Origin of the sequence: Micromonospora sp. CPCC 205739, assembly GCF_036906795.1 — a bacterium.
GTDB lineage: Bacteria > Actinomycetota > Actinomycetes > Mycobacteriales > Micromonosporaceae > Micromonospora.
Genome location: NZ_JBAKHS010000012.1, coordinates 115,344 through 214,744 on the forward strand (window position 1 = coordinate 115,344; position 99,401 = coordinate 214,744).

Annotated in this window: 83 protein-coding genes and 2 pseudogenes (1 of these 85 only partly in view); 47 read left to right on the plus strand and 38 right to left on the minus strand. The window is 69.7% G+C overall.

Going from position 1 to position 99,401, the window contains the following annotated elements:
- Positions 1–23: the 5' portion of a hypothetical protein gene (locus V6U88_RS19265; protein WP_334454865.1), read on the minus strand. The gene continues 262 nt to the left of window position 1, outside the view; the window shows 23 of its 285 coding nt (coding positions 1–23); the start codon lies at positions 21–23; the stop codon falls past the left edge of the window.
- A gap of 1,245 nt (positions 24–1,268) precedes the next feature.
- Here V6U88_RS19265 and V6U88_RS19270 point away from each other — a divergent pair.
- Entirely contained in the window at positions 1,269–1,457 is a 189-nt protein-coding gene (locus V6U88_RS19270) for a hypothetical protein (protein ID WP_334454866.1), read from the plus strand.
- A gap of 9 nt (positions 1,458–1,466) precedes the next feature.
- Here V6U88_RS19270 and V6U88_RS19275 read toward each other — a convergent pair whose 3' ends face one another.
- Positions 1,467–2,963: a hypothetical protein gene (locus V6U88_RS19275; RefSeq protein WP_334454867.1), complete on the minus strand. Its 1,497-nt coding sequence runs from the start codon at positions 2,961–2,963 to the stop codon at positions 1,467–1,469.
- Between the two features lie 6 nt (positions 2,964–2,969).
- Positions 2,970–5,645: a hypothetical protein gene (locus V6U88_RS19280; protein ID WP_334454868.1), complete on the minus strand. Its 2,676-nt coding sequence runs from the start codon at positions 5,643–5,645 to the stop codon at positions 2,970–2,972.
- Between the two features lie 462 nt (positions 5,646–6,107).
- Between V6U88_RS19280 and V6U88_RS19285 the strand changes: the two genes are divergently transcribed.
- Together V6U88_RS19285 and V6U88_RS19290 are read left to right on the plus strand one after the other, a co-directional pair.
- Entirely contained in the window at positions 6,108–10,871 is a 4,764-nt protein-coding gene (locus V6U88_RS19285; RefSeq protein ID WP_334454869.1) for a DEAD/DEAH box helicase, read from the plus strand.
- Between the two features lie 264 nt (positions 10,872–11,135).
- The gene (locus tag V6U88_RS19290; RefSeq protein ID WP_334454870.1) at positions 11,136–12,206 is read left to right on the plus strand and encodes a restriction endonuclease; all 1,071 of its coding nucleotides are present in this window, start codon (positions 11,136–11,138) and stop codon (positions 12,204–12,206) included.
- A gap of 113 nt (positions 12,207–12,319) precedes the next feature.
- On the opposite strand, the gene V6U88_RS19295 is transcribed toward V6U88_RS19290, so the two are convergent.
- Positions 12,320–13,222, minus strand: a complete 903-nt coding sequence (locus V6U88_RS19295) for a hypothetical protein (protein WP_334454872.1) — start codon at positions 13,220–13,222, stop codon at positions 12,320–12,322.
- Between the two features lie 285 nt (positions 13,223–13,507).
- Between V6U88_RS19295 and V6U88_RS19300 the strand changes: the two genes are divergently transcribed.
- Entirely contained in the window at positions 13,508–15,124 is a 1,617-nt protein-coding gene (locus V6U88_RS19300) for a hypothetical protein (protein ID WP_334454873.1), read from the plus strand.
- 166 nt (positions 15,125–15,290) lie between these two features.
- Here V6U88_RS19300 and V6U88_RS19305 read toward each other — a convergent pair whose 3' ends face one another.
- Positions 15,291–15,989: an IS6 family transposase gene (locus V6U88_RS19305; RefSeq protein ID WP_334454874.1), complete on the minus strand. Its 699-nt coding sequence runs from the start codon at positions 15,987–15,989 to the stop codon at positions 15,291–15,293.
- Between the two features lie 252 nt (positions 15,990–16,241).
- Here V6U88_RS19305 and V6U88_RS19310 point away from each other — a divergent pair, with 252 nt between their 5' ends.
- The 3 genes from V6U88_RS19310 (at position 16,242) to V6U88_RS19320 (ending at position 19,567) form a co-directional block, all read left to right on the plus strand.
- Positions 16,242–16,679 carry a hypothetical protein gene (locus V6U88_RS19310; protein ID WP_334454875.1) on the plus strand — a complete coding sequence of 146 codons (438 nt, stop codon included), beginning with the start codon at positions 16,242–16,244 and terminating at the stop codon, positions 16,677–16,679.
- Entirely contained in the window at positions 16,649–19,009 is a 2,361-nt protein-coding gene (locus V6U88_RS19315) for a lipase family alpha/beta hydrolase (protein WP_334454876.1), read from the plus strand. The genes V6U88_RS19310 and V6U88_RS19315 overlap by 31 nt, the downstream gene beginning before the upstream one ends.
- 387 nt (positions 19,010–19,396) lie before the next feature.
- The gene (locus V6U88_RS19320; RefSeq protein ID WP_334454877.1) at positions 19,397–19,567 is read left to right on the plus strand and encodes a hypothetical protein; all 171 of its coding nucleotides are present in this window, start codon (positions 19,397–19,399) and stop codon (positions 19,565–19,567) included.
- A gap of 392 nt (positions 19,568–19,959) precedes the next feature.
- Here V6U88_RS19320 and V6U88_RS19325 read toward each other — a convergent pair whose 3' ends face one another.
- From V6U88_RS19325 to V6U88_RS19335, 3 genes are read right to left on the minus strand one after another with little or no spacing between them, the layout of a single operon-like run.
- Positions 19,960–21,771 carry an Hsp70 family protein gene (locus V6U88_RS19325; protein ID WP_334454878.1) on the minus strand — a complete coding sequence of 604 codons (1,812 nt, stop codon included), beginning with the start codon at positions 21,769–21,771 and terminating at the stop codon, positions 19,960–19,962.
- Positions 21,768–23,048 carry a hypothetical protein gene (locus tag V6U88_RS19330; protein ID WP_334454879.1) on the minus strand — a complete coding sequence of 427 codons (1,281 nt, stop codon included), beginning with the start codon at positions 23,046–23,048 and terminating at the stop codon, positions 21,768–21,770. Before V6U88_RS19330 ends, V6U88_RS19325 begins: the two co-directional genes overlap by 4 nt.
- Entirely contained in the window at positions 23,045–24,148 is a 1,104-nt protein-coding gene (locus V6U88_RS19335; protein ID WP_334454880.1) for a hypothetical protein, read from the minus strand. The genes V6U88_RS19330 and V6U88_RS19335 overlap by 4 nt, the downstream gene beginning before the upstream one ends.
- Before the next feature lie 251 nt (positions 24,149–24,399).
- Between V6U88_RS19335 and V6U88_RS19340 the strand changes: the two genes are divergently transcribed.
- The 4 genes from V6U88_RS19340 to V6U88_RS19355 all read left to right on the plus strand — a co-directional run bounded on the left by V6U88_RS19340 (position 24,400) and on the right by V6U88_RS19355 (position 30,875).
- Positions 24,400–27,366 carry a serine/threonine-protein kinase gene (locus V6U88_RS19340; protein ID WP_334454881.1) on the plus strand — a complete coding sequence of 989 codons (2,967 nt, stop codon included), beginning with the start codon at positions 24,400–24,402 and terminating at the stop codon, positions 27,364–27,366.
- Positions 27,367–27,756: 390 nt separating this feature from the next.
- The gene (locus V6U88_RS19345) at positions 27,757–28,410 is read left to right on the plus strand and encodes a PD-(D/E)XK nuclease family protein (RefSeq protein ID WP_334454882.1); all 654 of its coding nucleotides are present in this window, start codon (positions 27,757–27,759) and stop codon (positions 28,408–28,410) included.
- Between the two features lie 13 nt (positions 28,411–28,423).
- Positions 28,424–28,972: a hypothetical protein gene (locus V6U88_RS19350; protein ID WP_334454883.1), complete on the plus strand. Its 549-nt coding sequence runs from the start codon at positions 28,424–28,426 to the stop codon at positions 28,970–28,972.
- Positions 28,973–29,822: 850 nt separating this feature from the next.
- Complete coding sequence (locus tag V6U88_RS19355; protein WP_334454884.1) at positions 29,823–30,875, plus strand: FAD-dependent oxidoreductase; 1,053 nt, start codon at positions 29,823–29,825, stop codon at positions 30,873–30,875.
- A 322-nt stretch (positions 30,876–31,197) separates the two neighbouring features.
- Here V6U88_RS19355 and V6U88_RS30295 read toward each other — a convergent pair.
- Both V6U88_RS30295 and V6U88_RS19360 read right to left on the minus strand, forming a co-directional pair.
- Positions 31,198–31,345 (minus strand): annotated as a pseudogene (locus tag V6U88_RS30295) (IS110 family transposase); the annotation flags it as partial.
- 114 nt (positions 31,346–31,459) lie between these two features.
- Positions 31,460–32,920, minus strand: coding sequence for an SDR family NAD(P)-dependent oxidoreductase (locus tag V6U88_RS19360; protein WP_334454887.1), 1,461 nt, complete (start codon positions 32,918–32,920; stop codon positions 31,460–31,462).
- 233 nt (positions 32,921–33,153) lie between these two features.
- On the opposite strand from V6U88_RS19360, the gene V6U88_RS19365 reads away from it, so the two are divergent.
- The 8 genes from V6U88_RS19365 to V6U88_RS19400 all read left to right on the plus strand — a co-directional run bounded on the left by V6U88_RS19365 (position 33,154) and on the right by V6U88_RS19400 (position 41,092).
- Complete coding sequence (locus V6U88_RS19365; protein WP_334454889.1) at positions 33,154–34,116, plus strand: AraC family transcriptional regulator; 963 nt, start codon at positions 33,154–33,156, stop codon at positions 34,114–34,116.
- Between the two features lie 188 nt (positions 34,117–34,304).
- Complete coding sequence (locus tag V6U88_RS19370; protein ID WP_442934658.1) at positions 34,305–36,053, plus strand: FAD-dependent oxidoreductase; 1,749 nt, start codon at positions 34,305–34,307, stop codon at positions 36,051–36,053.
- Positions 36,050–37,111: a maleylacetate reductase gene (locus V6U88_RS19375; RefSeq protein ID WP_334454890.1), complete on the plus strand. Its 1,062-nt coding sequence runs from the start codon at positions 36,050–36,052 to the stop codon at positions 37,109–37,111. The genes V6U88_RS19370 and V6U88_RS19375 overlap by 4 nt, the downstream gene beginning before the upstream one ends.
- 2 nt (positions 37,112–37,113) lie before the next feature.
- On the plus strand, positions 37,114–37,995 hold the full coding sequence (locus V6U88_RS19380) for an intradiol ring-cleavage dioxygenase (protein WP_334454891.1): 882 nt from the start codon (positions 37,114–37,116) through the stop codon (positions 37,993–37,995).
- Between the two features lie 3 nt (positions 37,996–37,998).
- Complete coding sequence (locus V6U88_RS19385) at positions 37,999–39,189, plus strand: thiolase family protein (protein WP_334454892.1); 1,191 nt, start codon at positions 37,999–38,001, stop codon at positions 39,187–39,189.
- Positions 39,190–39,192: 3 nt separating this feature from the next.
- On the plus strand, positions 39,193–39,891 hold the full coding sequence (locus tag V6U88_RS19390) for a 3-oxoacid CoA-transferase subunit A (RefSeq protein ID WP_334454894.1): 699 nt from the start codon (positions 39,193–39,195) through the stop codon (positions 39,889–39,891).
- Positions 39,888–40,547, plus strand: a complete 660-nt coding sequence (locus tag V6U88_RS19395; protein WP_334454896.1) for a 3-oxoacid CoA-transferase subunit B — start codon at positions 39,888–39,890, stop codon at positions 40,545–40,547. The genes V6U88_RS19390 and V6U88_RS19395 overlap by 4 nt, the downstream gene beginning before the upstream one ends.
- Positions 40,548–40,627: 80 nt before the next feature.
- The gene (locus V6U88_RS19400; protein WP_334454897.1) at positions 40,628–41,092 is read left to right on the plus strand and encodes a nuclear transport factor 2 family protein; all 465 of its coding nucleotides are present in this window, start codon (positions 40,628–40,630) and stop codon (positions 41,090–41,092) included.
- Positions 41,093–41,155: 63 nt separating this feature from the next.
- Here V6U88_RS19400 and V6U88_RS19405 read toward each other — a convergent pair whose 3' ends face one another.
- From V6U88_RS19405 to V6U88_RS19420, 4 genes are all read right to left on the minus strand, one after another.
- On the minus strand, positions 41,156–41,383 hold the full coding sequence (locus V6U88_RS19405) for a hypothetical protein (RefSeq protein WP_334454899.1): 228 nt from the start codon (positions 41,381–41,383) through the stop codon (positions 41,156–41,158).
- 5 nt (positions 41,384–41,388) lie between these two features.
- Complete coding sequence (locus V6U88_RS19410) at positions 41,389–41,613, minus strand: SDR family NAD(P)-dependent oxidoreductase (protein WP_334454900.1); 225 nt, start codon at positions 41,611–41,613, stop codon at positions 41,389–41,391.
- Between the two features lie 29 nt (positions 41,614–41,642).
- Positions 41,643–42,626: a 2-dehydropantoate 2-reductase gene (locus tag V6U88_RS19415; RefSeq protein WP_334454902.1), complete on the minus strand. Its 984-nt coding sequence runs from the start codon at positions 42,624–42,626 to the stop codon at positions 41,643–41,645.
- Positions 42,627–42,816: 190 nt separating this feature from the next.
- Entirely contained in the window at positions 42,817–43,344 is a 528-nt protein-coding gene (locus V6U88_RS19420; protein WP_334454903.1) for a MarR family winged helix-turn-helix transcriptional regulator, read from the minus strand.
- A 217-nt stretch (positions 43,345–43,561) separates the two neighbouring features.
- Between V6U88_RS19420 and V6U88_RS19425 the strand changes: the two genes are divergently transcribed.
- Entirely contained in the window at positions 43,562–45,880 is a 2,319-nt protein-coding gene (locus tag V6U88_RS19425) for an LLM class flavin-dependent oxidoreductase (protein WP_334454906.1), read from the plus strand.
- A gap of 120 nt (positions 45,881–46,000) precedes the next feature.
- Here the strand turns inward: V6U88_RS19425 and V6U88_RS19430 are convergent, their stop codons facing one another.
- Together V6U88_RS19430 and V6U88_RS19435 are read right to left on the minus strand one after the other, a co-directional pair.
- Positions 46,001–46,462: a hypothetical protein gene (locus V6U88_RS19430; RefSeq protein ID WP_334454909.1), complete on the minus strand. Its 462-nt coding sequence runs from the start codon at positions 46,460–46,462 to the stop codon at positions 46,001–46,003.
- 129 nt (positions 46,463–46,591) lie between these two features.
- Complete coding sequence (locus tag V6U88_RS19435; RefSeq protein WP_334454911.1) at positions 46,592–47,542, minus strand: helix-turn-helix domain-containing protein; 951 nt, start codon at positions 47,540–47,542, stop codon at positions 46,592–46,594.
- Between V6U88_RS19435 and V6U88_RS19440 the strand changes: the two genes are divergently transcribed.
- The 3 genes from V6U88_RS19440 to katG all read left to right on the plus strand — a co-directional run bounded on the left by V6U88_RS19440 (position 47,501) and on the right by katG (position 51,633).
- Positions 47,501–48,703: a saccharopine dehydrogenase family protein gene (locus tag V6U88_RS19440; protein WP_334454914.1), complete on the plus strand. Its 1,203-nt coding sequence runs from the start codon at positions 47,501–47,503 to the stop codon at positions 48,701–48,703. The two genes, V6U88_RS19435 and V6U88_RS19440, sit on opposite strands and share 42 nt — an antisense overlap.
- Before the next feature lie 201 nt (positions 48,704–48,904).
- Positions 48,905–49,333 carry a Fur family transcriptional regulator gene (locus V6U88_RS19445; protein WP_334454917.1) on the plus strand — a complete coding sequence of 143 codons (429 nt, stop codon included), beginning with the start codon at positions 48,905–48,907 and terminating at the stop codon, positions 49,331–49,333.
- A 23-nt stretch (positions 49,334–49,356) separates the two neighbouring features.
- The gene (gene katG / locus V6U88_RS19450; protein WP_334454919.1) at positions 49,357–51,633 is read left to right on the plus strand and encodes a catalase/peroxidase HPI; all 2,277 of its coding nucleotides are present in this window, start codon (positions 49,357–49,359) and stop codon (positions 51,631–51,633) included.
- Between the two features lie 132 nt (positions 51,634–51,765).
- Here the strand turns inward: katG and V6U88_RS19455 are convergent, their stop codons facing one another.
- Positions 51,766–52,359 (minus strand): NADPH-dependent FMN reductase, encoded by a 594-nt coding sequence (locus tag V6U88_RS19455; protein WP_334454921.1) that lies wholly within the window; start codon positions 52,357–52,359, stop codon positions 51,766–51,768.
- Between the two features lie 114 nt (positions 52,360–52,473).
- Here V6U88_RS19455 and V6U88_RS19460 point away from each other — a divergent pair, with 114 nt between their 5' ends.
- The 5 genes from V6U88_RS19460 to V6U88_RS19480 all read left to right on the plus strand — a co-directional run bounded on the left by V6U88_RS19460 (position 52,474) and on the right by V6U88_RS19480 (position 57,868).
- The gene (locus V6U88_RS19460; protein ID WP_334454923.1) at positions 52,474–53,313 is read left to right on the plus strand and encodes a helix-turn-helix domain-containing protein; all 840 of its coding nucleotides are present in this window, start codon (positions 52,474–52,476) and stop codon (positions 53,311–53,313) included.
- 470 nt (positions 53,314–53,783) lie between these two features.
- Positions 53,784–55,007 (plus strand): macrolide family glycosyltransferase, encoded by a 1,224-nt coding sequence (locus tag V6U88_RS19465; RefSeq protein WP_334454924.1) that lies wholly within the window; start codon positions 53,784–53,786, stop codon positions 55,005–55,007.
- Positions 55,008–55,010: 3 nt separating this feature from the next.
- A complete protein-coding gene (locus tag V6U88_RS19470; protein ID WP_334454926.1) occupies positions 55,011–55,502 on the plus strand; it encodes a hypothetical protein in 492 nt (163 codons plus the stop codon).
- Complete coding sequence (locus V6U88_RS19475) at positions 55,499–56,443, plus strand: hypothetical protein (RefSeq protein WP_334454927.1); 945 nt, start codon at positions 55,499–55,501, stop codon at positions 56,441–56,443. Before V6U88_RS19470 ends, V6U88_RS19475 begins: the two co-directional genes overlap by 4 nt.
- A gap of 303 nt (positions 56,444–56,746) precedes the next feature.
- On the plus strand, positions 56,747–57,868 hold the full coding sequence (locus tag V6U88_RS19480) for an FUSC family protein (protein ID WP_334454928.1): 1,122 nt from the start codon (positions 56,747–56,749) through the stop codon (positions 57,866–57,868).
- 109 nt (positions 57,869–57,977) lie between these two features.
- On the opposite strand, the gene V6U88_RS19485 is transcribed toward V6U88_RS19480, so the two are convergent.
- The 3 genes from V6U88_RS19485 to V6U88_RS19495 all read right to left on the minus strand — a co-directional run bounded on the left by V6U88_RS19485 (position 57,978) and on the right by V6U88_RS19495 (position 63,044).
- Positions 57,978–60,251 (minus strand): hypothetical protein, encoded by a 2,274-nt coding sequence (locus V6U88_RS19485; protein WP_334454930.1) that lies wholly within the window; start codon positions 60,249–60,251, stop codon positions 57,978–57,980.
- A 425-nt stretch (positions 60,252–60,676) separates the two neighbouring features.
- Positions 60,677–62,413, minus strand: coding sequence for an N-acetylmuramoyl-L-alanine amidase (locus tag V6U88_RS19490; protein WP_334454932.1), 1,737 nt, complete (start codon positions 62,411–62,413; stop codon positions 60,677–60,679).
- A gap of 160 nt (positions 62,414–62,573) precedes the next feature.
- The gene (locus V6U88_RS19495) at positions 62,574–63,044 is read right to left on the minus strand and encodes a DUF6223 family protein (protein WP_334454933.1); all 471 of its coding nucleotides are present in this window, start codon (positions 63,042–63,044) and stop codon (positions 62,574–62,576) included.
- A 228-nt stretch (positions 63,045–63,272) separates the two neighbouring features.
- Here V6U88_RS19495 and V6U88_RS19500 point away from each other — a divergent pair, with 228 nt between their 5' ends.
- The 3 genes from V6U88_RS19500 to V6U88_RS19510 all read left to right on the plus strand — a co-directional run bounded on the left by V6U88_RS19500 (position 63,273) and on the right by V6U88_RS19510 (position 66,793).
- Positions 63,273–64,403, plus strand: coding sequence for a sensor histidine kinase (locus V6U88_RS19500; protein ID WP_334454935.1), 1,131 nt, complete (start codon positions 63,273–63,275; stop codon positions 64,401–64,403).
- A complete protein-coding gene (locus tag V6U88_RS19505) occupies positions 64,400–65,062 on the plus strand; it encodes a response regulator transcription factor (protein ID WP_334454938.1) in 663 nt (220 codons plus the stop codon). Before V6U88_RS19500 ends, V6U88_RS19505 begins: the two co-directional genes overlap by 4 nt.
- Before the next feature lie 147 nt (positions 65,063–65,209).
- The gene (locus V6U88_RS19510; RefSeq protein ID WP_334454940.1) at positions 65,210–66,793 is read left to right on the plus strand and encodes an FAD-binding oxidoreductase; all 1,584 of its coding nucleotides are present in this window, start codon (positions 65,210–65,212) and stop codon (positions 66,791–66,793) included.
- 32 nt (positions 66,794–66,825) lie between these two features.
- Here the strand turns inward: V6U88_RS19510 and V6U88_RS19515 are convergent, their stop codons facing one another.
- A complete protein-coding gene (locus tag V6U88_RS19515) occupies positions 66,826–67,599 on the minus strand; it encodes an alpha/beta fold hydrolase (RefSeq protein WP_334454943.1) in 774 nt (257 codons plus the stop codon).
- Positions 67,600–67,718: 119 nt separating this feature from the next.
- Entirely contained in the window at positions 67,719–68,663 is a 945-nt protein-coding gene (locus V6U88_RS19520) for a helix-turn-helix transcriptional regulator (RefSeq protein ID WP_334454946.1), read from the minus strand.
- Positions 68,664–68,726: 63 nt separating this feature from the next.
- Here V6U88_RS19520 and V6U88_RS19525 point away from each other — a divergent pair, with 63 nt between their 5' ends.
- The 3 genes from V6U88_RS19525 to V6U88_RS19535 all read left to right on the plus strand — a co-directional run bounded on the left by V6U88_RS19525 (position 68,727) and on the right by V6U88_RS19535 (position 72,743).
- Positions 68,727–69,944: an epoxide hydrolase family protein gene (locus V6U88_RS19525; protein ID WP_334454948.1), complete on the plus strand. Its 1,218-nt coding sequence runs from the start codon at positions 68,727–68,729 to the stop codon at positions 69,942–69,944.
- A 122-nt stretch (positions 69,945–70,066) separates the two neighbouring features.
- Positions 70,067–71,296 (plus strand): trypsin-like serine peptidase, encoded by a 1,230-nt coding sequence (locus V6U88_RS19530; RefSeq protein WP_334454951.1) that lies wholly within the window; start codon positions 70,067–70,069, stop codon positions 71,294–71,296.
- Between the two features lie 241 nt (positions 71,297–71,537).
- Positions 71,538–72,743: a chitosanase gene (locus V6U88_RS19535; protein ID WP_334454954.1), complete on the plus strand. Its 1,206-nt coding sequence runs from the start codon at positions 71,538–71,540 to the stop codon at positions 72,741–72,743.
- Positions 72,744–72,866: 123 nt separating this feature from the next.
- On the opposite strand, the gene V6U88_RS19540 is transcribed toward V6U88_RS19535, so the two are convergent.
- Positions 72,867–73,226, minus strand: a complete 360-nt coding sequence (locus V6U88_RS19540; RefSeq protein ID WP_334454957.1) for a hypothetical protein — start codon at positions 73,224–73,226, stop codon at positions 72,867–72,869.
- Here V6U88_RS19540 and V6U88_RS19545 point away from each other — a divergent pair.
- Positions 73,185–73,736, plus strand: coding sequence for an alpha/beta hydrolase (locus tag V6U88_RS19545; protein WP_334455009.1), 552 nt, complete (start codon positions 73,185–73,187; stop codon positions 73,734–73,736). The two genes, V6U88_RS19540 and V6U88_RS19545, sit on opposite strands and share 42 nt — an antisense overlap.
- Positions 73,737–73,856: 120 nt before the next feature.
- Here the strand turns inward: V6U88_RS19545 and V6U88_RS19550 are convergent, their stop codons facing one another.
- A complete protein-coding gene (locus V6U88_RS19550; protein WP_334454959.1) occupies positions 73,857–74,534 on the minus strand; it encodes a poly-gamma-glutamate hydrolase family protein in 678 nt (225 codons plus the stop codon).
- Positions 74,535–74,717: 183 nt separating this feature from the next.
- Positions 74,718–76,136, minus strand: coding sequence for a WGR domain-containing protein (locus V6U88_RS19555; RefSeq protein ID WP_334454961.1), 1,419 nt, complete (start codon positions 76,134–76,136; stop codon positions 74,718–74,720).
- Positions 76,137–76,248: 112 nt separating this feature from the next.
- Between V6U88_RS19555 and V6U88_RS19560 the strand changes: the two genes are divergently transcribed.
- On the plus strand, positions 76,249–76,842 hold the full coding sequence (locus V6U88_RS19560) for a TetR/AcrR family transcriptional regulator (RefSeq protein ID WP_334454962.1): 594 nt from the start codon (positions 76,249–76,251) through the stop codon (positions 76,840–76,842).
- A gap of 65 nt (positions 76,843–76,907) precedes the next feature.
- Here V6U88_RS19560 and V6U88_RS19565 read toward each other — a convergent pair whose 3' ends face one another.
- Together V6U88_RS19565 and V6U88_RS19570 are read right to left on the minus strand one after the other, a co-directional pair.
- Positions 76,908–77,771 (minus strand): diacylglycerol/lipid kinase family protein, encoded by an 864-nt coding sequence (locus V6U88_RS19565; RefSeq protein WP_334454964.1) that lies wholly within the window; start codon positions 77,769–77,771, stop codon positions 76,908–76,910.
- Positions 77,772–79,334 (minus strand): FAD-binding oxidoreductase, encoded by a 1,563-nt coding sequence (locus tag V6U88_RS19570; protein WP_334454965.1) that lies wholly within the window; start codon positions 79,332–79,334, stop codon positions 77,772–77,774.
- Between the two features lie 46 nt (positions 79,335–79,380).
- Here V6U88_RS19570 and V6U88_RS19575 point away from each other — a divergent pair, with 46 nt between their 5' ends.
- Positions 79,381–80,934, plus strand: coding sequence for a glycerol-3-phosphate dehydrogenase/oxidase (locus tag V6U88_RS19575; RefSeq protein WP_334454966.1), 1,554 nt, complete (start codon positions 79,381–79,383; stop codon positions 80,932–80,934).
- 97 nt (positions 80,935–81,031) lie between these two features.
- Positions 81,032–81,220 carry a hypothetical protein gene (locus V6U88_RS19580; protein WP_334454967.1) on the plus strand — a complete coding sequence of 63 codons (189 nt, stop codon included), beginning with the start codon at positions 81,032–81,034 and terminating at the stop codon, positions 81,218–81,220.
- Between the two features lie 54 nt (positions 81,221–81,274).
- Here V6U88_RS19580 and V6U88_RS19585 read toward each other — a convergent pair whose 3' ends face one another.
- On the minus strand, positions 81,275–81,898 hold the full coding sequence (locus V6U88_RS19585; RefSeq protein WP_334454968.1) for a TetR/AcrR family transcriptional regulator: 624 nt from the start codon (positions 81,896–81,898) through the stop codon (positions 81,275–81,277).
- Between the two features lie 139 nt (positions 81,899–82,037).
- Here V6U88_RS19585 and V6U88_RS19590 point away from each other — a divergent pair, with 139 nt between their 5' ends.
- The gene (locus V6U88_RS19590) at positions 82,038–82,676 is read left to right on the plus strand and encodes a hemerythrin domain-containing protein (protein WP_334455011.1); all 639 of its coding nucleotides are present in this window, start codon (positions 82,038–82,040) and stop codon (positions 82,674–82,676) included.
- On the opposite strand, the gene V6U88_RS19595 is transcribed toward V6U88_RS19590, so the two are convergent.
- Complete coding sequence (locus V6U88_RS19595) at positions 82,671–84,527, minus strand: glycoside hydrolase family 15 protein (RefSeq protein WP_334454969.1); 1,857 nt, start codon at positions 84,525–84,527, stop codon at positions 82,671–82,673. The genes V6U88_RS19590 and V6U88_RS19595 overlap by 6 nt on opposite strands.
- A gap of 153 nt (positions 84,528–84,680) precedes the next feature.
- Here V6U88_RS19595 and V6U88_RS19600 point away from each other — a divergent pair, with 153 nt between their 5' ends.
- From V6U88_RS19600 to V6U88_RS19615, 4 genes are all read left to right on the plus strand, one after another.
- Positions 84,681–85,217: a ribbon-helix-helix protein, CopG family gene (locus tag V6U88_RS19600; RefSeq protein WP_334454970.1), complete on the plus strand. Its 537-nt coding sequence runs from the start codon at positions 84,681–84,683 to the stop codon at positions 85,215–85,217.
- A 37-nt stretch (positions 85,218–85,254) separates the two neighbouring features.
- On the plus strand, positions 85,255–86,100 hold the full coding sequence (locus V6U88_RS19605; protein WP_334454971.1) for a DUF4097 family beta strand repeat-containing protein: 846 nt from the start codon (positions 85,255–85,257) through the stop codon (positions 86,098–86,100).
- Between the two features lie 145 nt (positions 86,101–86,245).
- Entirely contained in the window at positions 86,246–87,226 is a 981-nt protein-coding gene (locus tag V6U88_RS19610; RefSeq protein WP_334454972.1) for an ATP-binding cassette domain-containing protein, read from the plus strand.
- Positions 87,223–88,011: an ABC transporter permease gene (locus V6U88_RS19615; protein WP_334454974.1), complete on the plus strand. Its 789-nt coding sequence runs from the start codon at positions 87,223–87,225 to the stop codon at positions 88,009–88,011. Before V6U88_RS19610 ends, V6U88_RS19615 begins: the two co-directional genes overlap by 4 nt.
- Before the next feature lie 142 nt (positions 88,012–88,153).
- Here the strand turns inward: V6U88_RS19615 and V6U88_RS19625 are convergent, their stop codons facing one another.
- From V6U88_RS19625 to V6U88_RS19640, 4 genes are all read right to left on the minus strand, one after another.
- Positions 88,154–89,104, minus strand: a complete 951-nt coding sequence (locus V6U88_RS19625) for an NADP-dependent oxidoreductase (RefSeq protein ID WP_334454976.1) — start codon at positions 89,102–89,104, stop codon at positions 88,154–88,156.
- A 247-nt stretch (positions 89,105–89,351) separates the two neighbouring features.
- A complete protein-coding gene (locus tag V6U88_RS19630) occupies positions 89,352–89,795 on the minus strand; it encodes an SRPBCC family protein (protein ID WP_334454978.1) in 444 nt (147 codons plus the stop codon).
- 1 nt (position 89,796) lies between these two features.
- A complete protein-coding gene (locus tag V6U88_RS19635; RefSeq protein ID WP_334454979.1) occupies positions 89,797–90,147 on the minus strand; it encodes an ArsR/SmtB family transcription factor in 351 nt (116 codons plus the stop codon).
- Positions 90,144–90,602 carry an SRPBCC domain-containing protein gene (locus V6U88_RS19640; protein ID WP_334454980.1) on the minus strand — a complete coding sequence of 153 codons (459 nt, stop codon included), beginning with the start codon at positions 90,600–90,602 and terminating at the stop codon, positions 90,144–90,146. Before V6U88_RS19640 ends, V6U88_RS19635 begins: the two co-directional genes overlap by 4 nt.
- A gap of 180 nt (positions 90,603–90,782) precedes the next feature.
- Between V6U88_RS19640 and V6U88_RS19645 the strand changes: the two genes are divergently transcribed.
- The 3 genes from V6U88_RS19645 (at position 90,783) to V6U88_RS19655 (ending at position 93,068) form a co-directional block, all read left to right on the plus strand.
- Entirely contained in the window at positions 90,783–91,265 is a 483-nt protein-coding gene (locus V6U88_RS19645; protein ID WP_334454982.1) for a hypothetical protein, read from the plus strand.
- A 76-nt stretch (positions 91,266–91,341) separates the two neighbouring features.
- Complete coding sequence (locus V6U88_RS19650; protein ID WP_334454984.1) at positions 91,342–92,628, plus strand: MFS transporter; 1,287 nt, start codon at positions 91,342–91,344, stop codon at positions 92,626–92,628.
- An 80-nt stretch (positions 92,629–92,708) separates the two neighbouring features.
- Complete coding sequence (locus V6U88_RS19655) at positions 92,709–93,068, plus strand: MmcQ/YjbR family DNA-binding protein (protein WP_334454985.1); 360 nt, start codon at positions 92,709–92,711, stop codon at positions 93,066–93,068.
- Here the strand turns inward: V6U88_RS19655 and V6U88_RS19660 are convergent.
- Positions 93,055–94,098, minus strand: a complete 1,044-nt coding sequence (locus tag V6U88_RS19660; protein ID WP_334454987.1) for an endonuclease/exonuclease/phosphatase family protein — start codon at positions 94,096–94,098, stop codon at positions 93,055–93,057. The genes V6U88_RS19655 and V6U88_RS19660 overlap by 14 nt on opposite strands.
- A 256-nt stretch (positions 94,099–94,354) precedes the next feature.
- Between V6U88_RS19660 and V6U88_RS19665 the strand changes: the two genes are divergently transcribed.
- Positions 94,355–95,326, plus strand: a complete 972-nt coding sequence (locus V6U88_RS19665) for a quinone oxidoreductase family protein (RefSeq protein ID WP_334454989.1) — start codon at positions 94,355–94,357, stop codon at positions 95,324–95,326.
- Between the two features lie 121 nt (positions 95,327–95,447).
- Here V6U88_RS19665 and V6U88_RS19670 read toward each other — a convergent pair whose 3' ends face one another.
- The 4 genes and pseudogenes from V6U88_RS19670 to V6U88_RS19685 form a co-directional block, all read right to left on the minus strand.
- Complete coding sequence (locus V6U88_RS19670; RefSeq protein WP_334454991.1) at positions 95,448–96,023, minus strand: TOPRIM nucleotidyl transferase/hydrolase domain-containing protein; 576 nt, start codon at positions 96,021–96,023, stop codon at positions 95,448–95,450.
- Positions 96,024–96,251: 228 nt separating this feature from the next.
- Positions 96,252–97,150, minus strand: a pseudogene (locus V6U88_RS19675) (SDR family oxidoreductase).
- 41 nt (positions 97,151–97,191) lie between these two features.
- Entirely contained in the window at positions 97,192–97,773 is a 582-nt protein-coding gene (locus V6U88_RS19680) for a hemerythrin domain-containing protein (protein ID WP_334454992.1), read from the minus strand.
- Positions 97,766–98,983, minus strand: coding sequence for a hypothetical protein (locus tag V6U88_RS19685; protein ID WP_334454994.1), 1,218 nt, complete (start codon positions 98,981–98,983; stop codon positions 97,766–97,768). The genes V6U88_RS19680 and V6U88_RS19685 overlap by 8 nt, the downstream gene beginning before the upstream one ends.
- Between the last annotated feature and the right edge of the window lie 418 nt (positions 98,984–99,401).

Genomic DNA, 99,401 nt, shown 5'->3' on the forward strand with positions numbered 1-99,401 from the left:
CAGCGGAACTGCTCCTCCACCACGCCTCCCAGTTTACACACGTAAACGCAGGTCACTGCGGCCACGGTGCCAGGTGCACGGCGGATTGGCTGTCCCGTGCTGCAGCTCGCATTGAGCTGCGGGGTCGCCGTCGCTTGTTGTCGCGCGCTAGCGCCGCCATTGCGCCCAGTCGATGTTTAGAGCTGCCCGGCAACGGGCATGCGCGCCGCCTCCGGAAAGAGGGGCGGGAAGTGGACACTAGGCACAAGGTCGGGCACCGGCCTATGCCTCGGCAACTCAGCGGAGGTCGCTCCATCCATGACGGTAAGTGGCGATCTAGGCATCGGGCACCGAAAGCGGAGCATACCGCTGCCGTCGCCACAGCCACGAACACGGCGGCAGCACCGGCCGCGTCGATTCGACGTAGAGACAACACGACACTAAAGCTGATCATCACCGCCGTCGCAATCGCGGTGTCTCTTGCCGTCTGGACTCTTGTTGTCTGGACCGCAGCAGTGGGAGCACCCTCCTGCACGAATTCCGGTGAGATGCTCGTCCGCGTCATGGCACAGTGCAGTCAACAGGAGCCGGGGCATCTGCCCGGGCGGAGCGGTCGATGACCGCATAAGCGATCATCACTATCGAACCCGGCGCATGCTATCTCTCACTCCGCACTCCGCAGTCCTCGAACCCATCTACGGATCCGAGACCACAAAGCTGCCTCAACGTCGAAAGCTCGCCGGACCGTCCACCCTGCCCCGTCCGGATGGAGGACGCCCGATCGACGCCACGCGGATGGCAGCGGTGTCAGACGGCAACTATCGTCATCGGTAGGCGCTGCCCGTTCCCCCGTGCGGGCAGCGCCTCATTCGCGAGCACAGTCGTCAGCTGAACTAGGCCGGTAAGGCGGGCGGGTGCCCAGCATGGCGTACAAGACGATGATCTTGCGCCGTGCCAGCGCGACGAGCGCATCGTTGCGGCGCGGCGGCGAGCGGTCGGGTCAGCGCTGGATGGCCGCTAACCTGATCCTAACCTGATCCACCACCAAATTGCTCGGTGCCGTGTTCGTCCATCTCGGCGAACACCTCACGCCCCCCGTCGCGCTGGCGATGTCGTTCGCGACCGGTTCACCAGGGTTACCTGGTGCAGGGGTAGAGGGCTACGCTTCCGACCATGCATCCGCTTGGGCGCGGCGTGACATCCGCCGTCAGCGTGACAAACCGGCTGCGGTGCCGGTACTTGCGGCTGTGCGACGAGGGCCGGCGGCGCCCTACAGAGGAGCTGCCGGCATGAGTAGAGCAGAGAGGGAAGGCGAGAAGAAGAAGCCCTCACCGCTGCGTGGGCTCCTGGTCGGCCTCGTCATCCTCCTGATCTTCCCCGCTACCCGCGACATGCTGTTTACCCTCGGCGCTTGGATTCTGGGCGCCCTCGCCGGCGTGCTAATCGCGATCTTGATTTTCCTGAAGCCCAGGCGATAGCGCGAGCGGCTAGATCGAGTCTACCGCCAGCGTGCTCCGGCTGAAGGCAGACAGGATCCGTTGATGGGTCTGGCGGGGGAGTGATCGTGATCCCGGTTCGCCGAGCGGCGTGCCGGGCCTGGCCGGCGCCTTGCCGAGCAGGTCGTCCAGGCCGCTGCGGGCGACCAGCAAGAGACCGTGGGTCGCGCGGGTGCAGGTGACAGCGAGGCGCCCGAAGGCGGAGTTGAACTCGTCAAGCTGTTCGGCTCCGGAGAGCGGGTGGATGGCGACGGTGATGGCGTTGGTCTGGCCCTGCCAGGAGTCGACCGTTGACGCCACGAGTACGCCATCGGGCAGGTCGTACCTCTCGGTCAGGCGCTCCACCATGTCGGTTGCGTCGTCGACGGTTTGGTTGCGGGTGGCGAGGATGACGATCAGCGGGTTGCCCTCGGGTGCCGCCGACTTCACGCGGACCTCGTCGAGGGGAGCTCCTTGGCCGTCGTACGTCCGAGCCATGGTGCTGAAGCCGCCCTCAAGAAGGGGGGTGAGCAGTTCCTCGACTGTCCCGAGAAGCGGGAGATCGATGTCGGCAGCCTCGGGGGCGGGCAGGCCGTCGACTTCGAGAAGAGTGGGGTTTCCGCTGGCGACGGAGGCCCAGATCGAGGCCGTCGCTCCGGTCAGGGGCGGGAGGTCCACGGACCGGTCGCCGGGCGCCGCCACGCAGTTCAGCTCATCCCAATCGCTGTAGAAGGCCTGCCAGAGGCGGAGTTGGGCCGCCGTCGGGCGCCATACGGCTGGGAGATTGACGACACAGGTCGTTTCGCTCTTCTCGTAGGCGGTGGGCCATGCGCGGTACGGGTTGTAGCCGGGGTCCCCTCGCCACGGGTTCTGACTGGGGTCGATAGGTGGCAGCTGGCCTACATCGCCCACTCCGACGGATATCGGAGCGAGCCCCTCGACCGTTGAGTAGCGATGCCGCGGCAGCTGCCAGGCCTCGTCGACAAACAGCACGTCGAAGGGAAGTGAGTCGTTGCCGGCTGACCCGAGGTGGTCGAGCAGTCGCCGGCGCTCGCCCAGGGCGCCAAGCTTGTGTGAAGTCCCGAGAACGACCTCGCAAGAGCTAGGGATGAGGGTGGTTGTCGTCGCGACGGAGACGTTGTCGCGCACACTCTGGGGAACCTCGGGCAGGCGGTCCGCGGCCACGAAGAGGCAGACTTTCGCTGCACCGAGGGCTTTACCGAGATCGCCGGCGAGCGGGAAGACCTGTTTGTTGGCGAAGGCAGTGACTGCGACCCGAGTGCAGTTGGCGTGGTCCAGGGCCTCGCGGACCATGCGCACCAGCGCGTAGGACTTCCCGGCGCCTGCGGCGGCGCGCAGCAAAATCTTGTTGTAGTCCGCGGCACCGCTCAGGGCCGCCGAGAGCGCGGAGATGGCGCGCTGGGCCGCCTCGATGTTGCCCTTGGCCGCGTCCTCATGGTGGAGCGCGTCATCCGCCGCCGCGGCGGGGGTCGAGAAGGTGATGGTCACTTCGGCTCAGTCCAGGTCGTCGATGGTCAGGCTGTCGGGTGCCGGTGCAGGCGGGGGCTCGGGTGCGTCGGCGCCCGGGCCGACGTCGAACCGTTCCTCATCGACGAGGGGCGGCCACACCTCAGGGTTCAGCTCGCCACGTTCCCGGCGCTGAGCGAGCCGGTCGGACCACTCGGCCTCGGCAACAGTGTGCGGCCTGCAGCACCAACGGTGGCCCTCAGGATCGGAGGCATAGGTCGTCGCGGTGCACGTGTTCTTGGGGGCGGACTGGTTGTCCAGGGACGGCCGCGACACCGCGATTTCGTGACCTGACCGGAGCGGCTTGCCGAACCAGGCCGTGTCTGCCAGGACCAACTCGTCGCCGACTGCCAAGCTGGGTACGACCGTCGGCTCCCAGAGGAGTCCGTCGACGCCCAAAACCTCCCTCAGCGTCGCCACCGGGAGCTGGCCCAGCTTGAACGATCCCTTCTGAATGGTGATGGTCGCGCTGGGCCCCTCGACGAGGCTGCGGCCGTTGATGTGGAGGACGACGACCCGCGAGCCGTCGACCAGGCGCCGCGACCGCACGTCCAGGCGCACGGGGTCGAGATCGATCACAGTCGCGAGTGCCAGCTCCCGCACGCCAGCGTCGGTCGCCTTGTCGCGCGCGGCGGAGGCGTCGGCCAGACAAGTGAGTTGGTCGAAGCATTTCCGGTCGGCGTCGAGCATCACGACTTGAATGTTGCGCCAGTTCGGGTAGGTCCGGGAGAACCGCACAAGATCCGAGGCCTGCAGCGCCAACCGACGTCCCCACACCTCCTGGGCGTCGCCCTCCAAGACGCGGTGCACCTGGCGCAGTCGCGAGGAGTTCAGGCGGTCAAGTACCGCCAGTGCCCGCCCAAGCACCTCCATGCGGTAGTCCAGAGCATCCTGCACAAACGCGTCGTACGCCGTCAGGTCCGTTTCCTGACGGAAGGCGCGATGGATAGCGTCCGACGCGGAGTTGGAGAGCCGCGCGCCGGGGGTCTCGGCTCGCTCGGCGATGTCGTCGGACACCTTCCGATGGTCCAGCGGGTCAGTTGCCTCTGCCCAGGTGACGAGGTAGTCGAGGCGGCCCGCATCCACCGCGGGGCCGCCTGGCACAACATGCGAGGCGAGCACGGACCGCAGGTCCACGATGGGGGTCCGCAGGCTCATCGCCCGGGCCCGGTCCTCCTCGAGGAGGAAACTGACCGCGACCCGCTCGTCGGTGTCCAGCGGATCTGGCAATGTCGCGGGTTCCCCGTCGAATGTCAACGCCGGCCGGCCGCTGTCCAGATCGTGCTGCCAGCGCAGCCGGCTCAGTTCAACCCCGGCCAGGGAGTCCGCGGCGGTCGCCAGCAGGTCAGCGGTCGGACGGTCCGGAACGACGAGGTGGACCGGCCCGAGGCCGGCCTCGTGGAGCTCTCGGATGGCGCGGCCGAGGAGGCGCATCATGGCCCGTCGCGTGAGCGGGGACTGTGGCTCGGGGAAGGTTCGCCGCACCCACGCGCCGGGCCCGCCCGCGTCGACGCGCTGCACGGCCACGCCGTGCACGCCGAGGGCCGCCGCGTCGGACTTGACGAGCACCAGGTTGATGGTGCCGGGCTGTCCGCACGGGTCAGTGCGTAGCCTGCCGGTCCCTTGCGGGAGCCCGGTGACAGTGGCAGTGACCTGCGCGATCGTGCTGTACGCGACTTCTCCGACCTGCCCGCTGCCGGCAACGAGCCCCACAACCGCGGGCCTGGTGAGTCGGTCGACGCCGATCTCGGTGAGCAGGGCGAGCGGGTCGTCGGCCGCGCGAAGTTCTTCCCGGCAGCACGAGAAGAGGTTGCAGGTGACGCAGCTGCGGGGGTCAAAGGTTGCCTCAAGGTCAGCGACGTACCTCGCCAGCTCATCCTCCGCCGGCCCGCTGTCGCCGAGCCGGGACTTCACCGCCAGCCGCTCATCGGCCCGGGTGCGCACCTCGTCCCGGTGGTCGTGCAGCAGCTCAACGACCGCCTCGGGCTGCAGGAAGGCGTTGCGCGGCACGGCCAGCGCGCCGTACGGGTGCACCTGCATTCCGTTAGGCAGCTTGCTCCATGCTGCGGCGGACTCGGCGCCGAGGGCGACCTGGAGGAAGCCTTTGAGCATCCGGGCGTCGTCGATGCGGGCGCGGACCCGCTCGTAGTCCTTCGCGTCGCCCATGATCAGCCATGACCCGACGCTCCGTTCGTCGGCGGCCAGGCGTGGGCAGACGATCGCGAAGTCGGGCTGGATCGCGGTAGCGTCGGCGACGTCCTCAAGTTTGAGGTACGGGACGGCGAGCGCGGTCAGCATGGTGGCTTCGCCGGAGAAGTTCGCCTTTAGATGGGCCTGGGCGAGTTCCTTGGCCGTGGTGTCGATGGCGCCGTGGCAAGTGCGTCGACGCACCGCCTTCGGGCGGGGGAGGCCGAGCTGCCCGACGGTCTTGGTGAGCAACTCGGTGACGAACCGCTCCGAATGTACGAGCGTCTCGAAGGTCATAGCTCGCATCCAGCGGGCTTCGGGGATTCCGGCGCTGGTGTCAGGGTGCCCGATGTATGCGGCGAGGGCCTTGCGCGTCTTGCGGGTGATGAACGGATCGGTGAGCCGGAACCGCTCGCATCCGGCATGCGCCGAGGCGGCGATGGCACTGGTCCCGCCGCCGGACTGAAGTCCGCCCATGTGTTGATCCCCGTTCGCTCGGTGCTCCACGACGAGACCCCGACCATTCGGGAGGGGGCGACATGACCGTTCGCGGTTCTCGAACGCAGCGCAGTCTCGGGGAGCCTGCTTGAGCGTGCCGGATGGAGCCGGGCTGCGGAAGCGGTCAAGAATCTGGAGGTTCCGAGCCATTGCGCCCACCACTGCTCAGCCGGTCGGCTAAGGGGCATGAGCCCGGATGAAAGGATCCTGGCCCGCCTGCCGCTGCCGATGACCTGTGGACGCTGCGTGGCTCGTCTGTCCGCGCTCCCCGGCGTACCGTCCGCTACTAGCGGAACGCCCGACATCTCGTCCACCCTCTGCCGCAAGATCCCCGGTGGCGGCCACGGCCAGAGCGCCGTACTCGAGGACGCCCGGCCGTCGTAGCTGATCACTCGCCTGGCCGATGCCCAAATTCGTCGGGTGTGCGGTTAGATGCAGGTTGTGGCGACCACGATTTACGACGTTCTTGAGGAGTTGCGGGCTTCCGCCTTGTCTGAGGCCGACAAGGGAGCGAAGTTCGAGCGGCTGATGCGGGCCTACCTGCGGGTGGACCCGGTCTTTGCCGACCAGTTCTCGGACGTGTGGCTGTGGGGTGAGTGGCCGGGCCACGGTGGCAAGCACGACACCGGCATCGATCTCGTCGCGAAGGACCGCAACACCGGCCACCACGTTGCGATCCAGTGCAAGTTCTTCGCCCCGACGAGCACGGTCTCCAAGCCGATGATCGACTCGTTCCTGGCGGCATCGGGCAAGGAGAGCTTCCTCGAGCGGATCATCGTCTCGACCACGGACAAATGGAACGCGAACGCTGAGGACGCGATCAAGGGTCAAGCAGTCCCTGTGCGCCGTATCGGGCTCAGCGACCTGGAGCACTCGCGGGTCGACTGGGCGCAGTTCTCGCTTGAGACGCCGGACTACCTGCCGATGCGAGGCAAGAAGACGCCGCGCCCCCACCAGCGGGTCGCGATCGACAAGGTGACGGTCGGCTTCGGTGAGCACGACCGTGGCAAGCTCGTCATGGCCTGTGGCACTGGAAAGACATTCACCTCTCTGCGCCTAGCCGAGGAGAACGTGGGCGCCGGCGGCAAGGTGCTCTTCCTGGTGCCGTCCATCTCCCTGCTGTCCCAGACGGTGCGGGAGTGGGTGGGCGAGGCGGAGTTGCCGATCCGCGCACTCGCGGTCTGCTCCGACGCTAAGTCCACGAAGCGCTCGGCCAACGCCGACGAGGACATCTCCGTCACCGACCTCGCGCTGCCCGCGACCACCAACGTCGACGTCCTCCGACGGCGGATCGGTGACGGCGAGGCCGACAGCAACGCGATGATCGTCGTGTTCGCGACATACCAGTCCATCGGCGTGGTCGCCGAAGCACAGCAGGGCGCGCGGCAGTTTGACCTGATCGTCGCCGACGAGGCGCACCGCACGACCGGCGCCACCCTGGTCGGAACTGACGAGTCGGCGTTCGTGCGGGTGCACGACAACACCTACCTGCCCGGCGCGAAGCGGCTCTACATGACCGCGACCCCCCGCATCTACGACGACTCCTCAAAGGCGAAGGCCGGCGAGGCGAACGCTGTGCTGTGTTCGATGGACAACGAGGAGCTGTACGGCCCGGAGTTCCACCGGCTCGGTTTCGGTGAGGCGGTCGAGCAGGATCTGCTGACCGATTACAAGGTCCTTGTCCTCACCGTGGATGAGGAGTCGGTGGCACGCACGTTCCAAGCCCAGCTCTCCGGCGACGACCACGAACTGAAACTCGGTGACGCTGCCAAGATCGTCGGCTGCTGGAACGGCCTGGCCAAGCGCGGCCAGGCCGAGCACTCCTTCGAGCCGGACGTCGCGCCTATGCGCCGGGCGCTGGCTTTCGCCGGCAACATCAAGGACTCGAAGCAAATCGAGAAGCTCTTCACCGAGGTCGTCCGCTACTACGTCGAGTCCACGGGCCGAGAGGGCGAGAATGGCGGCTCGCCGCTGGAGTGCGAGGTGCGCCACGTGGACGGGACGTTCAACGCGCTCGAGCGCAACACCCAGATCGACTGGCTCCAGGGCGAGCCGCCCGAGAACGGCTGCCGCATCCTGACCAACGCCCGTTGCCTCTCGGAGGGGGTTGACGTGCCTGCGCTCGACGCGGTCATGTTCCTCTCCCCGCGCAAGTCAGTCGTCGACATCGTCCAGTCCGTCGGCCGGGTGATGCGCAAGGCGCCGGGCAAAAAGTTCGGGTACATCATCCTGCCCGTCGGAATCCCATCCGGCATGTCGCCGGAGGAGGCGCTGCGCGACAACAAGCGGTACGCCGCCGTCTGGGAGGTGCTCCAGGCGTTGCGCGCCCACGACGAGCGCTTCGATGCGATGGTCAACCGAATCGACCTCACGAAGAATCGCGATCGGAAGATCAACGTTATCGGCGTTGGCGGCGACACTCGCCAAGGGGACCGCGCCGTCCAGGGCACTCTCGACCTGGTTTTCGGCGACCTGGACGCCTGGCGGAACGCGATCTACTCCAAGATCGTGGCAAAGGTTGGCACCCGGCGGTACTGGACCGACTGGGCCAAGTCAGTCGCCGACATCGCAGTCCGCCAGACCACTCGCATCCGCGCCCTTCTCTCGGACCCGAACACCGAGGTGGCCAAAGAGTTCGAGGCCTTCCTCGAGGGTCTGCGGGGAAACCTCAACGAGGGCATCACCCAGGGTGACGCAATCGACATGCTGGCGCAGCACCTCATCACCCGGCCCGTCTTCAACGCCCTCTTCGAGGGGTACGACTTCCTCGACCACAACCCGGTCGCCCAGACGATGGAGCGGATGCTCGCGGCCCTGGACGAGCACAACGTCGACGACGAGAACCACACCCTGCAGAAGTTCTACGACTCGGTGCGGATGCGCGTGAAGGGCATCGACAACGCTGAGGGCCGGCAGCGGATCATCATCGAGCTCTACGACACCTTCTTCGCCACGGCGTTCAAGAAGACAGTCGACAAGCTCGGCATCGTCTACACCCCGGTCGAGATCGTCGACTTCATCCTCAATTCCGCCGAGCAAGTGCTGCGCTCCGAGTTCGGTCAGGGCCTCACCGACGAAGGCGTGCACATCCTCGACGGCTTCACCGGCACAGGCACCTTCATGGTCCGGCTGCTCCAATCCGGCCTGATCAAGCCGCACGACCTGGCCCGCAAGTATGCCGAGGAGCTTCACGCCAACGAGATCCTGCTGCTCGCCTACTACATCGCCGCGGTCAACGTCGAGACCACCTACCAGGACCTGATGCGCGAGCGGGACCCGGACGCGCGCTACCGGTCGTTCCCCGGCCTGATCCTCACCGACACCTTCCAGTCCTGGGAGGACGACGACCGTCCGGACCTCGCGATCTTCCCCGAGAACAACCAGCGTCTGGAGAAGCTGAAGAAGCTCCCCATCACCGTCATCGTCGGCAATCCGCCCTACTCGTCGGGGCAGGACAGCGCCAACGACAACAACGCCAACGAGAAGTACCCCTCGCTCGACGAGGCGATCCGGACTACGTACGCCGAGCGCTCAAAGGCCACGAACAAGAACTCGCTCTATGACTCCTACATTCGTGCCATCAAGTGGGCGACCCTGCGGATCAAGGATCGTGGGGTCATCGCCTACGTCACCAACGGCGGCTGGATCGACTCCAACACCGCGGATGGCATGCGTAAGACTCTCGCCGAGGAGTTCAGTTCCATCTACGTTTACAACCTCCGAGGCAACCAGCGCACTGCCGGCGAGGACTCCCGCAAGGAGGGTGGCAAGGTCTTCGGCGGCGGGAGCCGCGCAACCGTGGCGATCACGATTCTCGTCAAGAACCCGGACAAGAACGGGCCGGCCACAATTCATTACTCCGATGTCGGCGACTACCTCACCAGAGAGCAAAAGCTGGCCAAGGTCGCCCAGGCCGGCTTCATGGGCGCCCTCAAAGCGGTCATCCACATCGCGCCTAACGAGCACGGCGACTGGCTCAATCAGCGCCGTGATGACTTTGGCGATTTCGTTCCTCTCGTCGCTCAATCTGGGGTCGGTGTTTTCGCCGACTTCGGGCCGGGCCTTCAGAGCAACCGTGATCCATGGGTCTACAACGCCAGCCACACTGTCCTCTCGGAAGCGATGCAGATAGCAGTCCAGACGTACACATCCGCTGTGTCAGGCAATCGAAGCAATGACCCGGCAAAGATCAAATGGTCATCCTCGCTGGAGGCGCGCTTACTCCGCTCTGAAGCGATGACGTTTGATGACTCGCCGCCGGTCGTTGTTGCGTACCGTCCCTTTGAGAAAGCCCTGCGTTATCCGGATCTCCGCTGGGCGCATCGGCCTGGCATCGTGCCTCGAACTTTTCCCACAAGCAGAACCTTCAACTTGGGCATCGTCATTACCGGTGTCTCCTCGCATGCCCCCTTCTCGTTTCTGATGGTCGACCACGAGCCGAACCAACATGTACTGGACACAACTCAGTTCTTTGCGCGCTGGCGCTACGAGAAGGCGGAAGACTCGGGAATGCTCGCCATCCCGGCAGGGGACGAGGAGATCGTCGACGGGCACCGCAAGATCGACAACGTCACCGGCGAGGCCGCGAAGCTGTTCACCGCTGCCTACGGCGACGCGATCACCAAGGACGATATCTTCTACTACGTTTACGGACTTCTGCACTCTCCGGAGTACCGCGAGACCTACGGCGCTGACCTAAAGAAAATGCTGCCCCGGGTGCCGCTGGTCGAAGATCCGTGGCCGTTCGTAGAGGCGGGCCGGAAGCTTTCGGACCTGCACTTGGGCTACGAGTCGCTGACGCCGTTCCCGCTGGATGGTCTCGACGTAGAGCCGACGGGAGACCCGTACGAGTTCTTCCGGGTGCAAAAGATGGCGATCGCCAAGGTGCGGGAAGGCGGCAAGCTGGTCCCGGACCGGTCCACGATTAAGTACAACTCACGGATCACGCTGAGTGGCGTCCCGGAGGACGCGTACCGCTACATGCTCGGCTCCCGGTCGGCGATCGAGTGGATCATCGACCGCTACCAGGTCAAGACCGACCAGGCGTCGGGGATCGTCAACGATCCCAACGACTGGAGCCGCGAAGTCGGCGACCCGCGTTACATCCTTGACCTGCTCGCCCGGATCGTCACCGTCAGCCTGGAGACCATGCAGTTGGTGGACAACCTGCCGGCACTGAAGATCCGTGAGAAGAAGGGAAAGTAGCCGACGTTTTCCGACCCTCCCCGGATACGCACCCGTAACGGCTGGACTTGGCGGTACTAGACAACGACGTCCCCTGATTCGCATTTCTGTGGGTCAGGGGCCGCTGTCACACGGCCATGAGCGGCCGACCCGCACAGGGGTTGTGAGCGAAACCTCGTTCGATTCGTCCCAGGCGGGTCGGGCGAGCCCCCTCCACGGCGCACCGATTGAGAGCGAGCGCCAGACAGGTCGACGTGCGACCACCGAGATAGGAGGATGCACCGCATGGGGAATGCGTGGGTGATTCGGTCTGGGCGGCACGGTGAGCGTGACCAGTGGGCACTGGCCAACGGGTTCTCGGGCGGCGGATGGCGCGAGGTCCCCGATCTCACCCCGTGCGCGAGCCGCGAGGACGTTGCGAAGGTCGTAGAGGCGACGTGGCCCGGCGCGTCCGAGGGCAAGCGGCACAACTTCACCGGGCAACTGTGGGCCCTGCGGTCCCGCATCCGTCCGAAGGATCTACTGGTCATGCCGCTGAAAACCACGAAGCAGATCGCCTTCGGGCGCGTGACCGGCGGCTACCAGTATCGCGCCGACGAAGCGGAGGCCGAGCGCCGGCATGTCGTCACCGTCGACTGGCAACGCATCGACTTGCCGCGCGCCGCGGTCAAGCAGGACCTGCTCTTCACCCTCGGCAGTGCCATGTCGATCTTCGCGCCGAGCAAGAACAACGCAATCGCTCGGCTGGAGCACCTGCTTTCATACGGCACCGACCCCGGCAACGCCACACTGAGCGGCACCACGCCGAAGACCGCCGCCATTAGCCCGGCCAGCGACACCGCCGCACAGACCGACGTGGACGAACCGGAGCTGGCAGCCGACATCGAACAGGTCGCCCTCGATCAGATCACCGCCCGCATCGCAGAGGAGTTCGCTGGCCACGATCTGGCGACGCTCGTCACCGCGATCCTTACCGCCGAAGGCTTCCACTGCACACTGGCACCCCCCGGTCCGGACGGCGGCATCGACATCACTGCCGGGCGCGGCCCGCTTGGTCTCGACAGCCCCCGCTTGCTCGCCCAGGTCAAGTCAGGCTCGCAGATCGGGTCGCCCATCGTCACTCAACTCCACGGAGTTATGACGACGCACGGCGCAGAGCAGGGCCTGCTCGTCGCGTGGGGCGGACTGACGAAGCCCGCCCGAGACGCCCTGAAGAACCAGCACCTGCGGGTGCGGGTGTGGGAGGCAGGCGACGTGGTCGACGCAGTTCTGCGTACGTATGACCGGCTGCCGGAGGAGATCCGCGCCCAGGTGCCGCTGCGCAGGGTATGGATGCTCTCCGACGCTGGCTTCTGACCTGGACCGCCTGGTCGCAAGTGCGGGCGCTGCCGCCCAATCTCGGTCGCCGCGGTGGCAGGCAGAACCACCTGGCTGCCGCCTGGTTATCGCCGAGCTCTCGGGGCAGCTCGTTAGCAGTGCTCCTTCTTCGCTTGTTCAGCGACGGCCCTCGCCTGCTTCAGCAGCTCCGCAACCTTGCTCTGGTAGCCGGATCCCTTCTTGCGCCAGGCTTCCGTCTTCAGCGAGACCTGATTGAGGAGGTCCTTGACTTGGTTTGCCTCTGGCGCCTGGGGCGGTATGTAGTCCGGTAACGCGGTGGCAGCCTGCTGATACTCAGTCAACGCGCGGTCGAGGTCAGCGGCGGCGTCCTCGAGGGAATCGATCTCGCTCGTCAGGCTCAACATGTCGCTGTCGATGGTGTAGGCGTCGCTCTCCACGGTGTAGGCGTCGCTGTCTGTGGTGTATGCATCGCTGCAGGCAACCGACTGGTCAGCCTCCCTGTCCGCCTTCGTAGCGTTGGCTTTTGCGTCTGCGAGGTGGTCGCGAGCGGCGGACAAGTGGCTGTCGAAGTCCGAGAACGAGGGCGGCGTGGCGAGGCCGGCTTGAACCGCCTGCATTTTCTTCTTGACAGCGTCGGCTGCGGAGGCGATCCGCTGCTGGCTCTCTTGAGCTGAGGCCGCCGCTGCGGCACTCGCCGCAGCCGCCTCATTCGCTGAGGCGTTGGCCTGAGCGGACGCCTGTACGACATTCACGGCATCGTTGTACGTCTTGAGCGATCCCGGCTTCAGGCTGAGAGATGCAATTGAGCCGTCGTCTTGAGGTACCTGAAGGCTCATGTCGGCGCCCGACAGGATGCCGGAGATGTTGTGGACGAGCCCGAACCCCTGGGGGAAGCTGAGTGTCAGTGCATTGCCGTCCCACGTGCCCGTGAAGGCGGCGTGCGACGACGTAGTCGTGATCGCGTCGGCGTCGGCCATGCTGATCTCGTCCAGCGTTCCCGACAGGGCGCTCGCTTCCCGAGTGACCTGAACCATGACGGCGCTCGTTGCATCGGCTCCTACCCAGATATGGGGGAACTCCTCGGCCTGGCCGCTGAGTCTCGAGCACGACGTCACAGCGAGTACCGCAGTGAGTAGCAGGCCGGCAATCAATCGCCGAGTACGCCAGGGGCACCTTCGCACGGCTGCAACCTAGCGATCATGGCACCCACGCGGTACCGCCCGTCCGGGCGGTGTCCCCTGTAGCTACGTCTATGGCATCTCGCCCGGGACTAGTACGCCGGCCTTCCCAGCAGCCGGTGTGTCAAGCAACATTGAGTCATGCCAAGGCAGTGGCGTGTGCCGACGTCGCGGGATCAGGTCTACGAGTCCCTCAGAGTGTGCCTACGTGACGTCGGTGTCGGCCGTGGTCCCTGGGATGGTGCCGCCGCCGACGCCGCCATCGGCGGGATCGCGGACGCTGTGGAGCTAGACATGCGGCGCCGCCTAGGGGAACTGGACGTCCGCGAAGTCGTCGGCTGGGCCGCAGGGGAAATGGCGCACTGGGTCGATCTGCAGTTCAAGGCTCGGACCGCGGCCCGCGCATCGCCTGCAGCCGCAAGGGAGGCACAACTGCACACTGAGAACGCTGCGGCCGGCCATCTCGTCCTCGAGCTCGTTGCCCGGCAGTCGGTCGGCGGCCGCCGGCGAGATCCGAGCCTGCGCGACCGCGAAGCCCTCGCGATCTTGGCCCACGAGCTCTGGCGGTGGCGGACGGTGGCAGACCGGGTCGCTGTCCGGCTGGTCACCGTGGCCAGCGCCCGGCTGACCAAGCGAGGCACGTTCGACGTCGAGGTCCGCGATCGGCCTCCGTTCCGGGCTTCCCGGTTCGACGACGCCTACGTCAGACGAATGGCCGATACAGATCCGATCCGAGGCGCCACCGACCACGCCGTCTCCCAGGCTTTGGTCAAGTCCTTGAAGAATGGTGCGGAGCTCCCTGACGACCTGGCTGACATCGACACCGCGTTGAAGGCGGACCGCGGCTACGGGCTCATCGATCTCTTCGCCGCCCAGGAGTTCCTCATCGAGGCCAGCGGAGCTGACGACGACAATGTGACTGGATACAGGTTCGTCAGCCGTGAGGGCCTGGATAGGGCCGTGCGGGCCAACACCGAGCAGCTCTTGCCTAACGCTACCCCCGACGGGGTGGTCGAAGCGTGCCGGCACATGGTCTGGACGCAGGAGCTTCTCAAGGATTCGCCGCTCCAGATGTTCAAGTATCGGGAGTCTGCCGGTCGCCTATACAGCCGCCCGATTCTCGAACTCGCCGACCGGTCCCTCTTTGTACCTCGGAACGCACCTGGACTGGCACGCGTCGTGCTGCTGCAACGAGTTTTCGAGGGAACCTGGCCTGAGCAACTATCGTCGTCAACGGACCCCACCCTGTGGAGTGCACTCGAGCAGCGTCGGGAGCGGGTGCGCCCCATTGCTGGGTTCGAGGCGGAACTGGAAAGAATCCTCGCGGCGACGGGACTGCGCTACGTGACGGGGGTCAAACCAAGTCGGCCGGGCCACCCCTCCACCGTGCTTGGAGTGCCTGTACGCAACGAGATTGACGCTGTCGTTGTCGCGCCACAAGCCGGGACCATATGGGTAATCGAGGCCAAGGACCTGGCGGTTCCGTTCACGCCCCGTCGAATCCGCAGCGAGCTCGACAAGTACCGGCGTGCCGGCGGGCACGTGGACAAGCTACGGACCAAGGTTGCCGATGTGGCCACGAATCCCACAGTGGTCGCAGCCCGGCTCGATACGACGGATGAGGCGCGGACATTCGCCGTCCGGGGCTTGTTTGTGACCCGCGAGCTTAGCCCAGCGGCGTACGTCGACGACGGCGTTCACGACTTCGTGACCGTTGACCAGCTGCCGGGCTTCTTATTGAACCGGCTCGGCCGCTGACGAACCAACGCGGAAACGGACTGCCCGGCGGCGTGATGACCACATGGCCGTTCAACACTCCGGGAAAGGCTCCGCCCCCGCCATTTCGGACGGACCGGGCAGAACGGCACCTGGCCGTGTGAACTGACCCGGCGGTCGCGGGACGAACCAGCCGGCCGTCGCGCCTTCACTCTGTCCGGCCGCAGTGCCGTTGCATATGCTCATAGCCGTGACGGGGCTGATCGAGATCGGGGTAGTGCTGCTCTCCGTGGCGCGGGTGACCCGGCTGGTCGTCGCCGACGAGATCACCCGGCGACCCCGAGAAGACGATCGTCAAGCGCCTGCCCGACGGCAGTCCGCTCGCGTACCTGTTGGCGTACTGCTCGACGTGGTGCCACGCGGACGGGATCAGCTGGTCGAGCACGGCGGGGTAGACCGGGGCGGCGTCGGTGACCACCTCCGCGGGTGTCACCTTCAACGCCGACAGCGTTCGGCGGAAGAACCTCCGGGCCGCGCCGGCGTCCCGGCGGGCCGAGACCAGCACGTCGATGACCTGCCCGTACTGGTCGACCGCCCGGTACACGTACCGCCAAGCCCCGTTGACCTTGACGTACGCCTCATCAACGAACCACCTGTCGCCTGGTGAGTGCCGGCAGAAGCGGGCGGCGTCGGCCAGCAGTGGCGTGAACCGCTGCACCCAGCGGTAGACCGGTACGTGATCGACCGCCACGCCACGTTCGACCAGCAGTTCTTCAACATCGCGATAGGACAAGCAGTAGCGCAGATACCAGCGCACCGCGACCACGATCACCTCTGGCGGGAACCGAAACCCGGCGAACGCCGGCTTCGGAGGCAGCCACGGGCCAGGACGGATCGATGACGTCATTGCTCAAACCTGCCTCGATCTTGCCAACGCTCAACGCAACGGAGCCCGTCGGCTGCGCCCGAGACGGGTTTCATGCCGGCGTTGGCCGTGTCCCCAACTCTCTGGGCAGAACGCCTAGCGGTTGAACGACTGCTGCTGGACGGTTCGCGGACATGAGCCGACCGGTAGCCCGACAACGTCCTCAAGGCTCTCGTGCGTGATCGCTCCGCCGATTTACGGTACGGCTTGGGTGCGGACAGGGAGGTCAGCCGGGTGAAGAAGATTCTGTCTCTGGTGGCCGTCGTTCTCCTAGTGACGGCCGGTGTCGGCGCCTTCATCTGGAATCGCCGTGACGGAGCCGAGAAGTCGGCACAAGCGACCGGTGAGGTCGTGGTGCGAACGACTGCCGACCCGGGTGAGGCGGAACGTCTTACCGCCGTCACCAAAGTGGTCGAGGGCCTTCCCGCCCAGTTTGCCGCCGCCAACACCAGCGCGCTAGCCGCCGAGAGCCGCGACCAGTTTGGGGACGTGCGGAAGGCGTTGCCTGCCGGCACCACCCTTACCGTCAACGCCGCAAGCTGGCGCCGTACCGGATCAGTTGCCTCTGTGCTCGTGACTGCGACCCAAGCTGGCGGCGAAGCGACCCGGTTCCGGCTAGTCGTCATCTATGAGGAGGGCGCGTGGCGAGTTCTGTCCACCACAGCCGCGTGAGAAGCTTGAGGAACGCACTCGCCGCGATTCTGCTCGTTGTTGCAAGTGCGCTGGTCGCGACGCCAGCCTTCGGCGCCACGACACCACCGGCGAACTGCGGCGCGCACACCCAGCTTGCCCCGCTCGAGAAAGCCGCCCAGCGCAAGCCCCACGCGGACGGCAACTACACGCCGATCCTGCTCGTGCACGGCTGGAACGGCGGTAACCCGGGCATGTGGTCGGAGCCCATCAATCTCTCTACCCTCAACATCGCGCCGCGGGTGACGAGCAGCCTGCTCGGCAACCTTCAAAAGCTGCCGGGGGCTGCGGTCTACACCGTCGATTACAGCGACGTCGCCAAGAGGTTCTTCCTCGAGGACGGGAGCGGGGCGCCCCGGGTCATCGAGGCGATGAACTGCCTTGGGGAGAACGCGGCGTTCCGCGGGCACAAGACGGTGGTGGTCGCGCATTCAATGGGTGGGCTGATCACGAGGTGGTCGCTGTCCGAGGCGGCTCCGGGTGGAGTCGAGCGGCGCGGGCACGTTGGGCTGGTGGTAACGCTCGGTACCCCGTACGAAGGTTCGCTGCTCTCTGGTCTCGTCACCTCGCTCGCCGGCGAGGTCGCGAAGGTGGACAAGTTGGTCGCCGCCTTGGCGGCCACGGTTCATCAGCTTCTCGCGCTCTGTCATGACGTGGGGAGCTTTCCGGGGTGTACTGATCTTGTCGATTTCCTCTCGGCGATGCATTCGTTCGCGCCCGACAGCCCGGAGATGCGGTCGCTGGCAGCGTGGCCGGAAGGCACCGAGGTAAACACGTTGGCCAGCCGCACGATTGTCGAGACCGGGCTCTTCTTCGCCAAGGGGCCGGAGATGGACCTGGGCGACGTCATCGTGCCGACCAGTTCGGCGACCTCCGGCGACCACGCCGAACGGGTCGCCGAGTGCCGGGTCACCTCGTCGATCGAGCAGTCGGCCTGGGACAACCTGCTGGGAGCGCTCAACCGCAAGGCCGACATCGACGTGCGGCAGTACTGGCTGCTGTCGCTGCTCGGCACGTGCTACCACTCGAACGAGGCACGCGTAATCCAGCACACCAACGAGGTCCTCGGCTTGGTCGCGGAGTACCTGGCCCGCGGCGAGCCGCTCTACGCGTACGCCGGCGACAAAGAGCTGGCCGTCGTGCGCGGCTCCGGTGTCGCACTCCGCACGTCCGGCCCGATCACTGGCGAGGCGCGCTGGACCGCCGACGGGCGGTACGCGTTCGCGGCTGGCAGCGACGGCTACCTCTACGTGCTCGGCACCGAGGCGAGCAAAGTGCGCTGCCGGTGCACCGACGCCGTGCCAGTAACCGGATCGACCGTGGCCTGGGCGGACTCCGGCGGCAAGGTCACGTTGCAGGATCTCGCGGGCGGATCGTCGCGGACGCTCGAGACGACCCTCCCCAGTGGGCAGAAGACGGCCGTGGCCGGGGCGGACGGTGGGTTCGCGGTGCTTACCCGCAGCGGCGGCGGAGGCACCCTGAGCTGGGTGACGGAAGGCGGTCAGACCAGGGCCATCGAGAAGTTCCCGGAGCTGGCCGAGCCCATGGCGATCGCGGCCGGCGGTGGCAAACTCGTCTACCAAGTCATCGCATCCCAGGGCGACTGCGCCCATCCCGGTCCGATCCGAGCTGCGGACATAGCCGGTGGCGCGCCGAAGACGACGAACGCCGCGACGCTCGCCACCGACAACGCCGAGGTCTTCTTGGACGACGCGTGGCAGGGACGGGACGGGCGTTGGTACGCGACGATGAGCAGCTACCTCTGCGACCCGTACGGCGGAATTCCGATGATGCCGTCCAGCCTGTGGCGACTTGACGACGGCAGGTGGGTCAGCGTTGACGGCGGGCCGGTGGCCGCGGTCCGGCAGCTCAGCAAGTCGTTCAAGGCGGTCGTGATCCCGGACGGCGGCAAGCTCTACAGCGAGATCACCGGAAAGGGCACGAAGATCGCCTCGAATGTCCGCAGCATCGCCGCGCCGCCCGGCAACGACCCGACCGCCTCACCGACTGGCAAGCCCCGCGGCGCCGCCACCGGACCGTGCCTGACCAGAGACGCCTTCGCGAAGCGGGTCGACACCCTGGGCCCAGGGATCTTTGAGGGTAGCGGCGTGAATCTGAAGGTCACCGGTGCAGTCGTTTGTCAGGCCGGATTCGCGTACGCGCCGGTCCAGGGCACCACGCCGATCGACTGGGTTGTGCTGCACTACCAGGAGCGGCAGTGGTCTTGGTCGCTGGATCCCTACTGGCACCCCGACCGCACCGAGGTCTGCGAGTCGGTGCCGGGCCGGATCGGGGCCGCGATCGGCTGCTGAGGGCTGGACCTCCGCTGAGGCCTGATCGCGGCCAGAACTCGGGGAAGGCCCGCCGGTCGGGTTGGGGATAGGGCGCCGCGGGGCCGACCGCTTGAGTCCGCGACCTTGATCGGCAATTCACCGGTCGGGTCATCAACCATGACCTGACGGTAGCGGGTGGCCGGAGCACGCTCCGGCTGCATCCGCGCCACTACCTCAGTCACCGGCGGCAGGAACCTCGATGTCCGGCCCGTGCAGATTTTTGAGATCATCCCCAGCAGAACGACCGCCCTCCACCCGCGATCGCCGTCGACATGGTGACGGCAGGCGAGACCAGCCGTACTTAACGCGACGACCAGGCCGCCCTGCGACAGCACCGACCCTGACCCTCCTGTCACGGTGCGTCCGGTGTCGCTGGACGGTAAGACTGTCCTAATCGTCGAGGTGAGCGCCGGTGGCCGCTGGTACGCGTACAACCCGAAGCGGCCCGAGTTCTATCTGCGCCGCGGCGCCAGCACGATCCCTGCGCGGCTGCAGGAGATTGAAGTCGGGTTCGGCCAGCCGTCGGCGTTTCGATGAAGGGCCGGCGTGACTGGTGAGAGAGCATATTGACACGGCCGTCCGGTGAGTATCTCCTAGTCAACTGTCGCCGGTTCCTGCTGAGGACAGGGCAGCGCAGCTCGGATGGCTGCTTTCGTGGCCGCCGGGGACGTCGTTGGACCGGGTGGTGCCGGATAGTGGGCATTGTGATCGCGAGCGAGGAAGTGCGCACCAACCCGGCTTTCTGGAGGAGGCGCGTTCTGCCCGTGCCAACCACCGTCGATCCGAATGGCAAGACCTTCGTGGGAGTCCCCTTCAAGATCACTTAACCAGGGAGTAGTCGACCTGATCATCGGAATGGCGCGCGTTCTCCCGCCCACCAAACCGCAGTAGTCCCGCCGCTCCTGTAGTGACTCGTCGGGAAGCTCCCGTTATCGTCGCGCTGGGCGACCGGCTTTGCCGGTTGACCGGCTCGGGGCCGAGCCGCATCGGCAGGCCTCGTGGCCCCAGGGACGTTTGCAGACCGCGCAGGGCTGGTAGTAGAGGTGTTCGCGCAACTGCTCCTGGGTTGCCTGGTCGGTGCCGCGCATCCTCGCGAATGCCCGCGGGTTGTGCTTGTACAGGACGTCGCCCGGCACGAGTGACTGGTCCTTCTCGGCCGCGCTGTTGGCGCGTATGCCCACACCGTGGGCGCGCTGCCGCGGTGTGGGCCGCTTCGGCTTCGGGGGTGGGTTCTCGGCGGTCGATGACTCTGGGAGCCCGATTCCGAACTCCAGGTCGTGGAACTGTGCGCTTCGCCGGTCCTTCTTCTGGCTCGAGGTGGCCGTCACCTCGACAATCAGGTCGTCGTCGACCATGACGTCGAGTTCGAGTCTCTCGACCAGCGGTGGCGCCTTATCGTCAACCCGAACGGTGACTACACCCAGGTTGGTCCGAGGGTCGCTGGTCTGCGGATGGTCGGACAGCGCCGTGGGCGCCTCGATGGGCAGCTTGACGACGCCGTCGGACGGGTCCGTGCAGTACAGGTGGATCCGCACGTTTCGGACCTCACCGTCGCCAGGCATCTCGGTGCCGGCGTGTAGCAGCGGGAGGCGCGAGCCTCGTGCCATCTCCAGCTCCAGCGGCTTGGCCAGGACCAGCCGCTGAGAGTCCTTCGCGATCCACGCGGCGCCCTGGGAGATGAGCGTGGCGCTGTTGCTGGGGACGACGACCTTCTCTGGCCCGAACAGCTCGTGGAGTCGGCCACGGATGCTGGGCATGGCGGCCATGCCGCCGGCGACCAGGCACAGTGACACCTGCGCAGGCGACATGTTCACGCTGTCCAGGAGCGACTCGATGTGGCGTATCCCGCCGACCACGAGGGGCCGGGTGATCTCCTCGAGTTCCTGGCGGCTTAGCGGATACTCAAGGGTCTTCCCCGACTCCGGGAAGTAGCCCGGCCGGTAGAACGTGACGTTCGTGCGCTCGGAAAGTGCGATCTTGTTGCGTTCGGCATCCTGCAGCAGTCTGAGCCTGGCCTCGGGCGATGGGTGATCGCTGTCGGTGATGCCGTTCTTGAGTGAGAAGCGTTTGACGACCTCCTCGCGGATGACCAGGTCGAATCTGTCGCCGCCGACCTCGTCGGTGCCGCCGTTGCGCAGTTGGAGAATGCGACCCGGTTGGAGCCGGCACAAGGTGAGGTCGAGGGTGCCGCCGCCCCAGTCCACGACGAGCACGTTGCGCTTCATCAAGCTCCTCGTCAACCCCTCCGGGTCGGTGGAGCCGCGCAGGTGCCCGTAGAGCGCCGCCAGCGGTTCGTGGACGAACTGGGCGATGCTGATGCCAGTCCGAGCGAACGCTTCCCGCAGAGCAGCGCGCCGGGGGCCATTCATATTGACGGGGATCGTCACAACCGCGCGGTCGAGCTGTCCGAGTGCCTGCCGCTGCGCGCTCCTGAGCGACTCGCTCCGCACGAAACGGATCACGTCGGCGACGATGTCGATCGGGTTGCGTTCCACGCCGCCGACGGTGACGACCTCCTGGCCGAGCAGGAACTTCGGCGACTTGACCGTGTTGCCGTAGACGCCGACGCCAGCCTCTTCGAGGGCGTGCCGGGCCTCCCGCCCGACGATGATCTCCTCGCCTTCGTAGCGGACGACGGACGGGTGGGGCAGACCTTCCTCGTCGAGCACGTCGATGACACGGTCGCCGACGACTACCGATACCAGGCTGTTGGTGGTCCCGAAGTCGAAGCCGATGATCACCGTGTTCCTCCGAGTTCCTTTAGCCTTGCGACTTCCTGCTGGATCGCTGTCAACGCGCGATCGACGAACTCTTCCGCCACAGGTGTGCTGCCACTACGCAGGGCGTGAAGGCCATCGCTGAGGAGTTGGACCTGGCTGCCCAGCCGCCGGATCACCTGGGTCCGCAGAACCTCGTAGTCGTCGACCATGTGGCTCTTGTCGACGAAACGGTTGGTGCGCTCGGTCTCGATGTCGGATGTCAGAGCGGTGACCTGCTCCGCCAGGCTCTCGCTGCGTGACCGCTCCGACGCAATGGCTTCGCGAAGAGCAAGATTGTCGGACTCCGAGCGGTCCGCTCGTTGCCGCTCGGCGCTGGTCTCGTCCTTGGCCTGGTTGAGCTGCGCGGTCAGCTTCTGGTGTTCGACTAGGAAGTGTCCGACCAATGGGTTGAGTGCATGTTTTTCACCGGCAGTGACCAGGGCGACTGCGATGTCCGCGCTCGACACGGCTTCAGTGGCCGGCCGGCTCCACACGGCCGAGGTCATCTCCGCGATGAACTGGGCGGACGTCCAATGGCCCTGCAACACCCACAGCAACGCGAACGAGATGACTGCGTTGTCTCTCAGCAGGCCGCGTTGGGCGTCCCGGTAGGCGCTGGGCGCAACGTGGAGGCTGTCGGGCGTGACCTTCTTGGCCGCATCCGACACCTTCGCGCTTGAGACGAAGGGCGGCTGATCGGGGTCCGTGCCGGTCGGGTTGGCAACGTAGTAGTGGTAGATCGGATGAATCGCCAGAACCCTGTGGGTCAGCTCGATCAGGGCCTGCCGAACGGGATCGTTGGGTGTCAAGGTCGCCGCCCCGGCCAGGAGCCGGGGCGGCACTCTCAGAAAAGGGTCCTTCCTCGCCAGGTCTGACAGCCATTGCGAGCCCAACGCGTCAGCACCCGACGTGACCACCAGTGCCGACAGCATGTTCCTCGACAGGCGCACAGGTCGGCCAGGATCCCGGTAAGCGTGCTCGATCAGCTCGCGAAGATTGGCGGGCTTGAACGCACGCGCTGGCGTCTTCTTCCCGGCCGTCGTCGGCACCTTGGCACCGGCCCTCGCCGCGCCCTCTCGGGACTCCCGCTCGCCCGACACTGGCACCTGCTTGGCCTGCCCAGGCGATGCCGGAGCGCTGTCGGCGTCAGCCGTTGGTGCGGAAGCGTCTGGACCTTCCAGCCTTGGCACGGTCGCGGCTTCGTCCGCCGGGCCCCCGGCTGGCCCGTCCGTGCCGGCACCGTTCGGGTCGGTGTTCACTGGGGCAACGCTCCTTGGACTCGCGTGCGAAAGTTCTCATACCAGCGCTCTGTGCTTCGTCCGTGACGCAGGAGGTCGGCGTTGCGGATCGCTGCGGTGTGGTCGCCGACTGCAAGGTAGTGCTCCGCAGCGACCAGGCGAAGCTTGAAAGCGTCGTGGGGGCGCTGGGCGGTGACCACCGACCCAAACTCCTCGACGGTCTCGCCCGCGCTTCCGTCAAGTGGCAGCGCGCTCCACGCCAGGACGCGTTCGATGACCGTGTCGCTGAGCACATGATCCCAGCTCGTGTGCGACTCGGCCCTCAGATCACGTCGGGTTGACGGCAATCCACCTTCGAGGATCTCGCGGAACCGTAGAGAGACGGCGGCCACCCGCCGGCTCCTTGTTCTGGCAGCGGCCCGCGGGAACTGGCTGTAATGGAACGCTACGATCCCGCAGATCGCCTCGGCAGGGTGACGGTCGAAGTCGCCGAGCGTAGTGACGGCCTGGTTGTACCGGCCCTCGTATCCCTGCTCGCCCTGGCGATCTGCCAACCCGGACTCGGCCGAACCCTCGCGCGCCAGCACCCCGTACAGATAGTTCGCCAGTCCGGACAGGTAGGAGCGGGCGGTCGGGAGGTGTTTGCCTCGCATGATGAAGTGATCGATCGAGCTGTGGGACAGCTCCCCGCTGTCCACGAGCTGCCCCAGCGCCACGTCGACGCTCTGCAGATCCTCCTCGTCGGCCAACGCGAAGGCGAACTGGAACTCCTGCCGGGCCTCGCCGTTGACCAGCGTGACGTCGTGCACACCGCTGCGTTGCTCGCTCAGATACGTCGCCGCGGTGTCGGCGGAGAACTCGCGGCCGTTCACGCTGATCGCCTTGGCGTTCCGGAACACCCAATCGGACGCAGATGTCTCTTTGGAGATCGCGAGTCGGCTTCGGCCGCATTCACGTCCCCGGAAGACGAGCATCGGCTGCATCGTGTGATGCCCGCCGAATTGGTGGACGCGCAGGTCCTCGTCGGACGTGAATGCGAGGCCGCACTTGGGGCACGGGAATGTGGGCGGCGGTGGCGGTCCGAGCTCTGGCACGATATGGGGAAGCTCGTGGAACTCCATGTACCCCGTGTGCCAGAACCCCATTCTCTCCCGCCTGGGACGTTGGACGGGACCGCACCCGTGCGGGCCGCGGCGCCAGGACGCTCATGATAACCAGGCGGTCCACATCGGCCCCGGCGCGGGTGGCAACCGCCAGCAAGCCGCAGCGGCACCAAGATGCGGCGTACCAGGGAAGAGGTGGCAGCTTCTTCAGTGGGGACCGGACGGGAGACAATCACAGCGTCATGTCTGATATGCGGTCAGGGGGTTCAGTGAGCGGCGCCGACCTGGACGATCTGGATGGTGTGCCTACGCTGATCGCCCGGTACGCGCAGCTCCTGGGCGGCGGTCCTGACGAACGGGAGCGCGGCGCGCTGCTGCTGGACATCCTCCACGACCTCCTGACCGCGTCTGGCGTTCAGCCGCGGCCAGCGGCGCCGCTTGTCGGCACGAGGCCGACGCTGGGTCTGCGGCGTGGTGACACGAAGCTGCTGCTGGGTCTAACTTGGCCCGACTCGCCGCTGACGGCGCAGGACGTCGCCATGTGGCAGCAGGCCGCGCGGCAGCGTAGCAATGTGCAGGTCGCGCTGATCTCGATGTCGGGGTTCGACGCCCACGCCGGTGAGGCAATGGACCCCCAGGTCCCGTCAGTGGTCTTGCTGGATCGTACGCATGTCGAGGCCGCGCTGTGCGGCCTGCTGCCGATCGAGAAGGCGATGCAGGAGGTCGGTGACCGGGCGGACTTCGACGGCACCGCCTTTACCTCCCTGACCGACCTGCTGCTGACGGCACCGCGTCACGATCCGCCGTCGTTCGTGTCGTTCACCCGGTCGCCGATGCCGTGGGAACTCGAGATCGCCGCCGCAGGCGAAGTCTCGCTGCAGCATCTGCTCAGCGGAGGCGCGGGATGGGGTGAGATCAGGGGTTTCACCGTTGATGGCCCCCGGATGCTGATCACGACCAGCGAAGGTGTCGTGGAGGTCGACACCCTGCGCGGCACCGCTCACTGGCTCCTGCCGCTGGCGGGCTGCTCGGGAAGCGTTCTGGCTTCGGCCGACGGCGGGATCCTGGTCCGGCGGGGCTCCGCTGTCGTCAAGTGGAAGGACGATGTTCTAACTCCGATCGCCGGGGACCTGGGCGATACCCGGATGCTGTTGTGGGGTCCCGGTGGGCAGGCGTGGGCCTTGTGTGGCAACGGCGCCGAACTGGGCGGCGCGACGCTGGGCCTGGTCCGGCTGGGTGGCACCGTCGGTGATCAGCAACGCTACTCGATCTCGTTCAACGCGGACGTGCTCAGCGCGGCATGGTTGGGCGACCTGCGCTTCTTCCTCGGCGCGGAGGGCCACAGCGCAGTCGTGGACCTGGGGCGCAGCACTATGGTGCGGCGCGAAGACTGGATCGAGTCGCCGCCGAGTCCCCAATACCTTGTGACCGGAGGCGGCGAGGTGATCGCCGCAGGTTCCAGTCGTACCGGCGTGCATGTTTTCCTGCATCGTGTTGATCCCGGCGCGAGAACGACCAGCCTTGTCACGCAGATGCAGCTCAACCGGGTCCAAGGGCTTGGCGTCACCGCGCAGGGGCGGCTGCTCCTGCTCGGCGATGTGCGGGGCAACAGCCAAGTCCCACACCCGGTCATCGTCGAGATCAGCATGGGCTCCGGAATCCGTACCGCGGCCCGCACCAGCGGGCCAGCGACACAGGTCGAAGCTGAGCCGCCTGCGGCTGATGTGGCGAGCGGAACGCCGGTCGATACTGCGGCGGCCCTCTCGGTTGTCGCGGCGGACACCGCCGATCCGTACATGCCCGTGCGGCTTGTGGCGCATGGTGAGCGCAAGGACTATGCCTTGGAGCGTCGACCGCTCCAGACCGGTGGGCAGGCACAGGTGTTCCCGGCCAGACACAAGCCCACCGGAACGCCCGTCGCGTTTAAGCGGTTGCGGATGACGGGAGAGGATCAGCGGGCGCGGATGCGCCGTGAGGTCGACGCAGCCGGGATGTTCGGCTCCAACCGTCACCTGATGCCGGTGCTGGATTTCAGCGCTACCTTCGACTGGCTCGTCATGCCGTTGGCGGATCACTCGGCCGAGGAAATGGCGGCCTCCCTGTGCGTTGACGGACCGCTGCGGGAGTTGATCACGGCGATCTGCGAAGGCATGCGGGAGCCACACCAGGCCGGGTGGATCCACCGCGACCTGAAACCGGCCAACATCCTGTGGCTTGACGGCCGCTGGGTCGTCGCGGACTGGGGCTTGGGCCGCCGTCCTCACGGGCATACCACCGCGCCGGGACGCACGCAGGTCGGCCAGCTCTACGGCAGCCTCGGCTATGCCGCGCCCGAGTTGTACACCGACGCCCACGCGGTCGGCCCGCAGACCGACATCTACAGCATCGGCCAGATCATCGGCTGGGCACTCCTGCAGACCGATCCCCGCGCGAACGTACCGCATCTCCCCCCGCCAGGCCCCTGGCGGGCGGTCGTACGCGCCGCGACCCATTACGACCCACGCCAGCGCCCAGCGACCGTAGACGAGCTCCTCGCGCTGATCGCGGCCGAACTCGACCCTCCGCCGATTCCCCCCGTCAACCGTGGCCGGGCGCTCATCGCAGCGGCCCTCGAAGGAGGCGATCTAACACCGCCCGCCCTCTTCCGTCTCGCCGCAGACACGAGCAGCGACTACTTGCTGTACACGGAAGTGCTGGTCCACCTCAACAACACCCAGGTCGAACAGGCGGTGTCCGCCGACCCCACGACCGCCCGCGCCGTAGTCCAAGGCATCCAGGAGCTACCTACAGGCGGGTACGAGATGACGATCGACGCCGGCGACGTCCACAACCTCACCCTCTGGCTGCTGCAAATCGCTCGTGACGCCGAATCAATCGAGGCATGGGACCTGCTCGAGGATACGGTCGACGCCATCTTCTACCTCAACAACGACTGGGACCGGGTCCACTGGGAGGTCCACGAAGCCATCCGCGCCTGGCTATCGGAACGGTCCGGCGCCGCCGCGGCCATCGCGGCGCATGCACTGCGCGCACACCCACACTCCATCCCGGTCTTCCGCGATCTCGCGCAGCAGGAAGCCGTGGACCACCGCATCCGGCAAGCGACCATCCGGGCAAGTCAGCATGCCTCCGCCTACGTCTCTCGCCCAACCCGGCTTGGGCCATCCGGCGAGGTTGTGGGCCGAGTAGTTCATGGCGGCGGGCCGGCCTCCACGCGGGCGAGCAGCTCTTCGTAGGCCCCGCGGCGGCCGTGCAGGTGTTCCAGCCACCACGTCGCGCCTGCCTCCGCATACGTCCGGACCATGGCCCCATCGGACGGCCGGGACGAGCCGATGAGCGCAGCACCCCCCGTGCCGCATTCGCGGAAGTATCGGACGTCGTCCGCCAGTCGTTGCGGGACACGGTCATCCGGCCCAGATCGTCGTCCCCGCCTTTAAGCCAACCGTCCCAGTCGGCGCACGGCGGTCCGGCTGCTGCCTCCGATTCAGACACAGCTCTGGGTTGTCGCCCATGAAGTCGTTGCCGGGTACGGGTTGGTGCTCAGCTCGCGAGGGTGATGGTTGCGCCGAAGCGGAGAAGCGGGCGTCTGACGCAGGGTTGTCGTAGAGGTCTGCGACCCTGGTGTGGTGATCGCCGACGAGCAACGGCTGCGTGAGCTGGCCGCCGAATGGGACACGGTGAATCGGACACAGGTAGGGCAGTGGGAAAAGCAGCTGAGGGTTCTCGCCACGGAAGCCGCCGCGATCAAAGCCGCCGGCCAGTGGCGAGCCGGCCCTCGTACCCTTCTGGAGGTCCTCGGTGTGCACGAGCTCGAACGTAAGCTCGTCACCTGCCTGGCCTGGGTGCTGCAACCCGAAGGCCACCACAGACTGGGCAACCGCGTCGTGAAGGGGCTGTTTGGGGAGCTCGGCCTGCCATTTGACCCGACCGCCCGGGTGCGAGTGAGCCGCGAGGAGACACGTTTCACCCCCGACGGCAAACGGACCCCGGCCGACCTCATCGTTCGGGCCGGAAGGGTCTGCGTGCTGCTCGAAGCGAAGGTCAACGCTGGCGAGCACGGCGACCAGTGCGCCCGACTTGCGCGACTCTGGGCCAACGAGGCAACCACCCTGGTGTACCTGACCCGCGACAGGGACGAGCCCGGCGGCTCGGTGGTCCCTGCAGGGTGGAACCAGATCACCTGGCGCCATATCACCGGCCTCATGGCACCTCTGCCGGACGACGCATCGGCCGGCGCGCGGGACTTCCTGGAAACCCTGCAGATGCTCAATGGCGAGTGAAGGGCCTTCGATTGTGGACGAAAAGACAAGGTTTTACCTGCGCCACTGGCGACTGTTGTCGGAGTGGGCGGCGTTGCGTGGCGGCGCAGTGCGAGAGATTACTGCCGCCGTTGACAACGCGGTGGGCACCCTCGACGCGGCCATTCTTGCGGAGGCCGAACATGTCTGGGTTGCCCGGCCTCCCGACACTCACCCGACGTTTGAGCTGCGTCGGCCGTCGTGGCAACGCGACGAGGTGCACGCCGCGATCGCCCTGCAGTGGAAACCGGCCGAGCTGCTCACCGAGGCGGACCCGTGGCCGTATGTGGGCGTGCGGGTAAAGGGGCTCAGGTACCTGGCGCGAAACGGGTTCGTCAAGACCATGACTAAGCAACTCGAGACGTACGCCAAGCAGCTTGGCTGGTCGGGGTCGCAGATCGAGAGTGGCTGGCTATGGTGGCGGCAGGTACCGCCTACCGGCACCGACGACGACCTGGGCAGCCTCACCGCCGAATGCCGCATCGCCCTCGAACACGGGTGGCGGGAGCTGTCCGGCCCCCTCGACGACCTGTTCGGCGCGTAGCGACGTGCGCCACACGGCAATTTCAAGAACTCCGGACTCTACGGCCGTACTGGCACACCGGGGCAGGCGGCAGAATTGATTGCATTAGTTGAGCCGTGGCGTGCTCGTGTGGAGCTCACGCCTGTATTGTTACGCATCGTGAAGTGCTAGGCTTATCGCATGAGCACCCGTTTGTATAACGGGTGCTACGCACGGGTGGCCGAATCCCCCCTCGGACACAAATGAATTCCTGACGGTGTGCGCTGAGGTCCATTTCAGCGCGCACCGTTTGCGTTTCGGGCTGGTAGGCGAGCCGGAGTCCGAGTTGCCGGTAGACCTCGGCCTTGTCGGCGGGTTCGGCGTCGCGGAGCACGGCGGTGATGTCGCCGAGCCTCGGCGTGTGTCTGGGCGATCCAGCCGGTGACTACCGCGGGGTCGGCACCAGCGTCGAGGGCGGCGCGGTAGCGCTCCAACTTGGCGTCGCACTCGGTGATGATCGTCGGGCTGCTCTGCCGGTTGTGGGCGGATGATCTAGGGGCTGGGCGTCGGCCATCGCGGTGATCGTTTGTTCGATGCGGTGGGGCGCGAAGGCGGAGGCCAGCCAGGTGTCGAGCGGGTCGGTGAGGGCGTCCTCGCGGAGGTACACGTTGCGGGGATGTGGGACCTGGTTGGCGAGGGCGTACTCCTAGGGGAGCGGCAGCGGTAGTAGGCGTGGCTTGCGAGAGTGTGACGTGATCAGCATGAGATGTGCTCTCGTGCCGATGCGAGTGCGCGTTGGCCCATAGGGGCCGGGTTCGGCGGGTCACCTTCGGGCGGTGTGAGATCGATCCCCGTGGGAAGGCCCGGGCGAGCCCGAGACGTTGTCCGACACGTGCTGGATACGGATGTGATGGTTGTCGGGGCCGGGCAGGCGGGGCTGGCCAGCGCGTACCACCTCCGCTCCTCCGGTCTTGACTTCGCTGTCCTGGACGCCGACGCGGCACCCGGCGGGGCCTGGCAGCACCGGTGGCCGACGCTGCGCATGGCGACTGTGCACGGCATCTTCGACCTGCCCGGAATGCACTTCACGCCTCCACCGCCGGACGAACCGGCCGCCGAGGCGGTGCCGGCCTATTTCGCGGCCTACGAGGGCGAATTTGGCATCGACGTGCAGCGGCCGGTCGCCGTCGCGGCCGTGCGGAACGCCGGCGACGGAGGACTCCGCGTCGAAACCGACAAGGGCACCTGGACCACCCGGGCATTGATCAACGCGACGGGAACGTGGACGAGGCCCTTCGTGCCGTACTACCCCGGACAGGAAACGTTCCACGGACGGCAGCTGCACACCGCCCACTACCGGGGACCGGCGGACTTCGTCGGGAAGCGGGTGGTTGTCGTCGGGGGCGGAACGTCGGCCGTGCAGCTCCTGGTCGAGATCGCCGACGTCGCGGCGACGACCACCTGGGTCACCCGCCGTCCGCCGGTGTTTCGGGACGGGCCGTTCACGCCGGCCTACGGACGCGAGGTAGTGGCCAAGGTGGAGGCACGCGTACGCGCCGGCCTGCCCCCAGGAAGCATCGCCAGCGCGACCGAGCTGGCGTGGACACCGCAGATGCTCGAAGCTCGGGAACGCGGCCTCCTCCGACGCCAGCCGATGTTCGACCGGATCGTCCCCGACGGCGTCCAGTGGCGCGACGGCACGGCACAGCACGTCGACGTCATCCTCTGGTGCACCGGCTTCCGGCCGGCGCTCGACCACCTGGCCCCGCTACGGCTGCGCGGTCCCCGCGGCGGCATCGTCGTGGACGGCACCCGGGTGGTCGCCGATCCCCGGATCCACCTGGTCGGCTACGGGCCGTCTGCGAGCACGGTCGGCGCGAACCGGGCCGGGCGGGCAGCGGTCCGCGAGCTGCGCGCGCTGCTGGCGGCGCCCGCCCCCGCCTGACCGGGCGGCGACGGTGGATCCGTCTGTGGTGAGGGTCAGCGTCCGCCGAGGCGCTCCAGGGTCGCTTCGGCAATGACCAGCTCGGCTTGGACCTTACTACCGACTCGCCATGCGGGGGTCGGTGGCGTACCTCCGTCTTGCGCTGCTTGTTCCACACTTGCCGGTCGGTGTATCCGTTCACCGTCAGTGGAGTACGTGGCCGACCCAGCCGGGAACACGTTCCTGCGATCGCCGCCTACCGCCGCCTGGGAGGTGAACTCTCGTTGGAACAACTCCGCCTCGTCGCCGACACGCTTTAGCCTTCAGGGGACCATCGGACTCGCTCGCCCATGCGAGGTGCGTGGACCGCGGCTGATGGAGATGAGTTTGCGGCGGCCGGCGCCGCGCAGCCCGACGGGTCCGCCGCAGCGTGACGCCAGTTCGAGCACGGCTTTGTGCTGGGCTTTCGGGCCGAGGACTCGTTCCAGGGCGAAGAACGACTCCATCGCGGCAGCCACCGCAGCTTGGACCTGTGGTGGACGGGGCGGCGGTGCTGACGATGTCGGCCTGAGCCCGGGTGGCCGACTGCGGGGTGGGCGCGCCGATCACCAGGCGCAGGGCGCGTAGTCCTTCAGGAAGCAGCCGTACAGGTCTTCGCCCTGTTCGCCGCGGACGATCGGGTCGTAGACCCGGGCCGCGCCGTCGACCAGGTCCAGCGGGGCGTGGAAGCCCTCGTCGGCCAGCCGCATCTTCGTCGGGTGGGGGCGTTCGTCGGTGATCCAGCCGGTGTCGACGCTGGTCATCAGGATGCCGTCGGTCAGCATCTCCTGGGCGCTGGTGCGGGTCAGCATGTTCAGCGCCGCCTTGGCCATGTTGGTGTGCGGGTGCCCCGGCCCCTTGTAACCGCGACCGAACTGGCCCTCCATGGCCGACACGTTCACCACGTACTTGCGGCGGGCCTTCGCGGCGGCCATCGCCGGGCGCAGCCGGCTGACCAGCACGAACGGTGCGGTGACGTTGCACAGCTGCACTTCGAGCAGCTCGACCGGGTCCACCTCCTGCACACGCTGGACCCAGCTGTTGACCGAGTCGAGGTCGGGCACGAGACCCCCGGCGTCGATGGCCGTGGACGCCGCGATCCGTTCCGGCGAGGCCGAGCCGCTGGTCAGCGCCAGCGCGGTGAGCGCGTGCGGGGTGAGCGCGGTCGACTGTGGCCCGGCGGTCAGGCTGCCCACCGGGCCGCCCTGCCCGTCCGGCTTGGCGAATGTGATCAGCTCCGGCAACGGGCCGTCCGGCAGGGCCGCGGCCTCCGCGGCGATGAGCTGCGCGTACGCCCCGGGGGACCGGCGGACGGTCTGCGCCGCATTGTTGATCAGGATGTCGAGGGGGCCCTGACTGCTGACCGAGTCGGCGAGAGCGATCACCTGGGCGGGGTCGCGCAGGTCGATCCCGACGATCCGCAGGCGGTGCAGCCAGTCCGCGCTGTCAGGCATCGCGGCGAATCGGCGGACCGCGTCGTGTGGAAACCGCGTGGTCACCGTGGTGTGCGCGCCGTCGCGCAGCAGCCGCAGCGCGATGTACATGCCGATCTTGGCTCGGCCGCCGGTGAGCAGCGCGCGCCGGCCGGTCAGGTCGGTGCGGGCGTTCCGGCGCTCCCGGTTGAGCGCGGCGCAGGGCGGGCAGAGCTGATGATAGAAGGCGTCCACCTCGCGGTAGCGCTGCTTGCAGACGTAGCAGCCGCGCGGATTGTGCAGGAAGCCGGCTGTGGTACCGACGGTGGGGGAGGCGAGCGGGATGCCCTGGGTCTCGTCGTCGATCCGGCCAGGGGCGCCGGTGGCGGTGGCCGCCGTCACCGCGCGGTCGGCCGCCGCGATGGCATTCCGCCGTTCCTCGCGTCGCCGCTGCTTGATCACCTTGTAGAGCTTCGCGGTGGCCCGTTGCACCCGCACCACGTCGGGGTGATCGGGAGGTAGATCCTCCAACGCCTCAAAGACGCTGAGACAGGTCTCCAGTCGGCCGCGGTCAATGCCGTATTGACTGTTTTCAGTAATGTTGTCCGCCGTCATGCCGCCGCTGTCTCATTCCGTTCCCTGCGCCGGATTTTCCCGGCCCACCCCAAGTCCGACCCGGAACTGTACGCACCGCACGGCCTTCGACGGATCAGCGGCTGGGCACAACCTGCGCCAGGAGCCGGCGGCGGGCAGCAGAGCGGTGAACCGATCACCGGGTTGGCCGTACATGGTGTGTCGTCCGTCACACGGCGGCGGCAGTAGTATTTGCACCCGAAGACAGTTGGGGGGTGACCGTGACGGCGGGTTCGGCGACGGCCCGGCGCCCGGTGAGCTTCAGCACAGCGGGGCTCCCCGAGGCTCAGAGGATCGCGTTGTGGGAGGACCACAACGCGCAGGCACTGATCGGCCTGCGGTGTCACACGCTGGGCCCGGCCGCGTTCGACGGGACCGAGCTCAACCTGCAGCTCGAGCAGATGCACCTGGCCCGCGTCCGCAGCAACGCGCACGTGGTCGAACGTCCGGCCGAAGTGATCCGCAAGCATCCGGCGGACGCGGTCGCGGTCTACCTGACCCTCGTCGGGGAGGCGTTCTTCTACCACGACGACGGGGTGTTCACCCTTCGGCCGGGACAGGCCCTGATCTGCGATGCCGATCGTCCGTTCATGCGCGGCTTCTCGCGTGGCTTGGAAGAGCTCGCGATCAAAGTGCCGCGCCCGCTGTTCCGGGAGTTGACCGGCCTCGGCTCGCTCAGCACCCCGCTGGTGCGCGATTTCGCCGGAGGTGACGTGCCGGCACGGACGTTGGCGAGGCTGATCGACCGTGCCCTGCGTCCCGAGGGGGGCGAGCCCTTCGACGAACGGATCGCGCTCCACCTGCTGGCCGGCATGGCCGGCAGCCGTCCGATCAACCTCGGCACGGTGCATCTGGCCAACGCCCGTACCTTCATCGAGGATCACCTGACCGACAGCGGCCTGACTGCTGCCCGGGTCGCGGCCGGCATCGGCATCAGCGAACGCCACCTGTCCCGGGCGTTCGCCGCCACCGGCACCACTGTGCCGCAGTTCGTGCTGGCGCGGCGGCTGGAACGCGCACGTGCGCTGCTCGCGTCCTCGCCACAGACGCCGGTCGGTGAGGTTGCGGCGCGCTGTGGCTTCGGGTCGGCCACCCACTTCTCGCAGGCGTTCCGGGCGCGTTTCGGCATGCGCGCCACCGACCTGCGTCGCCAGGCCCGGGCGGGCCGGCTCGCGTAGTTCTCGAATTCCGCCACAGCTTCGTCTTTCCGCCGTGTTACGGCCTCATCCCTTGCTGCGGCTGCGGAGCACCGCCGCACACTTGTCGAGCGAGTGGCCAGGACCACACGCCGAGCAGTGGAGTGGGGGATCTGATGGCAGTGTTCAGCGACGGGATGGCCGAGACGCCGCTACCTCAGGGATCGATGGTGACGACCGACGTCGTCGTCATCGGCTCGGGTCCGGCGGGAGCGGGCGCGGCCTTGTTCCTGTCCACCCTGGGAATCCCGAACATCATGATCACGAAGTACCGCTGGACGGCCAACACGCCGCGGGCGCACATCACGAACCAGCGTGCGATGGAGGTCTTCCGGGACCTGGGCATCGAGGACCAGGTGCTCGCCGACGCCACTCCGCACGAGCTGATGGGCGACACCGTCTTCTGCACCTCGATCGCCGGCGAGGAGATCGGACGGATCCTCACCTGGGGTACCCATCCCGCCCGGCGGGCCGACTACCAGCTCGCGTCACCGTGCCTGCCGGTCGACATCCCCCAGACCTACCTGGAGCCGATCCTGCTGCGCAACGCCGTGGTGCGGGGTACCCAGGCCCGGTTCTCCACCGAGTACCTGGGACACCGGCAGGACGCCGATGGCGTCTACGTCCAGGTTCGGGACCGCCTCACCGGCGAGGAGTACACGATCCGGGCCAAGTACCTCATCGGTGCCGACGGCGCCCGGTCCAAGGTCGCCGCCGACCTCGACCTTCCGATGGAGGGTGCGATGGACATCGCCGGCTCGATGAACATCACCTTCAAGGCCGACATCTCGGCGCACTGCGGGCACCGGCCGTCGGTGCTCTACTGGGTGATCCAGCCCGGTTCGAACGTCGGCGGAATCGGGGCCGGGCTGGTGCGGATGGTGCGGCCCTGGAACGAGTGGCTCGTCGTGTGGGGCTACGACATCAGCCAACCCCCACCGGTCGTCGACGAGGCCGCCGCTATCCAGATCGTGCGTAACCTGCTGGGGCTGCCGGACATCGAGGTGGAGATCACCGGCACGTCGTTGTGGGGCAACAACGAGATGTACGCGACGCATCTCCAGTCCGGTCGGGTGTTCTGTGTCGGGGATGCGGTCCACCGCCACCCGCCGAGCAACGGACTGGGGTCGAACACCTCGATCCAGGACTCCTACAACCTCGCCTGGAAGGTGGCCGCCGTCCTCCGTGGGCAGGCCGCGCCTTCGTTGCTGGAGACCTACTCGGCGGAACGGGCGCCGGTGGCCAGGCAGATCGTTCAGCGCGCGAACAAGTCGAGCCGCGAGTTCGTCCAGTTCTTCGAGGCGCTGGGCCTGCTCGACGCCTCCGACGAGGCCGAGATGGCCGCGCGCATCGAGGAGCGCAAGGCCAACACCCCCGAGGGGGCGGCCAAGCGGGCCGCGCTGATGTCGGCCATGGAGCTGAAGCATTACGAGTTCAACGCCCACGGTGTCGAGCTGGGGCAGTTCTACGAGTCCGACGCGGTGGTCTCCGACGGCACCCGCCGGCCGGAACCGCGTCGGGACCCGGAGCTGTACTACGAGCCGTCCACCGTCCCGGGATCCCGGCTGCCGCACGCCTGGGTGGGCGATGCCCGGCACAAGGTGTCCACGCTCGACCTGGCGCCGATGACCCGGTTCACGTTGTTGACCGGCATCGCGGGGGAGCCGTGGGTGGCGGCCGCCGAGAAGGTCGGCCAGGAGCTCGGCGTGCCGCTGGAGGCCGTGGTGATCGGCCCCGGGCGTGAGGTGACCGACCTGTACTACGACTGGGCGCGGTTGCGGGAGGTCGAGGAGGACGGCGTGCTGCTGGTGCGCCCGGACAAGCACATCGGCTGGCGGTCGATGCGGCTGCCCGCCGATCCGGAGCGGGCCCTGCACGAGGCGATGTCGGCGGTCCTCGGCCGGGGTGATGCGGCGTGAGAGTCAGCTTCAGGCACGAGACGCTGCCGCAGCGGGTGGTTTTCGCGTCGTACGAAGCGGCGGGTCACGTCGCCGACGAGGTGGCCCGGCTCGGCGCCGTCCGCCCGATGGTGATCGCCGCGGAGGCCGACAGCGCGCTGGCCGACCCGTTGATGGCTGCCCTGCCGGCCGCGGTGCGCCATACCGAGGTGGCGATGCACGTGCCCACCGACGTTGCCGAGCGGGCTCGCGCGGCCGCCGAGAAGCACGACGTCGACGTCGTCGTCAGCATCGGTGGCGGCTCCACCACCGGCCTGGCCAAGGCGGTGGCGCTGACCACCGGGCTGCCCATCGTCGCCGTTCCGACCACGTACGCCGGCTCCGAGGCCACCAACGTCTGGGGGTTGACCGAGGGCGGCCGCAAGACCACCGGGGTCGACGCCCGCGTCCTGCCGCGGTCCGTCGTCTACGACGCCAGCCTGATGCTGTCCCTGCCGGTGCCGCTGAGCGTGGCCTCCGGACTGAACGCACTGGCCCACTGCGTCGATTCGATGTGGGCGCCGCGGGTCGACCCGATCGACCAGGCGCTCGCGTTGGAAGGCATCCGCGCCCTTCGCCAGGGACTCCCCGAGGTCGTGCGCGATCCGCAGAGCATCGCGGGGCGCGAGCAGACGCTGTACGGGGCCTACCTGGCCGCCGTGGCGTTCGCCTCGGCCGGCTCCGGACTGCACCACAAGATCTGCCACGTGCTCGGCGGGATGTACAACCTCCCGCACGCGCAGACCCACGCCGTGGTGCTGCCGTACGTCCTCGCGCTCAACGCACCATCGGTGCCGGACAGCGAGCAGCGGATGGCGTCGGCCTTCGGCGAGACGTCCGCCGTGGACGGGTTGCAGCGCCTGCGGGAGCAGGTGGCGGCACCTCGCGCCCTGCGGGACTACGGGCTGCGCGAGACCGACATCCCGGCTGCCGTCGACGCCGTCCTGGCGGCCGTGCCGCCGAACAACCCGACGCCGGTCACCCGCGAGAACCTCGAGGATTTGCTACGCCGAGCCTGGGACGGAGGGGAGCCACGATGAACATGGAGCAGCAAGACCGCGAGTCACAGCTCGTCGAACGCGTGGTCGCGTCGTTCGACGACACGACGGACCCGCGGCTCAGGGAGCTGATGCAGGCGCTCACCCGGCATGTGCACGCCTTTCTGCGGGAGGTGCGGCTGACCGAGCAGGAGTGGCAGCGCGCCATCGAGTTCCTCACCGCCGCCGGGCACATCACCGACGACCGGCGTCAGGAGTTCATCCTGCTCTCCGACGTTCTGGGCGCCTCGATGCAGACCATCACCGTCAACAACGAGGCGTACCGCAACGCCACCGAGGCAACGGTGTTCGGCCCGTTCTTCGTCGACGGCTCACCGGAGATCGAGCTCGGCGGTGACATCGCGGCCGGAGCGTCCGGGCAGCCGTGCTGGGTCGAGGGCACGGTCACCGATACGGACGGCAAGCCGGTGCCGCATGCGCGGATCGAGGTCTGGGAGGCCGACGAGGACGGCTTCTACGACGTCCAGTACGGCGACGACCGGGTCGCCGCCCGTGGTCACCTGTACAGCGACGCGGACGGGAACTACCGCTTCTGGGGGGTCACGCCGACGCCGTACCCGATCCCGCACGACGGCCCGGTCGGCCGGCTGCTGGCCGCCACCGGCCGATCGCCGATGCGGGCCTCGCACCTGCATTTCATGATCCAGGGGGAGGGATACCGGACCCTGGTGACGCACATCTTCGTCCGCGGGGATGAGCTGCTGGACCGCGACAGCGTCTTCGGAGTACGGGACTCGCTGGTCAAGGAATTCGAGCCGCAGCCGGCCGGTTCCCCCACCCCCGACGGCCGCGACCTGGGCGACCGGGCGTGGTCCCGCGTGCAGTTCGACATCGTCCTGGCGCCCGCGGCTCACGAGGAGGCCTGACCCATGCCCACCGACGTGTATCTGTACGACGCCGTACGCACCCCCTTCGGGAGGTACGGCGGCGCGTTGGCCGGTGTACGGCCGGACGACCTGGCGGCGCACGTGCTGCGGACGTTGGTCGAGCGCGCGCCCGCGCTGGAACCGGACCGCGTCGACGAGATCGTGCTCGGCAACGCCAACGGCGCCGGGGAGGACAACCGCAACGTCGCCCGGATGGCCGGCCTGCTGGCCGGCCTGCCGACGTCGGTACCGGCCACCACGGTGAACCGGCTGTGCGGCTCCAGCCTGGACGCGGCCATCGTCGCCTCTCGGCAGATCGCCCTCGACGAGGCGGACGTGGTGCTGGTCGGCGGTGTGGAGTCGATGAGCCGGGCGCCCTGGGTGCTGCCCAAGCCGGAGAAGGCGTACCCGGCCGGGGATGCGACGCTGGTCTCCACCACCCTGGGCTGGCGCCTGGTGAACCCGCGGATGAATCCGGAGTGGACGGTCTCGCTGGGCGAGGCCACCGAGCTGCTCGCGATCCGTGAGCAGGTCGGCCGCGAGGCGCAGGACGTCTTCGCGCTGCGCTCGCACCAGGCGGCTGCTCGGGCCTGGGAGGCGGGGTTCTACGACGACCTCGTCATCGGCGTGCCCGGGGTGGAACTCGCCCGCGACGAGTCCATCCGGTCCGACACCAGCCTGGCGAAGCTCGCCGCGCTCAGGCCGGTGTTCCGCAAGCAGGACGGCACGGTGACCGCCGGGAACTCCTCGCCGCTCAACGACGGCGCGTCCGCGGTGCTGCTGGGCAGCCCGTCCGCCGAAGAGATCGTCGGTCGGTCCCCGCTGGCGCGCATCGCCGGTCGCGGGGCTGCCGCGAACGACCCGCAGTACTTCGGGTTCGCGCCGGTGGAGGCCGCCAACCTGGCGCTCAAGCGGGCCGGCATCGGCTGGGGTGAGGTGGGCGCGGTCGAGCTGAACGAGGCGTTCGCCGCCCAGACCGTGGCGTGCATCAACGCCTGGGGCGTCGACCCCGACATCGTCAACGCGCACGGCGGCGCCATCGCCATCGGTCACCCGTTGGGCGCCTCCGGGACCCGCGTGCTCGGCACGCTCGCCCACTCACTGCGGGCTTCGGGCGAGCGGTGGGGGGTCGCCGCGATCTGCATCGGGGTCGGGCAGGCGCTCGCCATGGTTCTCGAGAACCTGGACGCCTGAGCCGTGGCCAGCATCCTGGAGAACCCGACCGCGGCGGTCGCGGGGATCCCCGACGGCGCCACGGTGATGATCGGCGGATTCGGCACCGCCGGTCAGCCGGTCGAACTCATCGAGGCGCTCATCGCGTGCGGCGCCACGAATCTCACCGTGGTGAACAACAACGCCGGCAACGGGGACGTGGGCCTGGCGGCGCTGATCCGTGCGGGTCGCGTCCGCAAGATCGTGTGCTCCTTCCCCCGTCAGCGGGACTCCTGGCACTTCGACGAGAAGTACCGGGCCGGTGAGATCGAGCTGGAGCTCGTTCCGCAGGGCAACCTCGCCGAGCGCATTCGCGCCGCCGGCGCCGGCATCGGAGCCTTCTACACCCCCACCGGCTACGGGACCTCCCTGGCCGAGGGCAAGGAGGTCCGTGAGATCGACGGGAGGCACTACGTGCTGGAGTACCCGCTGCGAGCGGACTACGCCCTGGTGAAGGCGCATCGGGCCGACGAGCTCGGCAACCTGGTCTACCGCAAGACCGCCCGCAACTTCGGGCCGATCATGGCGGCGGCCGCGACGACGACGGTCGTGCAGGTCGAGGAGTTGGTGCCGGTCGGTGCGCTCGACCCCGAGGTCATCGTCACGCCGGGCATCTACGTCGACCGCCTCGTCCGTGTGCCGGCACCCGTGCCGGTGCCCGGGCCGGTCGGAGCGGGTCAATGAGCGGGGTGAGCCGGCGCGGGCTCGGCAAGGACGAACTTGCCGCCCGGGTCGCGCGCGACATCCCGCACGGAGCCTTCGTGAACCTCGGCATCGGGCTCCCGACCCGGATCAGCAACCACCTCTCCCCGGCCAGCGGCGTCGTGCTGCACACGGAGAACGGCATGCTGGGCATGGGGCCCGAGGCGCAGGGGGACGCCGTCGACCTCGACCTCATCAACGCCGGCAAGGTCCCCGTGACCGAACTGCCGGGCGCCTCGTACTTCCACCACGCCGACTCCTTCGCCATGATGCGCGGCGGCCACCTGGACGTCTGCGTGCTCGGCGCCTATCAGGTGTCGGCCCGCGGTGATCTCGCGAACTGGCACACCGGCCGGCCCGACGACATCCCGGCCGTCGGCGGCGCGATGGACCTCGCCATCGGGGCCAGGGAGACGTTCGTGATGATGGATCTGCTGTCGCGGGACGGGGCCCCGAAGCTGGTGCCGGAGTGCACCTACCCGTTGACCGGTGTGCGGTGCGTCAGCCGCGTCTACACCGACCTCGCTGTGTTCCTCATCGAGGACGAGGGCGTGGCGGTACGGGAGCTGTTCGACTGCACGTTCGACGAGCTGGCGCGTCTTCTCGAGGTGCCGCTGCTGGACCGGACCCGCGAATGAGTCCGATGACCGGCACCTGACACGCAGCCTCGGACAACGCTGCCCAGGCCTGAAACCATCGAATCGAGAAGGAGTCGACCATGGCTTTGAACACCCAGACCATGACCGATGAACAGCGCAAGTCGGTCGCCTTGGAATACTTGAAAGCCTTCGACAACGGTGGGGTGACCTCCACCGGGGGCAGCATTCTGGACCTGTTTGCCGATGACGCCCAGGTGTACTTCCCGAAGTGGGGGCTGGCCACCGGAAAGGAACAGATCGGCCGACTGTTCGGCGAGGTGGGTGGCATGATCAAGCAGATCGAGCACCACTACTCCCACTTCAACTGGATCTTCTCGGGCTCCGACACCGTGGTCTGCGAGGGCACCAGCCACGGCGAGCACCGGGACGGACCGTGGCGGGCAGGGCTTCCCGAGTGGGGGGCCGGACGCTGGTGCGACGTGTTCGAGATCCGCGACTGGAAGATCCAGCGCGTCTTCATCTACCTCGATCCCGACTACGCCGGGCAGGACACCGCTCGCTACCCCTGGTTGCAGCGCGGGTAACCCGAGCCGGCCCGGCGCGAGCTAATGGCGGATTGCGATTCGGCGCGGTGCTGACCCGGCGAGCTACGTCTGCCGCCGCCGGGTCGCACCGCCGTGGTCGCCGTCACAGGCGCCCAGCCCGTCCCTGGACCCGCCATCGACGCTGTCCGCGTCTTCGGGGGCATCGGAAACGACGTCGAGATCGCCCTCCACCACGAGGCCCGGGCGACGGCGGCCAGCAGGACGGGACATCCAGCCGTCGGGCTCGGTGTCGGCCAGGAATCTTTCGATCCCGGGATCGCGGCCGGTCACGGTCGTCACTCCCCATGCCGCGCAGCGTCGGTGTGTCGGTCGAGCCGGGCGACACCACCTTGCACCGGATGCCGAATTCCGGCCAGCTCCAGGCCCAGGCACTTGGTGAACGTGGTGGCCGCCGCCTTCGACGACGCGTAGGCGGCCATCCCCACCCGGGGCACGAACGCCGCGTTGGAGCTGACCGTGACGATCGCCCCGGCCCGGCGCTGCCCTATCCGGCGGGCCACGGTGCGCGAGCGCCGTGCCCGGGCCTCGGTCAGTAGAGGCCGCGCTCGCGGGCCGCGAGGCGGGTGAGGCCGAGGAGCGCGTCCAGGTGCGGGGTGGGCGCGCCGGTCAGCGCGCCGATCTCACCGACGGCGGTGACCAGGGCGTCCAGCTCGATGGTGCGACCAGCCTCGGCGTCCTGGAGCATGGAGGTCTTGAAGGCTCCGAGCCGTCGGGTGGCCTCGGTGCGTTCCGCGATGGTCTGCGAGATCGGGCAGCCGATCCGCACACCGATCTCGGCCGCCTCCGTCATGACCCGCTGTACGAACGTGTTGACCAGCGCGTCGTCGAGGATGCGATCGGCGGTGGCGCCGGTCAGCGCGGAGATCGGGTTCATGGTCATGTTGCCCCAGAGCTTGAACCAGACGTCCCGCTGGATCGACTCCGAAACCGTCACCGTGAACCCGCCGCGGCGCAGCAGGGTGGCCACCGCCGCCGCCCGCGGGGACGCCTTGCCCGACGGCTCGCCGATGATCAGCTCGTCACCTGCGGTGTGCACGGCGTGCCCGGGCCGGAGGGTGCGGGCGGCGAGGTAGACCACGCACCCGGTCACCTGCTCGGGCGGCAGCGCCTTCGAGACGACGCCGCCGGGGTCGACCGCGTCCAGGCCGGTGCCGGCCAGCGGGCCACCGAAGTCGTGGAAGAACCACCACGGCACCCCGTTCAGCGCCGGGACCAGCACGGTCTCCGGGGTGAGCAGCGGCGCCAGCGTGGGCGCCAGCGCGGGCAGGTGGTGCGCCTTCACCGCGAGGATCACGAGGTCCTGCGGGCCCAGTGCCGCGGCGTCGTCGGTGGCCGCGGCCACCGGGGCGGCCTGCTGCCCGCCGTCGCGCGAGCTCAACAACCAGCCGTGCGTACGCAGTGAGGCCAGCGTCTCGTTCCTGGCCAGGGCCGACACCGGGAGCCCGGCCAGGGCCAGCCGCGCGCCGATCACGCCGCCGACCGCGCCGGCCCCGACCACGCAGACTCTTTGCACGGGGCCGAAACTACACCGGCCCTGGTGGAGCGTGCCCGCTGGCGAGCTCGACCTGGAGGCATCCCTGAGCTGATGCACCGACCAGTCCTTGGCACCGGGGCACGGGCGGGACGCGCCGGACCGTTACCCGAGCGAGGTCGCGGTGTCGCGGGTGACGATCCGGCCGCGGTGGCGGTCGGCCGGGCCTGAGTCAGCGGGCGGATCGCTCCGCCGGGGAGAGGACGCTCGTCACCGCGGCGCACGGGTCCGTTCGGGGTGCGGCGGCGTGGATCGCCTCGGCGGCGCGCGCGGCGAGGTCGCGAAAGACGTCGCGCTGCTCCTCGGGCAGCCCGCCCAGGACGTGGTCCTCGGCGTGGGCGACCCGGCGCTCGGCCTCGGCGAGTGCCTGACGCCCGCGTTCGGTGGCCACGATGCGCCGGGCGCGCCGGTCGCGCGGATCAAGCTGCCGCTCGATGAGACCGGCGTTCTCCAGGTCGTCGATGACGTACGTCAGGACGCTGCGGTCGATGACCAGGCGGGCGGCCAGGGCCCCCTGCGTGGGCACTTCCTCGTGCACGACGACGGCCAGGATGTGGTAGCCCCGGCTGCCGTGCGGCAGGTCCTTCAGCCCCTCCTCGACGTACTCATGCCAGCGGCGCAGCACCATGCCCAGGGACCAGCCGAAGTTCGAACCGCGCTTGCGGTCAGCCGGCAGCTCGCAGGGGTCGGTGGCGGACATGCGTCCCATGCTAGCCGCAATGCGTTGATCACTACGAAGTTTGGCCGCGAACAATGTTGTGACCGCGACTCATCCGGTCCGGGGCGTTGCCCTGCCCGCTCCCGGAACGAACCGTCCGCGGGCGTCGGGGAATGAGCTGTCCGACAACTAAGTTGAGAGGCATAAGATGTGCAGCGACGATAGTTTGCGGATCATATGATCAAAGGATGGTGAACGAATGCCTGATTACGGGCATGAGCTCCTGTTCGGGATGTTCCTGACGCCGAGTGCTGAAGACCCGGACCGGGTGGTGGCGCTGGCTGAGCTGACCGAAGCGGCGGGACTGGACCTCGCCACCTTCCAGGACCACCCGTACAACGCTGGGTTCCTCGACACCTGGACCCTGCTGAGCTGGGTCGCGGCCCGTACGGAACGGCTGCGGGTCTCGGCGAACGTCCTCAACCTGCCGCTGCGCCCGCCGGCCGTGCTGGCCCGGGCCGCGGCGAGCCTGGACCGGCTGTCCCACGGCCGGTTCGAACTGGGCCTCGGCGCCGGCGCGTTCTGGGACGGGATCGAGGGCATGGGCGGTCGCCGCCTGACGGCGGGGCAGGGCGTCGCGGCGCTGCGGGAAGCGATCGACGTCCTGCGCGGGGTCTGGGACGACGCCGCCTCCGGGCCGCTGCGGCGGGACGGCAAGTACTACCCGATCCCGGGCATGCAGCGCGGCCCCGTGCCGGCGCACGACATCGGCATCTGGCTCGGCGCCTACCAGCCGAAGATGCTGGCGTTGACCGGCCAGAAGGCCGACGGCTGGCTGCCGACGCTGGAATACCTGCGGTCGCCGGACCGGGTGACCGGCAACCGGCTCATCGACGAGGCGGCGGTTGCGGCGGGACGCGACCCACGGGAGGTCCGGCGGCTGCTCAATCTGTTCAAGGTCGACGTCTCATCGCGCAATCGCGGCTTCCTGCAGGGACCCCCCGAGCAGTGGGTCGACCAGCTCCTCCCGCTGGTTCTCGAAAAGGGGTTCAGCGCCTTTCTGATCGGCCGGGACGACCCACGACTCATCCAGACCTTCGGGCAGGAGATCGCCCCCGCACTGCGGGAGGCCGTCGCCAAGGAGCGCACGGGGAGCGGGACCGGCACCGGACGGGCACGCACGGCCGCCGTCCTGGCCGAGCGTCAGCCGGGCCTCGACTACGACGCGCTGCCCGCGTCGCTGACCACCAGGTCCGTCGAGCCCGGCGACCCGGAGTACGAGCACGTGCGCGACAGCTACAGCTGGCACGGATCGCCGGCCCTGGTGATCCGCCCGCAGGACGCTGCCGAGGTGGTCGATGCCGTGGCGTACGCGCGGACGCAGAACGTCCCGCTCTCCGTGCGCAGCGGGGGGCACGGCATCAGCGGCCGGTCGACGAACGACGGCGGAATCGTCATCGACATGTCGAGGATGAACAAGGTCGAGGTGCTCGACCGGACGACCCGCCGGATCCGGCTGGAGCCGGGCGCCCGCTGGGGGCACGTGGCCCAGACGCTCGCCCCGTACGGCCTGGCGATGAGCTCGGGCGACTACGGCGACGTCGGGGTCGGCGGCCTCGCCACCACCGCCGGCATCGGATACCTGGTGCGCAGGTACGGCCTGACCATCGACCACATCGTCGCCGCCGAGATCGTCACCGCGGACGGCCGCCTGCTCCGCGTCGACGACGAGCATCACCCCGACCTGTTCTGGGCCATCCGTGGCGCCGGTGGCAACTTCGGCGTCGTCACCGCCCTCGAGCTGGAGGCGTACGAGGTGGACAACGTCGTCTACGCCCAGCTCGTCGTGGACGCGACCGACACCGCCGGTCTGCTCCGCCGTTGGGGCCGGCTCGTCGAGAAGGCGCCCCGGGACCTGACCAGTTTCCTCGCCCTCTTTCCCGGCCGCCGCGGCAACCCCGCGATGGCCCAGGTAACCCTCGTCTACGCCGGAGACGACATCGAGGCGGCGCAGTCCGCCCTGAGCCCGTTCCTGGAGGTCGGGCCGATCCTCGACCAGCAGGCGCAGCTCGTGCCGTACCCGGCGATCGTCGCGCCGCCCGGTAACCGGCATCGGGGTCAGGGATTGAACGACACCCGCAGCGGCCTGTTGCACCACATCACACCGCAGGCGGCGGACCTCATGGCGACCATGATCCGTTCCGGTGACGTGATGATCATGCAGTTCCGATCCGCCGGCGGAGCGGTCAACGACGTCGCCCGCGACGCGACCGCCTACCCGCACCGGGAGCAGAACTTCTCGGTACTCGCCGCCACGGTCCCGGACCGCAGAGTCGCACTCGACAAGCTGTGGGCCGAGCTGTACCCGCATCTGGACGGCATGTATCTCAGCTTCGAGTCCGACACCCATCCGGATCGACTGCTGGACGCCTGGCCCGAGCCCACCCTCAGCCGGCTGCGCGCCGTCAAGGCCACGTACGACCCCGACAACGTCTTCAACCGCAACTTCCCCATCCCACCGGCACACCGCGCCGACACACCGGATCCGGCCGCCGCTCAGCCCGGGACCACCACGTGAATCCGCGGGACGACGGGGGCGTTGTTCGAACAGGCCTGGGGGAGCGTTCTCCGGCCCCGAGCGCTACGAAGCTGGTGCCTTGGATCGGTTGCTCGGCGCAGTTCGGCAGGGAGGCTGTCGTCAGCCGGCGTCGGCAGGCACTTCGGGAGCCGCGGGGATGCTGAGCGGTGCGGTGGTGGGGCACTCCACCAGGTCGGCTGGATGGTCTCCGTCGACCGGTCCATCGTCGTGGGTGCGGTCGTAGACGAGCCGGAAGCAGTACGGCAGGACCAGCTCCTCACCGGTGCGCCGGTTCCGCGAGTCGACGATCGGCGTCCGGCCGTGCACGCGAATCACCAGCACTACGCCGTCGGCCGTGTCGGGTCTCGATCCGCTGATCTGCATGACCTCGACGCCCTTTACTCCTCCGGCGGTGCGGAGGAAGAGATCCGCCCGGTCGGGACGGTCGTACCCGATCATTCGCTGCACGTCGCTCATCTGCAGCCAGGCGTCGTCCCTGGTGCGCTCCTTTGCCTGGGCCAGGTCCTCATTGTCTTGCCAGCCACCGCATCCGGCCAGCAGCATGACGGCTGTGCCCGACATCGCCAGGGCCCTCCCGGCCCTCCGCCGCCCCATGCCCTGATTCTGCCGGGACAACCCCGCCGACGGCTGCCCTGCTCAGTCCGGCCGTACCGTGGTGGCACTGTTCTTGTTTCTGGCCCGTGGGCGGTTTCAGGCCGAGGGCCCGGCACTGCGGAAGGTGCGGCGGTAGGCGTCGGGAGGTACCCCGACCGTGCGGCTGAAGTGTCGGCGCAGCGTCGTGGCGGTTCCCATGCCGGCCGCCTGGGCGATGGCGTCGATGCTCTGGTCGGTGTTCTCCAGCAGCTCCTGGGCCCGGCGGATCCGCTGCGTCGACAGCCACTGCAGCGGGGTGGTGCCTGTCGTCGACCTGAAGTGGCGGGCCAGGTTGCGCGAGCTCATGTTCGCCTGGCGAGCCAGGTCCTCCACGGTCAACGGACGGTTCAGCCGTTCCATCGCCCAGGGGAACAGATTGGCGAGGGGATGGTCGTCGCGGGCGGGCACCGGGGTGGTGACGAACTGGGCCTGGCCGCCGGCGCGATGCGGCGGCACGACCAGGCGGCGGGCGACGGCGTTGGCGACCGTCGAGCCGTGGTCGCGGCGGATCAGGTGCAGGCACAGGTCGATCGCGGCGGCTTTGCCGGCCGAGGCGAGCACGTTGCCGTTGTCGACGTAGAGCACGTCCGGGTCGACCGTCACCCGGGGATAGCGGGCGGCCAGCTCCTCGGTGTGGGCCCAGTGCGTGGTCGCGCGCAGCCCGTCCAGCACCCCGGCGGCGGCCAGCACGAACGCACCGGTGCACAGCGAAACCATCCGAGCGCCCGCCTGGTGGGCGGCGCGGACGGCGTCGAGCAGGTCGGGTGGCAGCTCCGCGTCGATGTCTTCCACGGCAGGGATGATCACGGTGTCGGCGCCGGCCAGTCGGTCCAACCCGTCGTCAGGCTCCATGTGGAATCTGCCGATCCGGACCGGGCCGGCGCCGCAGACCACGAGGTCGTACCACGGGTCTGCCAGGCCGGTGGGGTCGCGGACGAAGACCTCGCAGGCCATGGCGAGCTCGAAGTGCAGCATCGCGTCGGTGGCGGCGAGCGCGACGGTGGGCATGTCCGGAATTGTATGGGGCGTGGCGTTCCAGACACTGGTCCGCGTCGGCCGCTGCGGAGAGGATCTTCTCAGTCGATCTTTCGAGAAGAGGAACTGCAGATGGAATCGGGTCAGATCGTGGCGGTGTTCGGGGCGTACGGACACACCGGGCGGTTCGTGGTGACGGAGTTGCGCGATCGCGGGTTCGTCCCGCTCCTCCTCGGTCGCGACGCGGGCAGGCTCCAGGCGCTGGCGGCGTCGCATCCGGGGCTCGAGTACCGGGTGGCGTCGGTCGACGATCCGGCCTCGCTCGACCAGGCGTTGAAGGGCGCGGCCGCGGTCGTCAACTGCGCCGGCCCGTTCGCCTCGACCGCGGGCCCGGTGATCGAGGCCGCCCTGAGCGCCGGCGTCCCGTACGTGGATGTGGCGGCCGAGATCGAGGCCAACCTCGACACGTTCACGCACTTCACCGACCGCGCTCAGGCCGCAGGCGTGGCGGTGGTCCCGGCGATGGCGTTCTTCGGCGGGCTCGGCGATCTGCTGGTCACGACGGCGATGGGCGATTGGACGGCGGCCGACGAGGCGCACGTCGCGTACGGATTGAGCAGCTGGCACCCCACGGCCGGGACCCTCGCCTCCGGCACCGTCTCGCGGGAACGGCGCGATGGCCAACGTGTCCGCTACACCGGTGGCCGGCTGGAGTACTACGTCGACGAGTGCGACCTGCCGAGAATGGAATGGGACTTTCCCGCTCCGCTGGGCCGCCGGACCGTCCTCGGCGAGTTCACGATGGCCGACGTCGTCACCGTCCCCAGCCACCTGCCCATCCCCGAGGTGCGCACGTACATGACCACCGGCGCGGCCGAGGACCTGGCCGCTCCGGACACGTCAGCACCGACGGCGGTCGACGAGCGCGGCCGGTCCGCGCAGACGTTCACCGTCGACGTCGTCGTGCGCTCCGGCGACACGCAGCGACGCGTGGTCGCCAGGGGTCAGGACATCTACGCCATCAGCGCACCCCTCGCCGTCGAAGCGGTCCATCGCATTCTCGGCGGTCGGACGAGGACGAGCGGCGTCGCCTCTGCCGGCGCCATCTTCGACGCGCCCGACTTCCTCCGCGCGCTCTCCGCGCACCTCACGCTCGAACGGCGCCACGAGTCTCGCGGGCCGCAGTTCGCCTGATCATGGCCCGGGTGGTCGGCGATCTCGCACTCGAGCGCTGATTCCAGGACTCGCTTCGTGAGCTGCTGCGGCAGGTCGCCGCTGCCGGTCAGCGGCGACCCGGCCGCCCGGGTCTGCTCGACCAGGTCTGCGTCGAAGATGTGCGGGTCGAGACTGGCGAAGAACTTGATTCATTCCAGAAAAGTGGACTATGTTCGTCACATGACGTCCGACTTCGAGACCCAGCTGCGGGCGGTCTCGTTGCGCGTCACCCGGCCCCGGTTGGCGGTGCTCGCCGCGCTGCGCGACCATCCGCACGTCGACACCGACACGGTGATCGCGCTGGTGCGGGCGGATCAGCCCACGGTCTCCCACCAGGCGGTGTACGACGTGCTCCGCGCGCTCACCGACGCCGGTCTGGTGCGGCGCATCCAGCCTGCCGGTGCGACCGCCCGGTACGAGTCGCGGGTGGGGGACAACCACCACCATGTCGTCTGCCGCTCCTGCGGCGCGATCGCCGACGTCGACTGCGCTGTCGGCGATGCCCCCTGTCTCACCGCCTCGGACGACCACGGGTTCGTGGTCGACGAGGCGGAGGTCGTCTACTGGGGCACCTGCCCCGACTGTGCGGCCGAACGCACCTCCCAGTGATCAGCCAGCTCGGAAGGAAGTAGATGAGCGACACCCAGGAGAACAGGCCCTCCAGCGCCCAGGGCGTGGACAAGAAGGAGGCGGCCGGCTGCCCGGTCGCGCACGACTCCGTGACCGCGCACGGCAGCGAGAGCGAGAACCCGGCGATCGACTCGCCGACCCCGAAGACCGGAGGTCGTCCGCGCACCAACCGGGACTGGTGGCCCAACCAGCTCGACCTCTCGGTGCTGCACGCCCACTCGTCCAAGGTCAACCCGCTGGGGCCGGACTTCAGCTACGCCAAGGAGTTCGCCAAGCTCGACGTCGAGGCCCTCAAGCGGGACATCACCGAGGTGCTCACCACCTCGCAGGACTGGTGGCCGGCCGACTTCGGCCACTACGGCGGCCTGATGATCCGGATGAGCTGGCACGCCGCGGGCACCTACCGCATCCACGACGGTCGCGGTGGCGCCGGTGACGGCGGCCAGCGGTTCGCTCCGCTCAACAGCTGGCCGGACAACGCCAACCTCGACAAGGCCCGCCGGCTGCTGTGGCCGGTCAAGCAGAAGTACGGCCAGAAGATTTCGTGGGCCGACCTGCTCGTGCTCGCCGGCAACGTCTCCCTGGAGTCGATGGGCTTCAAGACCTTCGGCTTCGGCTTCGGCCGGGAGGACGTCTGGGAGCCCGAGGAGATCTTCTGGGGTCCGGAGGACACCTGGCTGGGTGACGAGCGCTACGTCTCCGAGAAGGAGATGGCCGAAGGCGTCGGCGCGACCGAGATGGGTCTCATCTACGTCAATCCCGAGGGTCCCAACGGCAACGCCAACCCGGCCGCGGCGGCGCACTTCATCCGCGAGACCTTCGCCCGGATGGCGATGAACGACGAGGAGACCGTCGCCCTCATCGCCGGCGGCCACACCTTCGGCAAGGCCCACGGCGCCGGCCCCGCCGACGACCACGTGGGCCCCGAGCCCGAGGGCGCCCCGCTGGAGGCGCAGGGCCTGGGCTGGCTGAGCACGTACGGCACCGGCAAGGGCGGTGACACGATCACCAGCGGTCTCGAGGTGACGTGGACCGACCGGCCGACGCAGTGGAGCAACCGCTACTTCGAGATCCTCTTCGGCTTCGAGTGGGAGCTCACCACGAGCCCCGGCGGGGCCAAGCAGTGGGTCGCCAAGGACGCCGAGGCGATCATCCCGGACGCCCACGACCCGGCGAAGAAGCACAAGCCGACGATGCTCACGACCGACCTGGCGCTGCGCGTCGACCCGGCGTACGAGAAGATCTCGCGCCGCTTCCTGGAGAACCCCGACGAGTTCGCGCTGGCGTTCGCCAAGGCCTGGTACAAGTTGCTGCACCGCGACATGGGTCCGGTCAGCCGCTTCCTCGGGCCGTGGGTCGCGGAGCCCCAGCTGTGGCAGGACCCGGTGCCGGCCGTCGACCACGAGCTCGTGGGTGACGCCGACGTCGCCGCCCTCAAGGCGAAGGTTCTGGAGTCCGGGCTCACGACCGCCCAGCTGGTCTCCACCGCCTGGGCCTCCGCCGCCAGCTACCGGTCCACCGACAAGCGCGGCGGCGCCAACGGCGCCCGGATCCGGCTCGAGCCGCAGCGCAGCTGGGAGGTCAACCAGCCCGAGCAGCTCGCGACGGTCCTGGCCACCCTCGAGGGCATCCAGCGGGAGTTCAACGCCGCCGGTGGTGCGAAGATCTCGCTCGCGGACCTCATCGTGCTGGCCGGCTCGGCCGCCGTCGAGAAGGCGGCGCGCGACGCCGGCGTCGAGGTGACCGTGCCGTTCCGCCCGGGCCGCACCGACGCCAGCCAGGAGCAGACCGACGTCGAGTCCTTCCGGGTCCTCGAGCCGCGCGCCGACGGGTTCCGCAACTACCTGCGGTCCGGCGAGAAGACCCAGCCGGAGGTGCTGCTCGTCGACCGCGCCTACCTGCTCAACCTGACCGCGCCCGAGATGACCATCCTCCTCGGCGGCCTGCGCTCCCTCGGGGCCAACGCCGGCGGCAGCCGGCACGGCGTCCTCACCGACCGGCCCGGCGTGCTCACCAACGACTTCTTCACCAACCTGCTCTCCCCGGGCACCCGGTGGAAGGCGTCGGAGTCGGACGAGCACGTGTACGAGATCCGGGACCTGGCCACCGATGAGGTGAAGTGGACCGCCACCGCGGTCGACCTCATCTTCGGCTCCAACTCCCAGCTCCGGGCCCTCGCGGAGGTCTACGCCAGCCAGGACGCGCGCGACAAGTTCGTGGGCGACTTCGTCGCGGCCTGGACCAAGGTCATGGAACTCGACCGGTTCGACCTCGCCTGACCCGGCTCCAGCCGACGAGCCCCGGTCGATCCACCAGCGATCGACCGGGGCTCGCCTGCGATGGGATTCGGTCATCTGGGGCGGGCATCACCGCTGGCCGGGCGAGTCTGGCCTGCTCCTTGAGTGATCCCTTCAGGCCGGGTATGGCGCCGAGTTGCGTGCCGCACCCAGGGCGGCGGCCCACCAGGCGAGCTGGTCCAGCAGGGTTTTGGCATATCCGGGCGCCTGGGGGTCCAGCGGCCGACCGTCTTCCCACGCTGTGCGGTAGTTCGGGAACGCCAGACCATCGCGGATTGTCACGGCGTGCAGTTCGGTGAGCACGTTCTCCAGGTGGAGGACAGCGTGGCGCCCGCCAGCCGCACCCCCGTAGCTGACGAAAGCGACGGGCTTGGCCGTCCACTGGGTGAAGTGCCAGTCGATGGCGGCCTTCAGGGACGCGGGGTAGCTGTGGTTGTACTCCGGCGTGACCATGATGAATGCGTCCGCGTCCGTGAGGTGGGACGTCAAGGACGCCATTTCGTCGGGGCGCGGGTACGAGTCGCCGGCGAACTTCGGTGAGGCTGCCGGCAACGACAGCGGGATCTCGGCGTCGGCGAGATCGACGACGTCGATGTCGAACCCGCCGTGCTCGCGCGCTTGGTCGGCGACCCAGGAGGCGACGACAGGCCCGAACCGGCCCTCTCGAACGCTCCCGATGATGATGACCAACTTGTGCTTCTCGCTCATGGGCTCCACGGTCCATCGTCCGGACGTCGGCAACCAGACCGGGCGCAGGCTGGCCCTCGTGGGGCCACCCTGCGGGGTTCGATGCGCCGGGGAGACCGCGCTAGGCTCCCGAACATGAGCACGCCGCTGGGCGACTTCATCCGCGCCAAGCGCGACACCATCCAGCCGGAATCGTTCGGACTGCCTGATCGTGGCCGCCGTCGGTCTCCTGGGCTACGACGCTCAGACCTCGCCGCGCGCGCCAGGATCAGCGTCGAATACCTCACCCGCATCGAGCAGGGACGAGACCGTAACCCGTCCCCTGCGGTGGTCAATGCTCTTGCGGACGCCTTGAGCCTCGATGCCGCCGAACGCAATCACCTGCGCCACCTCGCCAAGATCACCGGTGGAGGGTGCGCAGGGCGCGGGCGGCCGGCCCCGCCCAACCGCCAGGTCCGGCCCACCGTGTTGGAGACCCTCCGACTCCTTGAGCCCGGCATCGCATTCGTCACGAACCGCCTGGGAGACGTGCTCGCATACACGCGCGAGTTCGAGCTGCTGATGCGTGGGATCGGGCTGCTCGAGAGCGGGACGCCGAACCTGACGCGCTACGTGTTCACCAATCCGCACGCCCGGATCTTCTTCCCGGACTGGGACCAGGTGGCCGACGAACGAGCGTTCGAACTGTGGCTCGGGCCGTCTGCGGAGACCTCCGAATGGTTCAGGGCCGAGCTCGCCCCGCTGGCCGGCAAGGAGTTCACCCGACGACTCAACCGCCACCTGCCCCCACCGCACGTCCCGCTTCGGGTCAACCACCCCATTGCGCACGAGCTTCGGTGGCAGCGAGAGAAGCTCGAGTTGCCGAAAAACGACGCACAGGAGCTGGTCGTTCTCCTGCCCGCTGATGACGCGACGGCGCGGGCCATGGAGCGGCTGCGTCACCAACCCGACCGTATTCTTCGCGCGGTTGTTTAGCTCATGGCATTGGCCCTTCGCCCATTACCCGCTACCGACTGGCCCTTGCCGAAAAAGGTGAGGGCAGGCGCGGCCCGTCAGGCGAGCAATCCGGAACTGCTGACGCACGTCACGCTCGAAAGGTCTCGTCCGGGACCAGTACCGCACCCCGGGTCGCCGAGCCGTTCGGCCATCAGGGCTCGCAGGTCGTCGCGGACCGCGTCGGCGTCCCGCACCGCCCGTTACAACAGGCGTCGCATCGCATCCGGGCGGCATGTCCGGCCTGGTGAGTGAGCTGCCGAAACGTCGTGACCTCAAGATCGATGGCCTTGTGGTGCGGCTCGACCCGCTCGAACCTGCCCGCGAAACGAGGCGAGTACCTTGTCCGCGCCCTGTCCCGTCCGGTGGCGTCTACGCTGTTACCGAGAAGGGCGGATCATGATCGTTACATGGTGCCGGGCACTGACGCCTTCCTTGTCCGGGGTCGGCCGATGAGCGCAGTCGCATTCCTCAACATCGCCATGCACGGGCACATCAACCCGACGCTGCCGATCGTGGCCGAGCTTGTTCGTCGTGGCCACTCCGTCACCTACCACACGACGCCCGCCTATTCAGAAAAGATCGCGGCCACCGGCGCGCGAGTGCTCCTCTACTCCGGGGATGACATACCGCTTTCCGGCCCGCCAACGCCGGTCACGCTGATGGAGCAGCTTGCGCGCACCGCCGTACGCGTGCTGCCCGCCGTCCTCACCGATCTGCGCGGCGCCCGGCCCGATCTGATCGTGCACGACTCCGCCTGCCTGTGGGGGCCGGTGGCCGCCCGGGAACTCGACGTGCCGGCGGCGTCGTCGTTCACCACGTTCGCGTTCAACCGGCACGTGCCCAGCCCCACCCGCGGCTCCTGGGAGTTGCTCGCCGCGGCGGCGGCCCTGCCCCGCCCCGCCGGGGGATACCTGAGGTCGCGCTGGGAGCTGCGCCGCCGGTACGACACCCGTGGGATACCCCTGGTCGACCTGGCGAACATCCGTCAGCCGCTCAACCTGGTCTACACCTCGCGGGCGTTCCACCCCGAGGCCGACAGCTTCGACCAGTCCTACCGGTTCGTCGGACCGAGCACCGGCGCCCGCCCAGCCGACTCGTCGTTCCCGGTCGACCGGCTGCGGGACCCGGTGCTGTACGCCTCGCTGGGCACGGTGTTCGGCGCCGACCCCCGGCTGCTGCGCAGCTTTGCCGACGCGCTCGCCCCGCTGGGTGGCACCGTGATCGTCGCCACCGGACCCACCGATCCCGCCGCGCTCGGTCCGCTGCCGGCGAACGTGATCGCCCACCGCTCCGTACCGCAGCTGGAGGTGCTGTCCCGCGCAGCGCTGTTCATCACCCATGGCGGGGTGAACAGCGTCAACGAGGCTCTGGACGCCGGCGTCCCGATGCTGGTGGTCCCGCAGGGCGCTGACCAGTCGTTGGTGGCTTCCCGCATCGTCGAGCTCGATGCCGGCCTCGCGATCCGCACCGAGGACGTCAACGCGGAGGTCGTGCGCGCCCTCGCCCGGCGCCTGCTCGACGAGCCCCGATTCCGGGCCGCCGCGAGCACCCTGCGGGTCGCCCAGCGCGAGGCAGGCGGCTATTCGCGCGCCGCCGACGAACTCGAGCGCTATGTGCAGCAGACCGGCCGGGTCACTCAGCCGGTCTCTGCCGATCTGCCACCGCAGGGCTGACCGATGTCCCCCCTCGTCGCCATCCTGCTGCTGTTCGCCGGGCTGTCCGAAGCCGCCGGGCGTCTCGTGCCCGTGGTGGCACGCCTGTCTGGCGTGTCGCGCACCAGGGTGGTCGGGTTGATGCTGGCCGGCGCCGTGGTCGACGGCGCGGTATTCGCGCTCTGGCCACTGTCCGCGTGGACCCTTGCCGAGCTGGTGCTGCCCACCGCACCGTCCGACGAGGCCGCGCTGGTCTGGACACCAGGCCTGGTTGCCCCGCTGCTGCTTGCCGCAGTCCTCGCGTTCCCGCTGCTCGGGCCGCTGCTGCACCTGCTGCTCATGGTGGGAGTGGGGGCCGGCCTCGCTGGTGCGCTCGCCACGGTGGCCGGGGTCGGCTGGTGGGATGCCGCCGGCTGCGTAGCCATCGCGGGAGTCGGGCTCGGCGTCGCCGTCGAGGGCATCCGCCGCCTGGTCGTGAGGCTCAACAGGCCAAGAGCACCGGAGCCGCAAACATGATCGAGCTTGCGCTCCTGCTGCTGCTCGGCGGGATCGGACTGGTCCTGCTCGCCGAAGCTCTGCTCGCCCGCTACGAGGTGCTGGTCTATGCCGCGGGCTGGCGGACTCCCACCATCGCACGCCCCAAGGGCATGCCCCCCGCCCGGGGCGCGGACCCGGACCGCCCCCCGGACGCATACCTGGTCTATCTGGACGGTATCGGGAAACGCCGCTTCCACGACACCCGCGACGGCGGCCGACTGGTCAAGTCCCTGATCGACGGGGCGCCGGAGCTCAGGGTGCTGGGCCAGGTGCAGCCCTACTCCCCGCTGGCCCTTCCGCTCGCCGACCGGCCGGTGTGGGTATGGCTGCGCCGCCACATCGGGCTGGTGCTGTTCCTGCACAACGTGATGCAGATCTTCGTCGCCGCCGACCGCCGGTACCGTCCCCTGTACAACCGCGCCGTCGGCTCGCAGATCGCCACTCAGCTCCGGCTCGCCGGTTACCGGCGTGACAGCGGGATCCCCGTGGTGATGCTCAGTTACAGCGGCGGCGCCCAGGTCGCCACCGGCGCGGTGGACGAATTGTGGTCCCAGCTGCGCTCCCCGCTCTGGCTGATCACTCTGGGCGGGTTCCACAACGGCGCCAACGACATCAGCCACGCCCAGCACCTCGACCGGCTCACCAGTGCCGGCGACCGGATCGAGCGAGTCAGCAACTGGATGTTCCCGCAGCGGTGGCGGCTGTTCCGGTGGAGCGGTTGGAACCGGGCTGACCGGGCAGGGAAGATCACGGTGCACTGGCTCGACCCGGCCACCCATGTCGGTCCGCGCAGCTACATCAGCCCGGAGGCTCGGCTACCCGATGGCCGCAGTTACCTCGACCGCACAGCCGACACCGTGATCGCGCTGATCCGGGATCGCCTCAGCGCGACTGCGAGAACCGACGACCCGCTGTCTTGAACGGACGAGGCCGGTGACCTGAAGGGTCGTCATCTGGCGTCTCTCCCTTGATCGGTCGATCACCCGTTATTCGTACGGTCGCGGTATTCCGCTCGCAGATCGCCATTGGCCGTGTGTGGCGCGCAGTCACGGGTAAAGCGCAGCATGCGTCAACAGGTGCCACGGCGCCGAGACCTGAAGCGGAGTCCCGGCTCGCGCTGGGAGCGGTTCGTGCGGGCGGGTGGAGGGGGTGCCGCCGAGGACCGGCTCGTCCAACGGCTCAAGGTGCGAGAGCGGGCGGTCCGGGTGTACGGCGGAGGCATCGTGGCCCTACAGGCGGGCATCGCCGCGGTAACCGCCTGGCTGCTGTCGCACGAACTGACCGGCAATCCCAGTCCCGTGTTCGCTCCGCTCGCTGCGGTCGGGACTTTGGCCGTGTCGGTAGGGCAGCGGGTACGGCGGATCGTCGAGCTGGTCGTGGGCGTGGCGCTGGGGGTGCTGGTTGGGGATGCGCTGCTGTCTCTCATAGGCATCGGGCCCTGGCAGCTCGGCCTGGTTGTCGTGATGTCGATCCTCACAGCCTTTGCACTCAGCAGTCGGGCGGCGGTGGTGATCCAGACGGCGAGCACCGCAGTACTGATCACCACATTGAGCCCGCAGGCCCCGAACGTGGAGTTTTCCCGGTTCGTCGACGCGCTGCTCGGCGGTGGTGTCGCACTGGCCACGGCGATCCTCTTGCCGGTCAACCCGTTGAGAGTGGTCAGGCGTGCTGCCGGACCGGCACTGCGAACGCTGGTCGAACAACTGACGGAAACGGCAGCGGCGTTGTGCGAGCGTGATATCGAGCGGGCGATCCGTGCTCGGGACCGACTGCGCGGTAACCAGGAGGAACTCAGGGTATTGCGGGAGGCGGTGGCGGGCGCACGGGAGGTTACCCGGTTGTCTCCGTTGTCATGGCGGCACCGGCACGGCGTGCTCAGTCACTACGCCCGAACCGCCGAACCGTTGGAGCGGGCGATGGGCAACAGCGGGACAATGATCCGTCGAGCCGTCACTGTCATTGAGGACAAGGAGCCGGTCCCGGCGGCAATGATCAACGCGATTCTCGCTCTTGCCGGGACGGTGCGGATACTTCGGGATGAGTTTGCGGCTCGACGTGAGCCGCACGATGCGCGGGCGAAAGCCCTGCACGCCGTTCAACATGCCGGCGCAGCGTACGGGGATGACATTGGTTTCTCCGGGACCGTCGTCCTCGCCCAGATACGCACCACGGCCAGCGACCTGCTCGTCGCGTCCGGTCTCTCTCAGGCGGAAGCCAACAGGCGGGTCCGGTGCGCCTTCGGCAGGCTGCCGGATCCGTCGCAACAAGCCCGGCGAAGCGGGCCTACCGGCAATAGCGCCGATCATCCGCGCCTGACGCCGGATGCGTCGGCCGGGCGGCTGTGATCCGGTAGCCCGCCACCGGCCTGGAGCAGCCCGCCACCGGCGTGGAAAGCAGACCCCGACGCCTGGGCGTCAGGGACTGGGCCTGACCGGGGAGGCCGGGGCGTCGACTTCATCGTCCGGCCGGTGGGTCGGCCGGATGAGGCTCTGGATCCATCGGCTTGCGGAGGCGCTCGACCAGATCGCGCGCCGCCTCGATGTACGGCTCGTCGGACTCGCGGGGCCCGTGTCCCTTGATCGGTGGTGGGACGCTGTCGCTGGGTGGGACGACCACGTCGCTCGGGTCTCGGAGGCGGCGGTCCACCGTTGCCGCGGGGCCGGTGACGGTGAGCGGCTCGTCTTGCCGGTGGGCGGAGAAGACCCATCCGCCGATCGGGTCGGTGTCGCGCCACAGGTTCAACCATCGCCAGCCGACTCGACCACCCACCTCGTGCAGCATGGCGTCGTCGACGTAGGCGGGGAAGAGGCGGGCGTAGAGCCGCCGCAGTGGTGAGCCGTAGGTGAGCAGGGCGACCCGGCCGCTGACGTGGGGCGGCAGTTGGAGAACGGTGGCGGTGACCAGCACGGAGCCGTGGCTGTACCCGGCGATCAGGACGGCGTTGCCGCTTTCGACCAGGTAGGTGATGCGTCGTACCAGCTCCGGCACGGCCCGTTCGGCGTAGCAGGGCGGCGCGAAGGGGTGGGCGGCGCGGGGCCAGAAGGTGGCCAGGTCCCAGAGCACGCCGACGTGGCGCCGGAACCCGGCGGTCCGGTAGGCGAAGATTCCGCCGATGACCAGACTGAGCATGGTCGCCGCGATCAGGTAGCTGCCCACCCCGATGCCGAAGTTGACCAGGCCGGCCGGCACCCCGACATTCCGCTCGATCACGGCGCCCGGATACAGCCCGAGCAGGTCCAGTGCGGCGGTTGCCGCGCCGAGTCCGGCGAGGCAGGCGTAGACCACGCCCAGCGGCATCAGCCATTCGGTGAACCGGGCCCGGACGATCGCCTGCTGCACCTGCCGCAGCCGGGGCGCGGCCTCTGCCGGCGGGTCCGGGAAGTCGCGTGCGACGATCGCCGCCGCCGCGCGGGAGCGATCGCGCCGGGAGATCAGGGTCAGCACGCCGGCGACGAGCAGCGTGATCAGCGCCGCCCGGAAGAAGCCGTAGATCGCCCAGGTGTACGCAGCTGGTGAGCGGGGGACCAGGTCTTGTGGGGCTGATGCGGTGCGGTCCAGGTAGTCGGCCACCCGGTGGACGAGTTCGGCGGAGAACGCCACCGCGAGACCCGCGGCCGCGGTCGCGGTCGCCAGCGCGCCCAGCCCGAGGAGCGGCGGGTGACCCGGCTGCCGGTCCGGGCGCCACAGCAGCGCGAAGGCCAGGGCGGCCAGCAGCCCGGCATGAGCGACGAACAGCCAGGTGAGGGTCGAACCGTAGCCGGGCAGGCCACCCCCCTCCTGCCAGCGCGTGGGGCTGGTCAGGACGTGGGCGCAGACCGCGACGGTGAGACCGACGGCGATCGTCCGCAGCAGGCGGGCGGCACCGTCGAGTCGCCGGTTCGCGGGGGCCCGGTCGATCAGCGGGGGAGTGCAGAGCAGGGCCACACAGGTGGCCAGGAGGCCTCCCGTTGCCACCGCCAACACGACGGTGATGGCTGAGGCGCCCTGTGCGGCCCGAGCGGCGAGCAGGCTGCCGTCCAGTGTCGCGAACGCCGTAGCGATGTGGATCGAGCGCAGCCGTCCCACCAGTGGCTCGGCGTCCCACTGGCCGACCGTGCTGAGCGGGTGCCCGGACACCGTGCGGTCCGGCGCGCGGAACGCCGTGAACGACCGTCCCGGGCGCGTGCTGACCCACCAGATCACGCCGATGGCGGCGGCCGGCACCAGCGTCAGCACCGCCAGCCGCAACCCGGTGGGACGTTCACCCAGCCAGGACAGCCAGCTACGACCAGTCAGACAGGCCGAGGAGGACATGCACTGCCAGGCGATCAGGTCCAGCGCGACGCCGACGGCGGCAAGCACGTAGAGGGCGGTCAGGGTGAGGCCCAGCACCCGGCACAGGGACCTGACCACCGCGTCGGAGGCCGCGTTTCCCGGGCGCATCCAGATCGCCACGTTGAGCAGCAGGAACGGCAGCAGGAACAGCAGCGACAGGGTCCGAACCACGGTGCCGGAGGGCAGGTCACTCCACCGGTACGCCTCCAGGGTCACCCCGCCCGGGCCGCTGACCTTCGCGCAGCAGCCGGGTTGTGGCCGGTAGAAGCCCGCGCTGCGATCCCCCGCGACCTGCTGCACGTGCGGTCGGCCCAACACCTGGTTCGCACCTGCGGCGGCGATCCCGTGCACGCGCAACTCCACCACGTCGTTCGGCGTCGCCGGCCCGCTCACCCCCGCTGGTTCATCCGACATCGACCCTCCGAGACATCTCGGCAGTCCCACCGCAGGTGGCGGGCTGAGGATGGTCTCGCCAGCCGAGTGGAAGGCGGGTCTACCCCACCCGACCGGCTCTAACCCTGGGAGGCGGGACCAGTGCCCCCCGGCACGACCACCGGGCCCGCCGATGCCACGCGGTCAGCGACGGGCAACCCCGGCGCCTGCCTCGCCACCGGTGCGCCGCGCAGCCACAACGCCAGACCGAGCGACGACGTCGACCGGCGAGACGACGACCACCTTGACGGACGTGGCCGTCGACGCGAGGTCGACGGCCACGTCCACCCGGTCGTTCCGCGTCCGGCGCTGAGCACTCCGTAGCGGCCGGGGTTGCGGCGGGGAGGCGTTCCGAACGTGGAACGCCTCCCCGACACGTCAGCGGATCACTCGATCGCGTACGTCGGTCAGCGAGTCTTCCGCTGCGTCCCGATGGTGGGCTGGGTGGTGTCGCCGATGACGGATTGGGCGGTGGTGGTGTCGGTCCACCCCAGCCGGTGCACGGCACGGATCTGCAGGGTGTGCGCGCCGGGCGTGACCGTGACCGTGGCGGAGCGGGCGGTGCCCGCCGTGGTGGCCACCACCTTCCCGTCCACCAGCACCTCGAACCTGTTGATGAGGTGACTCGCCGTGCCCACCGACCAGGAGGCGGAGAAGGTGCCCCGGGTGTGGTAGGTGGTGCCGGACCTGCGGCCGGTGAGGCCGGCGAGTGCCAGCCCGGAAACCTTGGCCGCCCTGGTCCGGATTCCGCTCAGCTGGGCGTAGAGCGAGTCGCCCGGACACTCCGTCGCCACCGCGTCGCGGTGACCGGAGATGCGGTTCATCACCACGGACTCACCCTGGTCGTACTTGCCGTCGACCGCGGACACCAGGGTCACCTTGCCGTACGGGTCGTTGCCGTACTGGCCGAGCTTGTACGCCGCGACGTGCGCGACGGCGTCCTGGACGACGGTCGGCGCGCCGGAGGTGATGTACGTCCCGAGCACGGCGATCGCGGCGGTGTTCGTGTTGAAGCCGTAGGTGTGCGCCCCGGTCACCGGCTTGTCGATGCCGCCCTTGCGGCCCTCGAAGACCACGCCGCACTTGTCGACCAGGAAGTTGTAGCCGATGTCGTTCCAGCCGTTGCTCTTGACGTGGTAGACCTCGATGCTGCGGACGATGGCGGCCGAGTCGCTGCAGCTGTAGGTGTTGGTGCCGGCGGTGTGGTGCACGAAGAACGCATTGACCGCGGTTCCGTACGTCGGGGGGCTCAGCACGATCGACTCGTCGGCCTTCCACCCCGCGCGGGTGACCACCTTCGGTGCGTGGATCGGGTTGGGGGGCGTGCTGGGGCTGGGCGACGCGGTGGGTGCATTGGTGGTGGGCGCCGGCGCGGAGGTGGTGGTCGGCGCGGGCGCGGTGGTGTCGGTCGGCGCTGGGGCGGTGGTTTCGGCCGGCGCCGTCGTGGTGTCGGTGGGCGCGGGCGCAGTTGTCGTGGTGTCGGTCGGCGCCGGCTCGGTCGTCGTGGCGTCGGTCGGCGCCGGGTCGGTGGAGGTGGGTTCCAGCGCCTGCACCTCGGCGACCGGCTGGAGGCGCTGTGGGCGGAGCTGCGGGGCACCGGCCGCGGTGGCCTTGCGGCGCTTCGGCTGGCCCGGGTCGACAAGCTCCAGGCGCAGTCCGGCGGGCAGCCGGTCGCTGCCGCGGCCGCCAGCGGTCTTGGCGCGTACCTCGACCGCGTCGGAGGGACCGACCCACAGCGGGTCGGTGCTGCCGCGCGCCTTGCCGGAGGTCGCTTCGGCACCGGGCTCCGGGCCGAAGTGGTTGTGCACCTCCAGCGGCAGCCAGCCGGACCAGCCGCCGCCGACGGCCCGAGTCCGGACGGAAATGGTGCCCTCGAAGTCGATCTTCGGGTTCGCCCAGGTCACCCCGACCATGGCGAAGCGGTCGGTCTCCCGTTGCGCGATGGCCACCTCTCGGTCGTCGGCGGCCGGGAAGTCCACGGTGTGCAGCGCCGTGGTGACCGGCCCGTCCGCGGCTGCCCACTCGGCCCCGTGCTCGCCGAGGCCGACCACGACCAGGCCGGCCGTTCCGGCCACGGCGGTGGCCACCAGCGCGGCCCCGATGCCGGCCGTCCGGCGGCTCCAGCGGATCCCCGTCAATCTCACAGCTGAGTCCCTCCGTAATGATCTTCCGGAGGGCTCAGCGCAACCAAGGCCCGGGGCGTTACTTGCTCAAGCCGATGCGGTGCGGTGCCGCTGACGCTGAGGCGGCCCCAAGTGGAAGTTCGCCAGGTGGGTGGGGCCCTTGGCAGTCACCGCAGCCCGGTCACCGCGGCGTAGGCGGAGGTGACGAAGGGGCAGCCCGGCGGCCACGTGCCAGCGTCAGTCCACCGAGGATCGTGGCGATCAGTCCCACGACCAGGGCCACGTAGGCCCCGCCTCGCCCGTTGCCGGTGCCGATGCCGCTGTCGGAGGTGGCCACGACCAGCCCGCCGAGGGCCATGCCGATCAGTCCCGCCGCCAGGGCCGTGGTCGCTCCGAGTCGTCCGTTACCGGTGCCGATGCGACTGCGGGAGCGCGCCAGGGACAGCCCGCCGATGATCACGCCGGTCAGCCCCAGCACGGCGGCCAGCGATGCCCCGAGTCGCCCGGCGCTCATGGTGTAGACACCGGCGGCGGCCGGCTGGGCCGAGACGTGCGCGGCCGCCGGTGCGGCAGGTCCGATCCCCCCGAGCAGGGCGGCTGCGCCGGCGGCAAGCGCCAGTCGGACCGACTTCCCGGTTGCTGACGAACTCATGTCCATCCCCTCCGTCGTGCGTCTCGTTTCCGAGGTTCGATGTCGCCTGATCATCTCGCCGGGCGCACCGCCGGTCGTCCCGCAGCCGCAGGCACTTCGGGCTGCTGCAGGTGGCGCATCCGGCTGCTGCGGACGCCGCAGGCACCGGGGTGCTACTGCGTGTGCGGTAGGCGGCTGCTCGTCAGTGAGGAGGAGTCGCCCGCGGCAAGCTCCGGATAATGTGCGGCGATGTACACAGGACGGTCCGACGTTCCGACCGGTGTCCGAGAGTGGGCGGTCGCCGTTGGCGTGGCGGCGACGCTGCTGGTCGTCGGGCTGTCCGGGAACCGCTCCGCCACGGATGCCGACCTGCTCGGGTACGGGCTGCTGGTGGCCGGTGGCCTCGCGCTGGCCGCGTGCCGCCGGGCTCCGGTTCCCGTCCTGGCCGTCACCGGGCTGTGCGCGGTGGGTTACCAGGCGATCGGTTTTGACGTGCCCGCCGTCGCGTTCCTGATCGCGGTGTACGGCGCCGTGCGGGCGGGGCACCGTCTGGTCACGGTCGTGGCGGCGGTGATGATGCTGGCCGCTCTGCCGCTCGCGGCCCTCGCCCTGCCACAGGACATGTCCGTGGGCGAGGCGCTCACCCGGGCCCGGGGTGCCCTCGAGTTGGCATGGCTCATCGCTGCCGGTGCCGCTGGTGAAGCGCTGCGGCAGGCCGAGCGGCGCGCGGACGAAGCGGAGCGCACCCGGGAGGAGGCCGCGCTGCGCCGCGCCAACGAGGAGCGGCTGCACATCGCGCGGGAGTTGCACGACTCGCTCACCCACCAGATCTCGGTCATCAAGGTGCAGGCCGGAGTCGCCGTCCACCTGGCCCGCAAGCGGGGAGAACGGGTGCCCGAAGCCCTGCTGGCGATCCAGGAGGCCGGTCGTGAGGCGGCCCGGGAACTACGGGCGACCCTGGAGGCGCTGCGTGACGACGGTGAGGCTCCGCGGCATGGGCTCGCCCATGTCCCGGAACTGGTGGAACGGGCCCGCATGACCGGCCTGCACACGACGTTGACGATCGAAGGACAGCAGCGTGACGTGCCGGCCGCCGTGGACCGGACCGCCTACCGGATCGTCCAGGAGTCGCTCACCAACATCGCCCGTCACGCCTCCGCCGCCACGGCGTCTGTCGTGATCGACTACCGTCCGCACCGCCTGGCCATCCGAGTCGACGACGACGGCACGGCCACGCCGGACACCGGCGCGATCCCCGGCGTCGGGCTGCTCGGGATGCGCGAACGAGTCACCGCCCTCGGCGGTCGGCTGCGCGCGGAACCACGCCACGAGGGCGGATTCACCGTCCGAGCGGAGCTCCCCGTGGATCGAACATCATGATCCGTCTCCTGCTGGTCGACGACCAGCCGCTGCTTCGCAGCGGATTCCGCGCCCTCCTCGACGCCGAGGACGACATGGAGGTGGTGGCCGAGGCCGCTGACGGGAAGGAGGGTCTGGCGCTCGCCAAGGAACACCTGCCCGACGTCGCGCTCATCGACATCCAGATGCCGGTCATGGACGGCATCGAGGCGACCCGGCGCATCGCGGCGGACCCGACCCTGGCCCGCGTGCACGTCGTCGTGCTGACCAACTACGGCTTGGACGAATACGTCTTCGATGCGCTGCGGGCCGGCGCCGCCGGGTTCCTCGTCAAGGACATCGAGCCGGCGGACTTCCTGCACGCCGTACGGGTCGCCGCGCGCGGCGACGCCCTGCTCGCACCGTCGATCACCCGTAAGCTGATCGACCGGTACGTCACCGAGCCGCTCCGCATGACTGCCGACACGGTCCTGAAGGAGCTGACCAACCGCGAACGCGAGGCCGTCACCCTGGTCGCGCAGGGCCTGTCCAACGACGAGATCGCCGACCGCCTGGTGATCAGCCCGCTGACCGCGAAGACCCACATCAACCGGGCCATGGCCAAGCTCCATGCGCGTGACCGCGCCCAACTCGTGGTTCTCGCCTACGAATCCGGCCTGGTCGCCCCACGCAACCGCTGACCTCGGCGCGCCGCGCGCCGCAGCCTGTTCTTTGGCGGCGGGGTCGCGCAGCCTCTTCCGCGATGCCGCGCCACCGGGCAGGGTGGGGGTCGTCATGCGAACTTGACCAAGGTTCAGTTCGACTCCTTCGCTTGAGAGTGCGGTGACATGAAGCATCGGTCCTGGTGGGGATGGGGACGGGCGGACCAGGCGTTGTCCGACGCGGAGTGCGCCGCGCTGGCCGCTCAGCTTCCGGGGCTGCCGGCGGAACCGCTGCCCGCGCCGGACCTGACCCGGCTCACCCTCGCGCCCCCGCGCATCACCCCACCAGCCGCCCAGGCTCACCGCTTCTCCGCCGCACCGACGGACCGTGCCGCGCACACCTACGGCAAGGCCTACCGGGACGTCGTCCGCGCCCTGTACGGCGACCTGACCGGCGCACCCGACCTGGTGGCATATCCGCGCACCGAGGCGGAGATCGTGGACGTGCTCGACTGGGCGGGAAGCAGTGGGGTGGCCGTCGTCCCGTACGGCGCGGGCAGTTCGGTGGTCGGCGGCGTGGAGTACCGCCCCGGCGGGACCAGCGCCGACCATCGCGGAGTCGTGTCCCTGGACCTCACCGCGATGGACCGCGTCCTGGAGGTGGACCCGGTCAGCCGCGCCGCCCGTATCCAAGCCGGCGCGCGGGGTCCGGTGCTCGAGGATCAGCTGCGCCCGCACGGGCTGACGCTGCGGTTCTTTCCGCAGAGCTTCGAGTACTCCACTCTCGGCGGCTGGCTGGCCACCCGAGCCGGCGGGCACTATGCCACGCTGTACACCCACATCGATGACCTGGTGGAGTCGATGCGCGTGGTGACGCCGGTCGGGGTCGGGGAGTCCTGGCGACTGCCCGGCTCGGGGGCGGGCCCCTCCCCGGACCGCCTCTTCCTCGGCTCCGAGGGCACTCTCGGGGTGATCACCGAGGCGTGGATGCGGCTGCAGGACAGGCCGTGCCACAAGGCGTCGGCGACCGTGGCCTTCGATGACGTCACCGCAGCCATGGAGGCCGTACGGGCGATCGCCCAGTCCGGTCTGCACCCGGCCAACTGCCGGCTCCTCGACCCCGGCGAAGCCTTCCTGTCCGGCGCCGCACGCAACGGCGCGGCGGTACTCGTGGTGGGTGTGGAGTCCGCCCACCACCCCGTCGACTCGCAGCTCGCCCAGCTCCTCACGATCGCCCGTGACCACGGCGGCAAGCCCCGCAGCGCCGGCGACGCGGGCGACGGGATGGACCGCGCCGCCGAGGCCTGGCGCTCGTCCTTCCTGCGCATGCCGTACGTCCGCGACGGGCTGGCCCGGATGAGCGCGATCGTCGAGACGTTCGAGACGGCCTGCACCTGGGACCGCGCCGCCGAGCTGTACGAGACCGTGCGGGCGGACGTCGGAGCGGCCATCGAGAAGGTCACCGGGGCACCCGGCATCGTCAACTGCCGGTTCTCGCACGTCTACCCGGACGGTCCCGCGCCCTACTTCACGGTCATCGCGGCCGGGCGGCGCGGGCAGGAGCTGGCCATGTGGGACGACATCAAGGTCGCTGCCATGGAAACCCTCACCCGGCTGAACGCCACCGTGACGCATCACCACGCCGTGGGCCGGGATCACCGGCCCGGTTACGACCGGCAGCGCCCGGAACCGTTCGCGATCGCGTTGCGCGCGGCCAAGGCGGCGCTCGATCCGCACAACGTGCTGAACCCCGGCGTCCTCGTCGGCTGAGCACACCGACATCTGCACCAGCACCGTCCCGGTCAGCACCCGGCCCGGCCGGTCAGACTGGCGGCGGTCACCCGGGCGAACGCCTCTGGGTTGTCGAGCATGACGTTGTGCCCGGCGTTCGGCACCGTCAGCACTCTCACCCCGGCGGCGGTGAGGCCGTCCGGGTCCCGGACCGGGGAGCCCTGCTCGCCCTTGATGAACGTGCGGGGGATCGGTAGGCGCACCAGCATGTGCCGCATGGTGGGTCGGGTCGCCGCGACCAGATGCGCCGCGCTGCGTTGCAGGCCGACCGGATCGGCGAGCCGCATGGTGGCGGCCCACTGCGGTCCGACCCGGTCGAGGGTTTCGGCACGACCGCCGGCCAGGAACTCGGCCTCGGTGTACGTGTTGATGCCGCTGCCGCCCGCCTTCGGTGCCGGGCTCGGCTCCAGGTTGGCCTCGACCAGCACCAGCCGGCCGACGAGGTCGGGCCGCTGGTCGGCGAGCACGATCGCCACCCCGCCGCCCATGCTGTGCGCCACCACATCCGCCGCTCGGACCCCCGCGCTGTCCAGGGCCGCGGCGAGGGTGGCGGCGTGCTCCTCCAGCGTGTAGCCGAAGTCGACCGGTCGATCGCTCAGCCCGTGGCCGAGCAGGTCGACGAAGAGTGACCGGTGCCCGGCCAGGTCGGGGTGGGTGGCCACCGGGACGAAGTACGGCGCGGACATGGCCCCCAAACCGTGCAGGTACACCCCGACCGGCTCGCCGCCGGACACCTCCACCCACCGCATCCGAGCCCCGCCCGGACCCACCGTCGCGTCACGCATCCGCCGGACGACACCTCCGCGCGCAATATCTCGGCCTGTGGGGACAGCGGAACGGGCCTACCCCGCGTACATCTCCTCGAACCTGCCGTGCGGTGGCGTGCTGGACGCCGTACCTCCCGTCAGGTGGCGCGGCGGCAGCGGTCGGCCAAGTCTCGGATCGCGGCGACCAGTTCGGGCGGGTCGGTCACCGTGAAGTCGACGCCGACCGAGGTGACCATCCACGCCAGGTCCTCAGCTGAGTCGGCGCCGAGATGCAGCAGGCAGTTTTCGTCATCGACCGGCTCCACTGCGCCCATCCCCGGCCACACCAGGCCGGCCACTCGCTCGGCGGAGCGGTGCAGGACCACGGTCGCCCGTACCCGCCACGGCCCGGTGGACAGCTGCCGCGCCAGGTACGCGGCCACGTCGCCGTCCGGTGGTTCCCGGGGTGCGAAGCGCGGGCCGGTCGGCGTGCGGGTGCGCAGCCGGTCGACCCGGAAGCTGCGCCAGTCGTCCCGGGTGGTGTCCCACGCGACGAGGTACCAGTGCCGGCCCCAGTTGACCACGGTGTGCGGCTCGACGTCGCGTACCGTCGCCGTCCCGTCGTGGCCGGTGTAGTCGAACCGCAGCCGCTCGCGCCGGCCGACCGACTCGGAGATCGCGAGCAGGACGTCCGGGTCCACCCGGGGGCCGTCGGCGCCGACCCGGACGGTCGCTTGCCCGAGCGCGCGGACCCGGTGCCGCAGCCGCGACGGCAGCACCTGGTGGAGCTTGCCCAGAGCGCGCAGCGACGTCTCCTCGATGCCGGCCACCGAGCTGGCCGTGGCGGTACGCAGCCCGATGGCAACCGCGACGGCCTCGTCATCGTCGAGCAACAACGGCGGCAGGGCAGCCCCGGCCCCCAGCCGGTAGCCAGGATTGCCCTGGGTGGCGTGCACCGGGTAGCCCAGCTCACGCAGCCGGTTCACGTCCCGCCGGACGGTGCGCGGGGTCACGCCGAGCCGGTCGGCCAGCTCCGCGCCGGACCAGTGCCGGTGGGTCTGCAGCAGCGACAACAGCTTCAACAAGCGGGCCGACGTGACCATGCCACCAGCCTGCCAGGTCGGTGCGGACAGGTACTGACCTAACCGGCACCTAGCGTGCCCGTCATGACAGATGTGAAGTCCGAGATTCGCGCCTTTCGCGTCGACGTTCCTCAACCGCAGCTGGATGACCTGGCCGCGCGGCTGGCGAACACCCGCTGGCCGGTGCTGCCCGAGCTCGGGTGGGACCGCGGCGTGCCCGTGACGCGACTGCGCGAGCTGGCCGAGTACTGGCGTACCGGTTTCGACTGGCGGGTCCACGAGGCGGCGCTGAACGCCTTCCCTCAGTACTCGACCGAGATCGACGGCCAGCCGATCCACTTCCTGCATGTCCGCTCACCGGAGCCGGACGCGACCCCGCTGGTGCTGCTGCACGGGTGGCCGAGTTCCGTGCTGGAGTTCCGCGACGTCATCGCACCGCTGGCCGACCCACGGGCGCACGGCGGCGACCCGGCGGACGCGTTCCACCTGGTCGTGCCGTCCCTGCCGGGGTTCGGGTTCTCCACGCCACTTGCCGGGCCGGGTTGGGGGAGCGAGGCGATGGCTGCGGCCCTGGTACGCCTCATGGCCCGGCTCGGCTACCGGCGCTACGGGGTGCAGGGTGGGGACACCGGCGCGTACGTCGCCCCGGCGATGGGCCGGCAGAACCCGGATGGCGTGCTCGGTGTCCACGTCAACGCGCTGCTCACCTTCCCCACCGGCGCGGACGGCGAGATGGACGGGCTCACCGATGTCGAGCGACAGCGGTTGGCGGCGATGGACCGCTACAACGATGGCTACCTCCAGATCCAGGCCAAGTCGCCGTACACCCTGGCGTACGGGCTGACCGACTCGCCGACCGCGCAGCTCGCCTGGATCGCGGAGCTGTACCACCGGCTGACCGACCACCCCGCCGACGTCGATTTCGGCGTCGACCGAGACACGTTGCTCACCACCGCGACGCTGTACTGGCTGACCGGCTCGGGTGGATCATCCGCCCAGGTCTACTACGAGGACATCACCGCTGCGGACTGGAGCACCGTCACCGACAGTTGGCCGACCGACGGCGGGACTACCGACGACACCGGGGCCGGGGCCGGGGATTGGGCGGTGTCCACCCGCGGCGCCGTACCCACCGGAGTCCTCGTCTCGGCCGCGAAGGACGTCACGGTCCGCCGATTCGCCGAACGTGACCACCATGTCGTCCACTGGTCGGAGTACGACCGGGGTGGGCACTTCTTCGCCGCCGAACAGCCCACGCTCTTCACCGACGACCTGCGGGACTTCTTCCGGAAGATCAGCTGAGGTGGGCGCTCCACCGCGTCGTCCTACTGGCCTTTACATCGACGTACTTGCATCTCTCTATGGACTGCGTGTATGAAGGGTCAAAGGCACGTCCGGATGCTGGTTCCGGGGGAGGAGCGACGATGAAACATGCCCTGCGCCGCCTACGAACGGCGGCGGTCGCGCTCGGCGCCTGCACACTTGGGCTGAGCCTGCTGTCAGTACCCGCCGCCGAGGCGTACTCGGTGCAACCTCTCGCACCGCACTCCGAGCGGGCACCCGAATCGGATCAGTTCTCGGCCGAGGGCGTCACCACGGTCGGTGAACTCCGCACCGTCGACGGCTCCCTGTCCTACGCCCGGGGCGGCCGGACGCAGGTCATTCGGCACCCCGGCGCGGCCTACGTCAAGGTGCACTTCAGTTCACTGCGACTGGCCCACGGCGACTACGTCACCGTGTCGAGCCCCGACGGCGTGGAGAGCTACCGATACGACCGCTACCTGAACCGGGCGACCGGCTCGGACTACACCGTCGACGGGCAGCCGGGGTTCTGGGCGATGTCGGTGGAGGGTGACACCGCGGTGGTGACGCTGCACAGCAGCCGCTCCTCCCGTGGCAGCGCCGCCACCATCGACCGGTTCTGGCGCGGCTACGACCGCACGGAGATCACGCAGCACAACTTCTCCACGCAGTCCGTCTGCAGCACCGACGCGCGCCGCGATGTGGTCTGCTACCAGAGCAGCCACCCCAGTGAGTACGCCCGCGGCAACGCGGTGGCGCGGCTGCTGATCAGCGGCGGTGGGCTCTGCACCACCTGGCGGGTCGGCAACACCAACCGCATGCTGACCAACAAGCACTGCTTCTCGACGCAGTCCGCGGTGAGCGGCAGCGAGATGCAGTTCAACTACCAGTGCGCCACCTGCGGCGGCGCGAACCCCGGCCCCGGCACCAAGGTGAGCGGCGCCACCCTCTACAAGGTGAGCTCCGGCGGCTCCGGCGAGCTGGACTACACCCTGTACTCGGTGAACAACTTCACCAGCATCCAAAGCTTCGGCACGCTGTACCTGGCGACGACCGCCACCAGCACCGGCACGCGGATGTACATCCCGGGGCACGGCGACGGTAGCCCGAAGCGACTGTCGATCTACGAGAACACCCAGGGTGGCACGACGTGCACCGTGCGGAACGCGAACTACAACACCTGGAACATCAGCTACAGCTGTGACACCTCCGGCGGCAACTCGGGCTCGCCGGTGCTGAACGCCAGCCACCGGGTGATCGCCCTGCACCATCTCGGCGGCTGCCCGTCGAACCAAGGGGCGAAGGCGCACCTGATCTACAACGAGATCGCCGGCCTGATCGACAACGGCTGACGACTGCTGACGACGACGGGCCGTTGGGGCGCGAGCCGTGCCCCAGCGGCCCATCGGCATGCTCTACGAGTCGCAGGCGGGCAGGTCCACCGGCGCCGTCGACAGATTGACAGCGCATAGACGTACTGATATCTGTTAATAAGGTTATCTGATGCGTCACGACGGTAACCGGGACCGTCCGACGCGGCGCAGGCCACCAACCGGAGGGCGGTAGCACCGCACCCCCATCCGAGGAGAGCCCATGCTTCGCAAGCGGACAGTCGCCCACCTCTCAGCGGCTCTGCTGGTATCCACCGCGACAGTCGGCTACGGCCTCTCGTCGGCCAGCGCCGCGTCGGCCGGGCCGATCACCGGCCTCGGGGGGAAGTGCGTCGACGTGGCCGGCGCCAACCCGGCCAACGGCACGCCGGTCCAGCTCTGGGACTGCAACGGCACCGCGGCCCAGGCATGGACGGTCGGCAACACCGACGGCTCGGTCCGCGCGCTCGGCAAGTGCCTGGACGTCACCGCCGCGTCGACCGCCGACGGCGCCAAGGTGCAGCTGTACGAGTGCAACGGCACCGGCGCCCAGAAGTGGACCGCCAGCAACGGCGCGCTGGTCAACACCGGCTCGGGCAAGTGCCTCGACGCCACGGGCTGGAGCACGGCCAACGGCACCCGGTTGCAGATCTGGAGCTGCTCCGGCAACGCCAACCAGCGGTGGGTCCTGCCCGGCGGCGGTGCCACGCCCAGCCCGACCGCCCCGGCCGGCACCCCTCTCGACGACCCGGCGAAGAAGGACGTCGCCATGCAGCTCGTCTCGGCGGCGGAGAACTCCTCGCTCGACTGGCGCGCGCAGTTCTCCTACATCGAGGACATCGGCGACGGGCGGGGCTACACCGCCGGCATCATCGGATTCTGCTCCGGCACGGGCGACATGCTCGAACTGGTGGAGGCCTACACGAGGACCAAGCCGGGCAACGTGCTGGCGGGGTACCTGCCGGCCCTGCGCGCCGTCAACGGCAGTGACTCGCACGCCGGCCTCGACCCGAACTTCCCCCGCGACTGGCGGACCGCCGCGGCCGACCCGGTGTTCCGCGCCGCGCAGGAGGCCGAGCGGGACCGGGTGTACTTCAACCCGTCGGTACGCGACGGCAAGGCCGACGGGGTACGGGCGCTCGGGCAGTTCGCCTACTACGACGCGGCGGTGATGCACGGCTATGAGGGCATGCGGTGGATCCGCAGCCGTGCCCTCGCGCGGGCCAAGCCGCCGGCCCAGGGCGGCGACGAGCGGACCTGGCTGAACGCCTTCCTCGATGAGCGGGTCGTCGAGATGAGGAAGGAGCCGGCTCACTCGGACACCTCCCGCGTCGACACGGCCCAGCGGGTCTTCCTCAACAACGGCAACTTCAACCTGAACACGCCGCTGGTCTTCGCCGTCTACGGCGACCAGTACCGCATCGGCTGACGCCCGCCCCGGCCGCGACTCCGAAGCGACGCCGGCTGTGCCGCTCCGACGCGCGGCACAGCCGGCCCGCGCGGCGTCAGCGGGGGTACGCGCCGCGCGGCCGGTGCGGGGTCGCTGGGCGAATCAGGGCGCGATACCGAACGGACCCATGCTGCCGTAGTCCAGCCGGAGGGCCTCGGCCATTGCCCAAGCGTTCGGCAGGGTGAACAGGTCGGCGCCGCCCAGACGCTGGTTCCAACGCGGGACGAGTTCATCGGCGGCCTGGGCGGCCACGGCGTCGAGGTACGCCTTGAAGACGGCCCAGACGTTGGTGGCGTCGACCGGGGCCATGATCTTCTGCAGGTCGACAGAGGAGAGCGCTGCCTCGGTGGTGGAGCGTGGGTCGTCGCCCCGGCGAACCCCCTGCGCGGCCTGACCTCCGACTCCGACTACCTGAAGCAGCTGCTCGCCACGGAGCCCGGCCCGGTCGTACTCGTCGGCCACTCCTACGGCGGAGCGGTGATCACCAACGCCGCGGTGGGCAACCCCGACGTCAAGGCGCTGGTGTACGTCGCGGCCTTCGCCCCCGACGCCGGGGAAACCGCCCTCGGCCTGTCCAGCCAGTTCCCCGGCAGCACGCTCGGTGACGCCCTGGCTCCGCCGGTCCCGCTGGGCGACGGCAGCCACGATCTCTACATCAGGCAGGACGCGTTCCACCGCCAGTTCGCCGCCGATCTCCCGCCCGCCGAGGCCGCCCTCGCCGCCGCCACCCAGCGCCCGATCCGCGACGCCGCTCTCGGCGAGGGCTCCGGCGCGCCCGCCTGGAAGTCGATCCCGTCCTGGTTCGTGCTCGCCGGAGCCGACAACAACATCCCCGTCGCCGCCCAGCAGTTCATGGCCGACCGGGCCGGTTCCCGCCACACCATCCAGGTCAGGAACGCATCGCACTCCGTCGCCGTCTCACACCCCGACGTCATCGCCAACCTCGTCACCGAGGCCACCGCGGGCAACTGACGCCCACCTGGGACCTGCCATGCACCCCCCGCCATCCCGCCACCGGCGGCACAGCAGAGGGTGTGTGCCGTTCCTGCGTCCCCTCGCCGGGGAAGCCGTCGCGCCCTGCCGCGGGCCGGGTCAGGGTGCCCCGACCACCGACCTGACGGTCTCCACGTAGTCGTGGAAGCGCTGCGTCCGTTGCCCCGACTCTCTGGTCGCCCGCGACAGATCGCCGCCGGGAAAGAACGACCTGCGCAGGGCTTGAGACAGCTCCAGCTGCACCCCGGCGCCTCGCCGGTTCTTGTTGCAGATGTTGCGGGGGTTGGTTCCGGATATCTCCCTCGAACCTGACGTGACCGTGAACCCGCTGTTGGCCAGCGCGGTCGCGATTGCTCGTGCAAGGTCGCTGTCCATGCCCCCGACGGCGGTCTCGGCTTCGTCGGCAGGGCCGGTGTAGCCGTGGAAGGAGATGGTGTTGTCTGCTCCTCCGACCACGGCCAGGCATTGCGGATCGTCGAAGTCGACCGAGGTGATGTGCAGATCGGAGTTGTGTCGGGATCTGATGCCGGCGAACACGTAGGTGGCCATCAGTCCGTCGCCTACGGCCAGCGCCAGTTCTCCGCTGCCCTCTTCGATGCTGCCGCCGTGGATCGCGACGGCTGCCCACGACGTCGACGGCAGGTCGAGCACCGTCCGGGTGTAGTCCACGCCCTCCTCCTCGACGGCGGCCAGCTCGGCGTAGGAGTCGTACCGGTCACCCACCACTACCCCCGGTTCAAGATGCCGGCCCTGTCGAGGATGTCGGGACACCGCCACCCGATCCGATGGCGTCGGCCGGAGCTGCCGATCGTGCCTCGCGACGGTCCGCTCACCGTTCGCAGCCTAATCCGACGCCGACCCATCGGGCCTCGACAACGCCCCAGTCGTCCGAGCCCGCGCGGGGCCAGGACCAGGACGGCGGGCGATCCGTTGCCGATCCCGGCCGGTCCGAACGGCCGCTCAGCGCAGCCGGCGGATGTCGCCGTACGCCCGGTAGAACCCACCTCGGCCGGACTCGCGGACCTCGGTCACCAGGTAGCGGGCGCCCGGCTCGCGGATGCCCTTGGGGAACTGCACCGACCAGTCGCGCCGGTAGCCGTCGGAAACCACCTGGACCCGCAGCCGCCCCCGATCGTCCAGGCACTGCACGACGACGCCCGCGCCGGCGTCGCTGGTCACCTCGAGCACCGTCGGCTCCACGGTCCGCGGTGCCTGGCGGGGCGCCTTGACGTCCCGCACCTGCGGCACGTCGCCGACCTGGGCCGCCCGGATGGCCGGCTCGCTGGCGTCGATGCAGGCCAGATGGCCGCCGGTGGTGACGACGTAGAGCCGATCGTCGTGGTACTGCATGGAGTACGCCGAGCCGCAGCCGGTGCCGAGCTTCCACAGCCGGGTGCCCGCCGCGTCGAAGCAGTAGATCGAGGACTGGCTGTCGCCGGCGAAGACGTACCGGCCGCCCTCCGCGGTGGCGCAGGAGAAGACCGGGGCGTCGCACCGGTAGCTGCGTTCCACCCGGCCGTCCTTGGCCAGCCGCACCACCTCGCGGGTGCTCGTCCCGGCGAACACGCTGCCGCGCTCCTGCCACCCGAACAGCACCGAGCCGGTCCTGGTGTGCCAGAGCTCGCCGCCGGTACGCCAGTCGTAGCCGGTCACCCCCTGCGAATGGCCGTGGTAGAGCGCGTCGGTGTCGCAGCGCACCATCCAGGCGGAGCGGCCCCGACCGGGCCGGCGCCAGAGGAACTCGTCCTCGTGGTCGATGGCGGCGATCCCGCCGTCGGCGTCCGAGACGCCCAGGACGCCGTCGTGGATGTCCAGCCAGTAGATGTCGATCTCCGGGGCGATCGCGTACGCCACCCGGGGCACCTTGCCGGAGAGGTCGTAGACGTTGCCGTCGTCGCAGCCGGCGTAGATCCAGGCGTCGTCGGCGACGATGCACTTCACCCCGTCGGGGAGGCGGACCTGGCTCCGCACCTGGGCGTCGTGGCCGAGGGTGGTGATCACCCCGTGCTCGTTGCCCACCATGCAGTGCTGCCCGTCCACGAAGATGCCGAAGGCGGGAGCGCCGGAGTCGTAGCGCCAGAGCACCGGGGCGGTGCGGGCGGTGGAGCGGGTGCTGACGATCTGGCGCCGGGAGACGCTGCGCTTCTGCCTGACGCCGGGCACCGCCGGGGCGTACCCCTTGCGGATCTTCTCCCCGATCTTCTTCGCCGCGGCCGCCCGGGCCCGCGCGTTGTCCGGGTAGGCGCTTGCCTTGACCTGGCCCTGGTCGCCGATCCGGCCGTAGCGCACGGTCAGGGTGGCGTCCTCGACGACGACCTCGTAGAACTTGTGCGTACCGTCCACTTCGGACAGTTCGAGGTAGGTCGTCTCCTGCGACATGGGGGCCTCCGAGGGGTCAGCGACCGGCCCGACGTGGCCGGCGCGGCGACAGTGAGCACACGCTAACCACCGCCACCGACAAGATCGGTTGGGAGCGTGGTAGACATTCCGCGTGGTGGAGGTGAGCCAGCCCGGCGAGCGCGGCGTCGACGACGCGGTCCTGGACGCTGCCCGGGACTGCGTCCTCGCCTACGGGGTGCGTCGCACGACGCTGACGGACGTGGCGCGCCGTGCCGGGGTCTCGCGGATGACGGTCTACCGGCGCTGGCCGGACGTGCAGTCGCTGATCGGGGACCTGATGAGCCGGGAGTGGCATCAGGTGCTGATGGAGGCCGCGGACGACGGGAACGCGGGCTCGGCCCGGTCCCGCCTGGTCTCGCGGGTGGTGTCGGCGGCCCGGGTGCTGCGGGGTCACCCGCTGCTGTGCAAGATCCGTGACGTCGATCCCGAGGTGCTGCTGCCGTACCTGCTCGACCGGCGCGGCAACGGCCAGGACGAGATGCTGCAATTTCTCGTGGCGGCGCTGGTCGACGGTCACGAGGACGGCTCGATCCGCGCCGACGACGCCGAGGTGCTGGCCCGCATGGTCTACCTGACCACGCAGTCCTTCGTGCTGTCCCTCCGCACGGTCGCCGACGACGTGCCGGTCGCCGAGTTCGACCGCGAGCTGGCCCGCCTGGTCGACGGCTACCTGCGGCCGGAATAGGTCGGTGTCGAAAGCCGCTCGCGGTGCCATCGGCGGGGTGGCGATGACCGGCTTCGACCAATGCCCTAGCCGCAGATGATCCGCAGTGCGCGGGGGCGGAGCTCGACGTGCATCCGGTCGCCCCGGCCGACCGGGTCGCCGTCGCCGTACGCGACCACCGGCCGGTCGGCGCGTACCGTGACCGAGCTGCCGCGGTAGGACGTGACCTGCCGGCGTCCGAGGTGCCCGCCGGCGCGCATCTGCCGCAACACGACCGGGAACAGCAGCTTCGGCGCGTGCCGGATCACGACGACGTCCAGCGCGCCGTCGTCGGGCCGCGCCGTCGGGGCGATGTGCAGCCCGCGGCCGTAGTACCCGCAGTTGGCCACCACCACCGTGTAGGCGTGCAGTTCCTCCGTCCGGCCGTCGACGGTGATCGTGTACCGGGTCCGCGGCCAGCGCAGCAGCGCTCGCAGCCCGGTGGTGGGATACACCAGCGACGCGGGCAGGCGCGACCGGTTGGCCAGTTCGTTGGCGGCCGCGTCGACGCCCGTGTAGACGCTGCCGACGACCGTCTGCCCGGCGACGCGGAGCACGTCGAGGTGCCGGGGCGGGCCGTGCAGCAGCAGGTCGGCGACGGCGTCGGGGGAGTGTGGCAACCGCAACTGGCGGGCGAAGTCGTTGCCGCGCCCGGCCGGGATGACGCCGAGCAGGCCGCCGAGGTCGGCGACCACGCCGGCGAGCACCCGGATGGTGCCGTCACCGCCGGCGGCGACGACCACCTCGTCGTCCCGCACCGCGGCGGCGGCGCGGTGGCGGGCCTGCTCGACGGTCTGCGTGTACTCCACCCGGATCCGCGCGCCGGCGGCGCGGAGCTGGTGGGCCACCGGCATCACGCGGGACAGTCCTCGGCGCGCGGCCGGCCCGAGGATCACGGTGAAGGCGCGCACCTACGGCACCAGGATGCCGGGGTTGAGGATGCCGGCCGGGTCCAGGTGCTGCTTGACCGCCCGGAGCAGGTCCACGGCGACGTCTCCGATCTCGGCGGCGTACCAGGTGCGGTGGTCCGCGCCGACTCCGTGGTGGTGGCTGATCGTGGCGCCGGTGGCGGCGATCGCCTCGCTGGCCGCCGCCTTCGCCGTCCGCCAGCGGCCGATCGGGTCCGATCCGGGCGAGCAGATCACCGTGAAGTACAGCGAGGCGCCGGTCTCGTAGACGTGGGAGACGTGGCCCAGCACCAGCGCCCCGTCGGGCAGCGCGTCGAGGATCGCCTGGCGGACCCGGCCGTGCACCTCCGGCAGCGCCGACCAGTACGCCGCGGTCTCCAGCGTCTCCGCGAACGCCCCGGCGTCCAACAGCGCGTCCCGCAGGTAGGGGGCGTCGAAGCGGTGCCGTGCCCACTGTTGCCCGGCCTCCTCACCCAGCGGCACCCCGCCGTGCGCGGCCAGCACATCGGCGGCGGCCTCGACGGTGGGCAGGACTTCCGCGCCCTCGTACCCGGCAACCAGGAGGCAGCCTCCCTCCGAGCGTCCGGAGCCGGCCGCCCCGATCATGGTCTCGATCTCGTCGGAGAGCCGCAGCAGCGTGGGTCGCGGTCCGTCCTGCGCCAGCCGCCGTACCGCGTGCAGGCCGTCGGTGAACGACTCGAACCGCCAGCCCTCGTAATGTGACCGCGCGGGCAGCGGACGTACCCGCACGGTGACGTCGGTGATGACGCCGAGCGTGCCCTCGCTGCCCAGGAAGAGCTGTCGCAGGTCGGGACCGGCGGCCGAGGCGGGAGCCCGGCCCACCCGGACGGTGCCCCGGGGCGTGGCGACGGTCAACCCCATCACCATGTCGTCGAAGCGGCCGTAGCCGGCCGACGCCTGGCCGGACGAGCGGGTGGCGGCGAATCCGCCGATGGTGGCGTACTCGTAGGACTGGGGGACGTGGCCGAGGGTGAATCCGTGCTCGGCGAGCAGCTCGGTGGCCTGCGGGGCGCGCAGCCCCGCCTGCAGGGTGGCGGTCCGGGACACCGGGTCGACGGCGAGAACCTGGTTCAGCCGGCCCAGGTCGAGGACGACGTGCCGAGGCGCGGAGGGGGTCAGCCCACCCACCACCGAGGTGCCGCCACCGAAGGGGACCACGGCCACCCCGAGCCGGGAGCAGAGGTCGAGGACGGAGACCACCTGGCGGTGGTCGGCCGGGCGGATCACCGCCTGCGGGGCCACGCGCACGTCACCGTGTCGCTCCCGCAGCAGGTCCGGCGTCGACATTCCGGAGGCGTGGCGTACCCGGACCTCCTGGGTGGTGATCACGTGCCCGTCGCCGACCACCTGCCGCAGCGCGTCGAGGACCGCGCCGTCCAGCTCGCAGTCCGGCACCGCAACCGCCGCCAGTGCCACGACCGACGGCGGGGGCGTCAGGTCGAGCACCTGCGCCAGCAGGCGCGACGCGGAGTCCGGCAGCTGCACGTCCTTCGCGGTTCCCCAGCGGGCCCAGCCGGCGGTCGACGCTTCCCCTCGTACATCCATGTGTGACAGAGTTACATCGGATGTCACTTGAGCGCAAGGAGGGCGTGTGAACGCATCGCTGACCGGCGCAGGCCGTGACCGGGACCTGGCCGAGCTGGCCGCCGGCAACGTCGTCGACGTCCTCGTCGTCGGGCTCGGCGTCACCGGCGCCGGGGTGGCGCTCGACGCCGCGAGCCGCGGCCTGTCCGTGGTCGCCGTCGACGCCAACGACCTCGCCCACGGCACCTCCCGGTGGAGCTCCAAGCTCGTCCACGGCGGCCTGCGCTACCTCGCCCACGGCCAGGTCGGGGTCGCCTACGAGAGCGCCGTCGAACGCCACGTCCTGCTGACCCGGACCGCCCCGCACCTGACGCGCCCCCTGCCGATGCTGCTCGCCGCGACCGGCTACACCACCGGTTGGCAGGACCGCGCCGCGGCGGCCGGCCTGCGCGCCGGAGACCTCTTGCGCACCTGTGCCGGAACCTCCCGCCGGACCCTGCCGGGCACCCGCCGGCTCGGCGCGGCCGAGGCGAGCGCGATGGCACCGGCGCTGCGCCCGGCCGGTCTCCGCGGAGCCCACCTGTCCTGGGACGGCCAGCTCTGCGACGACGCCCGCCTGGTCGTCGGCCTGGCCCGCGCCGCCGCGGCGCGATCTGCCCGCATCCTGCCCCGCTGCCGGGCCACCGAACTGCACCGCGACGGCGCCACCATCGAGGACACCCTCACCGGGGCCCGGCTGCACGTCACCGCGCGCGTCGTGATCAACGCCGCCGGAGTGTGGGCGAGCAGCCTGACGCCGCACGTACGCCTGCGCCCGTCCCGCGGCACCCACATCGTCCTGTCCGCCGCCCGCCTGGGCGGGCTCTGGACCGGACTGACCATCCCGGTACCCGGGCAGTTCACCCGCTACGTCTTCGCGCTGCCCCAGACCGACGGTCTGGTCTACGCCGGGCTGACCGACGAAGCGGTGGACGGACCGGTGCCGGACGTGCCGGAGCCCGCCGACGCCGACGTCGCATTCCTGCTCGACGTGCTCAACAGCGTCCTGGACCAGCCCCTGCGACCCACCGACGTGCTCGGCGCCTTCGCGGGACTCCGCCCGCTGCTCGCCGACGCGGACGCCCGGACCGCCGACCTCTCCCGACGGCACGCCGTCATCGACGACCCGGACGGGATCATCAGCGTGGTCGGCGGCAAGCTCACCACCTACCGACGGATGGCGGAGGACGCCGTCGACACCGCCGTCCGCCAGCGCCGCCTCGCCGCCGGCGCCTGCCGCACCCGCCGTCTCCCGCTGCCCGGCGCCGCGAGCAGGGCCCAGTTGGCCCGGGTTCCCGCGCCACGCCGGCTCGTCCAGCGGTACGGCACCGAAGCGGTCGCCGTGCTGGCCGAGGCGCCGGCCGAACTCCGCCGGCCGATCGGCCCCGACATTCCGGTCACCGGCGCCGAACTGCTCTGGGCCGCCCGCCACGAACTCGCCCTCACCGTCGACGACCTGCTCGACCGACGCACCCGGATCGGACTCGTCCCGGCGCACCGCGAGGCCGCGCTGCCCGTGGCGCGCGACGTTCTCGCGCTGGCTGCCGAGGGCACGGCGAACCCCGCGTCGGCGAGCGGGTGAAATCCCGCGCACACCTGCTGTTCCGCGGGTTTTCAGGCGCTCGACGGCGAGGGGAGGTTGGCTGGGTGTGAGGCACGAGAGGGAAGGCGGTCATGTGATGCCGGACGGCGTGCTGCTCCTGATGACCGTTGCCGCGTTGTCGGCGTGCGGCGGTGCCGTGTACGCCTTCGGGACGCACCGGCTGGCGGCCCGTCCCGTGCGGGCGTCGCGAGTCGCCGTTCTCAGCGCCGCCATGGGCGCCCTGCTGCTTCTGGTGCTGGCCGTCGGGGCAGGCGCCCGGCTGTAAACCCTGCATGGGTACCTGGCACCGCGAGCTACCAGGCCCGCACGATCCCCACCCTCAGGGGGAAGGGGTCAGGGCCGCGACGGCGGTGCGGTGCAGGAACGCCTCGGCGGCCGCCCAGGTCCGGCCGGACTCGGCCACGAGGGTGTGCCAGCTGGTGGGTCCGAACAGCAGCCAGAGCAGGTCGGCGGCCTGGGTGGCGTCGAGCCATCGCGGTAGCTGCCCGAGGGCTTCCAGGTGTGCGGCGACGACGTGCAGGGCCTGCCGGTAGGCCGACGTCGCCCGCTGCCAGAGCGCCTCGCCCGACTCGTGCACGGGCAGGGCCTTGCGCACGGCCGTCAGGACGGCGGCGTGGCTCTCGTTGCCGACCCGGGTGCCGTGCGCGAGCGCCTGCAGCACCTCGTCGAGGGTGCGTAGCTCGCGGATCTGCTCGACGGTCTGCAGGTAACCGGACGTGGCCACCGCGTTGTCGACGATCCGGTCGAGGATCTCGGCCTTGTTGCCGACGCTGGCGTACACCGTCTTCACCGCCACGCCGGTGGCGGCGGCGATGTCGGCGACCGTGACGCGGGCGTAGCCGTGTTCGGCGAACAGGTAGGTGGCGTGGTCCAGCACGGCGGCACGGGTCGCTGCCGCCGCCTTGTCGCGGTGGGGCGAGATGTAGCTGCGCCGCTCGGTCACCGGCCGAGCATACCCAAGTTCAGGTGTCTGCATGTGTATTCAATGCATGTACCATTACCCCAATTGTTCGGCAGCCAGGCAGGGGTACACGGTGCGCATCGATGAGACAGCGCCCCGGCGCAAGCCGGAGGTGGCGCAGATGATCGTCATCCACAAGGCGCTCCGTCGGGAGTTCCGGCTCTTGCCGGAGATCGTCGCCGGGGTCCCGGCGGGCGACCGCAGCCGCGCCCGGCGCGTCGCGGCCCACGCCGAGCTGCAGCTGAGGTTCCTGCACACGCATCACGACAGCGAGGACCGGCTGATCTGGCCGAACCTCGCGCGGCGAACGGAGGTGACCACGGACATCGTCGACGTCATGCAGCGCCAGCATCACACCGTCGACGAACTCGTCACCGAGGTGCGTCCCCTGATCCAGCGATGGGGCGGACAGGCCGACGTCCCCACGCGGGACCGGATCGTGGCGCTGCTCGTGGCACTGCACCCCGTCCTGCAGGAGCACCTGGACCTCGAAGAACGCGAAGTCCTACCCCTCATCCGGGAACACCTGACGGTCGACGAGTGGACCGCCGCCGTCAAGGACGCCGAAAAGCACCTGCCGAAGAACCCGAGGTCGGGGCTGCTGCTGGCCGGTGCCGTCCTGGAGGACGGCACCGATGCGGAGCGCCGGTGGTTCCTGCACGAACTGCCCGGACCGGCCCGGCTCATGTGGCGACTGGTCGGCCGCAGCCTCTACCGCAGCCATCTGCGCACCGTGCGCGGGCCCGCGTCGCACTCATAGTTTCCCTACGCCGCCCGGTGACCGTGCGCTCCAGTCGGCGGGGATGCCCCGCTCCGGCGACGGGGACAGTGTCCGGTGCCCGGCGTCCATGTCGGTGAGTGCCACGGCTGCGTTGATGAGGCCGATGTGCGAGAAGGCCTGCGGAAAGTTGCCGAGCGGTTGTTCGGTGAACGGGTCGAGCTGCTCGGCGAAGAGGCCCAGGTCGTTGACCTGGTTGGCGAGCCGCTCGAAGAGGTGGGCGGCTCGCTCCGGCTCGCCGGCCAGCGCCAGGCAGCCCACCAGCCAGAAGGAACAGATCAGGAACCCGGCGGGATCGTCCGCCCAGCGACGTAGCAAGCCGTCGTGGGCCAGCCGTTGCTCGACCACCCTGATCGTGGAGCGTATCCGGGGGTCGTCGCCGGGCAGGAACCCGACCAGCGGCATCAGCAGCGCCGAGGCATCGAGATCATCGCTGTCGAAGGTGCCGGTGAAGGCCCCGATCCGGTCGTTCCAGCCGTGGGTCAGCACCGCTCGTCGCACTTCGTCCCGGGCCGCCGCCCAGCGAGCGATGTCCTCGCGGGCGGCGAGTCGGGGCCCGAAGCGGACCGCCCGGTCCAAGGCCGTCCAGCACTGCACCTTCGACGACACGTAGTGTTGCTCCGGGCCCCGCGCCTCCCACATCCCGGAGTCCGGAAGCCGCCACTCCCGCGCCGCCCGGTCGGCCATCGCCCGCAGCAAGTGACGAATCTCCGGCTCCATCGGGTCGAGGTGCTCCCGCATCAGCCAGGCCGCGCAGAGCACCTCCCCGAGCACGTCGGTCTGCCGCTGCCGCCACGCGTCGTTGCCGACCAGCACCGGCTGGCTGCCGGCGTACCCGGCCAGGTGCTCAAGGCTGTGTTCGGTGAGATCACGCTCGCCCTCGACGCCGTACATGATGGGCACCGTCGACTCCTCGGCCACGCCCATCGACCGGGCCATCCACCCGAACTGCCGGCTGACCTCCTCCGAGCAGCCCGTCCGCCAGAGCGCCTCGAGGGTGAAGCTGAAGTCCCGCACCCACACGTAGCGGTAGTCGTAGTTGCGCTGCCCGCCCAACTCCTCCGGCAGGGAGGTGCTCGCCGCCGCCACCACGGCGCCGCTTGGCCGGTACGTCATGCCCTGCACCACCAACGCGCTGAGCTGCACCTGCTCGGCATACCGGCCCTGGTAGGGGTGCAGGCCGGCCCAGGAGCGCCAGCCGGCGACCGCGTTCGCCACGACCTGTTCGGCCTCCAACACGGCGGGCGGTGCGGCGGCGTACGCCGGCGCGTAGCCGAGGGTGAAATTCTGAACCTCTCCGGCGCGCACGGTGAACGTCCCTGTCGCCTCACCCGAGCGAGGCGACAGGGGTGTGCTGGCACGCAGGTCGAGGCGATCTGCGCCGGCGGTGGCGACCAGGGCACCATCCTGCTGCATCAGGCGCGGTGTCACCCGCCCGTACTCGAACCGTGGCCGGTAGTGCACGCCCATCCGCACCTCGCCGGAGAGCCCGCGCACGACGCGCGCCAGCACCCGGGGCGAGCCCCACCCCACGTCATGGCCCCGCGCCCCCGGCGCCAACGCCAGGGCGTCGGTCACCGCGACGGATCCGGTCGGTGTGGTGAAAACGGTACGGAGCACGAGTGAACCGGCCAGGTAGGCGCGTTCCACGCCGAAGTCGCCCTCGGGTCGGATCGTCCAATGCCCGGCACCCTCGTCGAGCAGTCGTCCGAACACCGACGGGCCGTCGAAGCGTGTGGGGCACCACCAGTTGACAGAGCCACCACGGTCTACCAGGACAGCGCTGAGGCCATCGGCCAAGAACCCATGGTCACCAATGGATGCGTATGGCACCCGCCCGACTACCCGGACCGGCCGGGAGCATTCCCGTGACCGTGCGCGGGTGAACTTTCCCGACCCACGCTCGGCCTGGCTCGAATGAAAACCCTGGGCGCGGTGGCATCACTTTCCTTGCGCATGGCATCAAGGTGATGCCATAGTGGCGTCATGGAACTCCGCGCTTACGTCGACGCGATCCGCCATCAGCTCGCGGTAGCCGCCGCCGCGGGCGGTGACGACGCCCGGGAACTGGCCGAGCGGCTCACCGCACCGCTGGAGTCCGCCGTCCGCCTCGCCCTGCTGGACGCGCTTTCCGAAGCGGCCACCGAGATCACTCGCGATCTCGCGCCCGGTTCGGTTGACCTGCGCCTGCGTGACCGGGAGCCCAGCTTCGTGGTGACGCCACCGCCGGCCGAGCAGTGGGCCGACGACACGGAGGCGGCAGCGGCGGCCCCGCCGAGTCCGGTGCCGCAACCACCCGCGGACGGCGAGGACGAGGCGACCGTGCGGATCAGCCTGCGCCTGCCGGAGCACCTCAAGGCGCGCGTCGAGCACGCAGCCGCCCGCGCCGGCGTCTCGATCAACACCTGGCTGATCCGGGCGGCAGCCGCTGCCGTCGACACCGACAACCAGCAGCACCGGGCCGACACGCCCCGGCGATCCGCCGCCACCGGCGGTCAGCGCTTCACCGGCTGGGTGCGCTAGCAGCGCCGGCCCCACCGACTACCCGAGAGGGAGCAGCATGCCATCCTTCGACACCCCCGGACCGATTTCGGCATCGGTCGAACTCATCGTCGGCGAGGTGCGGATCACCGCCGGTCCACGAACCGACAGCGTGGTGCAGGTGCGGCCGGCCGACGAATCCGACGACCGCGATGTGCGCGCGGCCGCGCAAACCCGGGTGGAGTACGCCTCCGGCCGCCTCGTGGTCCGCGGCCCCAGGCAACCCGGCCTCGGCATCTTCGGCAAGACCGGCTCGGTCGAGGTGACCATCGACCTACCGGCCGGTTCCGGCGTGGACGGCAAGCTGGGCGTCGGCGCGATCAGCTGCTCCGGCTCGCTGGCCGACTGCCGTCTCAAGACCGGCGCCGGCGACCTGCAGGTCGAGGACACCGGCAAACTCAGCCTCCACACCGGCTTCGGCGCGGCCATCGCCGAGAACGTGGCAGGCGACGCCGAGGTCACCACCGGCTCCGGAAAGCTCAGCGTCCGCGCCGTCGGCGGGCGCGCCGTGCTGAAGAACGGCAACGGCGACACCTGGATCGGCGAGGCGGCTGGCGAGCTGCGGGTCAACGCCGCGAACGGCCACGTCGCCGCCGAGCACGCCGCCGCCTCGGTCACGGCGACCACCGCCAACGGTGACATCCGCATCGGTGAGCTGGTCCGCGGATCGGCGACGTTGCGCACCGCGGCCGGGCGCATCCAGGTCGGGATTCGGCGTGGCACCGCGGCCCGGCTCGACCTGCACACCCAGTTCGGCAAGGTTCGCAACGACCTGGACGCCACCGCCGGTCCCGCCGACACCGACGAGAAGGCCGAGGTGCGGGCTCGTACCGCCTTCGGCGACATCGCCATCCACCGCTCCTGATCCCACCACCTGTGTGACCGGTCGCGGGCGTCCGCCACGACCGGGGATGACGCGCACCTTCGTGTCCCGGTCCGGCCCGTGCGGCCTGACCGGCGATGACGTGCGCCTCCGTATTCGTGCAAAGCCTCGATCAGTGGAGGAAGCAATGGCGGTAACGACCGCGACGCGGCCGGCCATCTCGGTGTCCGGCCTGCGCAAGACGTTCGGGGACAAGGTCGTCCTCGACGGCCTCGATCTCATGGTCAGCGAGGGAACGGTCTTCTCGCTGCTCGGACCCAACGGCGCGGGCAAGACCACCGTGGTGCGGATCCTGTCCACCCTGGTGCCCGCCGACGCCGGATCGATCCGCGTCGCCGGCCACGACCTCACCAAGAAGCCGGACGGAGTACGGGCGGCGATCGGCGTGACCGGCCAGTTCTCCGCCGTCGACAATCTCCTCACCGGCGAGGAGAACCTCAAGCTGATGGCCGACCTGCACCACCTCGGCCGCACCGAGGGCAGACGCCGCATCGCTGAGCTGATGGACCGCTTCGACCTCGGTGAGGTGGCCCGCAAGCCCGCCTCCGTCTACTCCGGCGGCATGCGCCGCCGTCTCGACCTGGCCATGACCCTGGTCGGTGGCCCGCGGCTGATCTTCCTCGACGAACCCACCACCGGCCTCGACCCCCGCAGCCGGCACGCGATGTGGCAGATCATCCGCGGACTCGTCGCCGAGGGCGTCACCGTGTTCCTGACCACCCAGTACCTCGACGAAGCCGACCAGCTCGCCGACCGCATCGCCCTGCTCGACCACGGCCGCATCGTCGTCGAGGGCACCCCCGACGAACTCAAGCGCCGCATCCCCGGCGGACACATCCTGCTGCGCTTCACCGACCCCACCGCGCTGCACGCCGCCGCCCGCGCACTTTCCGTCGCCCAGCGCGACGAGGACGCCCTGACCCTGCAGATCCCCAGCGACGGCGACGTCCGCTCACTGCGTGCCGTGCTCGATCGACTCGACGACGCGCACGTCGAGGTCGACCAACTCTCGATCCACACCCCCGACCTGGACGACGTCTTCTTCGCCTTCACCGGCACGCCCGCATCCGCCGCCGCAGGACACGACAGCACCGAGGGACACCGATGACCAGCCTCGCCTACACCCTGACCGACTCGGCGACCATGTTCCGCCGACAGATCCGCCACATCCAGCGCTACCCCTCGCTGACGGCGATGCTGATCGGCCTCCCCGTCGTCTTCCTGCTGCTGTTCGTCTACGTCTTCGGCGCGACGCTCGGTGCCGGACTCCCTGGCGGCGGCGACCGCAGCGCCTACATCAACTACCTGGTGCCCGGCATCCTGCTGTTCAGCGTGACCGGCGCCGCGCAGGGCACCGCCATCTCCATCGCGATGGACACGACCGAGGGCATCGTCGACCGCTTCCGCACCATGGCGATCTCCCGCGCCTCCCTGCTGACCGGACACGTCCTCGGCAGCCTGGTGCAGACCCTGCTCTGCATCGCCGTGGTGCTCGCCATCTCACTGGCCATCGGCTTCCGCCCCACCGCCACCCCGATCGAGTGGCTCGCCGCCGCCGGCATGCTCACCGCAATCGCGTTCGCGCTGATCTGGCTGTCGGTCGCGCTCGGCCTCGTCAGCGACAGCGTCGAGACCGCCAGCAACACCCCGATGTTCCTGACGCTCCTGCCGTTCCTGGGCAGCGGCTTCGTGCCGACCGACACGATGCCGGCCGGCCTGCGGTGGTTCGCCGACTACCAGCCCTTCACGCCGGTGATCGAGACGCTGCGCGGGCTGTTGCTCGACTCAGGAATCGGGAACAGCGCGACGATCGCGCTGGCCTGGTGTGCGGCGATCTCGCTGCTGTCCTACCTGTGGGCCAAGCGCTCGTTCCACAAGCGGGCTGCCCGCTAGGCGTGTACCACCTCTGCGCGCTCGCGGGATCCGGCACGTCATCCCGGAACGCTCGGACCAGGTCGCCCGCCGTTGCAGCCCGGGGGGCAGCAACGGCGGGCGACCACCGGCCTTTGCAGAAGCGCCATCGGCAGGACCCGCCCTAGTCGGCGACGTGGATGACAATCTTGCCGCGGCGTTTGCCCGTCTCGAGCGCCTCATAACCTGAGCGTGTCTCGGTGAGGGGCAGGACGCGGTCCAGCACCGGCCTCAACCGGCCGTTGTCGACGAGTTCGGCGATGGAGCGCAACGCGTCCCGGTCGGGCTCGACGACGAAAAACACCCCCCGGACACCGTGCCGAGCCGCCTCCTCCTGGTCGGGAGGCGTGGAGAGCGTGACCATGATGCCGCCCGGCTTCAGGACCGACCACGACCGCGACTGGGTGGATCCCCCGACCAGGTCGACGACGATGTCCACGTCGCGGACGTGATCCTCGAAGCGGTCCTGCGCATAGTCGATGGCCTGCTCGGCACCGAGATCCTTGACGAATTCCAGGTCGGCCGCCGCCGCCGTGGCGCTCACGTGAGCACCGAGGCCGGCCGCGAGCTGCACCACGTAGCTCCCCACGCCGCCGGCGCCGCCCTGCACCAGCACGTGCTGGCCGGCCTGCAGGTCGGCGTGGTCGACCAGGGCCTGCCAGGCGCTCAGCGCGGCCAGTGGCAGCGCTGCGGCGTGGTCATGGTCGACGGTGGCGGGTTTGGCCGCCACGACGTCCGCGGGCAGGACGACGTACTCGGCGGCCGCCCCGTCGCGCGTGAAGGGAATCAACCCGTAGACGGCCTCTCCCTCCGTGAGGCTCTCCACCCCGGCCCCCGACGCCGCGACGACTCCGGAGAACTCGTGCGACGGGATGATCGGGGTGCGCTCGGGTCCTGACCCGTCCATGCTGTGCGTCCAGGTCGCCGGCCAGGTGAGCTCATGGGGTGTCATGGAAGCGGCCTTCACGGCGACCAACACCTCACCGGGCCCCGGCTCGGGCCGTGGCACCTCCTCGTACACGAGCTGCTCAGGACCGCCCCTGGCGTGAGCTCTCACGGCATGCATCGTGCTCATCCGACGGCTGCTCCTTCCGGACCGCATCTCGATCGGCCCGCCGACCGCCCTGCTGGGGACGGCACACCGCCTCACTCCCGCATTATCCGAAGGTTCGGTGGCAGCCTGCCGGACTTCCGCAATCCTCGCCCGTCACGCGCCGCAACCGACCGGGCCAGGGCCGCCGAGGGGCAGCGGCACGGCGTGGTCGGCGGCGGCGTAGCACCGCCGCTGCTGCCGGAGTCGGGCGGGAGCCTGGTCGCCGCGATCAGTGCCAATCGCTGATCGAGACGTCGTCCGGCGCCGGCCTGCCCCGCCCGGTCTCCACGAGCTCCTTGAGGCTCATCAGGAACGTCGCCCACTTGGTGCTGCAGTGGTGCATGAACTCGACCGGCTCGCGCCAGCCCTCGTGCTTGAACTGAACGATCGTGTACTCGCCGCGCTGGTCCAGACGCCAGTCGATCTCGGTTCCGACCCATTCCTCGGGGCCGGCGGTGACCCGCCACCGGACGCGGCCGGCGGGATCGAGCTCCAGGACCTCCATGTCGAAGCCGCCGACGTCGCCGAACCGGAAGGCCAACCGCCCGCCCACCTCGCTGGTGCCCACCGTGTCGGTCGTCCACCAGCCCGCGAGGCCGTCTGGGGTTGCCACTGCGCGGTAGACGTCGTCGAGCGGAGCGACGACGCCGACCCGGTGCAGGATGTCGACCATTTCATTCTCCTTGGTTGTCGGTGCGGTTGCGTTCGATCGCCTCGGCGATCCGCTTGATCCGGCGGAGTCGGGCGTCCCAGGTGGCGCCGACCGCCGACAACTGGGCGACAGCTCGGGCGAGCTGCGCCTCGTCGACCTGGTAGTGACGCTCGCGGCCGGCCGGCGCGGAGTGGATCAGACCGACCCGGCCCAGGACGGCCAGGTGCTTCGAGACGGCCTGGCGGGTGACGGGAAGTCGTTCACTCAGTGACGTGGCCGTGCCGGGACCCTCGGCGAGCAGAAGGTCGATCATCCTGCGCCGGACGGGGTCGCCGATGGCCGACCACAGGTCGTCGTCGACCGCCGTGCTCATGAGGTGGATACCAGCCGCGTGACGTACGTGCCCAGCGCGGGGATGTAGTGGTCCCAGCCGGTCTCGTGGTCGTGGTACTGCTCCTCGAGGAGGGCGATCTCCCATCCCATCTCGCGGAACCCGGTCTCGGTCATCCGGATCCGGGTCCCCGGACCCGTCGGGAGCAGGTCGAAGGTGACCAGCAGCGAGGGCCCACTCCGGTCAGGGTCCGCGAAGCACCACCGGAAGGAGAATCGCTTCGGCGGGTCGACCTCGACGACGGCGAGGGCGACGGTCGTCGTCTCGCCGGTATCGGCGTTGCGCCACACGAGTTCGCCGGGTGCGCCCGCGACCGGCGCGAACCGTGCGTCGTCGGGCCACCATTCCCGCATGTGCTCGGGCCGACTGATCACCTCGAAGACCACCTCGGGTGAAGCGTCGACGTGGATGTCGCGCTCGATGGTTCCGTACTCCATGCTCATCAACCTTTCGCAACCTTTGGTTGCGTCAACCTACAACAGTCGGATATCGAAGCGCAACCTTTTGTTGCGCTTCGACGAGCGCGTCCGGGCACGCTGCTGCGCGCCGGTCGGCAGCCCTCCGGCGCGGCCGGCCAGCACGGAAGGCAGGGGAGTCTGTCAATGTAACGTTGACGGATGACGCCCGAGGTGACCCAGTTGGCCCACGTCGGGACCGAGCGCGCCCGGCTGGACGAGCGCGAGCTGGAGCTGATCGACCGGGCGCGCCACGCGGGTGCGACGTGGGCTCAGATCGCTGCCGCTCTCGGCCTCGGCAGTCGGCAGGCCGCCGAGCAGCGCCGGCAGCGCCTGGCGGCCGTACGACGATCGCGCCGACAGGAACGGGACCTCGCGTACTCGACACGGATCGCGGCCATCCGGAGTGCGGTCTTCGACCTTCAGCGGTGGATCGACGCGGACCGGCGCTGGGACACGCGGTTCCGGCGTGCGGCTCTCGTGAGGAAGACCGCGGAGGTGGCCCTCGACGCCGATCCGGGTTCCCTGTACGCGTTGGCCGCGCTGCTCGCGGTCGACCTGACGCAGGCGGGAGGTGAACGGTTGCCGGCGCCGGTGCAGGCGGTCGCCACGAGATTGGGCGGGCTTCTGTCAACGAAACCTTGACAGGTTCGAGCGATATTGCCTGGCTCCCGCTCAAGGTTGAGGATTTGAGTCCTCTCGGCTCAACCTTGGAGAGCGCATGCGACGCAACGCGGGGCTGTTCGTGGCGATCTCGCTGCTGTCCGGCTTCGGCAGCAGTGCCATGTCGCTGGTGGCCGGAATCTGGATTCTGGACCTCACCGGTTCGACCAGCCTCGCGGCCCTCGCCGGGCTCTGCGTGTACGCCCCGGTCCTCGCCGGTCCCTGGCTGGGCGGCCTGCTCGACCGGGCGCCGAGGCGGCCGCTGGTCATGGCGGTCAACCTCGCACTGGCCACTGTGCTGCTGAGTCTCCTCACGGTTCGGGGACCGGGCCAGACGTGGCTCATCTTCCTGGTGTCCTGCGCCTACGGCGTCAGCTACGTACTGATCGACGCGGGCGAGTCGGCGCTGCTGCCCTCCGCGCTGTCGCCGACGGAACTCGGAGACGTCAACGGCTGGCGTTCCAGTGCCCAGGAGGGCATGAAGCTCGTGGCGCCCCTGGTCGGCGCGGGCCTCTACGCGTGGCGCGGCGGACACGCGGTCGTCCTGCTCAGCGCGGCGATGCCGGTACTGGTTGCCCTCCTGTACGCGGCCGTACGACTGAAGCAGACGCCGTCCCAGCCGCCGACCCAGCGGCGACGCGGCGTGCGCGCGGGGCTCGACATGCTGCTCGCGCAGCGGGCCACGCGCGTCACCGTGGCGCTCGCCGCCGTGTCGATCGCCATGTCCGGCTTCACGACGGCCGCCACCTACGCGGTCGTCACCGAGGAGCTGGGCCTACCGACGACGTTCCTCGGTGTGCTGCTCAGCGCGCAGGGCGCCGGTTCCATCGTCGGCGGCCTCGTCGTCGGCCGGCTCATCGCCCGATGGAGCCCGGTCACCGTGGGCGTCGCGGGCACGACGCTGTTCGCCGTCGGCTGCCTGGTCCGCTGCCTACCCTGGTGGCCCGCTACGGTGGCCGCCTCGGTGGCCGTCGGCATCGGCCTGCCCTGGGCCCTGGTCGCCGCGGTGACCGCAGTGCAGACCCACACGCCCACAGCGATGCTCGGCCGAGTGGCCGGGACGGCCAACACCGCGATGTTCGGTCCCATCGCGCTGGCGATCCCCCTCGGCTCCGCGACCGTTCACCTCGGCGACCGCCTGACGCTCCTCGCGGCCGCCGCGATCTGCCTGGCCGCCGCGGTCTGGGCAGGCTACCGCCCCGCGACGCGGCGCACAGCGGAGCGCAGTTCGGCGGCGACGTCCTCAATCGGCGGGACGGCGCCGCCGGCCGCACAACGACCGCACCCCGAGCGAGGTGTGGCCCTCGTTCACCGCCGTGGGCGCGGCGGAACCGGCGACCCCTGACTGACCGCATCCTCGGTGTGGATGTCGGTGCCGACGCGTAGCCTCCACCCCTGTGAGGATCCGACCCGGGAGGGACGCCGATGGCTGACGCCGACGATGTCCGCCGCATAGCCCTGGCCCTGCCGCACGTCGTGGAGAACGACAGCGACGGCTTCGACTTCCGGGTCGCCGACAAAGGCTTCGTCTGGTCCTACCCCGAGCGCAGGCCCGGAAAGCCACGGGTGATCCGCACCGACATCGCGGTGCTGTTCGTCGGCGACGAGGCCGAGAAGCAGGCCCTCCTGCTCGGCGAGCCCGACCTCTTCTTCACCACGCCCGGCTACGACGGGTGGCCGCTGGTGATGCTGCGGCTGGCGAAGGTCGATGTCGAGCGCCTACGGGAGCTGGTCACCGATGCCTGGCGGATGCGCGCCCCGGAGGCGCTCGTCAGCGACCGCTGACGGCCGCCTGACCGGTGCTGCCGGGAAACAGCCTGCTCGGTGACCCGGCGGGCCCGAAGGCGACGCGGACCGGTGTCCGGCGCAGCGCGGTGCCGGCCCAGGCGGGTCGTCGGCCGTCGATCGTGAGGGTGGCCAGGAGCCCTGGGTGGTCGGTCGCCCCGCGCATGCCCACCGACCTGTTGCAACAGATCGTGACGTCGGTTGTCGCCATGAGCTGTTGCACCGCGCCGTCGTCGATCCGCAGATAGCCCGGCGGCACGCACGACCGCACGTCGGGGGAGCCGCCGTACCGGAGGTTGAGGTCGCCGCCCAGCACGGTCGGCGCGTATCCGGCGCTCCTGCGGATCATCGGCACCACGGTGTCGAGCAGGTGGGCGCACTGGGCGAGCGCGACGGTGGCACTGGTGGCCGCCAGGTGTGTGGTGCAGGCGTGCAGGGCGCCGGGGACGTGGACGCAGAGCCAGGCTCGTTCCTCGGGGTCCGTGACGTCCTGCGTCGGGTGGATCCCGCTGTGCACCGTGTGTCCCGGGTACGGGGCCTGAAGGCGGGTCAGCAGTCCGATCCCGTACGGCTGGCCGTTGCGGCACCGGGTGACGGCGCCGCTGGGGCGGTCACCGGCAGCCTTGAAGGCGGAGACGACTGGGCCGCCGGGGTGGACGCCCGCGAACGCGCGCTCCAGCGTGGCCACGTCGTCCTGACAGATCTCGTTGAGGGTGACCAGGTCGGGTACCTCGGCGCTGATCACCTCGGTGGCCTCGGTCACCGATCGGCCCGTGTAGCAGCCGGCGCGGCCGCTGTTGCAGAGGTTCATCTGGAGCACCCGTAGGGCCGTCGATCCGGTGGTGTCGGCCACCGACGATCCGGCCGGCACCCCGGCGGCGGCGATCAGGCACACGACGGCCAGGGCTCGGCGCAGACCTCGGTACGAACGATCGGCCAGGCACCGGCGAAGGAAACCGACCGGGGCTGGACCACGCAGCAGACGACCCCTGCGGGAGCGGGTGACGTCGGCGGCTGGCTGCGCGGACATGCGGACTCCGGGTGGGGGAGGCGACAGTCTTCGCCGGGGTGGCAGCGATCTTACCGCTGCCGATCGATCGCAGGACCCCTGCAGGCCGAAGGGATCAGGGACAGGAGGCGTCCGCGGCGCGGGCCGGGCGGGCGCGCGGCCGGTAGCCCGACCGGGTGAACGGCGCTCGGGCCGGAACCCGCGGCGACGGGGGCACGGCATGCTGCGTTCGACGATGCCGGTGCCGGCACGACAGGCGGGGCGGAGAGGATTTCAGATGGCAGACGGCGACGTGCCGGAGCGGATGCAGGCCGCGGCCTTCGACGAGTTCGGCGGCCCGGAGGTGATCACTCTGCGCATGCTGCCGGTGCCGCAGATCGCCGACGACGAGGTGCTGATCAAGGTGTGGAGCGCCGGCGTGGGGGTGTGGGACGCCCTGCACCGGGAGGGCGCGCTGGTGCCCGAAGGCGCCTCCTTCCCGATGGTGCCGGGCGCCGAGGCCGCCGGCACCGTCGCCGCCGTCGGCTCGCAGGTGAGCAACGTCGCCGTGGGCGACCTGATCTACGTGTACGGCTACACCCGGCCGAAGGGCGGCTTCTACGCCGAGTACGCGGCGACCAAGGCGCAGTACGTCGCGAAGCTGCCGGCGGGCCTGCCGGTGGAGCACGCGGGGGCCATGCCCACCGACGCGCTGACCGCCTTGACGGGCCTGGACGTGCTCGGCCTCTCCGCCGGCGCGTGGTTGCTGATCTTCGGTGCGAGCGGCGGGCAGGGTCACCTGGCCGTGCAGTTGGCCAAGCGGCAGGGCCTCAACGTGGTCGCCGTCGCGTCCGGGGCGGAGGGCGTGGCGCTGGTGACCCGCCTCGGCGCCGACGTGGCCCTCGACGGTCACGGTGACCTCGACCAGGTGCTCGGGCGGATCCGGGAGGTGGCGCCGGACGGCGTCGACGGCCTGCTGGCCATGGTCGGCGGCAGGACGCTGGACAGGCTCACCGAGGCGCTGCGCGACGGCGGTGTGCTCGGGTACCCCCACGGGGTGCAACCGGAACCGGGCGAGCGGCCCGGTGTGACGGTCCGGGCGTACGACGGCGAGACCGGTCCTCGGCAGCTGCAGCGCCTCAACGAGCTGATCGAGGCGGGACCGTTCCAGGTGCACGTCGCCGAGAAGTTCCCGCTGGGGCAGGCGGCGGAGGCGCACCGTCGCCTGCAGACCTCCTTCGTGGGCAGGCTGATGCTCACGGTGGTCTGACCCCACCTCGTCGGCCCGAGTATGCCTGCCGGTCCACGTGGCGAGGTTGAACTTCTGCACCGCCCACGCGACGACGCGCTCGCCCGCCCAGGTCGTGATGGTCAGACCGCCGTATCCGGCCCTAGCCGGCGAGCAGGTGATCCAGCGGCCGGGGGATGCGGTGCGGGTCGAGGGCGCGGACGAGCGCGCGGGCGTACCGCGCCTTGCGACCGCTGGTCGTACCCATGAAGCGGCGCAGTTGCCGCTCGATCGCCCGCCCGCGTTGCGCGGGCTGGTTCTGGAAGACCCGGAACCTCGCCAGATCCTGCTCGACTTCGAGGACGTGCTCGACCCCCGTCGTGCCGAGGGCGCGAATCAGTTCGTCCTCGAGATCGGCGACGCACACGTAGAAGCCGAGCGCTTCCATTCCGGACCGGGTCAGGCCGGCACCGGCACCCGCCTGCTCCAGCCCGCGCCGGAAGTAGCCCTCTTCGGCCTCGTCGCAGAGCCCGCGCAGGTTCACGGCGAGCCCCTGCGCGCCGAAGAGCCGCAGGAACCGACCGACGCCCATCGCGCCTCCGATCGGCAGGACGCACACGCCCTCGCCGGCCAGATCTCGGTCGTGCCGAGCGGCCAGCGCCTCCACCGCGCTCTGGTCGCTGACCCCTTCGACGAGGACGACCGTGGTCAGGCCGTCCTCGGCCAGTTCGCGGGCCACGGTGGCGGCCGCCGCGGAGTCGGTGCCGCCGGCCGCCCACGTGCTGACGGCGGCTCGGAAACGGTCGGGCTCTCGCACAGCTGAGAGTTTCGCAACGGCCGCTCCGGAGCGCCACCGGGATTGTGCCGACCCCAGCGGTCGACCGCGGCGAGGTCATCGAGTCGGCGACCGTCACGGCGCCGGCCGCCCACCGAGGGGTGGGCGGCCGGTCGACGGATCGGGTGGACGTCAGGCCAGCGGCTTGCCGCCGGTGACGCCGAGCACCTCGCCGGTGATGTAGCTAGATTCCTGCGAGGCGAAGAAGACGTACGCCGGGGCGAGCTCGGCCGGCTGGCCGGCGCGACCCAGCGGGACGTCCTTGCCGAACGACTCGACCTTCTCCTCCGGCATGGTGGCCGGGATCAGCGGGGTCCAGATCGGTCCGGGGGCGACCGCGTTGACCCGGATGCCCTTCTCGGCCAGGTTCTCGCCGAGGCCCTTGGTGAAGGCGATGATGCCGGCCTTCGTGGTGGCGTAGTCGAGCAGGTCGGGGAGGGCTGGTAACCCTGGATCGACGCCGTGTTGATGATGGTGGAGCCGGGCCGCAGGTGGGGCACGGCCGCCTTGGAGAGCCAGAACATTGCGTACAGGTTGGTCTTCAGGACCCGGTCGAACTGCTCGGTGCTGATGTCGGTGATGCCGCCCGGCTGCGACATCTGGTACGCCGCGTTGTTGACCAGGATGTCCAGGCCACCGAGTTCGCTCACCGCTCGCGAGATGATCTCCTCGCAGTGCGCCTCGTCGCGGATGTCCCCGGCGACGGTCACCGCCTTGCGACCGGCCTTCTCGACCAGTTGCGCGGTCTGCCGCGCGTCGTCCTCCTCCTCGGGCAGGTAGGCGATCAGCACGTCGGCGCCCTCGCGGGCGAAGGCGATGGCGACCGCCCGGCCGATGCCGGAATCACCGCCGGTGATCACCGCACGCTTGCCGGTCAGCCGGCCGGTGCCCTGGTAGCTCTCCTCGCCGTGGTCGGGCTCGTCCGGCATCTCCCGGGTGGCACCGGGGGGCGACTGCTGGCCACCGGTCTGCTCGTCGGGCCCGCGGTACTGCTCCTTGGGGTCCTGCTCCTGATACTGGTTGCCGCTCAACGCTCTGTCCTTTCTGGTTACTTCCGCGGGGCCGGCAGGGGTCAGCTGGCGGACGGCTTGCGGACCGCGTCGCGGACGCGGTCGATGACCGCCAGCGCCGGGCCGGCGGCCAGGTTGCCCTTGGCGGACTGGGCGCTCGGGTGCGGCCGGGTCGGCGCGGTGGCCTCTGCGGCGCGTACGGCGGCGGCCAGGGAGCGCAGCCGGTCGGCCGGCACGTGCTGGCGCAGCTGCGGGAACTCGTAGCGCTCCTCGTAGCGGGCGTGGGTGAGCACGGCGTCGCGCAGCAGGATGATCCCGGTGTCGAAGCCGTCCGCGTCCACGCCGCCCGCGACCAGCGTCTTCAGCGTCTCCTTGGCCTGCCGCTCCTCGTCGAGCCGGTCGTCGACCATCGCGTCGCCGCCACCGCCGGGCAGGTTCCGGGCGAGGGGGTGCACGACCTCCTCCTCGGCGGTCTCGTGCGCGGCGAGCAGCTTGACCAGGTCGTCGAAGGCGTCGCGCCGGGTCTCGCCGGTGCTGCCGATGACGAGCAGGAAGAGCTGCTCGATCTGCGCGTGCTGGGCGAGCAGCAGGTCGACCACGTCCTCCTCTGGGCCGGGGGTGGCCGGGGCGTCGGTGTCAGGCACTGCGGCTCCCCTCCCGGGCGCGCAGCCCCTCGACCGGATGCGGCCCCTCGGTCTCGATGCGGTACTCGTCGCCGAACCGCTCCCGGTGCATGTCGACGACCTGCTCGCTGGGCGGCTGCTGGCCGTCGTGCAGCTGCTGCTGCATCCACTCGAACCGCTCGTGCGCCTCCCGGACGTAGCCCTCACCGAGCTTGGTCAGGTCGATCTGGGTGGCCAGCAGGTGGCGCAGGTACTCCTTGTTGGGTTCGAAGGTCAGCGGCTCGGGCAGGCCGGCGCTGCCGACGATCTCCTCCGGCTCGCGGCCGTCGTGCCGGCGCAGCAGGTCGGCCGCCTGCTGGAGGTGGGCCAGCTCCATCTGCAGGTGCAGCTCCCAGACGGCCTTGATCCGCGGGTCGCTCTCCTGCTGGAGGAAGGAATAGTAGAGCCAGCACTCGTTGTACTCGTGCGTCAGCAGCCGCTCCCACCAGTTCTCGCCCGGGTCCAACAGCGACTCGTAGTGGGTGACGTGCTCCTGCTCGATGAGGCTGATCTCCTGGTAGAGCTGCCGGGCGATCGGCTCCATGTACTGCGGGCCGACGTTCATGTAGTAGAACATCACCTGCTGCTCGGCCGAGAGGATCGTCAGCGCGTGCAGCTTGGAGCGCGGGTCCACCGAGTTGCGGTCGTACGGGGTGCGGACCTCGTCGAAGGGGTGCCGGTGCTCCTGCACGGTCGGCCGCCCCGGCATGACCTCGGTCAGCCCGTTCACGATCTTCTCGGCCTTACGCCGCTCGACCATCTCGTAGAGGTTGGCGTACCGGTACAGGTGGTCGAAGTCCTCCAGCACGCCGAACTCGTACGCCTGCTTCAGGTACGGATCCGGCTCGTGTCGCGCCACCCACGCCGTCAGGTCGACCGCCACCTGCTCGTAGCCGAGCGTCGTCTCCAGCACGCTCGCCACGCCGGGCAGCAGCCAGTTCACCACCCGCTGCTGCTGGCTCTCCACGTACCGGACGTAGGCCAGTTGCCGGCGCACCTCCTGGTCCGGGCAGTTGCGGGCGAACTGGTGCTGGAAGTTGATCGCCTCCACCTCGATGCCGTTCATCGTGATGATCCGGCACCGCGTGTACGGGTCGACCGCCTCCGGGTCGATCGGCTCGACGTTCAGTTCACGCCAGTTGCGGATCTGGCTCTCCAGTGGGATCCCTTTGTGATCCAACGGATTGAACATGCCTTCTCCATTCATGCGGGGTGAGTAGGGCCTACCCGGGTGTATGGGAGGGAAACACCGCCCAGCGGTTCCTGTCCGTGTCGAGGAGGTCACGCCGAGAGAGGCTCACTAACAGTGGTGCGACGGCCGGGCCGAGGGGCGTCACGGTGGCGCGCCACGGCGGGCACGCCCCGGAACCTGAGCGGGAGGTGCTGACCGGTCACGTCGCGGCACGGTGTCCACACCGGCTCTGTCGGGGGTGGGGGGAGCGCTGCTGCCGACATGACGCCTCCGCTGGCGATCGGCCCCCGCCTCGACGGAAGTCGTAGGGGAGTGGACCACTGGAGGGCACATGTCTTGACCCGAGGTCGTCCTACCCTGACAGTGAGGATGTAGGAGCGGTCACCCGGCTGTCTGACCCTTGCCCTGACCGACGGTT

Bases quoted from the DNA above. Each gene is read 5' to 3' on its own strand.
- V6U88_RS19660 (WP_334454987.1), bottom strand. From the start codon at position 94,098: ATGTCCGCGCAGCCAGCCGCCGACGTCACCCGCTCCCGCAGGGGTCGT.
- V6U88_RS19505 (WP_334454938.1), top strand. From the start codon at position 64,400: ATGATCCGTCTCCTGCTGGTCGACGACCAGCCGCTGCTTCGCAGCGGA.
- V6U88_RS19535 (WP_334454954.1), top strand. From the start codon at position 71,538: ATGCTTCGCAAGCGGACAGTCGCCCACCTCTCAGCGGCTCTGCTGGTA.
- V6U88_RS19605 (WP_334454971.1), top strand. From the start codon at position 85,255: ATGCCATCCTTCGACACCCCCGGACCGATTTCGGCATCGGTCGAACTC.
- V6U88_RS19525 (WP_334454948.1), top strand. From the start codon at position 68,727: ATGACAGATGTGAAGTCCGAGATTCGCGCCTTTCGCGTCGACGTTCCT.
- V6U88_RS19650 (WP_334454984.1), top strand. From the start codon at position 91,342: ATGCGACGCAACGCGGGGCTGTTCGTGGCGATCTCGCTGCTGTCCGGC.
- katG (WP_334454919.1), top strand. From the start codon at position 49,357: ATGAGCGACACCCAGGAGAACAGGCCCTCCAGCGCCCAGGGCGTGGAC.
- V6U88_RS19385 (WP_334454892.1), top strand. From the start codon at position 37,999: ATGCCCACCGACGTGTATCTGTACGACGCCGTACGCACCCCCTTCGGG.
- V6U88_RS19570 (WP_334454965.1), bottom strand. From the start codon at position 79,334: ATGGATGTACGAGGGGAAGCGTCGACCGCCGGCTGGGCCCGCTGGGGA.
- V6U88_RS19500 (WP_334454935.1), top strand. From the start codon at position 63,273: ATGTACACAGGACGGTCCGACGTTCCGACCGGTGTCCGAGAGTGGGCG.
- V6U88_RS19280 (WP_334454868.1), bottom strand. From the start codon at position 5,645: ATGGGCGGACTTCAGTCCGGCGGCGGGACCAGTGCCATCGCCGCCTCG.
- V6U88_RS19395 (WP_334454896.1), top strand. From the start codon at position 39,888: ATGAGCGGGGTGAGCCGGCGCGGGCTCGGCAAGGACGAACTTGCCGCC.
- V6U88_RS19520 (WP_334454946.1), bottom strand. From the start codon at position 68,663: ATGGTCACGTCGGCCCGCTTGTTGAAGCTGTTGTCGCTGCTGCAGACC.
- V6U88_RS19495 (WP_334454933.1), bottom strand. From the start codon at position 63,044: ATGAGTTCGTCAGCAACCGGGAAGTCGGTCCGACTGGCGCTTGCCGCC.
- V6U88_RS19485 (WP_334454930.1), bottom strand. From the start codon at position 60,251: ATGTCGGATGAACCAGCGGGGGTGAGCGGGCCGGCGACGCCGAACGAC.
- V6U88_RS19435 (WP_334454911.1), bottom strand. From the start codon at position 47,542: ATGCCCACCGTCGCGCTCGCCGCCACCGACGCGATGCTGCACTTCGAG.
- V6U88_RS19635 (WP_334454979.1), bottom strand. From the start codon at position 90,147: ATGAGCACGGCGGTCGACGACGACCTGTGGTCGGCCATCGGCGACCCC.
- V6U88_RS19335 (WP_334454880.1), bottom strand. From the start codon at position 24,148: ATGGAGTTCCACGAGCTTCCCCATATCGTGCCAGAGCTCGGACCGCCA.
- V6U88_RS19460 (WP_334454923.1), top strand. From the start codon at position 52,474: ATGAGCACGCCGCTGGGCGACTTCATCCGCGCCAAGCGCGACACCATC.
- V6U88_RS19360 (WP_334454887.1), bottom strand. From the start codon at position 32,920: ATGACGGCGGACAACATTACTGAAAACAGTCAATACGGCATTGACCGC.
- V6U88_RS19290 (WP_334454870.1), top strand. From the start codon at position 11,136: ATGGGGAATGCGTGGGTGATTCGGTCTGGGCGGCACGGTGAGCGTGAC.
- V6U88_RS19515 (WP_334454943.1), bottom strand. From the start codon at position 67,599: ATGCGTGACGCGACGGTGGGTCCGGGCGGGGCTCGGATGCGGTGGGTG.
- V6U88_RS19610 (WP_334454972.1), top strand. From the start codon at position 86,246: ATGGCGGTAACGACCGCGACGCGGCCGGCCATCTCGGTGTCCGGCCTG.
- V6U88_RS19295 (WP_334454872.1), bottom strand. From the start codon at position 13,222: ATGGTTCAGGTCACTCGGGAAGCGAGCGCCCTGTCGGGAACGCTGGAC.
- V6U88_RS19530 (WP_334454951.1), top strand. From the start codon at position 70,067: ATGAAACATGCCCTGCGCCGCCTACGAACGGCGGCGGTCGCGCTCGGC.
- V6U88_RS19465 (WP_334454924.1), top strand. From the start codon at position 53,784: ATGAGCGCAGTCGCATTCCTCAACATCGCCATGCACGGGCACATCAAC.
- V6U88_RS19475 (WP_334454927.1), top strand. From the start codon at position 55,499: ATGATCGAGCTTGCGCTCCTGCTGCTGCTCGGCGGGATCGGACTGGTC.
- V6U88_RS19600 (WP_334454970.1), top strand. From the start codon at position 84,681: ATGGAACTCCGCGCTTACGTCGACGCGATCCGCCATCAGCTCGCGGTA.
- V6U88_RS19420 (WP_334454903.1), bottom strand. From the start codon at position 43,344: ATGTCCGCCACCGACCCCTGCGAGCTGCCGGCTGACCGCAAGCGCGGT.
- V6U88_RS19445 (WP_334454917.1), top strand. From the start codon at position 48,905: ATGACGTCCGACTTCGAGACCCAGCTGCGGGCGGTCTCGTTGCGCGTC.
- V6U88_RS19380 (WP_334454891.1), top strand. From the start codon at position 37,114: ATGGAGCAGCAAGACCGCGAGTCACAGCTCGTCGAACGCGTGGTCGCG.
- V6U88_RS19400 (WP_334454897.1), top strand. From the start codon at position 40,628: ATGGCTTTGAACACCCAGACCATGACCGATGAACAGCGCAAGTCGGTC.
- V6U88_RS19430 (WP_334454909.1), bottom strand. From the start codon at position 46,462: ATGTCGGGCACAGCCGTCATGCTGCTGGCCGGATGCGGTGGCTGGCAA.
- V6U88_RS19580 (WP_334454967.1), top strand. From the start codon at position 81,032: ATGCCGGACGGCGTGCTGCTCCTGATGACCGTTGCCGCGTTGTCGGCG.
- V6U88_RS19655 (WP_334454985.1), top strand. From the start codon at position 92,709: ATGGCTGACGCCGACGATGTCCGCCGCATAGCCCTGGCCCTGCCGCAC.
- V6U88_RS19625 (WP_334454976.1), bottom strand. From the start codon at position 89,104: ATGAGCACGATGCATGCCGTGAGAGCTCACGCCAGGGGCGGTCCTGAG.
- V6U88_RS19425 (WP_334454906.1), top strand. From the start codon at position 43,562: ATGCCTGATTACGGGCATGAGCTCCTGTTCGGGATGTTCCTGACGCCG.
- V6U88_RS19470 (WP_334454926.1), top strand. From the start codon at position 55,011: ATGTCCCCCCTCGTCGCCATCCTGCTGCTGTTCGCCGGGCTGTCCGAA.
- V6U88_RS19615 (WP_334454974.1), top strand. From the start codon at position 87,223: ATGACCAGCCTCGCCTACACCCTGACCGACTCGGCGACCATGTTCCGC.
- V6U88_RS19645 (WP_334454982.1), top strand. From the start codon at position 90,783: ATGACGCCCGAGGTGACCCAGTTGGCCCACGTCGGGACCGAGCGCGCC.
- V6U88_RS19590 (WP_334455011.1), top strand. From the start codon at position 82,038: ATGATCGTCATCCACAAGGCGCTCCGTCGGGAGTTCCGGCTCTTGCCG.
- V6U88_RS19270 (WP_334454866.1), top strand. From the start codon at position 1,269: ATGAGTAGAGCAGAGAGGGAAGGCGAGAAGAAGAAGCCCTCACCGCTG.
- V6U88_RS19665 (WP_334454989.1), top strand. From the start codon at position 94,355: ATGGCAGACGGCGACGTGCCGGAGCGGATGCAGGCCGCGGCCTTCGAC.
- V6U88_RS19555 (WP_334454961.1), bottom strand. From the start codon at position 76,136: ATGTCGCAGGAGACGACCTACCTCGAACTGTCCGAAGTGGACGGTACG.
- V6U88_RS19630 (WP_334454978.1), bottom strand. From the start codon at position 89,795: ATGGTCGACATCCTGCACCGGGTCGGCGTCGTCGCTCCGCTCGACGAC.
- V6U88_RS19685 (WP_334454994.1), bottom strand. From the start codon at position 98,983: ATGTTCAATCCGTTGGATCACAAAGGGATCCCACTGGAGAGCCAGATC.
- V6U88_RS19305 (WP_334454874.1), bottom strand. From the start codon at position 15,989: ATGACGTCATCGATCCGTCCTGGCCCGTGGCTGCCTCCGAAGCCGGCG.
- V6U88_RS19300 (WP_334454873.1), top strand. From the start codon at position 13,508: ATGCCAAGGCAGTGGCGTGTGCCGACGTCGCGGGATCAGGTCTACGAG.
- V6U88_RS19510 (WP_334454940.1), top strand. From the start codon at position 65,210: ATGAAGCATCGGTCCTGGTGGGGATGGGGACGGGCGGACCAGGCGTTG.
- V6U88_RS19455 (WP_334454921.1), bottom strand. From the start codon at position 52,359: ATGAGCGAGAAGCACAAGTTGGTCATCATCATCGGGAGCGTTCGAGAG.
- V6U88_RS19640 (WP_334454980.1), bottom strand. From the start codon at position 90,602: ATGGAGTACGGAACCATCGAGCGCGACATCCACGTCGACGCTTCACCC.